This window comes from Paracoccus nototheniae, assembly GCF_004335005.1.
GTDB classification, from domain to species: Bacteria; Pseudomonadota; Alphaproteobacteria; order Rhodobacterales; family Rhodobacteraceae; genus Paracoccus; species Paracoccus nototheniae.
Window position 1 is genome coordinate 55,969 of record NZ_RQRT01000004.1, and the last position, 114,291, is coordinate 170,259.

Here is a 114,291-nt window from a genome sequence, read left to right on the forward strand (position 1 = left end):
GGCACGCTGAACGGCTGGTCTGACGCGATTGCCGAAAATTCCCGGGCTCTCTGCCGTTTTCCCATAAGACTTTAGGGGCAAATGGCAGGGGCTTCGATTGACGCCAAGGGGTGCGCGACCAACACTCGGTCAATGGACAAGCTGCGGGGGGAGGAAATCCGCGGCACTGCATCCAGCGAGCGGAGGAGCACTTGATGAAACATCTCTTGAACAGCGCGGCTGTCGCCTTGCTTTTGACGGGTGGTTCGGCATACGCAAACGAAAGCGTGTTGGCCGAGACCGCCAAGCCAGAACAATGGGCGATCCAGACCGGCAACTATGCCAACCAGCGCTATTCCGAACTGGATCAGATCACCCGGGAAAACGTCGGCGACCTGCGCGTCGCCTGGAGCTTCTCGACCGGCGTTCTGCGCGGGCACGAGGGTGGGCCATTGGTCGTGGGCGACATGATGTATGTCCACACGCCCTTCCCCAACAACATCTTCGCGCTGAATCTGGCTGACAACGGCAAGATCGCCTGGCGCCACACCCCCCAGCAGGATCCCGAAGTCATCGCGGTCATGTGCTGCGACACCGTTTATCGCGGCGTCGCCTATGCCGACGGGCTGATCCTGTCGCATCAGGCCGACACCACGCTGGTCGCGCTGGATGCGCTGACCGGTGAGGTCAAATGGTCGGTCAAGACCGGCGATCCGGCCATTGGCGAGACGAACACCGCGACCGTGATGCCGGTGGGCGACAAGGTTCTGGTCGGCGTCTCGGGCGGCGAATACGGCGTGCGTGGCCGGATCACCGCCTATAACCTGTCCGACGGCACCGAGGCGTGGAAAGCCTATTCCACCGGCCCGGACGAGGAAATGCTGGTCGATCCCGAAACCACCACCCATCTGGGCGAGCCGATCGGCGCCGACAGTTCGCTGAACAGCTGGGAAGGCGATCAGTGGAAGATCGGCGGCGGTTCGACCTGGGGCTGGTTCAGCTATGACCCGGATCTGAATCTGGTCTATTACGGCACCGGCAACCCCTCGACCTGGAACCCCAGCCAGCGGCCCGGCGACAACAAATGGTCGATGACGATCATGGCGCGCGATGCCGATACCGGCATGGCCAAATGGTTCTATCAGAAGACCCCTCATGACGAGTGGGACTATGATGGCGTCAACGAGAACATCCTTGTCGACAAGGAAATCGACGGGGTCGAGCGCAAGCTGCTGGTGAACTTTGACCGGAACGGGTTCGGCTATACGCTGGACCGCGAGACGGGCGAGCTGCTGGTCGCCGAAAAGTTCGATCCGGCGGTGAACTGGGCCACCAATATCGACATGGACAAGGAATCGGAAACCTACGGCCGTCCCATGGTCGTGGCCGAATATTCCACCGCGCAAAACGGCGAAGACACCAACACCACCGGCGTCTGCCCGGCGGCACTGGGGTCCAAGGACCAGCAGCCGGCGTCCTATTCGCCGAAAACCGGTCTGTTCTATGTGCCGACCAACCACGTCTGCATGGATTACGAACCCTTCCGCGTCGCCTATACGGCGGGCCAGCCCTATGTGGGCGCGACCCTGTCGATGTATCCCGCACCTGACAGCCATGGCGGCATGGGCAACTTCATTGCCTGGGACGCCGTGGCCGGCGAGATCAAATGGTCGCTGCCGGAACAGTTCTCGGTCTGGTCGGGCGCCCTGGCGACCGCTGGCGATGTCGTCTTCTATGGCACGCTGGAAGGCTATCTGAAGGCGGTCGATGCCGAAACGGGCGAGGAACTCTACAGCTTCCGCACCCCCTCGGGCATCATCGGCAACGTCATGACCTATGAGCGTGACGACAAGCAGTACATTGCGGTGCTGTCGGGTGTCGGCGGTTGGGCCGGGATCGGCCTGGCAGCCGGTCTGACCAACCCCAATGACGGTCTGGGTGCCGTGGGCGGCTATGCCGCGCTCAGCGACTATACCGAACTGGGCGGCCAGCTGACCGTGTTCGAACTGCCGGGCTAAGACCGTCCGGGCGAAACGTCTCATACTTTCGTTTCGCAAACGTAAGCTTGATCTGTGAAGGGACCGCCCCGGCATTAGACTGGGGCGGTTCCGTCTGAGGAGAGCAGACGATAATGAGAGGAATTCCGACATGAAAGCGATCACCAGCCTGACGGCGCTGGTTCTTGGCGCATCCCTTGCGGGGATGGCCATGGCCCAGACCGCACCTGGCACCGATGCCCCCCCGGCTCAGGCCGGGGCCGGTGCCGCTGCGGCCACGTCCGGGGCCAGCGACGCCGCCGCCGCCCCCGAGGCGCCTGCCGAAGACGCCCCTGCGGCAGAGGAGACCGCAGACGCCGCCGCAGGCGACACGATCCTGCCCAACGGTCAAGACACCACCCCGGTCGAGGAAGTGGACGGCCGCTGGCGCAATGATGAGGATATCCCGACCTTCAAGGTCGAGGATGGCGTGGTCGATTTCGCGACCTTCAACGGCTTTCGCCGCTATCACGCGGAATGCCATGTCTGCCACGGTCCCGATGGCGAAGGCTCGACTTATGCGCCGGCGCTGAAGAATTCGGTGCTGCGGATGGATTACTACGACTTCATGGAGGTCGTCGCATCCGGCAAGCAGGGGTCGAATTCGGTCATGCCCGCCTTTGGCACGAACAAGAACGTCTGGTGCTATATCGACGACATCTATGTCTATCTGCTGGCGCATGGGACCGACACGATCGGTCGGGGACGTCCCGCAGAACGGGCCGATAAATCGGACGATTATACCGCGCAGGAAGATTCCTGCATGTCCAGCTGATGGGGCGCCCATCGACGGGACGACGGGGCGCGCTGCTGGCCCTTGCCATGGCGGGGTCGCTGGCGTCGCCCGCCATGGCGCAGGTCGCCGATCTGCGATCCACCACCCAGTTCCGGGTCTGCGCCGATCCGGCCAATTCGCCCATGTCGTCGCGGGACGGCACGGGGTTCGAAAACAAGCTGGCCGATCTGTTCGGCCAGCAGTTGGGCCTGCCGGTCACCTATAGCTGGTTCCCGTCGGGGATGGGGTTTATCCAGCGCACGCTGCGCATGGGCACCTGCGATGTGGTGATCGGTTTTGCCCAAGGCGATGAATTGGTTCAGAACACCAACCATTACTATACCTCGGTCTATGGCATCGTGACCCGCAAGGACGGCCCGCTGGCGCAGGTGGACCGGCTGACCGATCCAGCGCTGAAGGATCAGGATATCGGCGTGGTCGCGGGCACGCCGCCCGCAACGCATCTGGCCCGCGCCGGGCTGGCGCCCAACATGCGCGGCGCCGATCTGTTCGTCGACCGCCGGGTCGAGGATCCGATGGGCGATATGCTGGAGGGCGTGCGCAACGGCGATCTGGGGGCTGCCGTGCTGTGGGGGCCCTTGGCCGGGCCGCAGGTCAAGGACGATCCCGACCTGCAATTCGTGCCGCTTTTGCACGAGGAAACCGCGCCGCGTCTGTTCTTCCGCATCACCATGGGCGTGCGGATGGAGGAACAGGAATGGAAACGGGAACTGAACAGCCTGATCCGCCGCAATCAGGATGCCATCAACCAGATCCTGCTGGATGCTGGCGTGCCGCTTGTCGATGATTACGGCAAGGAGCTGATCCTGTGATCCGCGCGCTGGCATTCGCTTTGATGCTGGCACAGGCGGCGGGGGCCGAGACGGTCCCCGAGCCGTCGGATTACCACGGCGAGCCCTATCGATCCGCGGTTCCGGCCACGCTGGCCGGGGCCGAGGTGATCGACACCGATCAGGCCATTGCGCTGCAGGGGCAGGGCCGCGCGGCGTTTTTCGACGTGCTGCCCCGCAAGGCCCGGCCCGAAGGCCTGCCCGAGGGCACGATCTGGAACGCCCCCGTGCACGAGACGATTCCCGGCGCGCTGTGGCTGTGGGATACCGGCTATCAGGCGCTGGCCCCGGCGGAACAGGCCCGCCTGCGGGATGCAATGACCCAGGCTCAGGCCGACCACCCGGACCGGCTGCTGGTCTTTTTCTGCCGCACCGATTGCTGGATGAGCTGGAATGCCGCGCGCCGCGCCATCGAATGGGGGTTCGATCCGGTGATCTGGTATCCCGGCGGCACCGATGCCTGGGTCGCTGCGGGTCAGCCGCTGGTCACCGCCGAACCTGTCGCCCCGTGAAACCGCCAAAGGCGCGGGGGCCTGACGGCATCGCGATATCATGGGTGATCTGCAGGCTGGTCGCATCCAGCACGATCAGGCTGTCGGAATCCCAGTTGGCCACCGCCACCGCCTGTCCATCCGGCAAGGTCGCGATTCCCTCGGGGTAGTCGCCGACCGTGACGGTTTCCAGAACGGCCAGCGTGGTGGTGTCGAAAACGGTGACGGTGCCGTCATACTGGTCGGTCACAAAGCCCCGCCCGGCGGCAAAGGCCAGCGCATAGGGGTGGCTGCCGGTCGGCACCTGCCCGATCAGCGTCCCGGCACCGGGGTCGATGACCGACACCCGGTCGCCCTGCACATCGGCGGTGAACAGGCGGCCATCGTGAAAGGTGATGCCAAAGGGATGCGCCCCCGCCGTGGCCACGCGGTGGCGCAAATCCCCGGTCTCGGCGTCAAAGATGCTGACCGCATCGGCATCGCGATCCGCCGTGGCGACCAGCGTCCCGTCTGCGCTGACCGCGACCCCCGCAGGGGCCGCCCCCGTCGTGGCGGACCAAAGCGGGCGCAGATCGCCGTCCAGCCGCGTCAGGGTCGCGCCGTACCAGTCGGTTACGACCACGCCGTCACCCAGCACCGCCAGCCCGAATGCTCCGGCGCCCAGATCGGCGCTGGACAGGGGCAGGGCACCCTCGTCCAGCACATGCAGGCGACCGGTATCGGCGGCGATCACATAGACGCGCCCCTGCGCCGGATCATAGGCGACCGGGGCGGGCGCGCCGGGAATATCGGCATGGGCCACGATCTGCCCAAGGCCAAGGTCCACGACCGACAGGGCATTGCCGTTCTGCGAGGTCACAAAGGCAAGATCCCCGGCCATGACCGGGGATCCGCACAGAACCGCAAGGGCGATCAGCCAGCCGCGCACGGGTCTATTCGACCGTGCCGAACCGCTCGGCCAAAGCGTCCAGCCCGGCCTGATAGATGCCGTTGACGCCTGCGATGGCCGCATCGTCGTTCAGCTCTGCCGGGGGTTCGTTGTTCGGGAATCCGCGATAGAAACCGCCCTTCCACAGCACCTCGGCCTTGCCGTCCGCATCGGTCACCTGCAGGGTCGAGGAATAGTTGGTCACCGGAAGAACGGCTGTGTCCACCTCGGTGATCATGTACTTGTAGCTCATCTTGTCATTGTCGATGGCCATCAGCTGTTCGGTAATCGTGGGCGCGCCATCGGCGGCCAGAGTCAGCTGCCGGGTCGATTCATCGGGCAGATCGGCGGGCGCGCCTTCGGGGATCATCGCGGTGGCGGCGACGGCGGGATGCCAGCTCATGTCATCGAAACGGCCGATCACCTCCCACACCTCGCCGGGGGTGGCGTCCAGCACCACCGACTGTTCGGTTTTCAGGCGCGAGGGGCCATGCGCCCCCGCCATCCCGGTCATGGCGATCACCGCGCCAAGGGCGCCTGCCAGAATCGTCGTCGTCCTCATTTTTTCCGTTCCTCCCGAAAGATCACGTTTCTTAAAAGATAGCTGTAGCCGCGTCGGAACGCGTCGTCGGTATTGCCGCGGATCTCGACCGATCCCGCCCGCAGGGTCTGGCCCGTTTCGGCATCGCGCAGATGCAGGTTGATCGACTGGATCAGGTTCGACACCTTCTGAACCTCGCCCGCGATGACGTAATCGGACCCCATCTCGCGTGCGATGCGGGCATCAGCGCCGTTCGAATGGACCGGGTTCAGGATCGCCGCCACCGCTTCGGGCGGGGGGGCGGTTAGGGTATATCCGCGCGCGGTCAGATCTTCGGCGATGTAAGCCTCGGTCATTTCGATGCGGGCGGTCTGGTCGTCGCGGATGCCATTGATCGCGCCCTCGGTCGAGGTGTCGATGAAATGCAGGCCGAACCATGTCGCGGTTCCCGGCGCGGGCAATCCCTGCGCGGGCAGCCCTTGGGCAAGGGCCGCGATCGGTGCCAGCAGGGCCAGCACAAAGGTCGGTATCGATGCGATGCGGATCATCCCCTGACCATGCGCCGCACCCCCTGCGGGCGTCCACTAAGACAAAGGGCGCAGGCGCATCAGACCTAGGGTTGAGGGAAAACTTCCCATTTCGAACGGGAACATTAACCGGCTTGCCGCAGGGCCGATCCCTGCCCACCATGACACTAGGGAGAGAGAAAATGTTCAAGGGAATCATAGGACTTTTGGCGGGTGCTGCGGCACTGGCCCAACCCGCCTTGGCCCAAAGCCCCGATCCGGTGGTGATCCGGGCGGCGGTGCTGCGCGTGGACGATCCCGGCCTGCCACCGATCTCGCGGCTGGATCTGCCGCCCGAGGATCTGGGCTTTGCCGGGGCCCGTCTGGCGATCGAGGATAATGACACGACCGGCCAGTTCATGGGTCAGGATTTCGAGGCCGTCGAGGTGACCGCCAGCCCCGACACCGCCGAGGCCGAGATGGCCACGCTGCTGGACGAGGGTTTCGAATTCATCGTCATCATGGCCGATGATGCCACCACACTGGCGCTGGCCGATCAGGTCGGCGATCAGGCGATGGTCTTCAACGCGATGGCGCGGGGTGACAATCTGCGCGGCGCCGATTGCCGCTTCAACACGATCCATGTGGCGCCAAGCCGCGCGATGCTGGCCGATTCCCTGGCGCAGTTCCTGATGTGGAAGAACTGGCCGCGCTGGTTCCTGATCCATGGCAGCCACCCCGAGGATCAGGCCATGGCCGAGGCCTATCGGACCTCGGCCGCCAAATTCGGCGCCCGGATCGTCGAGGAACGCCTGTACGAGGATACCGGCGGCGCCCGCCGCACCGATAGCGGCCATGTGCAGGTGCAGGCGCAGATTCCGGTCTTTACCCAACGCGCCGAGGATCATGACATCGTCATCACCGCCGACGAGGCGGATGTCTTTGCCGCCTATCTGCCTTATCTGACATGGGATCCGCGCCCGGTCGCGGGATCGGCCGGGCTGGTCCCGCGCAGCTGGCACCCGGCGATGGAGGCCTGGGGAGGCACGCAGTTCCAGTCGCGTTTCGAACGTCTGGCCGAACGCCCCGTGCGCGAAGAGGATTATCAGGCCTGGCTGTCCCTGCGCATTCTGGGCGAGGCCGCTACCCGGGCCCAATCGGGCGATCCCGCGATGCTGAAAGAGTTCATTCTGGGCGATGATTTCGACGTGGCGGGGTTCAAGGGGCAGGCCCTGACCGTGCGGGACTGGGACCATCAGGTCCGCCAGCCGATCCTGTTGACGACCGGCGTTCTGACCACCTCGGTCAGTCCGCAGGAACAATACCTGCACCAGACCAGCCAGCTGGACACTCTGGGCATCGACCGACCCGAAACCCAATGCCAATTCTGAGAGGCGACATGAAACATCTGCTTTCTGCCACCACCGGACTTGCCCTGTTGCTGGCCTCTGGTCCCGCGATGGCCAACCGCGTCTTCATCAGCAATGAACGCAGCAATGACGTCACCGTTCTGGACGGCGAGACGATGGAGGTGATCGGCACCTATCCCGTCGGCAACCGCCCCCGGGGCATCACCATCAGCCCCGACGGGACGGAACTGTATGTCTGCGCGTCCGACGACAATCTGGTGCGCGTCTTCAACCCCGAAACGATGGAGGAAATGCACACGCTGCCCTCGGGGCCTGATCCCGAACTGTTCGTGCTGCATCCCTCCGGCAACCCTTTGTTCATCGCCAACGAAGACGACAACATCGTCACCGTGGTCGATGTGAAAACCCGCGAGGTTCTGGCCGAGGTGCCCGTGGGGGTCGAACCCGAAGGCATGGGCGTCAGCCCCGATGGCAAGGTCGTCATCAACACCTCGGAAACGACGAACATGGCGCATTTCATCGATACCGAAACGTTCGAGATTACCGCCAATGTGCTGGTGGACAGCCGCCCCCGCTTTGCCCAGTTCACGGCGGACGGGTCGAAACTGTATGTCACCTCGGAAATTGGCGGCACGGTCAGCGTGATCGATCCGGCGACGCAGACGATCACCAAGAAGATCAGCTTTGAAATTCCGGGCGTGCTGCCCGAGGCGATCCAGCCGGTGGGCGCGCGCGTCACCTCGGACGGCAAGAAACTGTATGTCGCGCTTGGTCCGGCGAACCGCGTGGCCGTGGTGGATGCCGAGACGGATGAGGTGATCGATTACCTGCTGGTCGGGCAGCGCGTCTGGCAGCTGGCCTTCAACCCCGACGAGACGCGTCTTTACACCACCAACGGCAACTCGAACGACGTGTCGATCATCGATGTCGAGACGGACGAGGTGTTGCGCTCGGTCCAGGTGGGCCAACAGCCCTGGGGCGTCGTCGTCGCCCCCAACTGATCCCAATATCCGGAGGAGAATCCACATGAACACCATCACCAGACTGATGTCCGGGGCCGCCCTTGCCCTTGTCATGACCGCCCCCGTCTATGCGCAGGATGCCGAAGTGCCCGCAGGCGACGCCGTGGTCGGCGAAGAGGCCGCACCCGGCACCCAATCGGGTGAGGCGACCGATCAGGCGAACGACCCCGCCACCGAGGGCATGGACGACGACGATGATGACGATGAAGAGGAAGCAGCCCCCGAAAGCGAAGGCCTGTACGAGGCCGGGGCCATGCATGAATACGGCTTTTCCGGCCTTCTGTCGCGCGAGAACCGCAGCGATCTGGCGCCGCTGACGCTGGCCTCGGGTCAGCCGGTCGCGGGTGGGGAATACACGATCAAGTCGGGCGGATACTATCGCATCAACATCGTCGCCGATGGCAGTCAGGAACTGGCTTTGTCGGGGGGCGATTTCTTCCGCGCCATCTGGATCAACGAGATCGTCATCGGCGATACCGAGGTTCGCCCGATGGGCATCCACAGCCTTGAATTCGATGCCGAGGGTACGGCGGTGCTCAGCTTTGTGGCGGTGCTGCCGGGGCGCTATACCCTGTCGGTGCCGGGATCGTCGGGCGACACGATGCAGGCGGTGTTCAACATCCAGTGACACCCGTGACCGCCGCGCTGCAGATCGACCATGTCAGCCACAGCTTTGGCGCCACCGAGGCGCTGAAGGACGTGTCCCTGACGGTGCCGCGCGGCGGCTTCACCGCGCTTCTGGGGGTGAACGGGGCCGGCAAGACGACGCTGTTTTCGTTGATCACCCGCCTTTACAACAACCGCTCCGGCACGATCCGGGTCGGCGGACATGATCTGCGGCGCGAGCCTGCGCTGGCGCTGGCCCGGTTGGGGGTGGTGTTTCAAAGCCGGGCGATGGATGCCGATCTGACCGTGCACCAGAACCTGATCTATCACGCCAGCCTGCACGGCATTCCGGGACGCATCGCGCGGCCCCGCATCACGCAGGTGCTGGAACAGGTCGATCTGGCAGACCGCGCCGATGCCCGCATCACCGCGCTGTCGGGCGGACAGTCACGCCGGGCGGAGATCGCCCGCGCCCTGATCCACCGCCCGGACCTTTTGCTGCTGGACGAGGCGACGGTGGGGCTGGACGTGAAATCGCGGGCCGAGGTTCTGGCCCTGACCCGCCGCCTGATCGCAAAGGATGGTGTATCGGCCTTGTGGGCCACCCATATCATGGATGAGATCGCCCCCGACGACGATCTGGTGATCCTGCATCGGGGCGAGGTTTTGCGCCACGGCCCCGCCGCCCGCATCGCCGGGCAAAAGGGCCTGACCCATGCGTTTCTGGAACTGACCGGGGTCGCCCCATGAGCGCGCGTCCCACCGCCCATGCGCGCGGCTGGCTGACGGCCTTTCTGGGCATCTCGCGGCGCGAGACGCTGCGGTTCATCAACCAAAGGGGCCGGTTTCTGGCGGCGCTGGTGCGTCCGCTGGTCTGGCTGTTCATCTTTGCCGCCGGATTCCGCGCCGTCCTGGGCCTGTCGATCACGCCGCCCTATCAGACCTATGTGCTGTACGAGGTCTATGTGACCCCCGGCCTGGTCGCGATGATCCAGCTGTTCAACGGCATGCAATCGTCGCTGTCGATGGTCTATGACCGCGAGACCGGGGCAATGCGCACCTTGCTGGTCAGCCCCTTTCCGCGCTGGTTTCTTTTGGGGTCCAAGCTGGTCGCGGGGGTGATCGTGTCGATCATCCAGGTCTTCACCTTTCTGGCCATCGCCTGGTTCTGGGGCATCCGGCCGCCGGTCTGGGGCTATGTCGCGGTGATCCCGGCGCTGATCGTGTCGGGGCTGATGCTGGGCGCGATGGGTCTGTTCCTGTCATCGGCCATCCGCCAGCTGGAGAATTTCGCGGGGGTGATGAACTTTGTCATCTTCCCGATGTTTTTCGCATCCTCGGCGCTTTATCCGCTGTGGCGGATGCAGGAAAGCTCGCCGCTGTTGCATGACATCTGCGCCTTCAACCCCTTTACCCATGCGGTCGAACTGATCCGGTTCGCGCTGTATCTGCAGATCAACTGGACCTCGCTTGCGGTGGTCATGGGATGTTTGGCGGGGTTCTTTGGGGCGGCCGCTTTCATGTATGATCCGCAAAAGGGCCTTTGGGCCCGCAGGAAAGGAGGCCCTGCATGATTCGCCTGACCTTTGTTCTGGCCGTTCTGGCGACCGGCCCCGCCTTTGGGGCGACCGGCACCGATCCCGACTGGCCCTGCATCCAGCGCAAGCAGCCGCATCTGTCCATGGGGCAGGTCTGGACCGGACCCATCCCCGACGAGGCGGTTCTGGAGCTGGCCCGCGATCCGCAGATCGCCCAGCTGGCCGAACGTCTGGAACAGCGCCGCCTGCCCATGCCCGATGCCGAGGCGGCGATCGCCGAATTTGCCGAAACTGCCGGGAATGCAGAGCTGACCGCCCTGATGCAGGCGATCTTTGAGCGGATCGAACGCGACCGGGGCGCCCTGATCGCGGGCATCGCGCGCTATGGTCAGGCCCAGCAGGACATGTCGCAGCGCATCGAGGATCAGCGCGCCGCCATGGCCGCGCTGGAGGCCGCCGAGCCGCCCGATTTCGACGCCATCGACGCCGCTGAAACCACGCTGGACTGGGAACAGCGGATCTTTACCGAACGCGGTCAGTCGCTGACCTATGTCTGCGAAACGCCGGTGATTCTGGAGCAGCGCGTCTTTGCGCTTGGCCGGGCCATCGTCACCCATCTGGACTGACGGGGCGGCTCAGCGGCCTTCGGCCAGCCTGACGACATCGGCATGGGGGCGGTCCAGCCGCCCGGCCAACCCGTCGCGCAGCGCAACCGCCAGCAGGCGCCGGAACAGCGCCGCATCGGGGCCGTAATCGCCCGCCTTGCCGCGCCATTTCAGCGCCAGCACCGGCACCAGCGGCCAGAACCACGGCCCCGCCGCCACGCGATAGGCCATCAGCGCATTGCGATACATGTAGAACACCTTCCACATCGGGCGCAGCACGACCCCTGTCTTGCCCTGCACGGCGGTGGTGTCATGATCGAACCGGACCTGCGGGGCAAAGCCGATCCTCAGCCCCTGACGGCGCATCTGCAGCGTATACAGCTGATCATCCCCATAGATGAACAGCCGGGGATCGGGCAGACCCACCTGTTCGACCGCCGCGCGCGACACGAACAGCCCGACAAAACTGCTCATGTCCACCGCGTGGATGGGGGCATCGGGGTGATAATCCGCGTCGCGCAAATGAAAGCCCGTCCGCCCGCGCCCTGACGGCATGCGGGCCAGCGTGCGCAGGAAGGCGTCCGCATGCCAGAACGGGTTGCGATAGGGGCGGTTCATTTCGCAGATGCGCCCGTCGGGGTGCAGAACCGCCGCGCCGATCGCGTCCCACCCTGTCAGATCCAGACCCCGAAAGGCCGCCACTGCACCGGGCCGGGGGCGCCCGTCATCATCCATCAGCACGAACCAGTCTGCCTGCGTGCGGTCGCGGGCCAGCTGCACCCCGACCGAAAATCCACCCGCCCCGCCCAGATTGTCGGCGGATCTGTGGACGATCAGCCGGGGGTCGTCCTGCGTCGCCAGCCAGGATGCGGTGCCGTCCGTCGAGGCATTGTCCAGCACGATCACATGATCCAGCGGCTCGGCCAGCAGGCGCCCGACCGTCGCGGTCAACTGATCCAGCCGGTCATGGGTCACGACGACGGCGGCAAGGGTCGGCAGGGTCGGGACCATTCGCGCGGGGCCTTCCGAGGCGGGGGCCGGACCAGAGGCGCGGCGGACCTGCCGCCGTTACCATGGACGCGCGGGTTCAGGCAACCGGCGCGGACCCCGCTTTTCCTGCCGATACGGGCTGACAAGACCCCCGGTTCCCCATAAACAGCACGGGAACATGAACCCCGAGGTGCCCATGCAGATCGAGAACACTCCCCTGTCCGGCGTCCTGATCCTGACGCCCGCGCGTCATGGCGATACGCGGGGCTTCTTCTCGGAAAGCTGGAACCGCAAGACGCTGACTGACGCCGGGGTGGATCTGCCCGAGTTCGTGCAGGACAACCATTCCTTGTCGTCGCAGGTGGGCACGCTGCGCGGGCTGCACTACCAGTCGCCACCGCATGCGCAGGGCAAGCTGGTGCGCTGTGGGCGGGGGCGGCTCTTCGATGTGGCGGTCGATGTGCGGCGCGGCAGCCCGACTTACGGGCAGTGGTTCGGGGCCGAGTTGAGCTTTCAGAACGGCCGCCAGCTGTGGATCCCGGCGGGCTTTCTGCATGGTTTCGTCACCCGCGAACCCGATACCGAGATCGTCTATAAATGCACCGATCATTACGACAAGGCGTCGGACGGGGCAGTGGCCTGGGACAGTCTGGGCATCGATTGGAACGTCAGCGAGCCCTTGCTGTCGGACAAGGACCGCGCGGCGCCCGCCTTCGGCGACTGGACATCCCCCTTTAGCTTCGAGGAACCGGCATGAAGATCCTGATCACCGGCGGCGCGGGCTTCATCGGCTCGGCCGTGGTCCGGCTGGCCGTCGCGCGCGGGCATGAGGTCGTGAACCTTGACGCGCTGACCTATGCCGCCAATCTGGCAAACGTGGCCGATGCGGCGCAGTCCGACCGCTATGCGTTTGAGCAGGCCGATATCCGCGACCGTCCGGCGCTGGACCGCATCTTTGCCGCCCACCGCCCCGATGCGGTGATGCATCTGGCCGCCGAAAGCCATGTCGACCGATCCATCGACGGCCCCGCCGCCTTCGTGGAAACCAACGTCATCGGCACGTTCAACATGCTGGAGGCCGCGCGCGCTTACTGGATGGCCGAAGGCAAGCCCGAGGCTTTCCGTTTTCACCACATCTCGACCGACGAGGTGTTCGGCTCGCTTGGCGAGACGGGGCAGTTCACGGAAACCACCCCCTATGACCCGCGCAGCCCCTATTCGGCCAGCAAGGCCGGATCGGACCATCTGGTCCGGGCCTGGGCCGAGACCTATGGCCTGCCGGTGGTGCTGACCAATTGTTCGAACAATTACGGCCCCTATCATTTCCCCGAAAAACTGGTGCCGGTGGTGATCCTCAAGGCCTTGGCCGGGCAGCCGATCCCGGTTTACGGCGACGGCGGCAATATCCGCGACTGGCTGTATGTCGAGGATCACGCCGATGCCCTGCTGCTGGTTCTGGAAAAGGGTCAGCTGAATCGCAGCTACAATATCGGCGGCGAGAATGAGGCCACGAACATCGATCTGGTCCGCACCATCTGCGCGCATATGGACGATCTGCACCCAGAAGGTGCGCCGCATGCCGATCTGATCACCTTTGTCACCGACCGCCCCGGCCATGACCGCCGCTATGCGATCGACCCGACCCGCATCCGCACCGAGCTGGGCTGGCGCCCCTCGGTCACCGTGGATGAGGGGCTGCGGCGCACCGTCGAATGGTATCTGACCAACCGCGACTGGTGGGAACCGCTGCTGGCGCGCGACGGCGTGGGCAAACGCTTGGGTGCGGCGTGACGGGTCTTCTGGTCTTTGGCCGCACCGGGCAGGTGGCGCAGGAGCTGGCGCTGCTGGCCCCCGATGCGGTGTTTCTGGGGCGCGAGGGTGCCGATCTGACCGACCCCCAGGCCTGTGCGGCGGCAATCATCGCCGCCCGTCCGCAGGCGGTGATCAATGCTGCCGCCTATACGGCGGTGGACCGGGCGGAAACCGACACCGAGGCTGCCCGGCTGGTCAACGCGGACGCCCCCGCCGCCATGGCGCGGGCCTGCGCCGAGCTGGGCATCCCCTTTGTCCATATCTCGACCGATTACGTCTTTGACGGATCGGGCGAGGAGGCGCGGGCCGAGGATGCGCCGACCGGCCCCCTTGGCGCCTATGGCGCGACCAAGCTGGCGGGTGAACAGGCCGTGGCGCAGGCCGGTGGGCAATGGGCGGTCATGCGGACCTCGTGGGTCTTCTCGGCCCATGGTGCGAATTTCGTGCGTACCATGCTGCGCCTCGGGGCCGAGCGGGATCGACTGACGGTGGTGGCCGATCAGATCGGCGGGCCGACGCCCGCCGCCGACATCGCAAGCGCCGCGCTGACGATCACCGCCGCCATGCAGGGCGACCCGGCCAAGGGCGGCAGGTATCACTTTGCCGGTGCGCCCGACACATCATGGGCGGGCTTTGCGCGCGAGATCATGGCGCAGGCGGGCCTTGGGGCCGAGATTGCGGACATCCCGTCCAGCGATTATCCGACCCCCGCCGCCCGGCCCCTGAATTCGCGGCTGGATTGCAGCCGCATCGCGCAGGATTTCGGGATCGCGCGCCCCGACTGGCGGGCCGGTCTGGCCCGCGTTCTGGATCAACTGAAGGACAAGCCATGACGACGCGTAAGGGTATCATTCTGGCCGGGGGATCGGGCACGCGGCTGTATCCGATCACCATGGGCGTGTCGAAACAGCTGCTGCCGCTGTATGACAAGCCGATGATCTATTATCCGATCACCGTGCTGATGCTGGCCGGCATCCGCCAGATCGCCATCATCACCACGCCCGAGGATCAGGCCCAGTTCCAGCGCCTGCTGGGCGATGGCAGCCAATGGGGGATCGACTTCACCTGGATCATCCAACCCTCTCCCGACGGGCTCGCACAGGCCTATATCCTGGCCGAGGATTTTCTGGACGGGGCGCCATCCGCGATGGTGCTGGGCGACAACATCTTCTTTGGTCACGGGCTGCCGGAACTGCTGGCATCCGCCGACGGTCGCGACAGCGGCGGGACGGTCTTTGGTTATCGCGTCTCGGACCCGGAACGCTATGGCGTGGTGGATTTCGACGATCAGATGCGCGCCCGCGCGATCATCGAGAAACCCAAGGTTCCCCCGTCGGACTATGCCGTCACCGGCCTCTATTTCCTCGACGGCACCGCGTCCGAACGCGCCCGCGCGGTCCAACCCTCGGATCGCGGAGAGCTGGAGATCACCACCCTGTTGGAAAGCTATCTGCATGATGGCGTGCTGACGGTCGAACGCATGGGGCGCGGCTTTGCCTGGCTGGACACCGGCACCCATGCCAGCCTGCTGGATGCGGGCAATTTCGTGCGCACGCTGGAAAACCGTCAGGGCCTGCAGACCGGCTGCCCTGAAGAAATCGCCTTTGATGCAGGCTGGATCACCCCCGACCAGCTGCGCGAACAGGCCAAACGATATGCCAAGAACGATTATGGTGCCTATCTGATGCGGCTTGTGTCGTAACCGGTCGCCCTGACAGATGGAAATGTTGCCGATGTCCCAATTTGCCTCTTTGAAGCCCGCCGAACCTGCGACGGTCACCCATCTGGATGCCTGCATCGCCGAGGCGCGCCGGATCTATGAAACGCTGTTCCCGACCCAAACCCTGCATTTCGTGGTCTTTATGGGCCACAGCCCCATATCTGCCAGTCCCGAGGTGATCGAGGGCACGCATATTCCGCGCCCCGTCGATCTGGGGCCGGACTATCTGGGAACGATCACCCGGCCCGGTCATCACCCGGACGCCCCCGAGGTGACGATCCGGCTGGCGCTGCCCCGTCCGCCCCTGCCCGGAGAGCTGAAGCAGACCGAGGCTCCATGGCAGCCCATCCGCCGCCTTGGCGCGCTGTTCCGTGCCAGCCCGATGGCCTATGAGGTCGTCCGCTATCAGGCCGAGATGCTGCGCAAGCGCCGGACCGAGGCCCGGCATGACAAGGCCGCCCTGCCCTTGGGCGAAGGCTCGGCCCTGTTCCCGCGCCCCAAGGCCCCGGACAGCGACCGGCGCCCCGCCATCCTGATCGGCATGCACTGGCTGGAACTGGGCGGCGCCGAAAAGCTGGGCATGGACACGGTGCACTGGGCGCTGAAGGCCGGGCTGCGGGTGTTCGTCGTGGCCTCGGTCCCGGCGATTCAGCGATTGGCGGACCGGCTGCCGGATCATCCCGATGTCACCTTTATCCGGCTGGACCAGTATCTGCCCGCGCCTTTGTGGCCGCGCTATGTCGAAAAGCTGGCCTTGGCGGAAAACATCCGGGCGGTTCACATCCACCATTGCGTGCCGCTGTATGAAAGCCTGCCGATGCTGCGCATGCGGCTGCCCTGGATCACCACGATCGACAGCACGCATATCATCGAATACGCCAATGGCGGCTATCCCCGTATTTCGGGCGTGTGGTCCAACTATCTGGACATGCAGCATGTGATCAGCAAGGAGCTGGCCGATTACTTTCAGCGCGCCGTTCAGCCGCCTGCGGGTCGGGTGGTCTTGGGGCGGATGCTGGACCGGAACGACGATGCTGCCAGCCTGCCGCCGCTGCGGCTGCAGCCGGGACAAAAGACCCTGCATGTCAGCTTTGTCGGGCGGATGTATTACCAGAAACGCCCCGTCATCGTGGTCGCGATCCTGCGGGCGCTGGACGCATGGGCACAAAAGAACGGCGTCACCCTGACCGGCACGATGGTCGGTGAAGGCCCGTTCGAGGCGACCGTCACCCGCCTGCTGCGCCGCCATGGTCTGGGCGGCAAGATCACCCAGATGCCCGGCAACACCGATGTCCCGGCGCTGCTGGGTCGCTCTGACATCCTGCTGCTGCCGTCGAACAACGAAGGTCTGGCGCTGGTCTGTTACGAGGCCGTGGCGCAGGGCTGCATCCCCATATCCACCCGCGTGGGTTCGCAGGACGAGGTTCTGCCCGAGGGGCTGCTGGTGCCGCTGGCGCCCTTTGCCTCGGTCAAGGGCACGGTGGCGGCGGTGGACCGCATGTGGCGCGACGCGGATTTCATGACCAGGCAAAAGGACGGGCTGGCCGCCGCTTGGGCACGCCTGTCCGCCGATCCGACCGCAGAAGAGGTGCTGACCCCCCTGTATCGCCGCATCGCCGCAGGAGAGGTGCGATGAGCCCGCTGAACAAGACGGCGGCCGTCATCGTCACCTTCAACCGCTCGGCCAAGCTGATGAAGGTGCTGGACGCGCTGGCGGCGCAGACGCTGCGGCCCGATATCGTGCTGGTCGTGGACAATGCCTCGACCGATGACACGGCGGCGCTGGTCGCCGCGCGGGCGGCGGACGATCCGACGATCCGGCATCTGCGGCTGCCCGCCAATGTCGGCGGCGCCGGGGGCTTTCATGCCGGCATCAAGGCGGCCTATCAGATGGGCGCGCAGTATTTCTGGATCTCGGACGACGATGCCTATCCGCGGCCCGATGCGATCGCGGCTCTGCATGACGCCCTGACCGGGTTCCAGGCCGATAATGGCTGGCGCCCCAGCTTTGCCTGTTCGCGCGTCGAATGGATCGACGGCACCCTGTGCGAGATGAACTGCCCCCGCACGGTCTGGGACTGGGCGCGCTTCGTGCGCCCGGATCGCGCATGGCCGCTGGTGGATAGCTGCTCTTTCGTGTCGGTCATGATCCCGCGCTGGGCGGTCAGCGAACACGGGCTGCCCATCGCCGACTATTTCATCTGGTTCGACGATGCCGAATACACCCGCCGGATCGCCCGCAGCTATCCCGGCATCTTTGTGCCCGAAAGCGTCGTGGTCCATGACACGCCCGACAATCGCGGCGTGAATTTCGGGCTGGTCGATGACAAGAGCCTGTGGAAATTCAAATATGGCGCCCGAAACGAAGCCTCGTGGCGGCGCAGCCGGGGCGGGCTGATCAGCGTGCTGGCCTATGCCTATGGCGTGCGTGGCCAGATGCGGCAGGGCAATGTCCCCGCCCGCCAGCGTCGCCAGATTTATGGCGCGATCCTGAAGGGGCTGGGGTTCCGGCCGGTGATCGAGAAAGCCTGAGGACCGCTGGCAGATCGCCTAATGCTTGAGGCGGACCCCCAGAACCGCCTCGATCTGCGCCTGATCGAAGGGCTCGTCCAGCTTGTCGAACAGGGGTTTCATCGCCAGCGGGTCGCGCGAAAAGCTTTCATAGGACATCATGATCGAATGGTCCGGATGGGCCGCATGATAATCGGCAAAGCGCTTGTCCATGTCGTGAACAAGCGCTTTGACATCCTCTTCCTTCCAGTTTTTCCACCATGCCGATTGCGCGACATCGCTGACATTGCGCGTGTTAAAGATGAACAGCGGATCCTTGAAATGATAGCGCATGAATTCCAGAAGATTGGGAAAGCGATCACCCAATGCGTTGTACCTGATTTCCTTGAAGCCAAAATATTTTGCGTCTCTGGGCGGCTGCAGCACATGGTCGATCAGGGCATCGATCATCCCCGCCCCGAAGATGCTGGGACGCATCAGATCGGCGCCGTACCACGGGTGATTTTCGGGCTGTTGTTCTTTGCCCCATGAGCCGCGCGTCAGGCGTGCGCGCATCGCCGCGCTCCAGATCGGTTCGATCACGTTGTGGTTTTCGCCGCGCATCGTGCATCCGGGCAGGGTCTGGACAAGGCTTTGCAGCAGGGTCGATCCCGTCCGCCCATAGGTGATGATGAAGATGTTGCGCTTGAGCTGGGGAAAGCGCGCCGTCAACCGGTGAGAAGGGGTGGGCGTCATGGCAGGGTCCGTTGGCATCGGGGGTGCAGGGGGGCGAGACTGACCGGTCTTATCAGGCGTATTCATGGTCTTGGCGGCCTCGTTCCGGATCCTTTCAAGATCGGGGGATTGCGGAAACCGGGGCAAGGCGGCGGTGCAGATCCGTCCGGCCAGCTCTGGCCGCTTTCGCGCCATCGCGTGGCTGGCCATCACGATATGATATTGCGCCGACCCTTTGCGCCGTCGCGCAAGCGTCTGAAAGCGGTCGGGTGTCAGCGTCGTGTCGATCATCTCGCGCGTGATCTGTTTCAGGATCCCCATCTGCGACAGCAGCCGCGAAACGCCATGCCCGCCTCCGGGCAGCTTTAGATGGGTGATGGTGGCGCCCTGTCCGAAGCGCGCCGCATGGCGGGCGTCCAGACGATCCAGGCTGTCGTAAAGAACATAGCAATGGCGGGCATGGCCGATCCCGTCCGCAGCCTCGCCATAAGGAAGACGCCAGTTCTGGGCCCGGCCTTCCGCAAAGCGCCATTCCCACGGGACGGTGCCCTTTTTCAGCGTGCTTTGGGGGCTGAACGAGATGACGACCGCGCCCGGCACCAGCCCGGCAAAGGCCGCCGCAGCAAATCCGCCCATCGAGCCGCCGGTCATGACGACCCGGTCGAACGACGCAAAGAACCCGTCATCGCGCATCTTGTTCAGGGCGCGGATCAGATCGGCGTCGCGATACCAGACCGCCTGCCGGGCAATCACGCCCAGAAGGGAATAGCCTTCGTCGCGATAAAACGCGTCGCCCCATGTCGGGCGACCGTCATAGGCCTCGTGTCCCGGTCGCGCGGCATTGTCAAAGCTGACGACCAGCGTGCCGTTGCCCGGCTCGAACTGAAGGCGGTGCATGCCAAGTTCGTGGCTGAAGGCCGTTTCTGGCCGCGCCATCGGCGGCGCCGGACGCTTGCGCGAAAAGAAACTTTTCAACATCTGATCAAACCGTCACTGTGAACGCGGGCATGGGATCGGAATTGCGGTTAAAGACCGCCACCGTCTCCAGCGCCTCGCGGATGGTCACGTCCATGTCCAGATAGCGATAGGTGCCAAGCCGTCCGACAAAGGTCACGCCCGGTGTCCCGCGCGCCAGATCGACATACTGTTCCAGCAGCGCCTTTTCCTGAACCAGACGGATCGGATAATAGGGGGTTTCGCCCGGCTCGGCGGCACGGGCATATTCGCGATAGCAGACCGTGCCCTCGTGCGTTTCCCAGGGGCTGAAATGCTTGTGTTCGGTGATGCGGGTGAAGGGCACCTGACGGTCGCCATAGTTCATCACCGCGCAGCCCTGATAATCGCCCTGCGTCGTGAAGCGTTCGAAATCCAGCGTGCGATAGCCAAGCCGACCAAGGCGATAGTCGAAATACCCGTCCAGCGGCCCCGACCAGAAAACGTGATCGGCCGCGGCCCCCATCTGGGGCGTGAAGGGGGTGTCCAGATCGACGGTGATGCGCGGGTGATCCAGAATGGCGGCGACCATCGCGGTATAGCCGTCCCGCGGCATCCCCTGAAAGCGGTGAAAGAAATAGTTGTCGTCGTAGTTGAAGCGCACCGGCAACCGCTTGAGGATCGAGGCGGGCAGCTGGGTCGGTGAACAGCCCCATTGCTTTTCGGTATAGCCTTTGAAGAACGCCTCGTACAGTTCCGGGCCGACGAAACGCAGGGCCTGATCCTCGAAGCTTTGGGGGTCGGTGATGGTGGTGTCGGCCTTGCTTTCGATCAGCGCGCGGGCCTCGTCGGGGCGCAGGGTGGTGCCAAAGAACTGGTTGATGGTCAGCAGGTTGATGGGCAGCGAATAGACCCGGTCCTGCGCGGTGGTCTTGACCCGGTTCTGGAACGGCAGAAAGGTCGCAAAGCGGTTGACGTAATCCCACACGCCCTGATCATCGGTGTGAAAGATGTGGGGGCCATAGACATGCATCATCACCCCGGTATCAGGATCGCGTTCGGTATGGCAGTTTCCGGCGATATGGGGGCGCGCGTCGATGATGCGGCAGTCATGCCCGGCCTCGGCCAGTTCGCGCCCGATCACGGCGCCCGACAGCCCCGCCCCCACCAGAAGTATCTTCATCACTTGATCCCCATCGATCCCGCCCGCGCCGCCACCGCTCGGGTCCATTTGCGGTGCTATACCCTTGGTCTGGCGCCAAGTCCAACCACGGTTGGATCAGCTGGGCGGCATGCCGTGCCGCGCGGCGGCTTTCGATGCGGCAAGCGCGCCGGCCTCTGCCGGTATCGGTGGCCCGGGGTCAGTCGGCAAAGCCGAACGCGATATAGTCGCGCAGATAGGCCTGTTTCGCCGCCTGCAGCAGTGATTTTTCACGCAGGAATTCCGGCATCGGCGCCAGATCCAGATGCGCCAGCCCCGCGTCGTCCAGACCCGCACCATCGCAAAGCAGCGGCAGATCCTGCATCAGCCGGTCCTCGCGGATCAGGATGTCGGGGGTGGCCACGCGGGCAAAGCCTGCGATGACCTCGGACTGGCTGGCCCACCCGGCATGGGTGGGCAGGGTCGTCTGACCGTTCAGATTGCGGCGCAGGAAGGACAGGAACTGCGCGAACAGATCCAGCTGGTCGGGCAGCGACAGGCCCGCGATCGCATCATCCGCAGGCAGGGCCACGCGGTGAACGCTGCGCATCAGCTGGCGCAGCTCGGGCGAGCCATGGTCCAGCAGCTGGCGAAAGGCCGTCCACGCGCGGTGCAGCGGATGACGCAGGACGGTAAAGCTGCGATGCCCGGGATGCTGCCGTTTCCACTGGCGCAGGCTGGTCTGGGTCAGATCGCCGGTCACCGGCCCCAGGCCCGCCATCCAGGCGCGGATGGCCGGGCCGGGGCCGCAGCGCACCGGCATATAGATCAGCCCGCTGCCCGCATCGCAGGTCGAAAAGCTGGGCACCGACGGCCCCCGACGCGGTTCGAAATTGGGGATGCGGCGCAGCATGAACGGGTCGATCTGGTGGAGGTCTTCCTGCATCTGGTCGAAATTGCGGACCTTGTCGGCCAGCTCGCGCGGGTTCTGGGGCACCTGATCGCTGGCCGGTTCGACCCGCGCGACATCGGTGCGGCCCAGCCAGTGAACCAGCCCGGTCATCACCTCGGCATCGCGCAGATCCTCGTATCCCAGCCAGAATCCGGTCTGGCCGGTCACCTGCAGACGGTGCATCACCCGCAGCTGGAACCGTTCCACGGCCGAGACCATGTCGCGGAATTCCGGCCCGTCATAACTGATCGCGGCGGGGATCGGGGTCTCGGTCTCGTTCAGCTTCCACTGGTTGGTTTCCCATGCCAGCTTGGTCGAGACATAACTGTCCAGCGGATTGCGCGTCAGGATGATCTTGGCGCAATCGGCATCGTTCATGATCGCATCGAAGACGCGCGGATCATGGTCGTGGAAATAGCGAAAGCCCGGCAGATGGCCCGGGCGGTCGAACAGCAGTTTCAGCAGCCGCATCGGGTCGGCCTCGCGTTCCTCGCGGGTGACGCCCTGCAATTCGTCCTTGTCGGGCCAGCCCATCATATAGGGGTTGAACGCCTCGCCATAGCAGGTGACCCCCTTGAGCGCGTTCAGCGTCGCCTCGAGCAGGTTGGACCCGGTGCGCATCTCGGCGAAGATGACAAAGCGGCGGAAGGGGGACGTCATTCGGCGGCAGTCCTTTCGGTCAGTACAATCTCGGGCAAAGGCAGGGTATCGCCCGTCAGGCGCGGGCGCAGCCCGGAATTGCGCAGCTTGCGCAACAGTTCGGACAGGCCGTGCATGTCGCGCATGGGCGGCGCGTCGCCGGGGGCGCCCGGATGCAAGGGCAGCTGCTGGACCGACTGGAACAGCATCGCCTGTGGCCGGGCCAGAAAATCGTTCAGCTCGTGGACATGCACCCGCGCCTTGACCCAGACCGAGTTCAGCACGTCCAGCTGATGCAGTTCGGCGCGCTGCAACAGGGCGGTGACGCGGCGGATGTCGTCGAAGGGCATACCCGATTCCAGCAAGGGCAGCATCCATGCGCCCGTGATCACATGGATCTGCGCATTGGGATCGGTGGCGATGAACCAGTTCAGGGTCTGGTTGTCGCGCGGGCTGAACTGGAAGATCTGCATGCGCGGCGAAATCCGGATCAGCGCCGTCAGAAATCCGGTCGGATCGCGGTCCCGGATCAGCGTCGAGGATGAGATGGCGCCGGGCCCGATCTCTGGCCTGCCGGCAAACTCGACCATCTCGGGGCCCAGCAGATGGCCGTGGACATCGCCCTCGACATTGCCGGCCAGCCAATCCTCGAACCCCGGAAAGATGTCGGAAAAGCCCTGATAGACCGCATAGGGGGCCGAGGTCTTGCCGTTTTCGGAATCCTTGCGGGGAAAGCGGCTTTGCATGTACAGACCGGGCCGCCCCAGCAGGCGGCGGCGCACGGTGCGGTTGATCAGCCGTTCGATCCGCTGCGGCTGCGGCGGGCTGACATCGGGCTGCGCCGCCGGGACCACGGGAAAATGGGTCAGCAGCCGTTCCGCATGCGGCCAGACCTTGCGCGCCACGAAACAGCGCGATTCCTCCAGCATCAGGGTGTGGTCGTCGTACAGCTGATAGGGGCGCCCGTCATGGTCGAACTTGGCCAGCGTCAGAGAATGGCTTTCGATGCGCACGGCATGGCGCCGCGCCAGCGTCTGGAAATAGCTTTCGTCGGGGATCCAGGCCATCCGGAAGAACCGGTCGAATTCCGCCCGGCGCGGATCGTCCAGAATGGCGCGCAGCGTCGTGGCGGTCAGGCACCACCATTGCGACCCCAGATGCGGCGCCAGTCCCTTGGGCAGGCGGCGGCGGATGCCCAGCCTGCGCTGCCAGCTGGTCAGCCGGTCGAACATCCAGCGCTGCCGCCGCCAGTCCAGCGGGAAATACAGGGTAAAGCGTTCCTCGTTCAGCCCGCCGACGGTCCAGCCGACATCCAGCGCGCTGACGCTTTCGATATGGTCGCAATAGGGGTCCAGCGCCAGAAAGGCCGCCAGATCGCACACCGGACGCAGGGGCAGGCACGACCCGGACGCCAGATAGACATGGGTGATCCCCTCAAAGCTGTCCAGCAGGGCGCGGGCGGCATCCTGCGTGGCGCGGACCAGATTGAAGCGGCCCCAATCGCAGCGGTGGCGGCGCGAAAAGACGATACCCGGCAGATCGGCCAGCTGTTCCTTCATCCGCGCGACGGACCGGGCCGAGGCCTTGGCATCGACATGGATGGCGACGCGGGCGCCGCCATCGACCCAGATGCGGGCCATCTGCGCGGCCACGTCCAGCCGGGCGTGGCACAGAAGAACGACACCGATCTGGACCTCGCGTGTCATGCCCAGTTCCCCCGCGAGATCAGGCCCAGATCTTCGAGTTGCTGCCAGTCACCATATTCGCGCGATTCGCTGCACCACAAGGTGGTCCCGCGCCTTAGCCCCGCATGATAGGCACGGTACTCCTTGCTGTTGGCATAATGCTGACGACGATCCAGTTCCTCGGCGGATTTGCTGGCGAAGGTGGACAGGAACTTGGCGTGCAACAGGCACCCGGATGCCTGTTCGCCCCCGGATTCGTCATAGACCAGATTGAGATGTCGCGGCAGCAGCATATGGGTGGAGCTGACATAGGCATATCGCCAGTTCCACTTGACCAGCGGCGTCTTGTTCAGCGCCGGACCGGCCAGCGGCTCGGCGGTGAAAAAGCGCCTGGTGCGGGGGCCGCCCTGAATCCACAGATTGCCGTAATACTCGTTCTTGCTGATCGTGTAATTGGCGGGATCGAACCAGCGCGCAATGCGGAACGGGTCGGTTCCCTCTTCATAGACCTCATCCTCGATCGCGCCGCGCGGGTACATGTCCAGCAGCATCGCCGGAAAGCTGTTGCGCCCCGAGGCGTCCAGCCAGTCGGTCAGCGCCGCCAAGGGGCGCGAATCGCAATGCGGATAGATCAGGAATTCATCGGGATCGATGGTCAGGCACCAATGCCCGGACCCGTATTTCATCAGCAGCCGATTGACCCAGTCCATGCCGAACCGCGACCGCTTGTATCCCGCATTGGTCCACCACAACGACACGTCGGGCTGTTCGGCCAGCCAGTTGCCGCTGCCATCGTCGCTGTCATTGTTCACGAACAGGAAATGGTTCACGCCAAGGTTGCGGTAATAATCCATGAAATAGGGCAGGCGGACCCGTTCATTGCGCAGGGTCACAAAGGCCAGAATGTCGCCCTTGCGGATCTGAGCGGTGCGGTTCACGACCGGTTTCAGCGCGCGGCGACGGTTGAAAGCGCGCGCGATCAGGTACTGACGTTCCGTTCTGCGACGCAGCCGGTCGGGAATGCGGATGCGGCCAAGACGCATCAGAACGACCGGTCTGGGGCAGGGGGTTGAGGACGCGACATCATGGCCTAGCAATGTGCAGACAGCGGCCTTTTGGCAAGGGCTTTCAGCGGTTCTGGTAAAGGGACGCCTCGCCTGTGCCCATCAGGCCAAGGTCCACCAGCTGCTGCCAGCCCTGAAAACGCAGGGATTGCGGCCCCCTCAGCACCGGACCCGCCGCGACGGCGCGGTGATAATGGGCATAAGCCGCGGGGTCTGCGAAATGCTGGCGGCGGGTCAATTCTTCGTGCGATTTGGCGACGATGTCGGGCAGGAACTTGCCATGCAGCAATGCGCCCGACAGGCGCGGATCGCCCGGCCCGTCATAAAGATCGTTCAGCCGCGGCGGCAGCATCGAATGGGTCGAATTGACATAGGCCTGCCGCCAGGACCAGCGGATCAGCGGCAGCTTGTTCACGGTCGGCGCGCGGTCGGGTTCGCCGGCAAAGAACACCCGGTCGCGCACCCCGCCCTGCAGCCACAGGTTGCGCTTGGGCAGGACGCGGCGGGCCCGCCACGGACCCGGATCGAACCATGGCAGACGCTCGGTCAGGGCCGCCCCCTCGGGCGCGTCCGCCGTGCCAAGCGGACCCGAGGGGTACAGGTCCAGCATCACCGCCCCCATCCCCGGCTGTCCGATCCGGTCCAGATGGGCCACAAGATCGGGCAGGGGTCTGGTGTCGTGCCGGGGATAGATCAACAGTTCGTCCGCATCGACGGTCAGGCACCAATGCCCGTGCCCGTGCCGCATCAGCAGCGCGCCGGCCCAGTCCAGCCCGAAACGCGCCGCGCGATAGCTGGCGCCGCAGCGCCACAGCGACACATCCGGCTGATCCGCCAGATAGCGGTCCGAGCCGTCATCGCTGTCATTGTCCACGATCAGGAATTGCGCGACGCCAAGGCGGCGATAATGGTCCAGAAACCCCGGCAGATGCGCGATTTCGTTACGCAGGGTGGTGACGGCCAGCACGTCGCCGGGGCGGATGGTCGCCGTGCGGTCCATCACCGGGCGCAGCACATGGCGGGCGCGGATCGCCCGCCAGATCAGTTCACGGCGTTTCCAGCGCAGGCGATAGGCCTGCCACGCCGCCAAAAGGCGGCTCACCGCTGATAATCGCCCGACTGATGCCAGCGCCAGGCATCCGCGATCATCTGTTTCATGGTCGAGCGATCAGGGGTCCAGCCCAGATCCGTCTTGGCGCGCTTGCTGCCGCAGACCAGCTTGACGGCATCGCCGCCGCGCCGGGGCCCATCGACCATCGGCACCTGCCGGTTGGTCACATGGCGCGTCGCGTCCACGACCTCGCGGACCGAAAATCCGTCACCGGTTCCCAAACAGAACACCCGGCTGCCCTTGCCCGCCTGCAGCCATTCCAGCCCCTTCACATGCGCATCGACCAGATCCATCACATGGACATAGTCGCGGATGCAGGTGCCGTCCTCGGTCGGGTAATCGGTGCCGTGGATGGTCAGCGCCGCGCGCTTTCCGTCCACCGCATCCAGAATCAGCGGGATCAGATGCGTCTCGGGGCGGTGGAATTCACCCACCTCGCCATCGGGATCGGCGCCCGCGACGTTGAAATAGCGGAAGATGACGTGGCGCAGCCCGTGGGCGGCCTCGAAATCGACCAGAATATCCTCGATCGCGCGTTTCGAGGCGCCATAGGCGTTCAGGGGCGCCTGCGGGGTATCCTCGTCCAAGACCTCGCCGTCGCGGTCGCCATAGGTCGCGCAGGTCGAACTGAAGACGAAATCCAGACAGCCCGCGGCGACCGCCGCCTCGATCAGGTTCAGCGAACCCGCGACGTTGTTGCGCCAGTACTTGCCGGGCTCGGCCATCGCCTCGCCCACCTGGGACAGGGCCGCGAAATGCAGCACGGCGACCGGCTGATGTTCGGCAAAAGCCGCGTCCAGCGCCGCGCGGTCCATCAGGTCGGCTTCGACCACCGGACCGAACTTGACCGCATCGCGCCAACCGGTCGAAAAATTGTCCAGCGTGACCGGGGTGAACCCGGCCGCCGCCAATGCCTTGCACGCGTGCGAGCCGATATAGCCCGCACCCCCCGTCACCAATACATTGCCCGACATGACTTACTCGGCAGCCCGGCGCATCGCCGTGACCTGATGCAGGTATTCGACGAACTCGTCCTTGAGCTCCTCGCGCTCCAGCCCGAAAGCCACGGTCGCCTGCAGGAAGCCCGCCTTGGAACCGCAGTCGAAGCGCTGGCCCCGGAACCGCAGGCCGAACACGTCGCGCCCGGCTTCGATTTCCTCGGCGATGGCGTCGGTCAGCTGGATCTCGCCGCCCGCGCCCTGCTTGAGCTTGTTGAGGTTGGTCATCACGGTGGGTGCCAGAATATAGCGCCCGATCACCGCCAGGTTCGAAGGCTGCGTGCCCTTGGCCGGTTTTTCGACCATGCCCTTGGCGCGGACGATGGCGCCCATGTCTTCGGCAATGTCCAGAACGCCGTAGGAGGACGCCTTGTCCGCCGCCACTTCCATGGTCGCGACCATGCTGCCGCCGGTCTCGTCATAGGCTTCGATCATCTGCTGCAGGCAGGGCGGTTCGCCCTGAATGACGTCATCGGTCAGGACGACGGCAAAGGGCTCGTCATCCGACAGCAGGCGGCGGGCGCACCAGACCGCATGACCCAGACCAAGCGCCTTGTGCTGGCGGATATAGGCGATGGCGCCCGATTCCATGTTCGTCGCGCGCAGGATCTCCAGCAATTCGGTCTTGCCGGATTTCTTCAGGCTGGATTCCAGCTCATGCGCGTGGTCGAAATAATCCTCGAGCGCCCCCTTGCCGCGCGAGGTCACAAAGATGAATTCCTTGATCCCGGCGGCGCGGGCCTCGTCGATCGCGTATTGGATCAGCGGCTTGTCGACCAGCGACAGCATTTCCTTGGGGATGCTTTTCGTGGTGGGAAGGAAACGCGTTCCCAAGCCCGCAACGGGGAAAATGGCTTTTGTGACCTTGCGACCCATGTCGGATACCTCTGGTGGTTCGGCGGGACATTTCCCGCCATATTGGCGCCGATACCTTCATGTATCGGCCAAGACTTCAACTGCAGGTTATTCATTGGGCAGTTTGCCGCCAAGACATTCCGTTGAATTATACAAATATTTCATATCGGACCTGTCTTAAGATGCAGGAAAGATCAATTCATCCGCATTTCGGCCATCATCGCTTCAAGGCGCGGAACGTCCTCGGGATTGTTCAGTTCCCAGAACTGCCTGCCGCGGGCCTCGACCTCGACGCACAGGACATGGCGACCGCGTTCCAGAAAGCGCAGCTGTTCCAGACCTTCCAGCCGTTCCAGCAAGCCTTCCGGCCAGCCGGAATATTCGTCCAGCGCCTCGGGGCGATAGGCATAGACGCCGACGTGATGAAAAACCGGGCTGGGTGCATCATCGGCGATCTGTCCCGGCACGAAGGGCACCACCTCTTTCGAGAAGTACATCGCCCGCCCGTCATGGCCAAAGACCGCTGTGGTACCGCCGACCCGGCCCGCATGGCGATCGGCAATCAGATCGGCGCGCATCCGGCCCGTGCATCGCAGGACCGGCGTGGCCACCTGCGCGCAGGGCGCGGCCCGCAGCCCCGCGACCAGATCGGTGACGAACCAGGCGGGGGTCAGCGGTGCGTCACCCTGCAGATTCACCACGATCTCGGGGGTGGTGGACAGGGCCGCAACGGTCTCGGCGCAGCGTTCGGTGCCGTTGCGGCAATCGGGGCTGGTCATCGCCACCTCGGCCCCGAACGCTGCCGCGTGGTCGCGGATGCGGTCGTCATCGGTCGCCACGATCACCCGGTCGATACCGGGCACCGACATGGCCGCGTCCCAGCTGCGCCGGATCAGGCTGCGGGCCTGCCCATCGGCACCCCGCAATTCGACCAGCGGTTTGCCGGGATAGCGCGTCGACGCGAACCGCGCCGGAATGACGATGACGACCGACATCCTATTCCTTCACCAACAGCACGCCGGGGGCATAGGCGATGAAGAACGGGTTTTCGAAGCCCGGCTTGCCATAGGCCAGCTTGGTGTGGTCGTCGAACCGCACGACCTCTCCTCCGGCGCCGCGCAGGACGGCATCGCCTGCCGCCGTGTCCCATTCCATCGTGCGGCCAAGGCGCGGATACAGATCCGCCTCTCCGGTGGCGACCAGACAGAATTTCAACGAGCTGCCGGCGCTGGTCATGTCGCGCACGCCATATTTCTCGATATAGGCGTCGGTTGCCGCATCGCGATGCGATTTCGAGGCGACGACCATCAGCGCGCGGTTGTCGGGGGTCGCGTTGACGCCGATCGGCGCGATCTCTCCGGGGGTGTCGCCGAAGGGCCCCTGCTCTTCGACCGAGCGGCCGTCGGCGGTGGTATAGAACAGCCGACCCTTGGCCGGGGCATAGACGACGCCGCGCACCGGGATGCCATCTTCGACATAGGCGATGTTGACCGTGAAATCGCCGCGCCGCTGCACGAATTCCTTGGTCCCGTCCAGCGGATCGACGATCAGGAAGGTGCGCAGGGTCTGGGTATGGGTGTCGGACTGTTCCTCGGTCACAAGCGCGACATCGGGAAAGGCCTCGCGCAGACCGGCCGAGATCAGCGCATCGGCAGCCTCATCCGCAGCGGTGACAGGCGAATCGTCTGATTTCGAACGGATGTCGAAATCGTCGGCCTGATAGATCTGCATGATCTTTTCGCCTGCCTGCAGGGCAAGGCGTCGCATCTCGGTGGTCAATCGGTCAAATTGCATCGGTTTTCCTTTCCCTGCAGGGGGCCGGTGCCCGCTGCCGGATTGTGCGGGGGTCCGGCCCCTCTTATGATGCGGCCAAGGGTCATGGGCAAGCGTCCGGAGATGAACTGCCGCGTTCCTTGGCAGCTTTGCCCATCCATGACCGCCTCGTTCCAAGATGGAGAGCGCAAAACGTGTTCAAGCAGCGCCAGACGAACAACCTGTTTCAGGCCGCCTTCAAGACGCTGGCGCTGATCTATCACCAAAGCGTCTACAATCTGCGGACCACGCATCGGAATGCGGTGATCGGGTTGCTTCTGACCATCATGCAAAGCGCCCTGATGGTGATCTTGCTAATGACTCTGTATCTGCTGGTGGGGATCCGGGGATCGCCGATCCGGGGCGATTTCATGCTGTTCGTGATGTCGGGCATCTTCTTGTTCATGACGCATGTGCAGACCGCCTCGGCGGTGTCCAGCAGCCATTCGGTGTCGGCGGGCATCGTCAAGCACGAGCCCCTGAACGCGGCGATCCTGATCTCGGGCGCGGCGCTTGCGGTCCTGTATCGCCAGACCCTCAGCTGCATCGTGATCCTGTCGGTCTATCACCTGACCTTCGAACAGATCACCATTGAGGACCCCGTCGGGGCGGGGATGCTGTATCTGCTGGCGTGGTTTTCGGGCTGCTGCGTCGGGCTGGTGTTTCTGGGCATTCGTCCATGGTCGCCGCAGGCGTCGACGATGATCACGAACATCTATCAGCGGATCAACATGATCGCGTCCGGCAAGATGTTCGTCGCCAATGCGATGCCCGGTTTCCTGCTGCCGTGGTTTTCGTGGAACCCGCTGTTTCACCTGATCGATCAGACCCGGGGATACATCTTCATCAACTATTCCCCGCACCGGACCGATCTGCTTTACCCGCTGTGGATCTCTATCGGGGCGCTGATGATCGGGCTGCTGATCAACTTTACCACGCGCAAATACGAATCCGTCAGCTGGAGCGCCGGGCAATAGGGCGGGCTGTGCCCCTTGCCTGCCCATCAAGGCCGAAAAGCGCGGATTTTGAACGGTAGCAGTGCTTGCGGGCCTGAATTGCATCCCTATATACACCCCCGAAGCGGTCCGGCGGCGCCGGGCCAGATTCAAGCAAGGGATCGGGCCGCGGGGGCCGAAACGGACCCGAAGCCACGAATATCGCCGCAAGAAAGGTTATAGATACATGTCCAAAGTCATCGGCATCGACCTCGGCACCACCAACAGCTGCGTCGCGATCATGGACGGCAGCCAGCCGAAGGTCATCGAGAACAGCGAAGGCGCACGCACCACGCCCTCGATCGTCGGCTTTAAGGATGGTGAGCGTCTGGTCGGCCAGCCCGCCAAGCGTCAGGCCGTGACCAACCCGACCAACACCGTCTTTGCCGTCAAGCGCCTGATCGGGCGCCGCATGGGCGACGAGGCCGTCGAAAAGGACCGCAAGATGGTCCCCTACACCATCGCGGATGGTGGCAACGGCGACGCCTGGGTCGAGGTTCAGGGCGAGAAGTATTCCCCCGCTCAGGTCAGCGCGATGATCCTTCAGAAAATGAAGGAGACCGCCGAATCCTATCTGGGCGAGCCGGTGACGCAGGCCGTGATCACCGTTCCGGCCTATTTCAACGATGCGCAGCGTCAGGCGACCAAGGATGCGGGCAAGATTGCCGGTCTTGAAGTTCTGCGCATCATCAACGAGCCGACCGCAGCCGCACTGGCCTATGGTCTGGACAAGAAGGAAACCAAGACGATCGCGGTCTATGACCTCGGCGGCGGAACCTTCGACATCACCATTCTGGAAATCGACGACGGCCTGTTCGAGGTGAAGTCCACGAACGGCGACACCTTCCTGGGTGGCGAAGATTTCGACATGCGGATCGTCAATTATCTGGCCGACGAGTTCAAAAAGGAACATGGCGTCGATCTGTCCAAGGACAAGATGGCCCTGCAGCGCCTGAAAGAGGCCGCTGAAAAGGCCAAGATCGAACTGTCCTCCTCCAGCCAGACCGAAATCAACCAGCCCTTCATCAGCATGGACAAGGACAGCGGCACGCCCCTGCACCTGGTCGTCAAGCTGACCCGCTCCAAGCTGGAAAGCCTGGTGTCGGACCTGATCAAGCGCACCATCAAGCCGCTGCAAGAGGCGCTGAAGGATGCCGGTCTGACCAAGGGCGACATCGACGAGGTCGTTCTGGTCGGCGGCATGACCCGCATGCCCAAGGTCGTCGCCGAAGTGACCGATTTCTTTGGCAAAGAGCCGCATAAGGGTGTGAACCCCGATGAGGTGGTGGCCCTTGGCGCTGCCATTCAGGCCGGTGTTCTGCAGGGCGACGTCAAGGATGTCGTGCTGCTGGACGTGACGCCGCTGTCCTTGGGCATCGAGACGTTGGGCGGGGTCTTTACCCGCCTGATCGACCGCAACACCACGATCCCGACCAAGAAAGGTCAGATCTTCTCGACCGCCGAGGACAATCAGGGTGCGGTGACCATCCGCGTCTTCCAGGGCGAACGCGAGATGGCGGCCGACAACAAGATGCTGGGTCAGTTCAACCTCGAGGATATTCCGCCCGCGCCGCGCGGCATGCCGCAGATCGAGGTGACCTTCGACATCGACGCCAACGGCATCGTGTCGGTCAGCGCCAAGGACAAGGGCACCGGCAAGGAACAGAACATCACCATCGCAGCCTCGGGCGGTCTGACCGACGAGGATATCGAGCGGATGGTGAAGGATGCCGAGGCCAATGCCGAATCCGACAAGACCCGCCGCGAACTGGTCGAGGCCCGCAATCAGGCCGAAAGCCTGATCCATTCGACCAAGAAGTCGCTGGCCGATCATGGCGACAAGGTCGACAGCTCGACCGTCGAAGCGATCGAACTGGCCGTCGGCGCGCTGGAAGAATCGCTGAAATCGGAAGAGCCGGGCAAGATCCGCGCTGGCATCCAGAACGTCATGGACGCGTCCATGCGTCTGGGCGAGGCGATCTACAAGGCGCAGGCGCCGGGTGAGGACAGCGGTCGTGACGATGGCGACAGCCCGCGTGACGTCGATGACGACATCGTGGATGCCGATTTCGAGGATCTCGGCGACGACAAGAAGCGCGGCTGATCAGAGCCGCTGACCGGAAAAAGGGCCGGCCCATCGCGGGCCGGCCTGATTTCTGGACCAGCTGAACAGGATGACACATGAGCAAGCGGTGCTATTACGAGGTGCTCGGGGTCACGCGCGGGGCCGGGCCGGACGAGATCAAGAAGGCCTACCGCACCAAGGCCAAAGAGCTGCATCCCGACCGCAATCAGGGTGATGCGACTGCCGAATCGCGCTTCAAGGAAGTGAACGAGGCTTATGACTGCCTCAAGGACGACCAGAAAAAATCGGCCTATGACCGCTTTGGTCATGCCGCTTTCGAAGGTGGCATGGGCGGCGGCGGTGGCGCGCGGGGCGGGCATCCGGGCGATTTCGGCGCAGCCTTCGCCGATGTGTTCGAGGATCTGTTCGGCGACATGATGGGTCGCCGCGGCGCTGCCGGTGGCGGCGGACGGACGCGGGCGCAGCGCGGGCAGGATCTGCGCTATAACCTGCGGGTCTCGCTGGAAGACGCCTATGCCGGGGTGCAAAAGCCTATCAACGTGCGCGGCTCGGTCTCTTGCGAGGCCTGCAATGGCACGGGCGCCGAGGGTGCGACCCAGCCCGCCGGTTGTCCGACCTGTGCAGGTATGGGCAAGGTCCGCGCGCAACAGGGGTTCTTCACCGTTGAACGGACCTGTCCGACCTGTGGCGGCGCGGGCCAGATCGTCAAGAATCCCTGCAAGGTCTGCCATGGCGCGGGCCGCACCGAACATGACCGTGCCCTGTCCGTGAACATCCCGGCCGGGGTCGAGACCGGCACACGCATCCGTCTGGCCGGAGAGGGCGAGGCGGGCCTGCGTGGCGGGCCGACCGGCGATCTGTACATCTTTGTCGAGGTTCAGGAACACGCGATCTTCCTGCGCGACGGCAAGATGCTGGCCTGTCAGGTGCCGGTCAGCATGGCGACCGCCGCCCTTGGCGGAGAGGTCGAGGTGCCGACGATCGACGGCGGCCGCGCCCGCGTGAAGGTGCAGGCCGGCAGCCAGACCGGCCGCCAGATGCGCCTGCGCGGCAAGGGCATGCCGCCGTTGCGCCACGGCCCCGGTGCGGGCGGCGATTTCGGCGACATGCTGATCGAACTGACGGTCGAGACGCCCGTCAACCTGACCCCGCGCCAGCGCGATCTGCTGCGCGAATTCGAGGCGGTCAAGGCCGATAACAGCCCGCAATCAGACAGCTTTTTCGACAAGGTGAAAAGCTTTTGGGACGGGATGACGCGCTGAGGCGGTCTTAACCCTTTCTTCAGGGATTCGGGATCATGCTGCTGGCATGGACCCGAATCGATCTTTCCGCGAAATGCCCCTGCCATTGTTTGCCCCTGCGGCGGACGATGCGGTCGTGGCGCCGCCCGCCCCGGGCAAGGCCGCGCCTTCGTATCTGGCCGATCATCGCGCCCGGCTGCGCGAACGGTTCCTGCAAGGTGGTGCCGGGGCAATGCCCGATTACGAATTGCTGGAGCTGGTGCTGTTCCGCGCCATCCCGCGTCAGGATGTGAAACCGCTGGCGCGGCTGCTGATCGAAACCTTCGGCGATTTCAACCGTGTGGTGACCGCCCCGCCCGCCAGGTTGCAGGCCGTGCCCGGCGTGGGGCCCGCCGTCATCGTGGAACTGAAGATCGTCGAGGCTTCGGCGCAGCGTCTGGCCCGCGCGCGCATCATGCACCGCCCGGTGCTGTCCAGCTGGCAATCGCTGCTGGATTACTGCCACACCGCCATGGCGCATCGCGAGATCGAACAGTTCCGCGTGCTGTATCTGGATCGCAAAAACGTCCTGATCGCGGATGAGGAACTGGGCCGCGGCACGGTCGATCACGTCCCCGTCTATCCCCGAGAGATCATCCGCCGCGCGCTGGAGGTGAACGCCTCGGCGCTGATTTTGGTCCACAACCACCCCACTACCCCTATTTCGATCACGCTGGATCACGCTCAGTACCACTGAAACATCAATGATTTGGCGGCTATTTGGCAATTGCGTACAGGGGGCGGTTACGGCATATTGGGGGCGGTTGAAGGGGTAGAATACGGCTTTCCGCTCCCAGCAAACGATCCCCGTTTCTCCTCAACCGATCCCAGTTAGGGAAAGAGGAGGAATGCGATGCCCAGCTTGACCGACACCGCGATTCGCCACGCGCTGAAGCGCGTCGAAGCCAGCCAGAAGCAAGAAAACCTCGCCGACGGTGAAGGGCGAGGCACTGGCCGGCTCGTGCTCGTTCTGAAACCCATGCCCAAGCGCGTTACCGCTGACTGGATGGCCCAGCAGTGGCGCGACGGGAAGCGGACGAAGAAGAAGCTCGGCGCCTACCCGTCGATGTCGCTCGGACAAGCTCGCGAGGTCTTCAAGCGTGACTTTGCCGACGTGATCCAGAAGGGCCGAAGCATCAAGATCGCCACTGACACGCGACCCGGCACGGTCGCCGATCTGTTCGAGGGCTACGTCGCCTCGCTGAAGTCGGCCGGCAAACCGTCCTGGAAGGAAACCGAAAAGGGCCTGAACAAAATCGCCAACACCTTGGGACGCAATCGCCTCGCGCGGGAGATCGAGTCAGAGGAAGTCGTCGAATTGATCCGCCCCATCTATGAGCGCGGCGCGCGATCGATGGCGGACCATGTCCGGTGCTACATCCACGCCGCCTTCAGCTGGGGCATGAAATCGGACAACGACTACCGGAACGCCTCTCCCCGCCGTTTCCGCATTCCGTTCAATCCGGCTACCGGCATTCCGACCGAACCCAAGGTCCAAGGCACGCGCTGGCTCAGCGAGGACGAGTTCGTGCAACTCTATCGCTGGCTGGAATGCCCAGACACGCCGGTTACGCCTTCCTATCTTCGCGCCGTCCAACTTCTCATGCTGACCGGCCAACGGGTCGAGGAAATCGCACGTCTTCACGTCGATCAATGGGAGGCCAAGGAGAAGATTATCGACTGGTCGAAGACCAAAAATCTTCAGCCGCACGCGGTCCCGGTGCCGTCGCTTGCCGCCGAACTGATCGAGTCGATCACGCCGAACGAGTTCGGATGGTACTTCCCCTCCGCGAAGGATCCTTCAAGGCCTGTGAGCCATGGGACGCTCTATAGCTTTGTCTGGCGCCAGCGGGACCGTGGCGTGATCCCGCACGCGACGAATCGCGACCTCCGCCGGACGTTCAAGACTTTGGCTGGCAAGGCTGGAGTTCCGAAGGAAATCCGCGACCGCCTGCAGAACCACGCACTTCAGGACGTCAGCTCGAAGCACTACGACCGCTGGAACTACATGGCCGAGAAGCGCGCCGGCATGGCGAAGTGGGACAAGTTTGTCCGTGCCATGCTCGCCAAAAAGCTCATGAGGCTGGCGGCATGATTTCAACTTGGCGATTGATCCGCGCGTCGAGCCTTCCTTTGGGCGCCCTCCTGCTAGTGGGAACGGCGACATCAGCGCGAGCTGATCCGTGTGAGGGCCGCCTCCCCGGTCAACCGGGGCAGCAGTTCACCGGCACGGTGCGTTACGTGGGCGATGGGGACAGTCTTTGCGTCGGCACTTCCAATGATCCTGCGACGTGGATCGAAGTACGCCTGGCCGACTTCGACGCGCCCGAGCTTAACGCAGCGAACGGCCGACTTTCAAAATCGCTTCTCCAACAGGTGGCTTCTGGGCAAATCGTAGCCTGCGAAGCTCGCCGCGGCCGCAGCGGACGTGTGATTGTTTTCGACCGTGTCATCGCTGTGTGCCGCGTCCGCGGCCGCTCCATCGGCGACTTGTTGCGTGCACTGCATGCGCCGGAAGGCGGAAACTGACGCCTGCCGATTGAGCTTGAGGCGGCACACCTGTGGGGTCTAGCTGCGCCCATGACCACGCCCAATGAATCTCCCGCCATGCAATCCGCCGCTAGCGCAGCCGCCCGCTTATTCCGCGCCTACGAAGCGCACAGCGTGGCTCCAGGGCCGGACACCCTGTTCCACACGCTCACAGCGATGCACAGCCTCGACGACAGACTGAAGAAGGCCGAGGTCCAGGATTTCAAACATCTGGAAGAGTTCACCGCTTTGAAGGCGCTTCGGAATTTCGCGCACCATCAGGACGAAATCGACGCCAATGTGCGGGTGATCCCCTCGCCCGCCGTCAGCGACCTGGCCTTTCTTTGCCTGGTCCGACGCGATCAGGTCGAACAGGCGATCGAGACGGTGGACGAGAAGTGGCGCGCCAAGACACGCGCCGCCTGCGAGAGCCGCTTCCACTGGTATGGCGAGGCGGTGAACATCAATCCCTGCCTCTTCAACTTCATGGTTCACGCCTACGAACAACTCGTCGCTGTCGGCGTAACGCCAGATCCGGCTTCAGTGGAAGCTTTCGAGACCTCGTACCAATTTGAAGCCAGCGAAGGGCACGCGCACCTCATCGACGGTCGCATGGCGGGTCCGATGGGCGCGATTGAACAGATGCTGACGACCATCGTCGCCAACCTTCCAAGCCGCTGAGACGAAAAGGCGAAGTGCCGGGAGGTTGCGCCGAGATTGCACTGCAGGGTCGATCGGGCCGCGACCTCGCCGCGCGCTATCAGCCTTGCCCACCCATCGTAAGACTTGCCCAGCCCGGAAACTTCCCGCGTTCGAGGATGGCCTGAACGACCCGAACGACAAGTTGATCGGCGACATCGAGGTCGACCTTGGACTTCGATGGAAGCACGCCTGAATGGACCGCGTCAGAGCGAGCTTTGTACAGGTGCTTCATCTCGTCAAAGATCGCCCCTCGCTCACTCTCATCCTTGCCCAGCAGCCACGCGGCGCGGCTACCGATTTTATGAGTGATCTCCGTGTTCGACGTGCCGTTGTCGTGCATCAGCACGATCTCCGCCGCCATACCCAGATCAAGGGCGCGATCGACAGGATGGACCGCGAGCCGAGAGCGCCCGAGCCTGTCGATCGCCCGCGTCAGGCTGTCGCCTTCGGCGAACGCCGAGAGTTGGCCAAATGCGAGGCTGATGGCATCAACATCAGCGGGAAAGGCCACGACCGGGTGCGATGCGAATGGACGCGCTGACAGGGTGCCGCCAACCGCCATCGAGGCGCGTCGGTCAGCAAGGATGACCGACATCGGAAGTTCAACCGCGCCAAGGGACCCGATCAGGCAGGCAAGGCGAAAACGACGTCGCACGGCGTCCCGCGCCGGTAATTGAGGTTGTGTTGTGCTGGTTCCGACCGGTCCGGGCGCACTTGGCGCCAAACGCTCGAAGGCGGGCGTGACAGTGTAGGACTGGACGAGGAAACCAGTTCCAGTTGGCAGGTTCGGCCACGCATATCGCCAAGGATAGTCGAAGCCGCTGAAGATGTCAGTTGAGGCCGGCGCGAGGCGAACGCCGCCGCCGAGGTCACGGGCCTCCGTAATCTCGACACCGAGCACAGGCGAGACGTCTTCATAGACAGCCGCGTTACGCGCCACTTCTTCGTGGAAGACGGTGATGATGTCTTCTGGCGTCATCTTCTCGACAAGGCGATCAATCGCCCAGCCGCCGAAATTGCCGCCGACCAGTGCACCGGCGCCGTCGCCCATAAAGACCCAAGCGGTCGCGAAGTCGGCGAAGGGTTCAGCGCGCGATAGGTGCTGGGCTACACGATGTTTCGCTTCACCGCGCCACTGCGAATAGTCGCTGCCGCTATGGATTTCGGCGAGTTCGCTGGCGATTCCGCGCAGGAAACTGACGGCGTCCCGCGAGGTGTCCGCTTCGCTCATTCTTCACCCCAGCGACCGAGGTTCACGTCGACGAACTGGACTGGATAACCCCGAGCGATGGCGCTGAAAGCCGGCTCCCCTTCGCTATGGACGGCGAGGATATGGGCGGGGCTGAGTGGCTGCTCACTGTAGAGGTCGAAGTCCTGTTTATCCGGCTGGCAACCGAGCGTGCGGCCATAGGTGGCGACCACGGCTTCGGCCGCAGAGTAGCTACGCCGGGAATGGCTGAGCGGCATGGCGATCTCCAGGACACGGGGACGGCCGATCTGTTTCAGCGTGTCCCGAATGGCCTCATCTTCCTGGCAGAAATGGGCCGCCTCCCCGCCCCAACTCTCCAGGAAAACCGCCACCCCGTCGTATTCGATGTCGATCGGATGCGAGGTCATCCAAAACATGCCTGCGCGGGCTTCGAACTGGCGCTGGTAAGGGCTGTCGGCGAACAAGCGGTCGGCGACTTCCTGGCTGAAGGCGCCCGCGACGACCTGCGCGTCGAAGCGCGACCGGATGTTGTCGAGGCTCGACGGATAGATGCCCTTCTCTCGAACGGCGTCGATCTCCGCGTCAGTCATGCGCGTATAGTGCCAGGCCCGGATCGTCCGGGCCTCCATCAGCCGCATGATGTGCTCGTTCAACGCCAGGAACTCACCCGCATGGGGGTTCTCGGGATAGGGCGTCTTATGGTCAGAGGCCTCATGTTCGCGCGACTGGCGTCGGGAGGTGATCATGTAGTCGCGGATGAGATCGGCGTGAGCGTCGAGATCGCCACGCAGTTCGATGTCGAACGTATCGATGTTCCAGACGTCGATGATCCCGGCGTCGCTGGCCGCACCGTTGGCGGAAATCATGCGGTCTCCGCTGCTTTTGCCACGATCCGCGCGCACGACGGCCCGACCAGTCCCCACACCTTGTCGATGATCGATTCCAGCGACACGTTCTCGAGTTCTACGGACGCCGCGTAGGCGCGCCATTGGCGCTGCTTGACCTCGTCATCGACCATCTCGGCCGAAAGCCCCGGCGGCCTCTCCGTCGGGATCGCCGTCTGGCGGCGATCGAACGTCGCGGTGATCGCCGCGTCCAGATCAGCGTCGCTAATCTCAAGCGCGCGCGGGATGGCCCACAGATCATAGTAGTCCTTCATCCGTCCGTTCAGGACGCCCAGCGCAACCATCGCCTGGAATTTCTCGGCGATCACAGTGGCGGGCGGATAGGCACGCACGTTGGGCGCAGGCAGATCCAGCAAGGTCGGGTAGTCGAGTTTCTGGGTCGCATCGGCCATGGCGTCGCCAAAGCCGATATCGATCGTCACAGGGATGCGCGTCTTTTCGAGATAGGCCACAGTCTTGAGGCGGGTGCCGCCATATTCCATCTCTTCGCGGATGGCTGTCGCGGCCAGGGCGTCGAGGTCGAAGACGAGTCCGTCCTCGCTCTCGATCGCCATGATCTCCCGGAAGTCGGCGGCCAAGCGTTCGGGGTTGGGGTCGCCATGGCCCAGGAAGTCCGCATCTCGGGTCACCCGATTGTCGTCCTCGACCCAGACCGTGACCAACATCCCGCCCTTCAGGACGAAACGGTCACGATGCTCTGAGATCGACAGCCGGTAGAGCAGACGTTCCAGCGCGAACCGCACCAACAGAACGTCAAACACCCGGCCTTCCTGACGGGCGATGTTGAGCAGCCGATCCTTGACGGACTTGGCCATGTTGGTCGGCGTTTTAGCCATTGGACGTCAGGGCCTCGAGATAGGGTTGCATGATCTTCCACGCGCCGCCCGCTTTTGCGCCCTGAGCGATCGCGCTTGGGGTCGCCTTGCGTTGTTCGATGGCGGCGCGCAGGCCTTCTACGGCGACCGATCGATCAACCAGCTTGGAATTGCGGAAGAGGTCGGCAAGGGTCTTCGGGACAGAATAGATCGGGACCTCAACGCCAGCGATCATATGGTTCTCGACGCCCTGGCGCAGATAACGCTCGGTGAACCGCACCATGCGCATCGGGGGATAGGACTGCACCGGCGCCCAGTCGCTGGCGCCTATGGCCATCCAGATGCGGCGCGGCATTTGATCGGTCAGACCGTGAAAGGCGAGCGCCGACACAAGAGCGATCACGCCCTTGGGGACGCGTATGGCCGCCTCCGCGAGGATTTGATTCTCCTCGATCTCGGATCCACGCTTCTGGTAAACCCCGCGCGAGATACGTTCGATTTCCCCGGTCTCGACGGCGCGCGCGATCGTTTGCGCGCTGATGCCAGCTTCACGCAGTTCTTGCGCGCGCATCATGCTACGGCCATCGAGCAGGTTTCTGAGCTGGACCCTTTGCGAATCCGGGGAAGGAGGCATGTGACTAATCCTCTAAGAGATCGCGCTCTTATCAGAGGTTTTGTCACAAGTCATCATTGCAGCGCTACCCACCCCTATGCCCGCCGGTCAGATCAGGCCGTCCGCAAAAGAACATAAATCGAACGAATCCGGGGTTGACCCCGTGTTGATCCGGGGGAGGTTCCGAACTAGTATAGGCTAATGCGCTATACTCAGAGCCAGATTCGCGAACTGCTTTCCATCTCGGTGGATGCTTTTCGCACGTGGCGGGACGCCATCCCCGCCCTGGCACTGCACAAAGGGCATGCCCCCAGCTTCACCCCCGGCGACGTCGTGGCCATGGCGATCGTCGCCGAACTTGTCCGGGATTTCGGCGTGCGCGTCGGGACGGTGGGCGATCGTTTCGATCAGCTCTTTAAGGAATGCGGGGGAAAATCCTGGCTCTCACTAGAAAACTGCGTCGCCTTGATCGAATCCGACAACTTCCGCCTTGTCGATGCAAGCCTTGCCCATCGCCGCTCGCCGGACGCTTCCACCCTCTGCGTACCGTGCGCGCCGATCATAGCGCGCTTGCGCGCGGCGCTCACGGCAACCGAAATGGATCAAGTGCAGGGCCATCTGCAGTTCCCCCCAACCTCCGTGGGCATGCAGCCTGAACCGCGCAGCAAACGAGCATGACCACCACCCGGGCATCCGCATTGGCGCCGGAGTGGAAAGACCGCTTGGGGCTCACACACCGGCGCTCGCCTGAACTCTACGAGTCAGCCGAAGCCGTCAGCGACGTGCCGCACGCGCCGGCTATCCGAGCCGCCCTCACTGAAATGGGCGTATCGGCGATCTTCTGCGTTCAGGGCGTCCCGACTGTCGCGATCCTGGAAGCCGATCACTACGACCGCGCCGCGATCATCGATCTTCACGGCGCGCTCTGGAATCAGGGCTTGGCCAGCCTGTTGCTAGTTATCGCCGACGATACGCTCAGAGCGTTTTCACTCGCCCGTACTCCGTTGAGCGATCCAGGCGACGCCTTCGAGGCCCGCTGCCTCATCGATAGCCTCAGTCTGACGACCGAAGCGCTGAGGTTTCAGAATCTCATCTACGGCGCGGAATCGGGACGCCTCTGGAAAGACTATGGCGAGTACTTCTCCCCGAAGGAGCGCATTGACCAGGTTCTCCTCGACAATCTGAATGCGTCCCACGACCTCCTGCAAAAGGCCGCGCTCGCGCCCGATGCGGCGCAGGCCCTGCTCATCCAGGCGATGTTTATCGCCTACCTCGAAGACCGGGAGATCGTAACGCCCGCCTACTTTGCGGCCGTCTCCAAGAAGAGCGCCCAGAGTTTCTCGGCGCTGCTGGAAACAGGCGACGTCAATCTCTTCCGGTCCTTCTTTCGAACGCTCCATGCGGATTTCAACGGCGATCTGTTCGTCGCGCCGTGCTCGTTCGAGCCCATGGGCCAGGCGCCGGAAGTCACGCCCGCCCATCTGACGATCCTGGCCCGGTTCCGGTCAGGCCGCGAAGAAATGGCGCATTCCGGGCAGCAGCGGTTCTGGGGCTATGACTTCCGCTATATCCCGATCGAGCTCGTCAGCGCCGTCTACGACCGTTTCCTCGGTGAACGCGAGGCCGAACGCCGCGCCAACGGCGCCTACTACACGCCCATGTTCCTCGCCGACACGGTCGTTTCCCAAGCTTGGGAGATGTTGCCGGATGCGACAAGGACGACAGGAAACTTCCTCGACCCCGCCTGCGGCTCAGGGGTTTTCCTCGTCCGCTCCTTCCAGCGGCTCTGCGAACACTGGCGCGCCAAACACAAGACGCAGACGATTTCCTGGAAGACGCTGCTGTCGTTGCTGAGTCAGATCCATGGCTGGGATCTGAATGGCGGCGCCGTTCGGGTAGCCGTGTTTTCACTCTACGTCGCCCTCCTTGAGGAGGTTTCACCGCGCGACATCCGCAAACTGATCACCCGGGGGAAACTGCTCCCGGAGCTTTGGGGCAAGACCCTCGTATGCCGTGACTTTTTCGAAGTGTCGCCGGATGGCGCCCGATACGAGGTCATCATCGGCAATCCGCCATGGACTAGCCGCCGCGGTCCGGCGCGTTCGTCCGTGCAATGGAGCAAGAAAACAGGCCATCCCATGCCCGGTGGCGAAGACGCCTGGGCATTCAGCTGGAAGGCCCTGTCGCACCTCGCCGACGGCGGACTGATCGCGTTCCTGCTGCCGGCAATGGGGTTTTTGCACAACCACGCCCAGAAAACGGTCGATGCCCGTGATGCGTTCTTCCGAAAATCCCAGGTCCGCCGCGTCATCAACTTCGCTGATCTTCGGTTCCAGCTTTTCGAGAAAGCCCATCGCCCCGCAGCTCTGATCATCTACGGCAACGCGAACCCGGATAATTTCCCGTATCGCTTCGACTACTGGGCGCCAAAGGCCGACCTCAACCTGCGCATCAAGCGCGTCATCACGCTGAGCAGTACGGACAAGGCCGCGCTCGGGGTGGGCGCGGTTCTCGATAACCCGCTCATCTTCAAGCAGCGCCTTTGGATGCGCGAGCCGGACGCCAAACTCTTCGGCTACCTCGCAAGGCTTCCCAAGCTACAGGCCTTCGTCCATGATTTTGGCGGCCTAAGCCGTCGCCGCGAACAGCCGGGCGATCGATGGGTAATCGGGCAAGGCTATCAGCCGTTCAATGAAGACAGCGATAGCGATGCGCCTCCACTCGACAGCACGTATGTCGGCCGCCTGCCGGACCTGCCCATTGCAGCCTACTCACGCCTGGCACAGGCGGTGGAAGGCTTGCTGCCGGCCCCTTCATTGACGGTTCGTCGCCGCGGGTTTGAGGCCGGATTCGAAGGCTCACGCATCCTAATCCCGCGGGGGGTGGAGACCTCGCAAAACCGCCTTCGGGCCGCCTATTGCGATCAACCGCTTACGTTCCAGCATATCTTCCAGGCGATCGTGGTGCCGGACGGTCAGAGCGACCGCGCCAAGGTCCTGACGGCGATCCTCAATAGCCGCGTGGCGGTCTGGTACGCCTTTCATGGCACCGCCTCGTTCGGTTCGGATCGACCCGAGGTCCAGCAGGCCGACCTGCTCCACTTGCCGTTCCCGTCGCCCGACGATGTCCCCGATGACGCCGCAGCCGCACAAGCCGCCCTTGAGCTGATTGCGATTGTGGACGATGCACGCCAACGCTCCAAGGAGCCGTTCTCGATGCAGGTTGATGACGGCGAGATCTTGCGAACAATCGACCGGCTGGCGTACCAATATTTCTGCCTGTCGCCCGACGAAATCGCGCTGATTGACGATACCGTCGAGGCGATCCTTCCTGCGCTTCAACCCCATGAAGGCCACTTTCCGAAACTCTGGGGCGCGCCCGACGAGCTGCAACGGGCTCAGTACGCACACACATTGTCGGCCAGCCTAGCGGACTGGTTCAAGGGCAAAAAGATCGATGCGCGCCTCGTCGCGCGCGGCGCTGACCTTGCGATACTTCGCCTGCACCTGGGCGGCCATGAGGACTATGCCGAAGATGCGGCCGGCGAGCTCAGCGACGTACTTGAGCAACTAGCAGCCCACATCCACAGGCCCCTGGACGGCAATTTCCAGCTCATGCCGGACCTGCGCGTTTTCGTCGGTGACTGTCTCTACCTCATCAAGCCTATGCAGATGCGCTTCTGGCTGCGCTCCACCGCGCTCGCCGATGCCGATGGGATAGCGCTCGACCTCCAGCAAGCCGCCGCCCTGCCCCAACAGCGGGGCGCGGACTGATGCTGATCGGCGATGTGCAGGGATGGGTCGATAATTTCATTTCGTTTGATGATCGCTTCCTGGAGAGGATCGCGGCGGCGTGGCCGGCCTGCATGGCGGTTCTTCCCGAACAGCCAGGGGAAGATGCCATCACCATCAACCTCGTTGATCGCCTCGCCAAGGACGTCGTGGTGCGTCGGTTGTGCCACTGGGTCGAATATCAGTTCGAGCCGTTCGGTCTTGCTGCAGACGGGTCGAAATACAGCAAGGGCATCATCGACATCGCCGTGCTCTTCGACTGGAACCGAGAGCGATACCTGGCCTATGAGTGCAAGCGGCTCAACGTGACCAACGGCGGAAGCCGCAGTTCCTTGGCTACTGTGTACGTCACTCAGGGCATGATGCGCTTTCTCACTGAACAGTATGCTGAAGGTTTGCCTATCGGCTGCATGCTTGGCTACGTGTTGGATGGCGACATAGCTTTTGCGAGTGCACGCGTTCAGGATGCAATTGGTGTCCACCCGCCATTGCAACTCCTAGACGGCCCCAATTCTATAGCGGCGGTCGGGACCGCCTCAAGATTTGGAACGCGTCACCGTCGATTTTCCAATTTAGAGATAGAGATACGCCACGCATTGCTGCCTCGCGTTCTGCAAACTCTTGTCAGTACAGACACGTGAAGGACTAAATGCGTGGCCCTTACCTTATCCGAAACCATTACTATTTACTGCTCCGATACGCGGAACCTCGAGGCGCTTCCGACGTCCACAGAGACGACGTTCTACCCCGATGTCCGCACGCTCCTCACCAGCGTTCTCCGACACGAAAAGCTGCCCTTCGACGTCCGCACGGGCACGTCGGAAAAGGGAGCATCAAGCCACGACATGCCAGACTTCGTGTTGGGCGACGGTGCTCTATTCGTAGGCGTGTATGGAGAAGTGAAGCGAGCCAACACCAGTCTGCAGGACCTCGCGGTATCGACCGAACAGAAGGATCAAATCGGCCGCTATCTCGCACAAACCGGCGTGGTCTTATTATGCAATGTGCGCGGCTTTGGGCTTCTTGTCTGCGATCCGGCCTATGTTAGAGACGGTGTGACGCCGGTACCGCCAGCCCATCGCCTGCTTGAAAAAACCGTCGATCTTTGGTCGGCCGCTACCGGCGGCACCAAGGCCAAGGTTGATCCGGAAGCGATTGTCGCCCTCGTCGAAATCATCACGCGGGCAGTTACGGATCTGGCCCGCATCGCAGCGCCGGCCGATCTCGCCAAGGTCCTCGCACGACAGGCCCGCGACGCCAAGGAAGCGCTGCCTGATGACCTTAAGCCGCTTAAGCCGCTTCTTGACGATTACCGTCAAGCTCTCGGACTCGCGTTCGACGTTGATGACGAAAAGGGTGCGCGCTTCTTCCGATCGTCGCTGGTTCAATCCGTCATCTACGCCCTGTTTGCTGCTTGGGTTCTTTGGGACAAGAAAGCGGATGATGGCGCCCAGTTCGACGTCGACGACGCGCATACGTTCCTGCCAATTCCGTTCTTGGACGCCTTGCTGCACGACATCCGCCACCCCTCTCGCATGAAGCACCTAGGACTTGAGCCTCACCTGTTGCGGGCCATCGCTACTCTGAACCGTGTAGATCGACCCCTTTTCCGGTCGCGCATGACGTTCCCGACGATTGATGGCGAGACGTCGATCGCGGCCATCACCTATTTCTATGAACCATTTCTCGAGGCCTTTGACCCCAAACTACGTGAAGATCTGGGCGTCTGGTACACTCCACCCGAGATCGTTCGCTATCAGGTTCGCAGGGTTCATTACCTTCTAAAGACCGAGCTTGGCCGAGCCAGGGGTCTGGCCGATCCGGATGTCATCGTGCTCGATCCGTGCTGCGGCACCGGCGCTTATCTGCTCGAGGTCGCGCGGTGTATCGCTGAGGAGCTAGTCTCCGAAGGCGATGCCGATACAGTCGGGCTTGAGCTTACAAGCGCCTTCCAGAACCGTGTCATGGGCTTCGAAATTCTGACGGCGCCGTTCGCTATCGCCCAGCTTCAGCTCTACCTCCTACTTGAGCAGCTTGGCGCCAAACCCGATCCCACACGCCGTTTGGCCGTGTTTCTGACGAATGCCCTCTCAGGATGGACGGAGCATGGCGATATCAAACTCAACTTCCCTGAAATGCGTGAAGAGTTCGATGCCTCCCAGCAAGTGAAGCGCGACGCGCGGATCATCGTAGTGATTGGCAATCCGCCTTACGATCGGTTCACCGGCGCAGCTCAAGCGGAGGAGGCAGAGCTGGTTGCTCACTACAAAGGCATAGAGCTAGTCGAGCAGAAGACAAAAAATGGTACGGTCAAGCGGGACGGATTCGGCCAGCCTCTGATGAAACAACGTGGCAGCAGTCAGCTCTATGAAGAATTTGGAGTTCGGAAGCAGCTCCTGGACGATCTCTATGTGCGCTTCTTTCGCCTGGCGGAAGAGCGAATCGGAGTTGCCGCAGATTACGGCGTCGTTTCTTTCATATCCAATTCGTCCTTTCTTACTGGCCGGTCGCATCCTTTAATGCGCAGATCGCTACTTTCTAGTTTTCACGCCGTCTGGGTCGATAATCTGAACGGCGACAAATATCGCACCGGCAAGATGATTCCGAAGGACCTGTCCGGTGCCGGCACGCGTGGCGACAGCGTCTTCACAACCGAAATGGATCCGCGTGGCATCCAACCCGGTACGGCGATAACCACTTGGATCAAGCGAATAGGAGTAGCTTCTTCTCCAAGCGCAACAGAGGTCAATTATCGAGATTTCTGGGGGCCAGCATCGACAAAGCGTCAGGAGCTGATCGCCAGCCTTCCTAGCGGGACCCCCACTGAAATTGGAAATTCTCCCGTCTACAAAGGCGTCCAACCGACCGCCGAAGGACGTTGGCGACTGGCGCCTCGCTTCGTAGAAGCAGGATTTGAGGCCTGGGTAGCCCTCGATGAGTTTTTCTTAGCTAATTTCCAGGCGGTTAATCCCAGCAGAGGCCTGGAGGGTACCGTTGTGGACACATCGGAAGCCGATCTAATCGCACGGATGAAAACTTATTTTTCGGCTGACGACTTCTCGGAGGTAGCCACTGCCCACCCTGGTTTTGCAATCAGCCGTGCGAACTATGATCCGCCGAAAGTATGGTCGGAAATGCGCCAGATTGGCTATGAGGAAAAGCGCATCCGTCCATATCTGACTTTCCCACTTGATCGTCGGTGGATCTACTATTCGGATCATCCTCATCTCTTAGATCGGCATAGTCCCGATTTCTCGAAGAGTAAGGATGGAAATGAATTTCTGATCACCGTTCCGGAACCTCGAAAGGCCAGTGAAACTTCGCCGGTTTATTCGACGACGCTGGTTGGTCTCCACGTCCACGAACGGGGGTCGGTAGTTTTTCCGCGAGAGATCGTTAGCGACGACCTGCTGGCAAACCGAGAAGCAAACATCGCGGAACCGGCTTGGCGGGTCCTGCGCGCACATTTCGATTTAAAAGGGGATCGCACGGGCGACGACGCTAGGGCATTCGTGGGCAAAATCCTTCGATCAGCCTTCGCGCTGCTACACGCTCCGAGCTACCAGGCTGAGAACAAAAGCGCCCTCTCAAGCGACTGGGCCCATCTTCCAATCCCGAAGGACGCGGGACTCCTGAATAAGCTGGCCGCTGCTGGTGAGCAAGTCGCCCAACTGCTTGACGCTAATCGCGACGCTCGTAGCGTCATCGATACCGTGCTGACAAAAGAACGAGCCAAGCATCTTGCCCAATTTCGCCGCGAGGATGGAAAGGTCATCAACGCAGATGACCTAATCGTTACCGTAACATACTGGGGCGGCGGCAAGGGTAAATGGATTCCAAGGCCGTTTACAGACGATGAGATGCCCAGCCCAACCAGCGCTGACGCATGGGGTGAACGTACTGGTGACCTATTCATCAACGGCCAAGCCCACTTCAGCCACGTACCGGAAGCCGTCTGGCAGTATCAGCTTGGCGGATATCCGGTGCTCAAAAAATGGCTCGGCTATCGTCAGTCCGATCGGCGCGATGGGAAACCGCTGACCGATGATGAGCGGCGTTGGCTGCGCCAAATGGTCCAACGTATTGCCGCGTTGCTCGCGCTGGGGCCGACGCTTGATGCGCTTTATCAGGAGGCGTCAGCCAATAGTTTCACCGCCACACAACTCAACGTCCGAACGTGAGGTCGGAACCGGCCAAGCCTGCGACGTGAGCCTTGAAAGATGAAGAGGGAAGCCGTCAGTCCCGTTAGACGACAGCTTCCACAGCCGGGCGATTCCTATCCAGTTCTTCCAGCGTGGGTGGCATCGTCGATCGAAGCCCCATGGCGGACAGGTCTAGAACGAGGGGCTGCAGGAGCGCACGAGTCGCCTCACCCCCGCGTGACAGCACGTCGATAAAGTCCTCCTGATTGGGCTGGCCGAGCGCCAGTCGATAGATCATGCGCTGTTCGCGAAGTTGAGCGAAGCGCGCCACATCCCGGCCGAAAGGTCGCTCAAAAACGTGCCGGGTGATTTCCGCCTTTTCGAGCACCCACCAAGGACGGAGGCCGCTGGTATCGCCGAAACGCTCGGCATGACGTTGCAAGCATTGCCACGGCGAGCCCTCTGCGGCGGTGACGTCTCTCAGCACATCGTCGCGCAACATCACGGAGAGCCGGCGCCTGACGGCCAATCCAGCATAGCGCTGGATGCGACCCTCGCGCTGTTCAAGGTCAAGAGGGTTCGACGAGAGGTCCCAGTGGACCACATGCGAACACCAAGGATGGAAATCCAACCCTTCTTGGCCGACAGACGTCGTGGCCAGCACATGCGGCCAAAAGGGCGTATTGAAGCCTCGGCGAATCTCATCGGGTCGCGCTGGAGCGGTCTCCACGACGCCGCCTTCCATTTTGACGGCGGGCTCGGCCTCGGCATCCCCGAACGGTACGGCTACGTGGCAGCGCACTGATATCTTGTGCGGCTGACCGCCAATTCCGTGGAAGCTGAAGCTACCGGCGCGCAGTCCGAGCGATGACGCCAAATCCTTGGCGAGACCCACAACGCCTTCAGGCAGATTCTGCGCGCGCAGCCAGAAATGCTCGTCCAGGACGCTTTCAAAGCCGCCATCCACGACCGCGCCCATGACCTGTTCGACCGCAGTCTTGCCCGGCAACGAAGACAGTATCACCGGGTTGTCGAGATAGGGGCGCAGCCTCTGCCAACTGAGCTGGACCAAGCTGGGATAGCGGGTCGAATCCAGGATCGTCGAATCATGCCGGAGCAATGCCCGGCCAAGCGCCACACCCGGCGCTCCGATCGCATAGTCGACGAGGTCCTCAAGTTCGATCGGGGAAAGCCTCTCGATCGGCTGTACCTGCCGCCACTTCTGGACGGCAGAACGAGCGGCGCGATCATCGCCGATTGCACTGCTCCAACCAGCGGCTGACTGTTCCGCCATACCGGCGCGTCGTTCAATCGCGGCTATGACCTGTCCAATGGATCGATGCCGACGCCGGGCCTTCGAGGTGTCCCGTTCGACAATCCCTTTGGGCAGGGCCGAGAGGATCTGTCGCCGCACCAGCTTACGAATGACGCTGAGCGGCTCACCCGCTTTCACAAGCGGGTTGGTGTGACGGATCAACCATGGTGACGGATGGAACACGGCCATGACCGGGCCCGGAACCGCCGCTAATTTGAAGCGCCGTCGCCTATAAGCCTTCTCATAACCGCCTTTGTTCTTCGGAAGACAATGCGCTTCGACGCCAAAGCTCAGAAGCGCGGCAACGCTTGGCGGCGTTGCGCGAAAGCGACTGAACATCAAGAGTTTGGGGTCGGCCTCTCCGCTTTTCCAGCCTCCGCCGAGTGACCACCACGGCAGGGATGGCGCGACCCACGGCAACGACAGGAGCTTGGGCGGAGCGACGCCGCTGAGTGCCCGGAGCTTCGCATCCGGCCAGGCCACGGGCGCGCTGAGTTTGTTCCGGCGCTCGCGCGTCATCCGTATGAGTTTGGGCGCGGCCTTGATCTTTGCGCGCTTCCACGCCGCATATCGCGGGCCCAGGGATTGGGCCGGCAACGGAACCGACGACCAATAGGGCAGCGCCTCATAGCGCACATCTTCAGTGAAGCTGTCCACCAGATGCCGATAGACCTGAAAATCCTCGGGCTCAGGATCTGCGTTGAGGAATTGTGTTCCGGCCAGCGGATCGGTCGACCCCACGCTGTCCCGCTCTGTTCGCGACATCACAGGGGTCAGCAGGCTACGGAGTTCGTCTCTGAGCTTGGCAGCCTCGGCCACGTCGTGCGCTAGGTCGGGGCGGCTGGCATCGGCATTTGCCGCGATGTCACGCAACTTGTCGCCGAAACCGGAAAAGAGCGTCTTTGCGCGTTCACGAACCCCCCGGCCCGCAAGGAATTCGATCAGTTCGAGGAGCTCGGCGTGAGCGAGCGCACCCTTGGCCTCCTCCCACCGAGTGCTCAAAAGTCGGTAAGGCGTGGCGCTAAGCAACAAAATTGCAGGCGGAACGGTCGAGCCTGCTGGCTCGAGAAGCGCCTTCAAAAGCGGATCGGCGTCTTTCTCTTCCAGAATCTGGCGGTAGCGCTGGAACTCGTCGAGAATAACAAGATCGGGCGGCTGATGGCGCAGTGTCGCCAGCGCTAGCGCGCGACGGAGATGGCCAACGAAGGTGGTCGGCTTCAGCGGCTTGATCTTCTTCTCGGCGTCACCCAGCACCGCGAGCTCCAGTTTCGCGCGCACCGGCTCGCCAAACTCCGCCGCAAGGGCTTCGCGAAACCGCTGTGTGAGGTGGGCGGGCGAAGTCGCGAATTTCGTCTCAGCGTCCTTGACAGTCCAGTCCCAGGACCCCCGCGCACTCAGCCGCAGGATGTCCGGATCAAGATCCCGTGCGAATGCGGGATAGGCCCGCTCGAGCAACACTTTCAGGAACGCGCGTTCTTCTTTGCGTCCGCCCGTTAGACGCGCGCGCGCGCCGGGAAAGGAAGTCGCAGGGGTCAGCGCATAGATCAAAACCGGGCTGTCTGGTCGCTTCGCGACCGCGATCAACGAAAGCCTATCCGGCGTTTTGGTTGCCTTTTCCAAGGGCCCATCGTCCAGGAAACCTACGACACGGCCTTTGTTCTGATGGGACACCGCGTGGCCGTTGGCGACGTAATAGATCACCAAAGGCCGGTGGCCATCGTCGGCCATGCGGCGCGCCACTTCCTTTGCAACGACGGTCTTGCCCAGACCAACCTCATCGGCCACCAGAAAGCGCCGCCGCCCCGTCTGGTTCGCGAAAGCCAATAGCGCCGCATCGACCGCTGCTTCCTGAAACGGTTTGGGTTCGCTCACGGATGCGTGCCCCTGATGTTAGCGCCCAGACCGATCCGAAGCTTGCTCCACAGATCATTGAAGCGCCTCAGCATCGCCGCCGTCTGCGGATCTTCCTGGGCTGCCTGTTCAAGCACGGCCGGCAGGTAATCAGAGACTCTTCGCTCGATCTCGCGGAAATTGTCCCGGTCGCGCGCCCACGCCGCCAACATCTCTTCCAGCGTCGGCAGGGAGAGATCGAGCGCTGGATTTGCTCCCAGGCCTTTCCGGTTTAACTGCTTTTCATCCGTCCAATCGCCTTCGCTGAGCCGACCGTCATCGGCCAGCAGGCCGGCCACCCAGAGAAGGAATCCTCTGGCCCCGAGAAACCGCACGAAGGCCGCGCGGTCGCGATCCTCTCCGAACGGCGGTTCGGCCGGTGCCCGTTGCAACCACGAGAGCCCCTTGTCACCGCGACTGACGCGTAAACGCACAAACTCACTGCGCTCAGCGGGAACCACAGTCCCCAACCTCACCTCATCTTGCTGTGCGGGCCAGATAATAAGCTCGCCATGAAGTGCCCCGACTTCCAGCACGATATCGGGTTCGTCCGGATGCGGGCCGCCCGGATAGAGATCTGAGCGATGGGTAAGAGACGCCTCATCTCCGTCGATCCCGAGCGTCGCGGCCCAACGCGCCGCCACCTGCGCCCGTGCCCGTTCGAGCGCCTCTTCCTCCAGCAGCGCCGCATCGGGCGCATACTCTGTATCCGGCGCTTGAACGAGCCGGGCCGATCCCAAGAGCGCCTTCAGGCCTTTTTCAACTACGTCCGTGATGAGCAGCTCGGCTGTCACCTCGACGTTGCGTCCAGTCCAAGCGCGCATGGTGGCGTTCGCGCTTCCCAACCACAGTGTCCGCTTGCGACCGGCGCGAATGAACAACAGTTTTGCGTGAAGGCCCCGGCCGATCTGTTCTTCCTCGTCACCATCGGTCGCGGAAGCCAAGGAGACAGATTCAGCCTCGGGATCACCAACGGGATAATCTGGTGCGTCCAGCGCCAGCAAATCATCGAACGCCGCCAGCGACGGTCCGACCCGCTCGATCTCGCGCATCGTCGTCAGCAGCACGCGCCGCACTGGTTTCCCGCCCTTTGGCGTTTGACGCGCCAAGAAAGTTTTGTCGATGAAGGGGCTCACGATCACGACTTCATCGGTTCCGGTTGGCGGGATGGGCGCGATCTGGCCTCCATTGCCCGCCGACCAGTGGATCCGTTCTACGCGGACACCCGCCGGCGCTCGCCACGCCACCTTCGCAATCGTCGTTGCAAGGGCAGCCGAGCGCACGCCCTTGAGTGCGGCCCGGTCAGCCAACGCACGCGCCAGTTCGTCTGCCCCAGGAATCGGAGAACCGCCCTTCGCCCCCGAGGTGAGCAGGAGCCCGATGTCGCGATTGACGCACTCTGTGAGATTCCGGCTCCCGATCCATAAGCGCCAGCCGATGTCGCCTTCCTCACTGCGTGTTCGGACCAATGCGGCCTTGGGATGCCAACTGTGCGTCGCTTCGTCGAAATCCACTTCGCGGACGAACTGGTCCAGCACCGCCGCAATGCGCGGTGTCCGCCGCATCTTCGCAAGACGCCCGCGCTGAATGATGATCCGCACCTTACCCCGCAACTGCTCGACCGCGTCGGCGAAGTCGGACGGGCTGCCACGACCCGCATCGCTGTCCTTACCCGCCAGGGCGAGCAAGGTTGCACCGATCGTCCCTAGATCTGCCGAGTAGGACGCGAGCAGGGCCAGATCCACGCTTTCATCGGGACCGGGTCGCAAGCCCTCCAGGAATGAGAGGGCTGGCCAGTTCTCGACCTCGCCGCTCATGCAGCCTCCGCGAGGTCGTTGAGAAGCGTGCTGACTTGCTCCCATCTATAGTGGAGCGGGCTTGCCAAGCCATGTTCGTCGCTCGACCATTCGAGGCGCCGAGCACGTCCATTGGGCGTCGGAGCAAGCCGGGCGCGTGGCCCTTTGCGGGCTTCAGCCGCGGCATAGACATCGAATAGCGCGGTGGGATTGCCCGATCTCGAAGCAATCCAGTCCCTTGTCGCCGTTACGACAGCAAGCAATTTGGGTGGCAGAGCGCCGATATCCGCCTCGAGCGCGCTGATATCGAGCTTGGCCGCGAGGCGACCGTGCGTTGTGATGATTGCCGCCAAGTGATCGCGATGACGGTTCGCGATTTCCCGTTTGTCGTCGACCTCAACGACGCGCTCCAGCAATGCATCGTAGACGGCACGACCCACGCCCGCGAGACTGGCCGCCTGCTGCGCTCGCATGAGCGCAGCCTGATCGGGTCCAGCGACTGCCTGTGTCTCGTCCGCCCACATTTCAGCGGGCGCTTCCGTCTCGGTTTTAATCAGCCGCGCGAGCAGAGACAGTTCGTTGCCGCCGTTGCGACGTAACTGAACAAGTCGCTCGCGTAGAAACTCGGCTTCCTCAGCCGTCAGCCGAAGCGTGATGTCGCCGCCCTGCCAATTTTCCGGGCGTTCTGGAAGCGGCACGAACGGCGGATCGAAACTGAGAAGCGGCTGACCATCGTCGTCCGTTGTCGCGCCGGCGGTCCTGAGCAGCCTGTGAGCCTGACCGCGCGAAACGGTCCGCTCATTCAATCGCGGACGCAAGATTCCCCACACCGCAAGCGCATTCCAATACACGGTTGAAGGCGGCTGGCTCGACGGTTTGGGGAAGACACGTCCCCCGATAACCTGGGATTCTCCCATCTCCCTTAGCCGGCCGGCAAGCTGCCGTTCGCGTTCGCGCAAGGCGCGCTGCGCCGCGGGTCCCGTCATCCCGGCAAGATCTTCGAATAGCCATGGCACGAAGAGGGCGTAGCGAGCGCGGGTATGCAGTACGGAAGTGCCCGGAAAGAAGCGATCGGCGTAGCGTTGATGGATCGTCAAGAATCCGATCTCGTCGCGTACGCCCATGGATTCCTCATCCATTTGCGCCTTGGCGCGGGCCAGCGCCTCGCGGGACAAATAGGTCCAGCCCAATGTGGGCTCGATGGACAGCGCGCGTTTGCCGCGAGATGAGCGTGCGGAGTGTCTCACCATCTCAACCCCCAGCCGACCCAGGCTGCACATCCCTGACTTCGCCGCGCCTGCCCACCAGGGCAATCTCGATGCCGGCCAGGGCGCAACGCGGTGCCAGTCGTTCGGCCAGACGCAAGGTGCCTTCCGTAAAAGGGACGACGGCCACTTGCCGTCCTTGCGACGGCGTCGCCATCAACATACCGACGGTCTCGCACAAGCCCTTGTAGAGCCGGGACACTTGGCCGGAATGCCTCGTGTTGATGATCCCGCCTTTGCATTCGGCGGAGATGACGTGGTTGCCGACCTCTGCGACCACATCCCCCAGCCCCGACTTTGGATTGACGGTGACCTCCTGACCCGCAGCGTTCCGATAGGTGCCGCCATAGCTGGTGGTGCCGACGCTGGAGATCTTGATGAAGTCGCGTCGAAGCAGCCAGGCCGCGAAGTCGAATTGCTTGCCGTGCTCTCCATCCGGGTGAACACGCACGTGTTGGGTATCCTGCGTCCGCAACAGGTGCATGGCATAGGCGACCATGACCGCGCCTTCGTAGAGATGGTGTTCGTGCTCGCCGTCGGATTTTCCGACCCGGTTTGGCGGCGGCGAAAGCGCCGTAACAAGATCCTCGAAATCCATGACAATCCTCCCCGGCCGTTAGCGTAGCTGATGGGCCGAGAGTAATCGTCCTTCATCGCGGAATGGCTCAAAATACTGATAGCAGGTTCAACGGCCATTCGTCCGTACTCTTTCTCGCGCTGAACGTCCGAAGTATAGGGACCACCAAGAGAGGACAGCCTCCTCCGGTGCCCGAGACTTGCTCGGCCGCCCCCCCTGCGAGGTCTCTCAACGCCCCTTTGAGGGCAGGTGGACGTACCGGGGGCCTCGACACTCCACCCTGAAGCCTGCCGCCGGCGACAACCCGCCCGCCGGCCGTCTCGGTCTGCGCATGGTCAAGATGCTGGAAAACGCCAATGCCGGCGCCAATCGTAGGGGCCCGCGCCGACACGCCCTTCGTCCTATCGGCAGGCATGTTCGCTTCGCTGTGCGCAGGCGCGTCCAGCGTGAGGGTGGTGCATCTCGTGGCCCCGCGCCGGTCAGATATTGCGGCCGATCTGGCCAGCGGCGGTAATCGGGACGCCACGTTCCGCTTCAGCATGCGGGGACGAAGTTCATCATGGCTCCCCGACGCCCGATCCGCGCGACGTAGCGACCAAAGGACTGCGCACACACGAGAAAACGCGGGATTTCCGATAGCGTCGCAACTTGCGCTCCCCATACCCGCGGCATCGGTCTCGCCTGCAGTCAGCTTACTCGACCGGCGACGGTTTGATGCCGTCGCTCAAGAAGCCGGGAGCTCCAATCTGATCGGGCGTCTGTACGATTTTACGGAAAAGCGAACTGTCCCAGCCGAGCGCCGCGAACCGACCGAGAAGCATCTGATAATCGGCATCCGATACCTGCTTGGTACGCGAGTAAATCCATCCCCACTTCCGGTTCTGTTCGCCGAACAGTACGTAGCGATAATCCGGATCGACATAGACCACCAGAAACGGCAGCCGTAACGGCCAGATGGGCTTGACCCGCCAATCAGCGTTCCCGGTATCGGGAAGGACGTCGATGGCGACGGTGTAGTGTTGTTGCTTTTTGTGGAACCCGCCGCGACGCATGTGAAAGTCTTCGCGGATGCGGCCATTTCGTCCCGGGCCGTAGACGTCATATCCACCGACCACGCCGCGTTCCAGAAAGTTCGGGATGGTGCCTACGATATACCAGGCACCATAGATCCATTCGAGGTCGACATTCGCCAGCGGTACGTCGCCTTTGGCCGGAATTCCCATCGTCGTGCAGCCTGCCACCAATCCCGCTTTAAGCACCGACAGCAGGCGCATCGCAGCCCTGCGAAGACTACGGCTTCTCGTCACTTTCGCCGATACACTCTGGTCATCCATGACCGGCCACGACGTACCGACGTCAGCACCTTGTCCAATCCGATTTGAGGATAGTGCAATAATTGAAAGCGTTATGATGCCGCGCGAACAAGTTCGGGCTGAATCTCCTCCCCAAGCGCCAATATGACTCGCCAGTTCTGACGCGCGGCGTGCTCTATGGCCGCCATGTCATCGGCGTTTCCAGGGTCGCGCCCCGTCACGCGCTTCGACATCTCTGCTGCCGTGCAGACCATGCGAGCTTGCCCAAGGACAGCCAACGCCTTCAGCCTGACCTCAGCGCTCGTCCAACGCCCACGGCCAAGCTGCAGAATGAAGTCGATCAAACGGCCGCAAACGCGCACCAGCAGCCGGTCATAGAGAACATCGTAAGCAGGGCCCGGCTTCAACTGCTCGCGCGCGATGAAGCTTGCCCAAGGCGCGCTTCGATCATTCAGCATCAGCCGCACCAAGATGGAAACCAGCTCGTCGATGCCCTCACGGATATCGTGGTCGCTCATTGCGTTGGCAGAACCGCTAATCAGGACGTTCTCGAACAATACGCCGCACTGCGACGCGATGTGGTCCGCAACCGCCAGATACAGCCCGTCTTTACCGCCGTAGTGGTAAGTGATCGATGACATCGCGGTGCCAGCGGCTTCAGCAATCGCGCGCGTGCTCGCGCCCTCAAACCCCAACCGGGAGAACTGGTCCAACGCCGCCTCGAGGAGGCGGTCAGTGGAGGCAGTCGTCGACACAGGCTTGGCCATAGGTGATCCGTAGACGCGGCCTTCCTATTCCTCAATCGTCGTGCGGCAGTCTGGCCGATTTGCCGGCTGCCTGCCGGAATCTCACCCGTAAAAATGCGGATCAGGTCCTCGCTCGGAACTGCCTGCGCGCTTCGTCGGCGAGGGGATGAAGCAGGCTCGCATTGTCGCTGCCGCCAACGAGGCTGTACCCCATGCCGTTGTCGGCCCAGGCGTAGCCAAAGACGTCGCCTTCGCGATGCTCCGCCATTGATGCATTCTGGTCCTGCACCATCGGCCGCATCAGGATTGCAATCCGACCGCCCTTCGCATCGTCATACATCAGCAGGCCCGCCGGTCCGTTTCCTGTTGCGACGACCCGGCCGCCCATGAACTGATATCCGGCCGCGGTGAGATCCGGGACCGCAATCTGGCGCGACAAGCGATTTTCGACCCAGCGGACCAGGGCGGCGCTGTCTGCCGCAGCGATCTCTACAGGGCGGCCGCGATCCGGTCCAAAGACGGCGTAGGCGTATGAGGCCTCCTGAGCCAACGCATTGATGCCGACACGCTGTTCGGTTCCGACGCCCCGCAGCATCCAGCCGCTTGCGCCCCCGACAAGAAGGAGGAGGCAGGCCGCTGCCGCGGCTCGCCAGCCGCCCCAGTCGCGGCGGCGTCGCGAAGCGGCCAGGTGCGTGAGATTGAGTTGTGGGGGCACAGGTTCGGCTGCGATCGGCCCCAATACCGAGCGGAGCGCTTCTCTCTGAACTCCGAACACCGCAGATCGGGCGGCTACATCCGGATTGCGCTCCAGATAGGCTTCCACCTCAAGGCGCCGGGCCAAGGGCAGCGCATTGTCGATATATGCGTTGAGATCGTCTTCGGAGATCGGACGGCTCATTTGACCCTCCTGAGCGTGGCTCCCGTCGTCGCTGATCGACCCGGGCCTTCTTCAATGATTTCGGCAAGTCGGTGCCGCGCCCGCGAGAGGCGCGACATCACGGTGCCCAACGGGACGCCGAGCACGGCTGCCGCCTCCGCATATGAAAGATCTTCAACAGAAACTAGGAGGAGCACACTGCGGTGATCATCCGGAAGCTTCGTGAGGGCGGCGAGAACCGCGCTATGGTGGAGGTGATCTTCCTGCGCTGGAGCGGTCGCGAACAGGGCCTCGCTCACGTCCTCGACCGGTATATGCGGACCGCGACGCGTCTTCTGCTTCAGCCGATTGAGTGCGAGATTGTGCAGGATCGTGAAGACCCATGTACGGGCGTCGCCATCGGCGCGGCGCTGATGCCAACGACTGATCACGCGCTCGAGACAATCCTGCACCAGGTCGTCGGCCCCCGCCTGGTCGCGCAGCAGGCTGCGCGCGTAGCGCCGCAGCGACGGTATCAGCGGCTCAACCAGGGCCATCATGTCCTGCATGGCTATCTCCGATCGCCCGATTCAGGAGGCTCGCGACTGGACCTGGACCGGGTCGCCATGCTCTGAAACCGTGCCGGGGACAATGACCAGATAGCGAGCCTGCCCGCCTGTTCGGTCCCTGACCACTTGCCGAATCGGCCCCACCGCGTTCACAACCGCCGAGCCCGCCGGATTTGTCTTGAAGCTGGCGAGCGGCTCGATCGGTCCTGAACCATCGGCCCGTTCTGCCAGCCCGAGGATATAGGGCTTGCGTGGCTCCAAACCAGCCACTGCGGCTTGAAGAACCTGGGTCAGACCCTGATCGAAGAGGGAGACGCTCGTTTGACCGCGTGAAGCCGTAGAGGCGTCAACTGGACTGAGCGTGAGATGGGTTGCTTGCGCCGCGACACCGAGGGGCTGGAGCCCGGTCGTTCCATCGCCCTGGGGCACTGCGTTGGCGACATAGACCACGGCTTGAGGGGCCTGGCCGACCGGAATTTGCGCGACGATCCGGTTGGTCGCCGTGTCGATCGCCGCGACCGCGTCGCCGTTTTCAATGCCGACATAGATGCGGCTTCCGTCGCCGGAGGGCCAAAGGCCGTGCGGCAGCTGACCAACCGGGATTGCTGCAACCTCCTCGAAATTGTCGGTGCGGAAGACCTTGACCGTGTTGAGGCCCCCGACCGTGACATAGGCAAAGTCGCCCGTCATCGTGTGCGCGAAATTGACATGGTTGGTGAGCGGCCCGGTGTCGATCGTGCGAATGACGTTGAATGGTGGCTTGGCGTCGAAGACCATGACACGGCCAATATCCTTCAACGTCAGCCAGACCTGCCGGCCGTCGGGGCTCGCAGCGATGTTCGGGCAGAACGGCGAGTCCTGTTTGATCCGCCCGACGATCTGATGATCGCCCAGTCGGATGGCGACCGTCTCGGCCGTGAACGACGAGCAAACATATCCATATTCCCCGCTCGGCGAGAAGATCTGCATGCCGGGGCCGGCGGGAACGCGAATGCGGGTTTTCTCAGCATAGGTCGCCGCATCGATTACAGAAATATAGTCCTCACCCCGTACCGTAACCCAGAGTTCGCGCCCGTCCGGGGTGAAAAAGGCTTCGTGCGGCGAGCGGCCGATATAGGTCGTGGCCTTCACCGCGTTCGTGGCGGTGTCGATGAATGTGACGGAATTGGAGCCGATCGACACGACGGCGAGCGTCTTCCCATCGGGCGCGAAGCCGAGACCATGCACGAGAACCTGCCCCCGATAGAGTGGGCTTAGGTTGGCGGGCTGCGGATCGCCGAGCCGGATGACGCCGAGCAAGCGATTGTCGGCAGGACTGATCACCGAGACGGTATTGGAGAACTGGTCAGCGGCATAAATCCGGTCGGTGCGACTGATCGGGATGTCGGCGCTTGACGCTGCGCGTGGAGCTTGACCAGCCAGTGCTGGCGCCAGCGACAAGAGCGAGCAGCCGGCGAGTACGAGGGCGAGCAAACGATGGTTCATGATCAACGATCCTGTTCTGTTTTCACGTCAGCGAGCGCTGCAGCTGCCGGAGGATCGATCGCGAGACGCATCGCTCGGATTTCATCTTCCTGGGTCACGATGATCTCCTGCGCTAACCGCCGCACGGCCACGTTCCGGCTTGATCGCAGCACGGCCCGGGACATATCGATTGCGCCCTGATGATGCGGGATCATCATCGCGATGAAGTCCCGATCGACGTCGCCAGTGGGGGCCACATGCATCGCCGCCATCATCCGCTCCATCGCCGCGTCGTTCTCGGCGACGAATGTCTTGGCTTCCTCCGAAAGCGCCGACGCGGCCTCTGCGGGGCGCTGGTGATGAGCGTGCTGCGCGGCCGCCGAAAGCGGGAATGCCATTACGATCGCCAAGGCGGCAATCGCTCGTGTTCGGTTGTTCATGGCTTTCTCGCTCCGTCTACCGGGTTGGAGCGGAAGACAACGCCGCGGCGGATTTATTCCAACGGACCGAAAAATTTCTTGCCCCTTAAAAATCCACGACAAGAATTCTGGCGGCGCGGGAATAATTGCGCTTCCCGATTGTCTCTCGGCGGTCACGACCTCACCACGGAGACAACCATGCTCACTAAAACCGTACTCGCCGCGATACTCGCAATCACCATGTCCGGCGCGGCCTTCGCTGCCGAGCCCGCCAAGACCGGCCAGAGCGCCAAGGGACCGACGCTCACTAATGACCAGGGCATGACGCTCTATACGTTCGACAAGGATGCGAACGGAAAGTCCGCCTGCAATGGCCCTTGCGCGGCCAACTGGCCTCCTCTGTCCGCGCCCGGCGATGCGCAGGCAAGTGGCGGCTACACAGTCATCGCCCGCGATGATGGGTCCCGTCAGTGGGCCTACCGCGGTCGGCCGCTCTATACCTGGGTAAAGGACGCCAAGCCGGGCGACATCACCGGCGACGGCTTTCTGAATGGCGCCTGGCACGTCGCCATGCCGTGAGGCTTTTGCGGCCTGTCAGCGGCTCCTGTCCACTGGCAGGCCGACCCAGCCGACGCGAGTCTTGGCGCGTCGGTCACGCCAGATCGCTAAGCTCAGCTTGCCGCCGCGCGGCGTTGCAGGGGTAATTCCGAACCGGTTTGCTTAAGCACGGCCCCTTGTCCTGCAAACAACGGTGTAACCCCGGGGATTCCCTGCGCATGTCTGCGCAGCAGCGTCTCTATATCCTTGCTGCCTACCGCGCGAGAAAAGGCAAAGCCCTGCCCAAGCTGGCAGCCCATCGCCCAAAGCTGGCTAGCCTGCACTTCCGTCTCGATGCCCTCGGCGACCACGCGAATGTCCAGGCGGCGCGCGATCTCGATGAGGCCCTCAACGATCACCATGCTGGCGTCATCTGGCCATAGCCGGGCAACGAACGCCTGGTCGATCTTGATGATGTCGACCGGCACGTTCAGCAAATGTGTGAGCGATGCGTAGCCGGTTCCGAAATCGTCGAGCGCGACGAGCACGCCGGCTGCGCGCAGGGACTCGATCTCCTTCGCGACAACACGGTCACGTCGCCCAAAATACACGTCTTCGCTCACCTCAAGGATGATGTGGTTCAGCGAGACACCGGCGCGCCCGAACGCGGCCTGAAGCTTTCTCGCCACGCTGCCCGTGTAGAAATCGGCCATCGAAACATTGATACCGACATGCTGGACCGGAATTTCACCATCCAGCCAACGGCGGATATCTCCGGCAACGGCGGCCAGCATCCGTTCTGTCAGTTCTGCGGCGACATGGGCGTCTGTCGTCGCCTCATAGAAGTCGCTAGCGGTAATTAGTTCACCTTCGACCGTGCGCATTCTGCAAAGCGCCTCGAGACCGATGATCTCGCCGGTGTCCAAGCGCACCACGGGCTGGTAGTGCGCCTCGATACGATCGTCCTTAAGCGCCTCGGCAACATCTCGAATGGCATCCCGCCTCCGCGTGATGCGACTACCGATGCCCGGCCAATAGCGGACGAAGCCGCCGCGTCCGGTCTCCTTGGCGTGGTAAAGCGCAAAATCGGCGGCTTCGCTCACGGCCATTGCCGTCGCTTCAGCCTTCGCGAGCACAGCTCCCCCGATCGTCGCGCGCGGCACCACCATATGGCCAGCGCACGGCGCCGGCAACTCGAGCGCCGCGAAAATGCGTGCTGCGGCCGCGTCGAGATCGCTAAGCACGTCCGGCGCCTGCATGACGACGGCGAATTCATCGCCGCCAAGCCGGAACGTGATGTCCGGCGCCATTACGCGCGCGATGCGGCTCGCTGCGGTCCGGATCAGCGCATCGCCAGCGAGGTGGCCGAACGTGTCGTTCACGACCTTCAGATTGTCCAGATCGAGGATGAACAGCCCCCACGAACCGACATCGTCGCAGGGAATGTTCGCCATCGCCGCCTCGAAGGCCGACCGGTTTGGCAGGCCAGTCAAGGCGTCGATATTCGCCCGCCGCTCCCGGGCCGCAATCCGTTCGTTGCGACGAAGTGCGATTGTGCAGAGGTCCACGCAGGCCTCGGCCAACGCCCGTTCCGTGCTGTCGGGCACGTGCGCGTCACGGTGATAGAGCCCCAGAACAGCGACCGCATTGCCTTCGTCATTCACGATCGGCATGGACCAACAGGCTGTCACGCCGAGACCATCGAGACGCGATGCAAACTTCGCACAGCGCGGGTCGATGGCCATGTCCTCGATCACCACGGTCTGCCGAAGATACGCAGCAGTTCCACAGGCGCCGACTTCGGGGCCGATGACCATGCCGTCGAGCGCGGCGGAATAGTCGTCTGGAAGACTGGGAGCCGCCAAGGGATGAAGCAGGCCTGCTCGGTCGACGGTTAAGATCGAACAGACGGTGCCGGGAAGTTGGGTTTCGACGAGTTCGCAGATCCGCCGCGCCGTATCCGTCAGCGGTTCGCCGTTTGCTATCATCCGGAGTATTTCATTCTGGATGCGCAGCAAAGAAGATCCGCCTGACAACATACTTGACGAGAGGTGCGACTATAATAGCCGTGCCCGGTAAATGGCGGCGTAATTGATATACTAAAATTCGAGTTAAACTTCGCTTTGATGAGGGGAAAGCCTTCCCCTGCGGCCGAGCCTAGCGTCTCGTCCGACCCCTTCTGCGGGGAGACCCCGCAACGCCCCCCCCGAGAGTGAGAGTGCGGAGGGATTTTCCGTGACGGGTTGAGGGCTGGAGAAGAGGTCTCCGGCGCCCGTCATGGAGATTGGTCCCATGACCCAGGTTTCAGTTCTCGACGCGCGCCGCGACACCAGCGGCGGCTACAAGGTTGATGTCGGCCGCGGCGAGCGGATCGGCCGCGTTTCGTCCGAATGGTTTTCGCGCCCGGCCGACGAGCGCTACCTTTCTCTATCCGAGTTGGCTCGGGCTGTTCGCGACCGTGCCGACCACAGCCGGACGCGCGTGGTGGAAAGCGCGCTCATCCATGTGGAGGCGAACCGCAGCGACCCGGAGCGGTTGGCGCTCATCCTGCCAGGCACGGATACGCCCATCGCCCCAACCCATTGGAGCTTCGGCCAACTGGCCAGCCTGGTCGGCGCGCCGGCCGCCTATCTACGCCAACTCCCAGCACCGCTCGCCGCGATCAATCTGCAATATGGCCTGACGTCCAAACGGGCCGAGCAGATCAAAACGCTCGAAACCGATAACGGCCGCATCGAGCTGCGCGCCGTCACCGGCCCGGACTATGGCCGTATCTTCGACTACGAGCTGGTCGAGGCCGTGCAGCGCATTGCCGGCAACGGCACGGGCGACACACGCTGGAAAGTGCCCGGCGTGCTGGACTGGTCGACCGGCATTTACAATCCGCGCGTCGACATTACCAACGATACGACAACGCTTTACGCCTCGGACCGCGACGTCTTCCTGTTCCTGGTCGATGATCTGAACCCGATCGAGGCCGGCCGTCTGCCGGATGGCTCGCCCGACCTCTACTTCCGGGGCTTCTACTGCTGGAACTCGGAGGTCGGCGCCAAGACGCTCGGCATGGCGAGCTTCTATCTGCGCGCGGTTTGCCAGAACCGGAATCTTTGGGGCGTGGAGGATTTCGAGGAGATCACCATCCGCCACTCCAAATATGCCGCCAACCGCTTTGCCCATGAGGCCGCACCGGCACTGGCGAACTTCGCCAATTCCTCAGCCCTGCCTTTCGTCAACGGCATTAAGATGGCCCGCGAGCGGATCGTGGCGCGCACCGATGAGGATCGTACCGACTTCCTGCGCCGCCGCGGCTTCTCGAAGGCCGAGACCAGCAAGATCATCGACACGGTGCTCGCCGAGGAAGGTCGCCCGCCCGAGAGTATCTTCGATTTCGTGCAGGGCATCACCGCCGTCGCGCGCGACAAGCCGCACCAGGACGCTCGCCTCGACATGGAGGGCAAGGCGAAGAAGCTGCTCGATCGAGCCGCCTGACCTCAGCAAAGCCGGAAATGCGGTTTTCCGTGTTTCCGGCTTTGCGCTTCCGCGTGTCCCAATTCCGTTGCCTGGCGCTGCCCCCTTTAGAGGAAGAGGGCGGCGCTTCGCTTCGTGACGGGTTTAGGGCTGAGAGAGAGTCTCTCGGCGCCCGTCGCGGAGACTACCCCGATGGCTACTGCCGTTCAGAAGATCACCCTGTCGTCCTCGCGCGACATCCCTTTCAACAAGCTGGTTCTGTCCCAGTCCAACGTCCGGCGCGTGAAGGCCGGCGTCTCGATCGAGGAACTGGCCGCCTCGATCGCCCGTCGCGGCCTGATCCAGAGCCTCAGCGTCCAGCCCGTCGTTGACGCCGAGGGCGTCGAGACCGGCATGTTCGAGGTCCCCGCCGGTGGCCGGCGCTTCCGCGCCCTCGAACTTCTAGTGAAGCAGAAGCGCCTCGCCAAGATCGCGCCCGTGCCCTGCGTGGTGCGGAACCGCGACAGTGAGATCCTCGCCGAGGAAGTCTCGCTGGCGGAGAATATCGAGCGCGCTCCGCTTCATCCGCTCGATCAGTATCGCGCCTTTCAGGACATGCGCGGCAAGGGCATGACCGAGGAGGAAATCGCCGCTGCGTTCTTCGTGCCGGTGAATGTGGTGAAACAGCGGCTGCGCCTTGCGTCGGTCTCGCAAACGCTCCTCGACGTCTATGCCGAGGATGGCATGACGCTGGAGCAGCTCATGGCGTTCACGGTCTCCGAAGACCATGCGCGCCAGCAGCAGGTCTGGGACGCGATCAAGGACGCTTGGTCCAAGGAGCCCTATCAGATCCGGCGTATGCTGACCGAGACGACGGTGCGCGCTTCCGACAAGCGTGCCGTCTTCGTCGGCATCGAGGCCTATGAGGCGGCGGGCGGCATCGTCATGCGCGACCTGTTCCAGTCCGACGATGGCGGCTGGTTGCAGGACGTAGGCCTTCTCGACCGCCTCGTTGGCGACAAGCTGAAGGCCGAAGCCGAGACGATCGCCGCCGAAGGCTGGAAGTGGATCGAGGTGGCCGTGAGCTTCCCGTATGACGCGGCACGCGGCCTGCAGGAGATCACCGGCACGGCGCTGGACCTCTCGGCCGAAGAGCAGGCGACCATCGACGCGTTGAATGCCGAGATGGCGAAGCTGGAAGCCGAGTATCAGGACGCCGACGAGCTGCCGGACGAGGTTGATCAGCGCCTCGGCGAGATCGAGGCCGCGCTTGCGAGCTTCGAGGATCGTCCGGTCCACTACGAGCCGGCCGATATCGCCATCGCCGGCGTGTTCGTCAGCATCGACGCCGACGGCACGCTCACGGCCGATCGCGGCTTTGTGCGCCCCGAGGACGTTCCGGTCGTTCCGGTCGACGGCGAAGGTGACACCGGGTCGGAGACCGATAGCGCATCGCGCGAACCCACCGGCCAGACGGTGCAGCGCGCCGTCATCACCATCGGCGGGCAGCCCACCGAGCCGGAAGATGACGACGAAGACGACGCCATCAAGCCTCTGCCCGAACGCCTGCTCATCGAGCTGACCGCCTACCGCACGCTCGCACTACGTGATGCCGTCGCGAACAACCCGCACGTCGCCATGACGGCGCTACTGCACAAGCTCGTCTCGGACCGGTTCATGACCCGCATGTATAACGGCGCCATGGAAGCGGGGGTGAAGCACATCTACTTCCCCGTTCAGGACGAAGAACTGAAGGACAGCCCCTCGGTGCGGGCGGTGCAGGAGCGGCACGACGCCTGGGCCGCCGACATCCCGAAAGACGACGACGCACTTTGGGATTGGCTGGCGGGCCTCGACGACACCAGTCGCATGGCGCTGCTGGCGCACTGCATCAGCTACGGCGTCAACGCGCTCTACGAGCGGCCTAACCCGCACAGCTCCAGCGGCGTGTCCCAGCATACGCTCGATATGCGGCTGGCCCAGGCTGACCGCCTGACGCGCGCGACCGGTCTCGACATGGTGGAGGCTGGCTGGCGTCCGACGTTTGGCAACTACCTCAATCGCGTGACCAAGCCGCGTATCCTCGAAGCCGTCCGCGAGGCGAAGGGCGAACAGGCCGCCCAGCTCATCGACCATCTGAAGAAAGGCGATATGGCCAAGGAGGCCGAACGGCTGCTGGCCGACTGCGGCTGGCTGCCCGAACCGCTGCGCCTCGCCGATGTCGCCGATCAGCCTGATGCCGGTGACGCCGAGGCTCTGCCGGACTTCCTCGCCGGTGACGATGACGAGGCGGTCGAGACCGACGAGGACGCGTCCGACCTCATCGCTGCCGAATAGGCCCGTTGGCGGGGAGCGACGCCGATCGCTCCCCGCCTTTTCTCAAGGAATCCTCCGATGGACACACCCGACACCGACGCGCCGCGCCGCGTCGTCTTCCAATATCTCGTTCCCGTTCACGTCGAGGTCGAAGACGGCCTCGTCGCCCAAGTGACGGTGATCGACGAAACGCTCGTGCGCGACCCCACCGTCGTCGAGGGCGACGCCAGCTATCTCGACGAGGCGTTGCGCGCCTCCGACGACGGCCAGCCATGGCCGTCCTGGCAGTTCGGCTACTGAGCCGAACCCACACCATCATTCCACCTCGAGCCCGGCCCCGCGCCGGGCTCTTTTTGTTTCAGGAGACCGCCATGGCGGAGTATTTCACACGCTTCTCTTGCCTGCTGGACGTGGGCACGGTCGAGAACGCCGCGCGCGCGCTCGACATCTACAATGACCTAATGGTGCAGAACGCCACAGAAGACCCTCCGGCCGAGCCGTTCCTGCTTTCGATCGAACCGGAACATGGCCCCACGCGCCTGTGGATGCGTGATCCGGGCACCGCCGACCCCCAGCTCCTCGTCACCTTCGTGACACGCTGCGCCGAGACCTTTGGCCTCGCCGGACGCTGGGGCTTCCAATGGGCCGGCGTCGCCTCCGAGCCGCACATCGACGGTTTCTCCGGCGGCGCCCATGTCCTCGACCTGACGACCGGGCAGACCGTCGCATGGATGAGCAGCGGCCGCTGGCTTGCCGATCGCCTCGCTGCGGGAGGTGCGTCATGAGCATCCCGGACCATGCGCGTGACGAGGCTTACACGCCTCCGAATGGCGGTCCCGGCATCACAGATTGATGCGCTACCAGACCGCCACCTCCCACTGACCGTTCACGCGTGCGAAGCCGATCGGCCGGTTCTGCGGTGTGGCGTTGGCCCTGGTCGTGTCCATCGTGAGCTGCGTCATGCACGTCACGCCCGGTCCGACGCCGCCGGGAGAACAATCGCCAAGCTTCAGCGTCGCATTGGCGAGCGAGGTTCCCGTGAAGAGCCGGTGGCGGCGGAGGGCGGCGATGGCTTCTTCCTCGCTCGGCTGCGCGACACCGGCGACGGCCGCGGCAGACGCGCCGCCCGGAGAAATCATGGGTCGCGCCACGAACCCCGCGCCGAACCCCAGCACCAGGCATCCCGCCGCCACCATGCCAATCGCGCTTCCCTTCATCTCCGTCTCTCCCTTGACCTCGCTGGTGAAGCGGTCACGCGCCCTCGATTGTCGAGGCCGCTGCCCGCCATCTGTTGGATGACGAAGTGTAGCGGCGCGCGGCCGACCCCGGAAGACGAAGCGGTCAAAAGGTCATAGCGCGCGCCAGAGCGAGAGGTTGGCCGGGACGGGTTCGAGCCGGTGCGGTCGAGAGAGAGCGCCTGCCGGCTCGTCCGTTTCCGCTCTCCCGAGGTGCCCTCCATGACCATCGCTTCCTCATCCGCAGCCGTTCTGGCCGCGTCGTCTCCGCTTGCCGCAAGTCCGGCGCCGGCCGGGATTCTCGCCGCAGCCCACCATCTTCTTCCGCATCTTGAGCGGGGCCAGCCCGTCGATGCCGCGACCTTGCGCGGCGCGATGGAGGCAGCATTCGGCGCTTCCGACACGTCGGGCGCCTGGGACTGGAAGACGGCCTACGAGGCCTGCGAAGCGGCGACGGTGCTGTTTCTGCGCAAATACGGAAAAGCGGTTTTCCGCAAGTCCGGGTCTCCGGCCGCCAGTCTGCCCATGCTGACCAAGATCGCCGGCCTGATGCCGACGCATACACGCCGCTCGGAGGAGACGCAGGCCTTCCAGCAGTTCTCGACGCCGGTGCCGCTCGGCCTCGCTGCGCTCGCTGCCGCCGCCATCACACCTGACGACCGTGTGCTGGACCCCTCGGCCGGAACCGGGCTGCTCGCCATCCTGGCTGAAGCCGCCGGTGCTACGCTGATGCTCAACGAGCTGACTGACACCCGCGCAGCGCTTCTGTCCTCCCTCTTTCCGGCCATCCCCGTCACGCGGTTCGACGCCGCCCAGATCGATGATCATCTCGATCCAACCGCCGTGCCGAGCGTCGTGTTGATGAACCCGCCCTTCTCGGTGATGGCGAATGTCTCCGGCCGCATGGCCGACGCCGCCTATCGCCATGTCGCCTCGGCGCTGGCGCGTCTGGCCGATGGCGGACGGCTTGTGACGATCACGGGCGCAAACTTCGCACCGGAGCCACCGGCTTGGCGCGATGCTTTTACGCGGCTGCAGGAGCGCGGACGTGTCGTGTTCACGGCGGCGATCGACGGTGCGGTCTATGCCAAGCATGGCACGACCATCGAGACCCGACTGACAGTCATCGACAAGGTGCCCGCCGAAGACCCCACTGCGTTTCCGCCGTCGGCCGGCATTGCACCCGATGTCGTGACACTGCTCCGTTGGATCGAAGCCCAGGTCCCGCCGCGCCTGCCAGTCACACTGCCGCAGACGGTATCTGCGGCTTCGGCGCCTCGGACCGTGCACGGCTATCTCGCTCGCGCCGCGTCGTCGCCGGCCCGCACCATCGCCGAACCCGAAGGCATCGAACTCGCCTATGAGACCGTCGACTGGACCCCGCCCGAAGGCGGCCGGCTGACCGATGCCATTTATGAGGAATACGGGCTTCAGGCGATCCGTATTCCCGGCGCTCAGGCGCACCCGACCAAGCTGGTCCAGTCGGCAGCCATGGCCTCGGTCGCACCGCCGAAGCCGAGCTATCGGCCGACGCTCCCCGCCAGCATCGTCATCGACGGCATCCTGTCGGACGCCCAGCTCGAAACCGTGATCTATGCCGGCGAGGCCAATGGCGAATTCCTCGCCGGGGCCTGGACCGTGGACGAGACCTTCGATCTCGTCTCGGCAGCGCCCGACGATGCCCAGAACGCCGTCCGCTTTCGCCGTGGCTTCATGCTCGGCGACGGCACCGGCGCCGGCAAAGGCCGCCAGTCGGCCGGCATCATCCTCGACAACTGGATGCGCGGACGCCGCAAGGCGGTCTGGATCTCCAAATCCGACAAGCTGCTCGAGGATGCGCAGCGCGATTGGTCGGCGCTCGGCATGGAACGCTTGCTGGTGACGCCACTGTCGCGCTTCCCGCAGGGCAAGCCGATCACCCTCGGCCAAGGCGTCCTATTCACCACCTATGCCACGCTACGGTCCGACGATCGCGGCGAGAAGCTTTCGCGCGTCAAGCAGATCGTTGAATGGTTAGGCTCCGACTTCGATGGAGTGATCATCTTCGACGAGAGCCACGCCATGCAGAACGCCGCTGGCGGCAAGGGCGAACGCGGCGATGTCGCCGCCTCGCAACAGGGCCGTGCAGGCTTGCGGCTCCAGCACGCCCTGCCGAATGCGCGTATCGTCTACGTTTCGGCAACCGGGGCCACCACGGTCCACAATCTCGCTTATGCGCAGCGGCTCGGCCTCTGGGGCGGCGAGGATTTCCCCTTCGCCACACGGGCTGAGTTCGTTGAGGCAATCGAGGACGGCGGCGTCGCGGCGATGGAAGTGCTGGCCCGCGATCTCCGCTCACTCGGCCTCTACACCTCTCGCTCGCTCTCCTATGATGGCGTCGAATATGAACTGGTGGAGCACCAGCTCACCCCCGAGCAGACACGCATCTACGATGCCTATGCCGGCGCGTTTTCGATCATTCACAACAATCTCGACGCCGCGATGCAGGCGGCCAACATCACCGGCGATACCGGGACGCTGAACCGTCAGGCCAAATCCGCCGCCCGCTCGGCCTTCGAGAGCGCCAAGCAGCGCTTCTTCGGCCATCTCCTCACCAGCATGAAGACGCCGACCCTGATCCGTTCGATCGATCAGGACCTGGCCGATGGCCACGCCGCCGTCATCCAGATCGTCTCAACTGGCGAGGCGCTGATGCAACGCCGCCTGGCCGAGATCCCGACCGAGGAATGGAACGACGTCCGCGTCGACATCACGCCGAGGGAATATGTTCTCGACTACCTCGCCCATTCCTTCCCGGTGCAGCTCTATGAGCCGTTCACCGACAGCGAGGGCAATTTGTCGTCGCGCCCGGTCTATCGCGATAGACAGCCCGTCGAGAGCCGCGAGGCCGTCGCACGCCGTGATGGCCTGATCGAGACGCTCGCCAGTCTGCCGCCGGTGCCCGGCGCACTCGACCAGATAGTCCAGCGCTTCGGCACCGACATCGTCGCGGAAGTCACCGGCCGGTCCCGCCGGATTGTCAGGAAAGGCGAGCGCCTCGCCGTCGAGAACCGCGCCGCCTCCGCCAATCTGGCGGAGACCTCCTCCTTCATGGACGATCAAAAGCGCATTCTCATCTTCTCGGATGCTGGCGGCACGGGCCGCAGCTATCACGCCGACCTGTCGGTGCGGAACCAGCGGCTGCGCGTCCATTACCTGCTCGAACCGGGCTGGAAGGCCGACGCCGCGATCCAGGGGCTCGGCCGCACCAACCGCACCAACCAGGCGCAACCGCCATTGTTTAGGCCGATCGCCACCAATGTGAAGGCGGAGAAGCGCTTCCTGTCGACGATCGCCCGTCGGCTCGACACGCTGGGCGCGATCACACGCGGCCAGCGCCAGACCGGCGGCCAAGGCCTGTTCCGGCCCGAGGACAATCTGGAATCGCACTATGCGCGCGACGCGCTGCGCCAGCTTTACCTGCTGCTGGTCCGCGGCAAGGTCGAGGGGTGCTCGCTGCAGATGTTCGAGGACGCCACCGGCCTCAAGTTGATGGACGACAACGGCATCAAGGACGAGTTGCCGCCGATCACCACCTTCCTCAACCGGCTGCTGGCGCTGACCATCGGATTGCAGGGCATCCTGTTCATGGCGTTCGAGCAGCTCCTCAACGCCAAGATCGAGGGCGCGATCGCCAGCGGCGTCTATGACCTCGGGCTGGAGACGCTCCAGGCCGAGAGCTTCGTCGTCACCGACCGCCGCACCATCCACGTCCATCCGGGCGCCGGCGCCGAGACGCAGTTGCTCACGATCACCCGGCGCGAACGCAACCGGCCGACTACGCTGGACGGTGCGTTCGATCTTCTCGCAGACCGCCACGCGAAGCTCCTGGTCAACGGCCGCTCCGGTCGCGCAGCCGTACAGGTTCCGGCATCGTCCATCATGCTCGACGATGGCGAGGTCGAACGGCGCGTGGCGCTGATCCGGCCGATGGAACAGCATCACGCCACCCTCCGCTCGATGGACGAAAGCCTTTGGGAGGAAGCCGATCGGAACAGCTTCGCGGAGGCCTGGACCGCCGAGATTGCCGAGGTGCCGGAGTTCGCCGACAGCACGATCCACATCGTCGCCGGGCTTCTCCTACCGATCTGGAAGCGACTGCCGAACGAGTCAACGCGGGTCTATCGGCTCCAGACCGATGCGGGCGAGCGCATCATCGGCCGCCGCGTCTCGCCGGCCTGGGTCGCGGGCGCACTGGCGACGGGAGCGAGCACGTTGACCCCAGACGACGCGTTCACGGCGTTGATCGACGGCCGCACCATCCTCGACCTCGCCGAGGGCATGCAGCTTCGCCGCGTCCGCGTCATGGGCGCCAACCGCATAGAGTTGTCGGGCTTCACCGACGCGATGCGTGATCGCCTGCGCGCCTATGGCCTGTTCAGCGAGATCATCTCGTGGAAGCTGCGCTTCTTCGTGCCGACCGACGCCGCTGGCCCGGCGATCCTCACCAAGGTGCTGGAACGCTTCCCGGTCGAGCGCATCGGCGAGCGGGAGGCAGCGTGATGGCGCGTCATGATGCTTCCGAACTGGCGCAACATCTCGGCCGGCAGGCCGAGGCGGTCTGCCGTCATTACCTCTCGGCCGGACGTCGCGAGGGCCGTTATTGGCTGGTCGGCGATGTTCGCAACACGCCGGGGCGCTCGATGTTCGTGCGGCTGAAGGGCGGCGACACCGGCAAGGGTGCGGCCGGCAAATGGACCGACGCCGCCTCCGGCGAACATGGCGATCTCCTCGACGTCATCCGCGAGAGCTGCGGCCTGATCGACTTCAAGGACGTCACTGACGAGGCGCGCACATTCCTGTCGATGCCACATCCCGAACCTGACCACCCGCATGGTGGCGAGCGCAAACCACCAGCGCCAACCGGATCGCCGGAAGCGGCGCGGCGGCTCGTCGGCATGTCGCAGCCGATTTTGGGCACTGTCGTGGAAGCGTATCTGCGGGAACGTGCGATTACGGCTTTGCACGGAACCGGATCGCTGCGATTCCACCCGCGTTGCTATTACCGCCCGGACGAACATTCCCCGACCGAGACCTGGCCGGCGATGATCGCCTCCGTCACCGATCTGGCTGGCCGGATCACCGGCGCACATCGCACCTGGCTTGCTCCCGACGGCTCGGACAAGGCGCCGATCGACACCCCGCGACGGGCGATGGGCGATCTGCTCGGGCACGCGGTCCGCTTCGGTGTACCGGGCGAGGTGATGGCGGCCGGCGAAGGCATCGAGACGGTGCTGTCGCTGCGATGCGTGCTGCCCGACATGGCGATGGCGGCGGCGCTCTCGGCAGCACACCTCTCCGCCATCGAGTTCCCCGAGACGCTGCGCAGGCTCTATATCGCGCGCGACAACGATCCGGCGGGCGATGGAGCGATGGCGATGTTGATCGAACGGGCGAGCGCGGCCGGGATCGAGGCGATCGTCGTGTCTCCGAGACTGGGCGACTTCAACGAGGATCTCCGCAGCCTGGGAATGGAAAGCCTGCGGGCAGCGGCGCGGGTGCAGATCGCACCGCAGGATGTCGCGCGCTTCATGGCACTGGCGGCATAGCCGGCAGGAGTGATGGTGACGGCAACGCCGTCGCTTAGCACTCGCTCGGATGCTCCCAAGGGTCGAGGAGAGCCGCAACCCGGCCTTCGAGAGGGCGATCGGCCAGCAAACGGCCCGGACCAACAACGTCGGCGCCCGACTATTTTCCGGCGGCCCGTCGGGCCTTTCCATCGCGAAACAAAATAGCCGGCCTTCGCCGTCCTCCGCTGCGCTCCGGCCCTCTCGCTCCGCTCCGGGTGCAGGTCCGGTCCGCCCGCCGGCTTTCGTCGCCAGAAGGCCGCGAGGGTCGCGGTCACGCCGATGAAAGAGCATCCCGATGAGCGAGCACGACGACAGCTACGAGCCGCACCACGAATCATCCCCCACCGACCACGTCCTCAATGAGCTTCAGCTTTATGGCTACCGTCCCTTTGCGGATGAACCCGATGGAAGGCCGCTTCCCGAAGGCAACCACGTCGCAGGTGCGATCGCCGATATCTTCGACGCCCTGATCGTCACCCTGGAGGACACTCGCCTCGAGCCCGACCTCGACGATCTCCTCTGGTCGACGGTCAACGTCTTCCACCGCGCCACCGACCGGATCGAACGCGAGCTGGACGACAACGAGCAGGCGCAGCGCCGCGGGCAGCGCGAACAGGACGGCTCCGAAGTGAAGGCGGTCGAGCTGGAACGCCTGACGGCCGAAGGCCAGACGATGATCGAGCGCCGCAACGCCTTCGAGCTGATGCGCGACCAGGCCGCCGAGCACTACGAACGGCACACGCGCTCACCCTGGCGTCCTCGCAGCGGATCGATGGTCAACCATCGCAACCTGACCTCGGCGATGATCGACAGCCGCGACTTCCTCGCCGCGAAGAGGCGCGCCGACAACGAGGTGCTGCTCCCGGTAGGACCGAAGATCGCCATCACCGGCGGGCTCGACTTCAACGATCACACGCTGATCTGGGCCAAACTCGATCAGGTCCACGCGAAGCACCCCGACATGGTGCTGATCCACGGAAAATCGCCGAAGGGCGCAGAAAAGATCGCCTCCAGCTGGGCCGACCATCGCAAGGTCCCGCAGGTCGGATTTGCGCCAGACTGGACCAAACACGCCAAGGCCGCGCCGTTCAAGCGCAACGATCAGATGCTGGACGTCCTGCCGATCGGGGTCATGCACTTCCCTGGCACCGGCATTCAGGACAACCTCGCCGACAAGGCGAAGAAGCTCGGCATCCCGGTCTGGAAGTTCGGCACGGGTGGCGCGTGAGCGCCATCCACTATCCCAACATCTCGGGCCGGAATTGGGAGCGCCGACTGATGATCTTGCCGGACACCATGAACACACCGTCACCGGTATAATGCAGCGTCTCGGGATGCTTCGGCGACGAGGCGACGTGCGCCTTCACCACCTCGAAAATGAAGAAATTGTACTTCTCAACCAGTGCACCGTCGTGCAACCGGCATTCGAAGCTCGCATGGCACTCGCCGATCAGCGGCGCATCGACCTCGGTGGCGTCTTCGGCCGTCAGCGCGAAATGGGCGAACTTGTCGATCTCGCTCCCGGACGTGTTGCCGATCCCGACCACCGTGTCGGTCAGCGCCGTCGTCGGCAGGTTGATGACGCATTCGCCGCTGTTGCGGATCATCTCAAAACTGTGATTGCCGCCCGAGATCATCAGGCCGACGAGTGACGGCGAGAATTCCAGGATCGTCTGCCAGCCGAGCGTCATGATGTTGGTCTTGCCCTCCCATTTCGATGACACCAGCACGATCGGGCCTGGCTCCAGATAGTGGCGCACCTGACCAACGGGGAAATCGCTCTTCTTCGGCACCTTCGTCATGTAGCGACCTCGCAGGCAGTTACTCGTGCCGCAATATAGCGGTTGATGTCGACGGCATCACGACCGGTTGGACGCCTGGCGGACACGGCAGATGCATCGATGTCCAATTGTCTGGTTGCCCCTCTGACCGACGGAAAACCACCCCCGCATCCATTCGCTGATCCTTGGTCCAGCCGAAGGCCTGATGCCATCAACCCGTGAAGGGTCGGCTATGCGAGCATGCCGCCGCTCCAGCTTCGCCTCCGCGGTGATTGCGGCCCTCAGCCGGACACATCGGGCGCCTGTCACGCGGGGATGGTCCCCCGCCTCCAAGACAGGAGCCGGTACAATGTCCCTCAACGATGCACACGCCTACGCCTTCAGCCTCGCCACCACCCTTATGGTCGCGATCATCATCTTCAAGGCAGGCGACGGTACCCATTCTGTCACGCCCATCACCGAGTTCGACGGCGACGCCGAGATCGTGGCGGAGATCGATCCCTTCGCCCCCTGATCGGGGCGATCGCCAGTCGAGGACGCGGGAATCGAACCGATTTCCGCTCCCGTCGACGGTCATCTTCCGCTATACTTTAGATCGCGCCGTGGTGGTGGTGGAGGCGCGACCGTCAGACCTTTATCTCACGGAGACCACCGCCATGATCTTTATCGGTATCCTCGCCAGCATCGCCGCGATCGGCGGCCTGTGCTGGCTTTTGTTCACGCTGGCTGTCTTCGCGCTGCCGTTCTTCGCGGGCGTCAGCGCCGGGACATGGGCCTATCAGACCGGCGCCGGCTGGCTCGGCGCGATCGTCGTCGGCCTCGCCGCCGCCGCACTGACTTTGGGCCTCGGTCAGTTTCTGCTCGCCTTCATCCGTCCGCTCTGGATACGCCTCGCGATCGCCCTGGCGTTCGTCGCACCCGCGGCGCTCGCCGGCTACCACGCGACGCATGGCATCGTGAAACACACCATGCCCTCCGACGCCTGGCAGATCGTCTTCTCCGTCATCGGCGCAATCGCCGTTGGCATCACGGCGCTGATCCGGGTGACAGCGATGGCCCCGCCCGGGCCGACCGGGCAAAACATCGCGCGCGCCTGATATCGTCACCCGCGGCTGCAGGACAGGAGCTCATGCTTACCTCTCGCTCGCGCTCCTCGTCTGTAGGGTGCGCTTGCATGGCGTTGAAGCTGGGGTCCACGGCTAGCCCAGACCGGGGTGCCATCCTCTCGAAAAGCGGTACTGGAAGCGGCGCGGTGACAGCACTGCCAGCGTTGCGAGTGGCGATAGCGTGCGATCTCGCGCGTCCGTGCGGAAGCCGGCGGACATTTGGTTTGACGTTGCCGGGTGACATTGCGATCGCTCGATGTGACCACGGTCATGTCGGTCGAAGATGGGCGCCACGTTCTCCTGTAATGCGTCTCTGTCAGGTCGACCGCTCCAACACGGCCTCTTCAATGGACTGATCTGGCCGAAGGTCGGCTGCGCCTCGATCGCCTATGCCGCAACAGCGGCGTCGAAACTTTCATCCCCTGCCGGCTGCGCCGTCATTCCTCGCGAGACAAGAAAGTCCCTCCTTTGCTGTCAGGCCCCTGCGGGGTGCGCCGTCAATCGCCTCCGGCCTGTCGATCGCCATCGAGGCCGCAATGGTGCGGGCTCGGAACAGAGTTCAAGGAGAACTACCATGGCGACCATCGGCACCTTCAAGAAGACCGGCAACAACGAGTTCACCGGCGAAATCGTTACCCTCAGCCTCCAGACCAAGAACGTCCGCATCGTCCCCGATGCCCGCGCCACCGGCGAGAACGCCCCCAGCCACCGCATCTTCGTCGGCCGCGCCGAGATCGGCGCCGCCTGGTCCAAGACCTCCAACGAGGGCCGCGCCTATCTGGGCCTGAAGCTCGACGACCCCAGCTTCAACGCCCCGATCTACGCCAACCTCTTCGACGACGAGGAAAGTGAAGGCTTCAGCCTCATCTGGTCCCGCCCGAACCGCCGCAACGGCGAGTGAGGCCAGCGCGACGCCCCGCCCGGACAGTCCGGGCGGGGCCGATCGCTTGTCGGGCGACCGAATCAGTTTGCGTTCCACTGACTGCTAGGCCACCCCGCAAAGGCAGTATGAGGTAGCATCGGCCCGAAAGAACGACTATTATAGTCGTAGTTCTGGTGTGCGCGTATGTCCGAGTGGGAGGTGATCATGCATGATCACCGCCCGACAATCGCGGGCCGCACGCGCGTTGCTTGGATGGAATCAGGAGACGCTCGCTGACAAGGCCCAGGTATCACTGACCGCGCTGAAGCGCCTCGAATCCGCAAGCGGGCTCGAGGTGTATGAGACCACGCGCGATCAGGTGCGTCGGGCGCTTGAAGGCCACGGCATCCTCCTCCTGACCACCGACCAAGGCGAAGGTGTGATGGTGGTTCGTGGAAAAATCGACAAGCGATAGCGTCTCCCTTGCTAACCGCATGCCTTCGGTACGCCGTTGCCATCACCAGTGCCGATTTTGCTGCGATGCACCCGACACACGGTTAACAAATTCCACCGGAATGGATAAGAATGACTTCAGGGGACCGGTGTGACCAAGACAGTTTTCCTAGACCAGCCGCCCGATAGCTCGGTGCTCACGCCCTATGACCGCGAGCACCTGAAAACCTATCTGCGACTGCTGGATGCCGAGGCCGACGGTGCGTGCTGGGAAGAAGCGGTGACCGTTATATTCGGCCTCGACCCTGACAAAGATGCCCAGCGGGCTGCGCGCGTCTACACCACCCACCTGGCCCGCGCGAAATGGATGACCGAGAACGGCTTTCGCCATCTGGTCCGGTCGAGCTACCACTGATCCGACTGTGATGCGGAAGCTGCATCACGTTGCGCCACCTTCGAACTTCCCAAGCCAAAGACAACTTGGAATCGTGCTCTCCGCATTGCTCGCCCCAGAGAGGCGCGACGGGAGAGAAAAAGCATGTCTGAGGAAGGAAGTTGGAGAACTGGATCGGCGTATGACTATATTGATGGCCTGAATGCGCCAGATATCGCGTGGGAGTTTCTGCGGAGAAACCACGACTACCGACGGGAATATTCAGAACTTCAGCGCTTAGGGCATCTCGCTCCGGACAAAGCGCAGGCGTTATCCGATCGCTGGGGGTTATCTTTTCGCTATAGACCCTGCCCTCAGTGCGTTGACTACGGCTATCTCCTGGACCCTTACCGCCGATCCGTTCAAACTTCTCCTCGTTCCGTCACCAGCATCGCCCGCTGGCACAGGGGTAACTAGCGAACAAATTTCCTCTACTCCTCTTGCTGCCGACGGGACTCTTCGTCTCGCCGCCGGTGGCGAGACGTTCGACATGGCTTTTCATGGCGAAGCCGGCCACGCACCGCTCGCCGTCGTCGTCATACTCGACGACATCACGCCGGATCGGCTCCAGGCGATCGACCGTTTCTGGTCGACGATGTGGAGGCAGAAAACCCCACCCGACGATCGCCTGACCACGCCACGACGCCAGCGAATGCGAAGGATGCTCCAAGCGGTTGACGCGCACTATGCGGGTGAGACCTATCGCGCCATCGGCGAAACCCTTTTCCTTGGATACCAGATCGACGCGCAATCCTGGGTCGGAAACTCGGTTCGTGAAACAACGATCCGGCTCGTGCGCGACGGCGTGAAACTCGTCGAAGGCGGTTACCGCTCCCTCCTGCGCCGACCCCGCCGATCATAGCCTGCCTTCGGCCGGCTGGGGCGTGTCGACATTAGCGTTCTATCTTCGACATCGTCCGACCCACCGTCTTCACGCCACCGTGCTCTCGAACCGCCGCCTGACGGCAGCGGCCCCCAACGAGACCACGGAGGCTCGACAATGGCCGAAACTACCGCCGGCATTCCGCCACGCTACCTGCGAACGCAGGAAGCCGCTCGCTTCCTCGGACTGTCCGAGCGCACGCTTGAGAAGCACCGCACCTACGGCACCGGCCCGACCTACCGGAAGCTCGGCGGCCGAGTCGTCTACGCCATCGACGATCTCCAGACCTGGGCGGATCGCGGCCTTGTCAGCTCGACATCCGATCCGCGCGGCACGGTGCTGCCCGCCAAGAGGCAAGAGCCTGCGGACCGCCGCTTCGTCGGCCGGCAGCCGCGCTGAGGCGTCCGGCCATGTCGTCCCGCCCGCATCACCACGACGAACGCGCGCAGCTCGATCTGTTCCGAGCGCTCCCCGGCGATCTCGCGCCACGCGATGCGCAGGACCTGATGGCCTATCCGTTCTTCTCGCTCGCCAAGTCGAAGCGCCTTGCGCCGATCGACTTCAAGGCGGGCTCGGTCGTCATCAGGGTCGAGGCCGTCGCCGAGCATGGCATGGCCACCATCTGGGACGCTGACGTGCTCATCTGGGCGGCCTCGCAGATCGTCGAAGCGCGCGACGTCGGCCTGCGCCCGTCTCGCCTCATGGCGACGACGCCCTATGAGATCCTGAACTTCATTGGACGCGGCGTCTCGCTGCGCGATTACGACCGGCTGAAGGCCGCGCTCGACCGGCTTCAATCCACCACCATCGCGACCTCGATCCGCCAGCCGACCGAGCGGCGGATGCACCGCTTCTCCTGGATCAACGAGTGGAAGGAGCGCGCCGATCAACGCGGCCGGCCGCTCGGGCTCGAACTGATCCTGCCCGACTGGTTCTACGGCGCGGTGCTCGACGATGCTTTGGTGCTGACCATCGACCGCAACTATTTCGGGCTGACCGGCGGCCTGGAGCGCTGGCTCTATCGCCTCGTGCGCAAGCATGGCGGCAAACAGGAGTTCGGCTGGAGCTTCGATTTCCCGCATCTCCACGCCAAGTCCGGCAGCCTCTCGCCGCTAAAGCACTTCGCCTACGACCTGCGGGACATCGTCCGCCGCCAGCCGCTGCCCGGCTACCGCCTGACCATCGAGCAATGCGTCGGCGGCCCCGAAATCCTGTCCTTCGTACCCACCGATCCCGACGCTCTCGGCATCCCGCGCCGCCGTCGCCGCTCGACAACTCGCCCTGGGGATAAGCTGTGAATCATCTCGTGCTATCAGGGACCGGCACTATCGTGCCATCGGGGACCGGACTCTCGTGCTATCGGGGACCGAAATCGCCGATTCATCGCGCTAAATCAGCGTCTTGCGAGCCCCGTAACTTATCTAACCTAGATTCCTACGGAATCTTTCTAACGGAAACCCGTTTTTCCGCCGCTGTGGACGAGTCCCCGATCGCCGGGAGACCGTCATGATCGTCGCGCTCCTCAATCAGAAGGGCGGCGTCGGCAAGACGACGCTCGCCCTGCATCTCGCCGGCGAATGGGCGCGCAATGGCAAGCGCGTGACGCTGATCGACGCCGATCCACAAGGCTCGGCGCTGGACTGGTCGCAGCAGCGCAGCCGGGAGGGATTGGAACGGCTGTTCGGTGTCGTCGGCCTGGCGCGCGATACGCTCCACCGCGAAGCGCCGGAGCTGGCGCGCGACGTCGATCACGTCGTCATCGACGGACCGCCGCGTGTCGCCGGGCTAATGCGCTCGGCGCTGCTGGCCGCCGACCTCGTGATGATCCCCGTCCAGCCATCGCCGCTCGACGGCTGGGCGTCGGCCGAGATGCTGACGCTGCTCAACGAAGCGCGGATCTACCACCCTGACCTGAAAGCCCGGTTCGTGCTGAACCGCTGCGCGGCGCGTACAGTGCTCGCCCGGGAGACCGCCGAGACGCTGGCCGATCATGACCCGCCGCCGCTCCTGACAACCATCGGCCAGCGCATCGCTTTTGCCGATGTCGTTCAGACCGGACGGCTCGCCGCCGAGCAGGACGATACCTCGCCTGCCGCGCGGGAGATCGCCGCACTCGCCGCCGAAGTCGCGAGGATCGGGTATGAGTGAGCGGTCCCCGAAACACAGCTTCGCCGCTCGGCCGGCGGACCCGGAAAGCTGGATCAAGGCGCCAGACCGGCCATCGCCGCGCGCGGAGCCCGCGGCCGACTTCGCTGCCCGACTGACGATCGACGTCACCGCCGACATGCGCGGCCGGATCAAGATCGCAGCCTTCCAGCGCGGACAGACCGTCGCCGACATGCTGCGCGCCCTGTTCGAGCGCGAATTCCCACACAGCGAAGGAGATCCACGATGATCGGCGTCGCCGACGCATCGGTGCGCAGCGGCTTGCCGCGTGCGCTTGCCGCCGATGCCCTGACCCATGTCGAGCTGACGTGGATTGAGAAGAAGATCGAGTTCTGGATCAGGTTCGGTCGCGAGGCCGCCGAACAGATCCTCGACCGCCGCCGGCGCGTCGTGTCGTTCGCACCGAACAGCGTCTTCGCCTTCGTTCGCTGGACTTCCAACGATTACGGCACCGCGCTGTCGCGCCTCGACATCGTCCGCGCCGTGAATGCCGGTGAGTACTGTCAGACCCTGCCATTCGTGCGCCCCGGTGGCGACATCCTGCTGCGCGCCGATGGCTGGCCGAAGGTCGAGCGCGTGCTCCAGCTCATCGATGCGATTGAGGCGCGCGGCATCGATGCGATCGAGGTTTCACCGGATCACTGGCGTCATGTCCATAACCGGCTGACCGTCGGCGAAGCCCCGCGCGCCTACGATGCGCAGCAGCACCGCGCCTTCATTCTGCGCCGGGAGATTGGCGCATGACGCGGCTCGCCTATGCCTTGGTCACGACGGCAGCCGTGTCGCTGCTCGGCATCGCGTCGATCGCCTCGTTCGCGCCGAAGCTGATCTGGAATGCTTCGGCGAGCACGCCGATCGGCCTGTACGCGATCGGCGCACCTGGCCGGCTGGATGTTACCGATCTGGTCGCAGTCCGCGCGCCCGAGCCGCTCGCGACCTTCCTCTCGGACGGCGGATATCTGCCGCGCGGCGTGCCTCTCATGAAGCACGTCGCGGCGCTTCCCGGGCAGCGCGTGTGCAGAACAGGGCTCGCCATCACGGTCGATGCGGTGCCGATGGGCGATGCGCTGGACCACGACCGTCGCGGCCGAACATTGCCGATCTGGCAAGGCTGCCGCGTGGTCGCGGACGGTGAGCTGTTCCTGATGAACTGGGAAGTCCGCGACAGCCTCGACGGCCGCTACTTCGGTCCGCTCCCCGCCAGCTCGGTCATTGGCCGGGCCACCCCGCTCTACACCGACGAGGACGGCGATGGCCGCTTCGTCTGGCGCGCGCCGACGCGGTGACGGCACGCCCATGACCTTGTCCACCGCACAGCCACGGAGAAAATCATGTCCCTGATCGGTCAATTCACGCGCGACGATTCCGGCTTCATCGGCCATTTGCAAACGCTCTTGTTGCAGCAGGACATCATCATCATTCCGGCCGAGGCCTCCGATGCCGAGAATGCGCCGGATTTCCGCGTTCATGTCTTCGACGGTATGAACAACGAACCTGGCGCCGAGATCGGCGCGGGTTGGAAGCGCACCGGCGAGAAGGCCGGCGACTACGTCTCGCTACAGATCGACGATCCAACCTTCGATCATCCGATCCGCGCCAACCTCTTCCAGTCGGCTGATGACAAATCCGCCTGGGGCCTGCACTGGAATCGCCCGCCGAAGCGTGGCGAGCGGGACTGAGCGATGCCCGTCATTCGCTCGCAAACTGTCGTCGGAGGGAGGATCGCCCTCCGACGCACAGCCTTCCTTCTCCTTTCCGGCCTGCTTCTCACCGCGCCGCTCGCGCCTGCCGCCACTGCACAGGAGATGCCCGCCGATCGCCCATCACGCGTCGATCCCTATGCAACGTTCATCGCAGAGGCGGCGCAACGGTTCGGCGTGCCAGCGGCGTGGATTCGCGCCGTGATGCGCGTCGAAAGCCGTGGCGATGCGCGCGCCATCTCGTCTGCCGGCGCGCGGGGTTTGATGCAAATCATGCCCGCCACCTGGGCCAGCCTTCGTACCCGTCACGGCCTCGGCGCGAACCCCTACGATCCGCGCGACAACATCCTGGCGGGCGCGGCGTATCTACGCGAAATGCACGACCGCTACGGTTCGCCGGGCTTCCTCGCGGCCTACAATGCCGGTCCCGGTCGCTACGAAGAATCTCTCGCCGGCCGTCCGCTGCCCGCTGAAACGCGCACCTATGTCGCCATGCTCGGACCCGTCGTCGGCGGCGGCGAGATGGTCTCCCCCGTCGTGGTGGCGGCCGCCGATCCGCTCGCCTGGACCCGTGCGCCGCTCTTCGTCGTGCAGCCATCAAGCAGCATGACCGTCGCTCCGGAGCAACGTGAAAGCGCGCCGGATGAAGCAACAACGCCAGCCCCGGCGCGCGATCCAAACACGATTGCGCCACGCACCGATGGGCTGTTCGTGGCTCGCAATGCATCAGGAAGCCCCCGATGACGGCGTTCGCACCGAATCGGGGAATGGCGGGCTCTGGCGGACAGATGGCGGTCCGGGGAGGAGGAGCAGGCAACACAACCGCACGATGGCGAGATAAAAGCGCGCGATGTGCGGCTTGGTGCGGTCGTGTGTTTTCAGGGACTTATGGCGCATCTGCGCGAGGTGCACCTGATCGGCGCAGCCTGCGCTGTCGCGATTTCTGCAAGGATTTCCTCGGCTTTGCGCGATGTGCGGGATCGCGGTCATGAGTGGCGAGGACGATTTCCGCATCCGGCCAGGCCGCATCCGCTCAACCCGCGCACAACAGGCGCGGCCCTTCATCGCCCAGGCGCTGGCGGCGGCCCAGCGCGCCGGCGGCAGCGTCTCGCGCTCCGGCAAGATCAGCTCGGGCAACCGCTCGCGGTTCGGGCGCGGCCAGCGCGCGACCGTCCAGGCCAACCGGCTGCTCACCAGCCGATCGCGCAACACGGTGATCAAGACCCGCGTCGTTCGCCACATGGCACGGGCCGCGCCGCTTTCTGCCCACCTCAGCTATCTCCGGCGCGAGGGCGTCACCCGGGACGGGGAGAAGGCCAGGCTGTTCGGGCCGGAGACCGAGGACGCCGATCCGAAGGCCTTCGCCGAGCGCACCCAGGACGACCGCCATCATTTCCGTTTCATCGTCTCGCCCGAAGACGCGACGGAGATGTCCGACCTCAAGACCTTCGCCCGCGATCTGATGGGGCAGATGGAAAAGGACCTCGGCACGAAGCTCGACTGGGTCGGCGTCGATCACTGGAACACCGACAACCCGCACGTCCACATCATCCTGCGGGGCCGTACCGACGACGGCCAGGACCTCGTCATCTCCCGCGACTATATCAAGGAAGGCATGCGCGCCCGCGCTCAGGATCTCGTCACCCAGGAGCTGGGGCCGCGCACCGATCACGAGATCCACCGCAACCTCGAACGGCAAATCGGGGCGGAACGCTGGACCAACCTCGACCGGCAACTTGCCCGCGACAGCTATCGCACCGGCGTCGTCGATCTCGCGCCGCACCCCGACCGCCAGCCCGACCAATTTCATGCGATGAAGGTCGGCCGCCTCCGGAAGCTGGAGACGCTCGGCCTCGCCGATCAGGTCGGACCCGGCCAATGGGTCGTATCCGAGAACGCCGAAGCGACGCTACGCGAGTTGGGCGAGCGCGGCGATATCATCAAGCGCATTCATCGCGGCCTGACCGAGCGCGGTATCGAGCGCGGCGCGGCGAGCTATGTGCTCGCCGGCGAAAGCCTCGACGATCCCGTCGTCGGCCGGCTGGTTGATCGTGGTCTCGACGATGAACTGAAGGGTACAGCCTATGCCGTCGTCGATGGCACCGACGGGCGGACCCATCACATCAAGCTGCCCGACCTTGATGCAGCCAGCGACAGCGCGCCGGGCTCGATCGTCGAATTGCGCAAGTTCGACGATGCGCGAGGGCAGCGGCGCGTCGCGCTTGCCGTCCGCTCGGATCTCGACATTTCCGCCCAGGTCACCGCGACCGGCGCGACCTGGCTCGACCGGCAGGCGATCGCCCGCGAGCCGGTGGCGCTCGGCGGTGGCGGCTTTGGCGCCGAGGTACGCGACGCGATGGACCGCCGCGCCGAACATCTCGTCGGCCAGGGCCTCGCCGAGCGGCAATCCCGCGGCGTCAGCTTCTCACCGGGGCTGATCGACAAGATGCGCCAGCGCGAGGTGGAAGCCCTTGGCGAAAAGCTCGCGGCCGAGACCGGCCGGCAATTCTCGAAGGCCGGAACGGGCGAGTATGTGGCGGGCACTTACCGCCAGCGCTTTACGCTCGCCTCCGGCCGCTTCGCCATGATCGACGACGGTCTCGGCTTCCAGCTCGTGCCCTGGTCGCCGTCCCTCGATCGCCAGCTCGGTCAACACGTCTCTGGCGTCTCGCGCGGCGGCGGCGGCGTCGACTGGAGCTTCGGCCGCAACCGCGGCCTCGGCGTGTAGCCGCAATCAAGAACGGAGTGCCCGCCATGTCGGCGACCAAAATCCTCTGGGGACAGATCCTCACCGTCGCCTTGATCGTGCTGATGACGACCTGGGCTGCGACGCAGTGGACCGCGTGGCGGCTAGGCTTCCAGGCGCAGCTCGGCGTCCCGTGGTTCGAGGTGGCGGGCTGGCCGATCTACTATCCGCCCGCCTTTTTCTGGTGGTGGTATTTCTACGACGCCTATGCCCCGCCGATCTTCATCGAGGGCGCTTACATCGCCGCGTCAGGCGGCTTCATTTCCATTGCCGTCGCGATCGGCATGTCCGTCTGGCGCGCGCGTGAAGCCAAGAATGCCGAGACCTTCGGATCCGCCCGTTGGGCCGACGCCGGAGAAGTCCGCGCCGCCGGCCTGCTGGGCGCCGACGGCGTCGTCCTGGGGAAGTTCGACAGCGACTATCTTCGCCACGACGGGCCAGAGCATGTGCTGTGTTTTGCGCCCACGCGGTCCGGCAAGGGCGTCGGCCTGGTCGTACCGTCGCTGCTAACTTGGCCGGGCTCCGCCATCGTCCATGACATCAAGGGCGAGAACTGGACGCTCACGGCCGGCTATCGCGCGCGTCACGGTCGCGTGCTGCTGTTCGATCCGACCAATACGAAGTCGGCGGCCTATAATCCGCTGCTCGAGGTGCGCCGCGGCGAGTGGGAAGTCCGCGACGTCCAGAATATCGCCGATATCCTGGTCGATCCGGAAGGCTCGCTGGAGAAGCGGAACCACTGGGAGAAAACCAGCCATGCGCTGCTGGTCGGCGCGATCCTTCACGTCCTCTACGCCGAGGCCGACAAGACCTTGGCGGGCGTCGCCGCTTTCCTCTCCGATCCGAAGCGGCCGATAGAGTCGACCCTCGCCGCCATGATGAAGACGGCCCACCTCGGCGAGGTCGGCCCGCATCCGGTGATCGCCAGTGCAGCGCGCGAGCTGCTGAACAAATCCGACAACGAGCGGTCGGGCGTGCTGTCAACCGCGATGTCGTTCCTCGGCCTTTATCGCGACCCCGTCGTTGCCGAGGTCACGCGCCGCTGCGACTGGCGCATCGCCGATATCGTCGGCGGCAAACATCCGACCACGCTCTACCTCGTCGTGCCCCCGTCGGACATCAACCGGACCAAGCCGCTGATCCGCCTCATCCTCAATCAGGTTGGCCGGCGCCTGACCGAGGATCTGCAGGCGAAGGGGAACCGTCATCGGATGCTGCTCATGCTCGACGAGTTTCCAGCGCTCGGCCGCCTCGACTTCTTCGAGAGCGCGCTGGCCTTCATGGCCGGCTACGGCCTGAAGGCGTTCCTGATCGCCCAGTCGCTGAACCAGATCGAGAAGGCCTACGGGCCGAACAACTCGATCCTCGACAACTGCCATGTGCGCGTCAGCTTCGCGACCAATGACGAGCGGACCGCCAAGCGCGTGTCCGATGCGCTCGGCACCGCGACCGAAATGCGCGCCATGAAGAACTATGCCGGCCATCGCCTGTCACCCTGGCTCGGTCACATGATGGTCTCGCGCTCGGAAACGGCCCGGCAACTGATGACGCCTGGCGAGATCATGCAGCTCCCGCCGGCCGACGAAATCGTCATGGTCGCCGGCACGCCGCCGATCCGGGCGAAGAAGGCCCGCTATTATGAGGATCGCCGCTTTCAGGAGCGGATCATGGCGCCCCCGAAGGCTGTGAAGCCGACAACCGCCCGACCGGACGACTGGAGCACCGTACCGCTTCCGTCGAAGCCGATCTTGTCGGTCGCGCCAGGCGGTGAGCATGGGTCCGGAGATGAGGATACGACCGACTCCGAGCGACGGCACCAGCCGGAGTTGAGCCGCGCGAAGCCGGTCGAGCGTACCAAGCCGATCGAGAATGAGTTCGAGATCGATCCCCGTGACGACGCCGATGAGGAGGCCGCGCGCCTATCGGGCATGAACCAGACCATGCGCCAGGTGGCGCGCCAAGCGTCGCTCGATCCCGGCGACGGTATAGAACTTTAGGTGGCGATCATGGCAAAGCCTCCAAAGAAGCGGCGGCTGTCGGTGTATCTCGAACCGGACGTTATGAAGGCACTAGCCGCGCATGCCGCCCGCCGCGATCAATCCCTCTCGCTGATCGCGGAAGCCGGCATCGCTTCCTTCCTGTCACCCGACGCCGCCGAACGGCAGGAGGCGGCCACCACCAAACGGCTCGACCAGCTCGACCGGCGCATGGCGCGGATGGAACGCGACCTTGGCATAGCGGTCGAGACGCTGGCGGTGTTCGTCCGCTTTTGGCTGACGACAAATCCGCCGCTACCAGAGCCCGCCCAGGCTGCGGCGCGCGCCAAAGCTGGCGAGCGGTACGAAGCATTCGTCACCGCACTCGGCCGGCGACTCGCGCAGGGTCCGAAGCTCAGGCAGGAGATTTCCGAGGACATCGCGCCCGCGCGCGACGCGGAATAATCACGACGGCGTTCAGCGCAAGTATTCCTGCGTTCCGCCGTTTCCCTGTCTTTGTACGCCACAGTACGACGACCACTTCATGGTTGTTGTCAGGCCATGATTTCTGCCTCTTCTACTCATCCCCGATCCAGGGCCGCGCTTCGCGGACCCGCAAAAGAACGGGGACGACGTGGCGGCCAATCACCAGAAATCGGAGGCGATCCTTCGCGGCGCGCGCATGCTGCGCACCGCGCTCGGCCCCGCAATCGCTCGGTATCTGGAAGACCCCGCGATCGTAGAGGTGATGCTCAACCCCGATGGGCGGCTCTGGGTCGACCGGCTTTCCGAGGGACTTTCCGATACGGGTGAGCTGCTGTCGCCGTCCGACGGCGAGCGTATCATCCGCCTGGTCGCCCACCACGTCGGCGCCGAAGTGCATCCCGGCGCCCCGCGGGTCTCGGCCGAGCTGCCCGAGACGGGGGAGCGGTTCGAGGGGCTGTTGCCGCCCGTCGTTTCCGCGCCGGCCTTCGCGATCCGCAAGCCCGCCGTCGCCGTCTTCACGCTCGACGATTATGTCGCCGCCGGGATCATGGCGGCGGGTCAGGCCGAGACGCTGCGCCAGGCCGTCACCGACCGACGCAATATCCTCGTCGCCGGCGGCACTTCGACCGGCAAGACCACGCTCACCAACGCGCTGCTGGCCGAGGTCTCCAAGACCTCGGACCGCGTCGTCTTGATCGAGGACACCCGCGAGCTGCAATGCGCGGCGCCCAATCTCGTCGCCATGCGGACCAAGGACGGCGTCGCCTCGCTCTCCGATCTTGTTCGCTCCTCGCTTCGCCTGCGCCCCGATCGAATTCCGATCGGCGAGGTGCGCGGGGCTGAGGCCCTCGATCTGCTGAAGGCCTGGGGCACCGGCCATCCCGGCGGCGTCGGGACCATCCATGCGGGGACAGCCATCGGCGCGCTGCGCCGCATGGAGCAGCTCATCCAGGAAGCCGTCGTCACCGTCCCGCGCGCGCTGATCGCCGAGACGATCGATCTCGTCGCCGTCCTCTCGGGTCGGGGCGCATCGCGCCGCCTAGCCGAACTCGCCCGCATCGAGGGCCTCGGCCTCGACGGCGACTACCGCGTCACCCCCGCAAGCCAGCCCCTCACAGGAGACCCGTCATGATCAAGCATGCCCTGCGCATCCGCCGCCACATCGCCACGGCGGTGTCCGTCACCTTCCTCACGCTGGCACTCGCACCGGCCGCTCACGCGTCCGGATCGTCGATGCCCTGGGAAGCGCCGCTTCAGTCGATCCTCGAATCCATCGAAGGACCGGTCGCGAAGATCATCGCCGTGATGATCATCATAATCACCGGACTGACGCTCGCCTTCGGCGACACATCAGGCGGCGCCCGCAAGCTGATCCAGATCGTCTTCGGTCTCTCGATCGCCTTCGCGGCGTCCAGCTTCTTCCTATCGTTCTTCTCGTTCGGCGGCGGGGCGCTCGTCTGATGGCCGATGGCGCGGATCATGGCGGCGAGCTGCCGGGCTTCTCCGTCCCGGTTCATCGGGCGCTGACCGAGCACATCCTGCTTGGCGGCGCTCCGCGTTCGCTCGCCATCCTCAACGGCACGCTGGCGGCCGCGCTCGGCCTCGGCCTCCGCCTCTGGCTGGTCGGCCTGGGCCTTTGGGCCGTCGGGCATTTCGCGGCCGTCTGGGCGGCCAAGCGCGATCCGCAGTTCGTCGACGTCGTGCGCATGCATCTGCGCATCCCCGGCCACCTGTCGGTCTGAGGAGCGACGTCCATGATGAACCTTGCTGAATATCGCAACCGCAACACCCGGCTCGCCGACTATCTGCCATGGGTCGCCTTGGTCGGCGAAGGCATCGTCCTGAACAAGGACGGCAGCCTGCAGCGCACGGCGCGTTTCCGCGGCCCCGACCTCGACAGCGCAGTGCCGGCCGAGCTGGTCGCTGTCGCCGGCCGGCTCAATAACGCCTTCCGGCGCCTCGGCTCCGGCTGGGCGATCTTCGTCGAGGCGCAGCGCCATGGCGCCGCCACCTATCCGGCCAGCATGTTCGCCGACAGCGCCTCCGGGCTGGTCGATGCCGAGCGCAAGGCCGACTTCGAGGAGGCCGGCGCGCATTTCGAGTCCAGCTACTTCCTGACCTTCCTCTATCTGCCGCCGGCCGAGGACGCGGCGCGCGCGGAGACGTGGCTGTATGAGGGTCGCGATCATGCCGGCGTCGATGCGCACGAGATCCTCCGCAGCTTCAGCGACCGTACCGACCGCATCCTCCAGCTCATCGACGCCTTCATGCCGGAATGCGCCTGGCTCGATGACGGCGAGACGCTGACCTATCTGCACTCGACGGTCTCGACGAAGCGGCACCGCGTCCGCGTGCCCGAGACGCCGATGTATCTCGATGCGCTGCTGGCCGATCAGCCACTGACCGGCGGGCTCGAACCGCGGCTCGGCGACGCGCATGTCCGCATCCTCACCATCGTCGGCTTCCCGACCGCGACCACTCCCGGCATCCTCGACGAGTTGAACCGCCTGGCCTTTCCCTATCGTTGGTCGACGCGCGCCGTCCTGCTCGACAAGACCGACGCGACCAAGCTGCTGACCAAGATCCGGCGGCAGTGGTTCGCCAAGCGCAAGTCGATCGCCGCAATCCTCAAGGAAGTGATGACCAACGAGGCGTCGGCGCTGGTCGATACAGATGCGTCCAACAAGGCGGCCGACGCCGACATGGCGTTGCAGGAGCTGGGTGCCGACTATGCCGGCCAAGCCTATGTGACTGCGACGATCACTGTCTGGGATGATGATCCGCGCGTCGCCGCCGAGAAGCTGCGGATGGTCGAGAAGGTCATCCAGGGCCGCGACTTCACTGCGATGGCCGAGACGATCAATGCGGTGGACGCCTGGCTCGGCTCGCTCCCCGGCCATGTCTACGCCAATGTCCGCCAACCCCCCATCAACACATTGAATCTCGCCCACATGATCCCGCTTTCGGCGGTGTGGGCGGGACCGGAACGGGACGAGCATTTTGCAGCACCCCCACTGCTGTTCGGCAAGACCGAAGGCTCCACCCCGTTCCGGCTCTCCATCCATGTCGGCGACGTCGGCCATACGCTGATCGTCGGGCCGACCGGCGCCGGCAAGTCGGTGCTGCTGGCGCTCATGGCGCTGCAGTTCCGGCGCTATCCGCAGTCCCAAGTCTTCGCCTTCGACTTCGGCGGGTCGATCCGCGCCGCCGCGCTCGCCATGCGCGGCGACTGGCATGATCTCGGCGGTGGCCTCACTGAAGGCGCCGACGACAGCGTGTCGCTTCAGCCGCTAGCCCGGATCGACGACGTCGCCGAGCGAGCCTGGGCATCCGACTGGCTTGTCGCGATCCTGGCGCGCGAGAGCGTCCCCGTCACGCCCGAGGTGAAGGAGCACCTCTGGTCGGCGCTTTCGTCACTGGCCTCCGCGCCAATCGTCGAGCGGACGCTGACAGGTCTCTCGGTCCTGCTTCAATCCAACGATTTGAAACAGGCGCTGCGGCCCTATTGCGTCGGCGGTCCTTATGGTCGGCTGCTCGACGCCGAAGCCGAGCATCTTGGCGAATCCAATGTTCAGGTCTTCGAGACCGAAGGGCTGATCGGCACCGGCGCGGCCGCAGCCGTGCTCGCCTATCTGTTCCACCGCATCGAGGACCGCCTCGATGGCCGGCCGACGCTGCTGATCGTGGATGAAGGCTGGCTGGCGCTGGACGACGAGGGCTTCGCGGGTCAGCTCCGCGAGTGGCTGAAGACGCTACGCAAGAAGAACGCGAGCGTCATCTTCGCTACGCAGTCTCTGTCGGACATCGACGGCTCGGCGATCGCGCCGGCCATTATCGAGAGCTGCCAGACCCGCATCCTGCTGCCGAACGAGCGCGCGATCGAGCCGCAGATCACGGCCATCTATCGCCGCTTCGGCCTCAACGATCGCCAGATCGAAATCGTCGCGCGGGCGATGCCCAAACGCGATTACTACTGCCAGTCCCGGCGCGGCAACCGGCTGTTTGAGCTCGGCCTGTCCGACGTCGCACTGGCGCTCTGCGCCGCATCATCGAAGCAGCATCAGGCGCTCATCGCGGAAGTCCATGCCCGCAGCGGCACGGACGGCTTCCTTGCCGAGTGGCTCGCCGAAAACCGGCTTGCCTGGGCCGCCGACCTCGTCGCCGACCTCACCAACGTCACCCCCCAAACTGACCCGGAGGCACGCCCATGACACGTTCCGTTCGTTCCCGCTCGCGCATGCTGCGCATGACCGTCGCGCTGCTGACGGCTTCCGTGGCCGCGATGCCGTTTATGGCGCCGCCCGCCCACGCGCAGTTCGGAGGGATCGTCTATGACCCGACGAACTACGCTCAGAATCTTCTGACCGCCACGCGCTCGCTACAGCAGATCAACAACCAGATCACGTCGCTCCAGAACGAGGCGACGGGCCTGATCAATCAGGCGCGCAATCTCACCAGCCTGCCATTTTCGTCTCTCCAGCAGCTCCAACAGTCCGTCCAGCGCACCCAGCAACTTCTCGGCGAAGCTCAGCGCATCGCCTATAACGTCCAGAACATCGACCAGGCTTTCCGCACGACCTACGGCGATGCGTCGATATCGGCCTCGGACCAGCAGCTCGTCACCGGCGCTCGCGAACGCTGGCAAAACACCGTCGGCGGCTTGCAGGACGCCATGCGCGTCCAAGCCGGTGTGGTCGGCAACATCGACACGAACCGGACCCAGATGTCGGCGCTGGTTGGCCAGAGCCAAGGCGCGACCGGCGCGCTGCAGGCGACCCAGGCGGGCAACCAGCTCCTTGCGCTGCAAGCACAGCAACTCGCTGACCTCACGGCTGTCGTCGCAGCCAATGGCCGGGCCCAGAGCCTATCCGAAGCGGAGCGCTCCGCCGCCGCCGAACAGGGCCGTGAGCAGCGCCGCCGGTTCTTGACGCCGGGCGCCGGCTATCAGCCCGGCAACGCCCGCATGTTCCCGAACGGCAACTGAGGACGCGACGATGGACGGCAAGATGCTCGCCCGGCTCGGCGCCGTCGTGTTCGTGGCGGTCGCGATCACCGCGACCGCAATCGAGATGAACCGGAAGGAGGAAGCGCCGGAGGCGTGGCCTTCCGGTCGGATGACGCAGGTGCAAGCTGATCCGCTGCGAGACGCGCTGATCCGGTGTCAGTCCCTGGGCGAGGCCGGACCGCGCGATCCGGCCTGCCTGCGCGCCTGGGCGGAGAACCGCAACCGCTTCCTCGCACCCGGCGCGCGTCCTGCCGAGCGACTGCCGGACATGCCGCCGGCTCCGCAGGTCAATGTCATCCCCCAACCGGGCCGCACCGATCAGCCGGCTTTCGAGCCTCCCGCACCGATCGCGCCGCCGCAGCTCGACCAGGCGAGATAACATCATGGGCGGCACAGGCGTCATCGACCATTTTCTCGAGGTCTTCACCCGCTACATCGATAGCGGCTTCGGCCTGCTCAGTGGCGAAGTGGCCTTCATTGCGACGACGCTGATCGTCATCGACGTGACTCTGGCGGCACTGTTCTGGTCATGGGGCGCCGACGACGACATCATGGCGCGCCTGGTGAAGAAGACGCTGTTCGTCGGCGTCTTCGCCTACATCATCGGCAACTGGAATAACCTCGCCCGCATCATCTTCGAGAGCTTCGCCGGCCTCGGCCTGAAAGCCAGCGGCACCAGCTTCACCACGGCAGATCTCCTACGCCCCGGTAAGGTCGCGCAGACCGGACTGGACGCCGGCCGACCGCTGCTCGACTCGATTTCCAGCCTGATGGGCTACTGGTCGTTCTTTGAGAACTTCATCCAGATCGCCTGCATGTTCCTGGCCTGGGCGTTGGTGCTGCTCGCTTTCTTCATCCTCGCGATCCAGCTCTTCGTCACGCTCATCGAGTTCAAGCTGACGACCCTCGCCGGCTTCGTGCTGATCCCGTTCGGCCTGTTCGGCAAATCGGCATTCATGGCCGAGCGCGTGCTGGGCAACGTCATCTCCTCCGGCATCAAGGTGCTGGTCCTGGCCGTGATCATCGGCATCGGCTCGACGCTGTTCTCCGAATTCACGGTCGGCTTCGGCGGCGCGACCCCGACAATCGACGAAGCCATGGCGATCGTGCTCGCCGCCCTGTCGTTACTCGGCCTCGGCATCTTCGGGCCCGGCATTGCCAGCGGCATCGTTTCCGGCGGCCCGCAGCTCAGCGCTGGCGCTGCGGTCGGCACCGGCATGGCCGCTGGTGGCATGGTCGCGCTCGGTGCTGGCGCGGTTGGCGCGGTGGCGTCGGGTGGCGCGACCTTGGCTGGCGGCGCGGCCGCCGCTGCCCGTGGCGGCGCCGCTATGGCTGGTGGAGCGTCCACCGCCTACAGCCTCGGCGCCGCCGGCCAGTCTGGCGCGGCCGGTGTCGCTTCGGGCCTTGGCGGCGTGGCACGAGCCGGCGGTAGCGCGGCCGTCTCGCCGCTGCGGCGCGCCGCATCGCGCGCCGCCGAAAGCATGCGGTCCAGTTTCAACGCTGGCGGCAAGGCAGCGTTCGAGGCGACCGGCGGCTCTTCCACAATGGGCTCCACCAGCAGCGATCCAGCCGGCGGCAGCGCTGAATCTAGCGGCTCCGCGAACGCTGGCGGGCCGCCCGCCTGGGCGCAGCGGCTGCGCCGCTCCCAACACATGACCCACGCCGTCCAGGCCACGGCACATGCCGTCCGCTCCGGCGATGCCCATGGCGGCGGCTCCTCCATCAATCTTTCCGAAGGCGATCGCTGATGTTCAAACGACCCTCCACCCATTACGGCAAAGCCGCCGAGCCCGAGACACCCTATCAGCGCGCCGCCCAGGTGTGGGACGAGCGCATCGGCGCTTCGCGCGTTCAGGCGAAAAACTGGCGGCTGATGGCTTTCGGTTCGCTGATCCTTTCGGCCGGCTTCGCCACCGCTCTCGTCGTGCAGTCGGCGCGCGGCACGATCGTTCCCTGGGTGGTGCAGGTCGATCGCGTCGGTCAGGCCCAGGCCGTAGCGCCAGCCGAGGCAGACTATCGTCCGACCGACCCGCAAATCGCCTTCCACCTGGCTCGCTTCATCGAACAGGTCCGCTCCATCCCCGCCGACGCGATCATCGTGCGCCAGAACTGGCTGCGGGCTTACGACTTCACGACGGACCGCGGAGCGATGGCGCTGAACGACTACGCACGGTCCAACGACCCGTTCACACGGGTCGGCCGTCAGCAGGTCGCCGTCGACGTCTCCAGCGTGATCCGCGCGTCGCCTGACAGCTTCCGCGTCGCCTGGGTCGAGCGCCGCTACGAGAACGGGCAGCTCGCCGAGACCACACGCTGGACCGCGATCCTGACGATCGTGGTGCAGATTCCCCGCAACGCCGACCGGCTCAGGGCGAACCCGCTCGGCATCTACGTCAACGCCATCAACTGGTCACGGGAGCTTGGGCAATGAGGCCGTCTTTCCGTAAAGCCGGAAACCCGGCTTCACACATCACCGCATTTCCGGCTCTGCGCGCATACGCCATGCCGTTCGTGCTGCTGGCGACGACGGCGCTCGCCGGATGCGCGACCACCACGCCGCCGCCGGAGATCTCCTACGACAACGCTGCGCCGGCTGTGCAGACAGTCGATCCGCCCGCGCCGGTTACCGTGGTCGAATTGCCGCGTCCACTTCCGCTACCCGGACAGTTGCAACGGGTGGAGCCGTCCCGGCTCGCGCCTGAACCAACCGATCCGACCGCGAGGGTGAACCAGGCCAACGCTGCCGCACGCATCCAGCCAGTGCGGGACGGCTTCATCAACTCGATGCAGGTCTATCCCTTCACCCAGGGGGCGCTCTATCAGGTCTACACCGCCGTCGGGCAGATCACGGACATCGCATTGCAGCCAGGCGAGCAACTCGTCGGCTCGGGCCCCGTCGCCGCCGGCGACACCGTGCGCTGGATCATCGGCGATACCGAAAGCGGCTCGGGCGCGACCCGTCAGATTCACATTCTGGTGAAGCCCACCCGCGCCGAGCTGATGACGAACCTCGTCATCAACACCAATCTGCGCACCTATCATATGGAACTGCGCTCGACCGAGCGGACCTATATGGCGTCGGTTTCCTGGCAGTATCCACAAGACCAGCTCATTGCACTCCGTCGGCAGAACGCCGAGGCGCAAGCCGCCCAGCCCGTGGCGAGGGGTGTCGATCTCGCCAACGTCAATTTCCGCTATGCAATCGACGGCGATCGCGCACCTTGGCGACCGCTGCGCGCTTTCGACGACGGCCGTCAGGTCTTCATCGAATTTCCGCGGGGCATCGGCCAGGGCGAGATGCCCCCGCTGTTCGTCGTTGGACAGGAAGGCACCACCTCCGAGTTGGTGAACTATCGCGTCCGCGGTCACCACATGATCATCGACCGCCTCTTCGCCGCCGCCGAACTGCGCTTTGGTTCGGGCGATAACCAGAAGCGCGTCCGCATCACCCGCACCGATGGGAGGCCCGCGTCGTGAGCGAGCGCGACCCCCGAAACGAGGAAGTGCCCGACGACGAGGCTCAGTCCCTGACCGGCGAGCCGGCTAGCCCGGCGCCGATGCGGCTCCGCGCCGAGCCGCCGCGTGTCACCCGGCTATCGCGCAAGGTCCTCGCGGGAATTGGCCTCGTCGCCAGCGTCGGGATCGGTGGCGCGCTTGTCTATGCACTTCAGACCCGCGACGGTGGCCGCCCGAACGAGGAGCTCTACTCGACCGAGAACCGCGCTACCGCCGACGGCATTGCGGGCTTGCCGCGCGACTATAGCGGTGTGCCCCAGCTTGGTCCGCCGCTCCCCGGCGACCTCGGCCGCCCGATGCTGGGGGCACAAAATCGCGGCCAACCCGTTCCCGCACCCGGCGGGGCCACCGCTAATCCCGGTCTCAGTCCGGAGGAGCAGCGACGCATTCAGGAGCTTGAGGCGGCCCGCACGGCGCGGCTGTTCGCCGGTACTGAAACCCGGTCCGCCGCCGCAGGGCCATCCTCGACCACGCCCAGCACACAACAGCTACCCGACCTGACCAGTCTCGGACTGGCGCCGCAGCCCTCCACGCCGACGGCGCAGGACCGCCAGAACGCCTTTCTCAACGCGGCCGCCGACCGCCGCACTGTCTCACCCGATCGCGTCGCAGCACCGGCCTCGCCCAATATCCTGCAGGCCGGAGCGGTCATATCCGCTGCGCTGATCACCGGTATTCGCTCGGACCTGCCAGGCCAGATAACCGCGCAGGTGACCGAGAACATCTATGACAGTCCGACCGGCCGCATCCTTCTCGTGCCGCAGGGTACGCGCGTCATCGGCCAGTACGACAACAATGTGCAGTTCGGGCAAAGTCGCGTGCTGCTGGTCTGGAACCGGCTCATCTTTCCGAATGGTCGCTCGATCGTGCTCGAGCGCCAACCCGGCGCAGACGCCGAGGGCTATGCCGGCCTGCAGGACGGCGTCGATTATCATTGGTGGGATCTCGCCAAGGCAGCGGGGCTTTCGACCTTGCTCAGTGTCGGCGCCGAACTCGCTACCAATGACGATGACCGCCTGATCCAAGCGATCCGCAACGGAGGCCAGGACACCATCAATAACGCCGGCCAGCAAATCATCCGCCGACAGCTCAACGTCGCGCCGACGCTGACGATTCGTCCGGGGTTCCCCGTCCGCGTGATCGTCACCCGAGACGTTGTGCTCGAGCCTTACGGAGGTTGACCGATGAGCAAGTTGAAACTGGGCGCCGTCATCGACGAAAAGCCTATCAAGGTTTCGCTCGAATTGCCTGCGGCTCTCCATCGAGACTTGCGCCAATATGCAGAGATTCTAGCTCAACAAGAAGGCGTTGCTGTCGCCGAACTTGAAAAGCTCATCCTGGCGATGGCTCAACGCTTCATACAAACGGATCGAGGATTTGCACGGGCGCGCCGAGATAGGACTGAGCGAACGCCTGGAAGCTAATCAGGAACACTAGGACCTTTCGAACCTGGCTTCCACCTATCTGGGGCATTCGCCCGGCAGCCACGTCCTTGACGAGACACAACAGGTGAAAAAGCGCAGGGTTCGAGTTGCTCGGCGACCACACGGCTGTAGAGGGGAGTTGCTCTGGATCTCCGCCGATCGGTCGGAATGTGATGCCAGCCGCGCCGCGGCCGAGGAATGAAGCACTTGCGAGGGTAATCCCATAACCCATGGTGACGATGTTCAGGAGACTTTCTCGACTGACGTCGTGGACGTCGATCTGCGGACTGAAGCCTGGCGCGGACAGCTTCCGCACAACATAATCATGGATCTCCGGACCGACCCCCCTCTGAGTGACCAAGAAAGTCTCGTCACGCAGATCCTGCCAGACCAGCTCCTCCCGTTCCGAAAGTCGATGATCTTGGGGCATCGCGACAAAGATACCCTCGGTCCAAAGCAGCATCGCCTCGTGTTCAGCCAGCCGTGGGCGCCCAGGGAGGAACGAGATGTCCAGCTCTCCCGTCGTGACACGCGCGAGGTTCTGCTCCGACGAGCCCTCGCGCAACCGAACACGGATCATGGGATGACGTCTGTGAAACTCCTTGAGAGCAAGGTGTAGACGACCTTCCGTGAGCGGCACGAGAACGCCGACCTGCAATTCACCGCGTTCCCCGTTCTGCACCGATGCCGCAACTTGCACCGCATGTCCGAGCTGGTTCATGCCCGTCGATGCCTCTTCCAGAAACAACTTGCCGGCACGGGTTAGGCGGACCCCATCAGGCCCGCGGTCGAAGATGCAAAACCCGATACGATGCTCGAGCAGCTGCACTCGACGCGTAAGCGTCGACTGCGAGATGTTGAGTGCCGCCGCGGCGCGCCTGAAGCTTCGGTGCTGCGCTGCCGCAATCGCGTATCTCAAGTTTCTCAAATCCAGCGACAGATCGGGCATGGCCTCCTCGTAGGAAAATGAAGGCCGCTCCATCAATGAGGCGCCCACTGGTGCCGCTCGTCAGGGTTCCCTCGAACTCCGACCCAAGGTTGCGCGCATGACCGGCGGGAAGGCTTGCGCGAGCCGGAGGACCAGCCGAAACATGCGCCTCGGAAAAGGCGCGTCGGAACTGGCGTTCTCGGCATTTCGCCTGGAAAGGCCGACTGCTTTGTTGGCGTATTCACGCATTTGCGTTTCATAGACGCCCACGGCCAGCACCAGCGGTCCGTTGCTGGCTTTCGCCTCGACCAGCGCGTCACACAGGATGCGTGCGTCGCGAAGCGCCGTGTTCGCACCAATGCCGGCCATCGGCGTCATGTTATGGATCGCGTCCCCGATCAGCGTGACGTTGCTGGGCGGCCATGGTTCAAGCTCCGGCATGGATCGGAGCAGGACGGGAGCCACCGTCTCGAGGTCAGCGTCGCGAACGAGGGTGGTTAGGTCGGGCGACCAATCCTGTATCCGCCGCAGCACGAACTCCTGCAGCGCCAATGCCCCACCGTCCAGAGGAGCGAGACCGAGCTGCGACCGGGGCGTGACATAGGCCCACATCACATAGTTCTGCGCAGCTTGGCGGTGTCCGTCCACATCAGCCGAGCGCGAGCGCCAGGCTGCAACGAACATCCAGCCTGGACCCGCCGGGACGATGTTGTTGAGGGAGCCATCCGTCAGCGCACGCGGCAAGGCGCGCGCCCGTGTTTCGTCGAGAACATACCGGCCTGCGATCGCCAGGATGCCCAACTCCAGACGATGCACATCCGGAAGATATTGTTGGCGTACTTTCGAATGGCTCGCGTCCGCCCCGACGAGCAAGTCGCCCTCAGCACTGCTGCCATCCGCGAAGTAAGCACGGACGCCGCCGCCGGAAAGTTGCTCATAATGGATGAAGGTCTTGTCCCACTGAACCACAGGGCGTTCGGCATCCGTCAGCCCATCGAGAAGAATCTCCCGCAGTTCGATGCGCCCGACGCCGCGCAGTCCAACCTCGCTCGCGGGTTTGCCCGAGAGAGCCGCTTCGTCGCGCGTTGCAAGCCGGCGGAGTTGTTCGTCGCGGAAATGCAGTTCGGTGCCCGCCTGGGTGCTGAGGTCGACAAATCGCGACCAGCCCTCCAGTGTCAAACACGCCTTCAGAGCTTGCTGACCGTGGCGATTGATGTGGATGCCATAGCCGGCCAGATTTTCGGAGGCACTCGCCTGCCGTTCGAACACCGAGACGTCCGTCCCGGCCTTACGAAGGCCTTGCGCGAGGCAAAGCCCGCCAAGGCCTCCACCAATGATTAGAACTCGCATCACTCCACCTCGCCATCGGGCGCGTTATTGGCAGCAGAGCTGTAAAACTGGCGCCGCCATCCGTACAATTGATGATTCATATACCCACGTATTTGTTCGGCGGATATACGTGCTGGTCGATCCGGCTCTCCGCACGGCCTCGCCATCGACTAGAACCGATACGACAACCCGAGGAACCCCGTAGGATTCCATTTTTCCTGGTTCAGAGGCGTATCGAGGGCGTCGCCAAACAGCATTGTCGCGCCCACGTTGCCAGTGACTGTCCATCGGTCGGAGACGCGGTAGATCCCGGTCAGCGAGAGCGAGGCGTCCTTAAACCCGCTTTTGGCTTTGAACGACGGAAGCCCGGAAGCCACCGACTCCGCGGCGCTGATCCCGAAGTAGTTGTCCATGTACTTCCCGTCGGCCCAGGTCGTACTGACGGACGGTACAAGCGCGAAACTCGGTGTCAGCGGCAGGTAGTAAGAAAGTCCCGCGTCGGCCACCAGCCCTTTGGCTCCACCGATGGACTGTACGGCTCCGACAGAGAAGGTGAAGCGGTCGAGCCGAACACTTCCAAAGACCCGCGCGCCAGCGGTATCGTCGATCCCGTTGATGCCTTTCGGAACATCACCGCTATCGTACCCCGCGACATATGTGACGCTCGCCCCCAGCCTGAAGATGTCGTCGCGATACAGATCGACCCCGATGCCTTCCGACGTGTCGACGAAGAACCGGCCATACCGCCCCTCTATGACAGGAAGCGGGATCACCCTGGACTTGTTCGATCCCTGATAAGTCGGAAATATCGCAGCCCCGGGTCCGACGCTCAGATTGTACTCTTTGTCCCCGGCGCCGGATTGGACGTCGTCCGCGCGCGCCTCTCCGGCGATCAGCAACAACAATGTTGCAGGAATTAGCTGTCTCTGCATGGCAAATGACCTTCTTCGCATGATCGTGCGTCGCTTCTAGCGCTGCGCGACGGTTGGATGTTCGTGGGAGCCCCCGTTGGCCTAGGCGAGCATTGGCGCGTAGTTGCGCCGGTAAGCGTAGGCGAGGACGCCCGCCAACAGGTCCATAACGATGGCTGCGGGAACGCCGGCCGGATTGAGAGTCAGGTGATAGAGGGTGATCACCGTGATGGCAGGCATGATGATCGCCAGCCCGAAGGCCGGCCTGAAGTTGAGCAACAGCGACATGCCGCCGAGAAGATTCACGGCCTTCACGAGTGGCCACATGAATCCGCTCGCCAGCATCGCCTCTTCTAACGCGCGTGCGTCGGGTGTCGCCGGCGGATGGATCAGATTTTCGCCGGTCGCCAGGAAGTAAAAGCCGTCAGTGCCGCTCACGACAAACTGCAGCCCGAGCAGAAGGCGGGGGACGTGAAGCCACAGCGCTTTCGATCGAAGAATACCTTTCTGATTTGACGCGTTCTTCACCCTCACATCTCTTCTCCTGGTTGAAGGAGCTGGCGCGTACAGTACGAGGCGGTCGTCCGCGCCCTCGGCACTTCGCACCAGCCCCGATTGCTTCATGCGGGAGCCAGCACTCTGGCCGCACATCGGTCGTAGGAAGCCGCCCAGGGTCGCGCCGCTTCGAACGCGGCGCAGAGCGAGAGGAGCTCAAAATCCCCATGTCGCTGCCCGATCAGTTGCAGACCGACCGGGAGACCATTCGCAAATCCCGCTGGTAGGGACGCCGAAGGGTGGCCGGAGAGGTTCGTCAGGAAGCCGAGGCACCAGCCCACGACTGGATCGACGGCCACGCCGTCGATCGCGCTCGGGGCGCTGGTGTCGCCGGCTACGCCGTTCATCACAGGCAGCGCACCCGTTGCCGGGCAGGCGATCACGTCCACTTCAGCCAAAGCGCGATTGATGCCGTCGTACACGGTGGTGCGGATTTGCTGATCACGTTGCATCCCGGCTGAGCCGAGCGACTGCGCCTGATCGATCGAGACCCAGACCTCCTCCGGAATCTCGTCTCTGAAGTCATTGCACAGGTCGATGCCGCGTTTCTTCAATCCGTTGAACGCGCCTGCCATTCGCATCGACACCATCCGCCGCCATGCGGCGCTGATCTCTTCGGCTGAATGCGGAAATTGAATTTTGAACGGCACCACGTGCGCACCTTGCGTTTCGAACGCGGCGACAGACGCGGTCAGAACCTCGACGATCTCCGGTGCAACCGGAAACCCGCCAAGATGCGGGGCGAAGCCAATCCGACATCCGCGTACCGGATTGATCAGCGCATGTGTCCAATCAACATCGGAAGGGACGCTGAAGGGGTCGTCCGGCTCGTACCCGACCAGCGCATTCAGCGCGAGAGCTGCATCTTCCACAGTCCGGCTGATCGCGCCGTCGTAGGCGAACGGAGAAACTTCGAACGCGCTCGGCCGTGTGACGCGCGCGACCCGCCCGTGCGAAGACTGGTATCCAAAGACCCCACACCATGCCGCCGAAATTCGGATCCACCCGCCGCCGTCGAGCGCGCCAGCAATCGGCACTAGGCCGTCTGCCACGGCCGCCGCGCTGCCGCCCGCCGCGCCGCCGCTGTTCCTCGCCAGATCAAACGGGTTGGCGGTCGGCCCGAACAAGCGGTTGTCGCAGACGCTGGTAAAGCCGAGCGGGGACGAATTGGTGTACCCTAGGAGCACCGCGCCGGACGCTTCCATCCGCCGGGGATAGAGGGAACGGCTCGCTCCCTTGGCGTGCTTCACGGATGGAATTCCACCGAGACTGTTGGGCCAACCCGGATAGCTACTGAACAATTCCGTGGTGACCGTCGGCACGCCGCCAAGGCGTACGGTCCCGTCGCCCGCGAGAAGCCGCGCCTCGACGCTACGAGACCTCTCACGAGCGGCGTCGGCATCAAGGTGTATGATCGCGTTCAGAGATGGATTGCGCCGCTCGATTCTGGAGATCGTCTGACCGAGAACCTCGCTAGGCGAGATTTCCTTTGCACGAACCAACCGGATAAGTTCCGCAGCACTTGCTGTAGATTCGAGAATTTCCTGATTCATTATACCTGTCCTCGGTGACTTCAGACCAAGTCGAGAAACGTCAAACGGTCGAGCGACCCTTTACTCTCGAAGAGCCGGGCCAATTCCCAATCGGCTTTTGCTATGAAGCGACATTTGACGGACAAATAACGCGAGGATGGCCCCATCTGCAGCAGCGATGAGAGTTGCCGACCACTCGCGCGGCGCTGGCCCGAGCGCCGGATGGGAGTATCTCCCTTACGGATATCTTGATCGACAATTCATTTGTTTAGATTATACTATCCGCCATGAACTTGCGCGCAGTCGACCTGAACCTCCTCGTCATCCTCGACGCCCTCTTGGATGAGGCCCATGTGTCGCGTGCCGCGAACCGTCTGAATCTGTCACAGCCGGCAACATCGGCGAGTCTCGCCCGCCTGCGGCAGCTTTTTGGTGACCCGCTGCTGGAGCGCGCAGAAGGCGCGATGCGCCTGACACCGGTCGCTGAGGCTCTTCGCGGCCGCCTCAAGGACCTGCTGGCCGACACCCATGCTCTTCTCGATTTGCAGCCGGAAGCTTTGCGAACGGTCCAGAAGGTGGTGCGCATCTCTACCGCCGATCATCTAGCGATCCGCATCGCTGACCAGCTACATCGACTGCTGTCAGAAACAGCACCCGGTATCGATCTTGTCTTCCAGCCCTACCACGGCGCCGTCGGTGCGCTGGAGGCGCTCGGGAAAGGCGCAATCGATCTGTCCATCTCGATTCTTCCAACCGCTGCCCCCCCAATTACGCGGGAGGAATTCATGCGCGAGCGTTGGCGGGTGATCATGCGAAAGGATCACCCCGCCGCAACGAACTTCGACCTCGATCAGTGGCTAGCCTTCCCGCACATCAACGTCTCCGGCAGGGGGGAAGTACGAGCCGCACTGGACGACAAAATCGCCGCCCTCGAGCGGACCCGTCGCATCGCCCTCGTGGTTCCCAGCTTCCTGATGGTGGCGCCGCTCGTCCAACGTTCTGACTTCCTAAGTGTAATACCGACGCTCAGCCTGCCTTTGGCGTCGATCGAAGATTTCGCCATCTTCAAGCCTCCGATCGTACTGGAAGAATTCCCGATCCATATCGCCTGGCACGCCCGACACGATGTCGATGTCGCCGTGCAGCATGTCCGCTCCACGATCCAAGGACTACATCTCGGAGAACTGTGACTGCCCCTTCCGAGCCGAGGGCCAGTATTTGTTGAGGCGATATCTAAGTATACTGATCATCGATTGGACGGATTACGTAGCTTCGCGCTAGCCCTGCGACACCGGCAGGCAGCGAAGTCCGTCACTCAGGCGCTTCGCCCTCCGAATAGAGGCGCCTTTATGACCCGACCATCCGAACCAATGCTTTCACGCCGCGAAGCGCTGGCCATGGGCGCGCTCGGCGTTGCGGCGACGGTCGGGGGCTGCGTGAGCACGACCGAGCTAACTGCGGCGCCGGACATCCGCTTCAGGCGCGACCTGCCGATTTCGCCGGTTCTCGCGCCAAAAAAAGTCGACGCATCAGGCGCGCACTACGAAATCGAGCAGCGCGAAGCGAAGGTCAGCATTCTACCCGGTGTCGAGACCACGGCGTGGACTTACAACGGCACCTTCCCCGGCCCGACGATCCGGGCCAAACGCGGCACACCGACGATCCTCCGCTGCACCAACAATCTCGATACGCTGACGGTCGTGCATCTCCATGGCGGCCGGGTCCCGTCCGAGTCGGACGGCTTCCCCATGGACGTCATCCTTCCAAAGAATTTCGACAATCTGGCCGCACTCTGCGGACCCGGGACGGACCTGTCCAAGATTCAGGCAACGATTGGAAACACGCGGACCTACATCTATCCTAACGACCAGCGAGCTGCCACGCTTTGGTATCACGATCACTGCATGGGTGGCGCCGGTCGCAACACCTATATGGGCCTCCTCGGCTTTTACATCCTCGAGGACGAAGAAGAAGCGGGCCTGTCGCTGCCCCGCGGCGCTCAGGACATTCCCATCATGATCGCCACGCGCCGTCTCACCAGGACCGGCGAGTTGGAATATCAACATCACGGTCATCTAGGCGCTGGTGGTGGCATGATGCTCGCCAACGGGGCTCCGTGGCCTCGCCTCGCTGTCGAGCGACGGAAATATCGTTTTCGACTCCTGAACGCCGACAATTCGGAGCCGCTTGAGTTAGCGCTCGAAGGCGACCGCCCCTTTGTCCAGATCGCGACGGATGGCGGTCTGCTTGATGCGCCTGTGACGTTGACGCGCCTGCCCCTAGCGATGGCCGAACGGGTCGAGATCGTGGTCGACTTCGCAACTTGCCGAGCTGGCGAGACCATTATTGTGCGCAATCTGCGCGGCGAAGGACCGCTTAGTGAGGTCATGCGGTTCGACGTCGTAGGTGATTCCGTCCGTGATGAAGCCACCGTGCCGGCCAGGCTCAGCCAGATCGAACGTTTACGGCCAGAAGATGCTGTGCGCGTGCGCGAGTTTGTCTTCGGAGCAAAGCCCTACTTTGCTCTCCGGTTTCCTCCGATCTACTGGACGATCAACGGCAATCGTTTCGACCCGGAACGGGTTGATGCCGCGCCAAAGTACGGTGACATCGAAATCTGGCGGTTCATCCGTCAGAAAACGATTTTCCCGACGATGTGCCATCCGCCCCATGTGCACCTGGTCAACTTCCAGGTGCTCGAACGGGATGGCAAGCCGCCCTTGCCGCACGAACGAGGATGGAAGGACACCGCCGCGCTCGAATTCGACCAGTCCGTCACGGTCATCATGCGCTTCGACGGCTACCGTGGCCGATACCTCCTCCACTGCCACAATCTTGAACACGAGGATCATGATATGATGGCGCGCTTCGATGTCGTCTGAGCAAAAATCTCCGCTGTCCCGCGTCGTGGGCATTATCGTGACAGCCGTTCCGTCCGTCGTCTTCGTCGCTGTCAACGCAGCATGCACGCTCTGGCCGGCATTAGGCGCTGCCGCAGCGTCCGCAGTCGTCATCTTTCTCTACAGGCTCATCCGCAAGCAGCCGCTCAAACAGGCCTTGATTGGCTTGGCAATCGCGACCGCCTGCGCCGGTGTCGCAGCTTTTACCGGCGATGCGCGGGATTTCTTCATCGCACCGGCGCTCATTCCCGTAGCGGCGATGCTGGTCTGCATCGGCTCGCTGATAGTTCGCAGGCCGTTGACGGGCGTCCTGCTCAACCGCGTCGTCGGTGGTCCCGGCAACTGGTACGAATTACGCCCATTGCTCCGTGTGTATGCTCTCACCACGGCGACCGCAGTCGCGATCAACATCGTCAATTTCGGTCTACAAGCGGTATTCTACGTCGCCGACAATACCATCGTTCTTGCTGCCATCCACGTAGCAACGGGACCCGTTTTCGCAACGCTGGTCGCGGTGACGCTTGTCTTCGCCCGCAAGGAGGTCAAACGCCATGCGCAGCGGCATGAGACTGCGCTCCTGGCGCCCTCCAACGCCCATAGAGAGGCTGGTCGCTAGACTTGGGTTCGCCCCGAATCCGCGTGACAGACAATCACATTCTACTGCTCACATGCGCCTTCAAGAAGTAATCGGCGGCAGCTGCGACGCTTTTCTTAACTTGGGTCGGCGTTGGCTTGTATACAGTCAAGAGTACCCTGAAGAACAAGTCGCCTCTGAGTGTCGCCAGGAAGGCCTGCGCGGCTTCCGCGGGATCGTCGATCTTCTCCTGGCCGCTCTCGTTATACTCAAAGAATTTCTTCGCCAGCAGCTCGCAAGCGCGCTTTGGCCCATTCTCGTAGACAACCTTTGTCACTTCCGGGAAGTGGGGTGCCTCGGCGACCGCCATTCGAAACATTGCGACAACGTCTTTTGAGAGGAGGTTTTCGAGGTAGTGCTCTCCCAACTCAAGAAGCAGGGGTCGCAATTCGCCCGATCTCGTGGTGGGTGCAAAATTTGAAGCCCGATCCGAGAACGTGGTGACAATGGCAGTGAATAGCGCCTCCTTCCCTGGGAAGTGCCTGTACAGCGTGCGTTTGGACCCACCAATACGCTCCAACACGTCGTCGATCGACGTCCTCGAGAAGCCCTTCGCGAAGAAGACTTCGGTAGCAATGGCTAGAATTTCCTCGCGTCGCTGTGCCGCTCGCCGATCGTGACCGTTTTCCGACAAATCTGATCTCCTTTTGTTATTCGTTGAATCTACAGGAGACGGTACGGTTCCGTATCCCGCGTTGCGTTTGCCCGAAGCTTTTCAGTCAGGTGCCGAGAAGGCACCGGGTCACTTCCATACAATCCACCAAAATTCCTCCGGAACCCCATCGGCCTTGCGAGGTTTAAGGGATGGTACGGTACATTACCGGACCTGTACCAAAGGAGATAGGAAATGAAAACGGAAGTACCAAGCAAGGGGCTCGAGTGGACCAATCTGCTCCTCGGGCTCGGCCTCGCCTGCGCAGCACTCGCGTTCGGCGCCCTACCTGCAGCGGCGTGGAACGCCGGCATTGTGGGTCTGCTCGTCGTCTGCTGCTCGGCGGTCGCCCTCGGACGTTACGGCGCGTGGGCGGAGTGGTCTAACATCGCACTAGGCTGCTGGGCGATCGCCGCGCCGTTCATGCTCGGCTTCGGCGCCGCCCAGACGGCGATGTGGACGCATATTCTCATCGGCATCTGCGTCGCCACTATCGCGACCGTGCAACTCATGTCGGCGCGGCGGTCGCAGGGCATCACCCACGACCGTCCAGCCCACGGCCGCTAACTTGTCCAGAAGAACTACTGAGGGGGAGAGTCAAATTTGGCTCCCCCCTCGCGCTGCAGCCTGTAGAACAAGTATGGCGGCCCCATGGCAGAAGCAAACAAGGAATTCACGCTCGACGAACTTCTGGCCGATCCCATCGTGCAGCTGGTCATGCAGCGCGACGGGGTAACACCAGAAGATGTTCGGGAGGTCGTCAATCGCGCTCGCCAGGCCCACTGCACGAATAAAGAAGAGCCGCGCTCACCGAGCTCTGGATCCGATTTCGCGCTATCGGCGTGATGCCACTCCACCTAGGAAGACGTCGACGGCCGAAAGGACGGCGATGCGTGCCTCCTCCGCATCTGGGGGCGACCGCAGCCCGAGAACCACCTGAAGGTGGAGGTTGTCGCGGATCATCCCCACAAAATGGCTCGCGGCTCGGAGGCAGTCGTCGGCATGAATTTCACCACGCGCCTTTGCCGCTTCTAGCACCTCGGCAAGTCGCCCGGTCGCCCGCGCGGGCCCATTCTCATAGAACGTCTTTCCGAGCGTGGGATACCGATTGGCCTCCGCGACCACCGTCCGATACACGCCAATCAGGGCCGGAGACATATAGGCGCCCATTAGATGTTCACCAAAGGCGATCAGAGTTTCGCGCAAATTCCGTCCCATGATCTCATCGATGACTAGAGAAGATAGGACTTCCTCGGCAAATTTGCTGACGAGCGCTGTGAACATGCCCTCCTTGCTTCCAAACTCATTGTAAATATTGCGCTTCGATCCGCCCACGCGCTCGATGATCGCATCGATACTGGTTGCCGCGTAGCCCTGCTCGAAGAACACTTCGGCAGCCGCTGCCAGCAGGGCTTCACGTCGCCCCAAGGTCCGATCCAATTTCGCTGCAACCATCGCGTCCGTCACCTCATTTCGTCAAATCCCCTTGACTGGTAACGTCCATTACCGTACCGGTCAATGGTAACACCAATTACCGGAGGCGGAGCATGGCGCGGCCCAACAAGAAGCTTATCGGCGTAGTGCTGTGCCTCACCGCGATCGTGCTCGGTGCGGTCGCATGGACCTGGGCCAAGTCGAGTGGCGAAACCTCTACCGACAACGCCTTTGTGCGTGGCGACATCACCTCGCTCGCTCCAAAAGTCGGTGGCTATGTGATGAGCGTCGAGGTCGCCGACAATCAGACCGTGAGAGCGGGCGATGTCCTGTTTCGAATTGACGATCGCGACTACCGGGCCCGCCTCGCGCAAGCAGATGCTAATGTCGAGGCAGCCAAGGCTCGCCTCGCAAACACCGCCGCAGACACGACGCTGCAACGTGCCACGATCCGCCAAGCGACGGCGCAGCGGCAAGCCGCACTCGCTGAATTAAATCTCGCCACGAAGGCTAGCGACCGCCGCCGAGAACTCATCCGGTCGAGCGCGGTCAGCCAAGCGCAGGTCGATGAAAGCGACGCGGCCCGTACTCGCGCGGAAGCTGGTGTGGCCGCCGCCTCTGCAACCGTGGATGCTCAGCAGGAACGGATCACCGTACTCGGCACCCAGCGCGAAGCCGCCGCGGCCGCCGTCGCGCAGGCCGAAGCTGCGCGCGACCTTGCAAGGCTCGACCTTGAGAGCACTGTCGTGCGCGCACCGGTAGGAGGCGTGGTGGGCAATCGACAGGTCCGCGTCGGTCGTCTCGTCGCGCCGGGCGCGCCGCTTCTCGACATCGTTCCCGTGAATGACGTTTGGCTCGTCGCGAATTTCAAGGAGACCCAAGTCGCCAACATCCGGCCAGGACAGCGGGCTCGAATTTCGATCGACGGCTACCCGGATCGTACTTTTGAAGGCGTTGTGGACAGTTTCGCACCGGGCAGCGGCTCGGCCTTCAGCCTGCTCCCCGCCGATAACGCAACCGGGAATTTCATCCGTGTCGTCCAGCGAGTGCCGGTCAAGATCCGGCTGGTGAACAATCCACTGCCGGGCAGGATCGTCCCCGGTCTCTCCGCGCGAGTGGAGATCGAGCGCGGAAGTGGCTCATGATTGCCATAACGACCTCTGAACGCAAATCTGTACAGACTCACGGCGGCATCCTCATCGCTGCGGTCCTCCTTGCATCGGTCACGGAAGCTGTGGCGAGCACAGTTCTTTCGCTCGGACGCGGCGACATCCTCGGTGACACTTACGCCACGCCCGACGAGTTCGCGTGGCTCGACATGGGCTATACCGGTCTCAAGCTGATGGGCTTTGTCGCAGCACCATGGCTGATCTCCTATTTCGGACCGCGAAAGCTGATCCTCTGGGCTACCGTCATCATGGGCGCGGCCTGTGCGCTTGCGGCTGTCACTGTCGATCTCGGAGCGCTCACGACCCTTCGCGTCGTTCAAGGCTTCGCAGGCGGCGTCCTGCTCGTGGCCGGCCAAACGCTGCTGTTTTTTTCCTACCCTCGAGAACAGCAGCCCATTGTCCAGGCGCTTTTCGCAATGGGGTCCGTGGTTGCGCCGGCGACGATTGCTCCGGCACTGCAGGGCTGGTTGCTCGACAATCAATCCTGGACATGGATTTTCTTCGGGAACGCTCCGATTGCGATAGGGGCCGTCGGCCTTCTCCTCATGTCGAATGCGGGACCGGACGAAGCATCGCAGACCGGCCCATTCGACTGGATCGGCTTTGCCTTCTTCGCGACGAGCCTCGGCTGCGTGACCTACATCTGCAGCCAAGGAAGCCGCTGGAACTGGTTCGATGAGCCACGCATCGTCTGGCTGACGATCGGAGCCGTGGCCGCGTTCGGTGCTTTTGTCGTGCGCCAAATCACGACGCGTCAGCAAACCCTGCTCCAGTTCGGCGCATTCAAGACCGACGACTTCGCTTTTGCTTTCGTTGTCAGCTTTGTCGCAGGGGCCGCACTCTTTGGAAGCGCCTTTCTGATACCCGCTTTCGCAGTTTCCGTTCTGGCCTTCACGCCGACCGACGCAGGGCAACTCCTTCTTCCAAGCGGCGGACTTTTCGTTGGGGCGCTTCTTCTCGCAGCGCTCCTGATGCAGGCGCGTAAGATTCCACCGATCGCCACCGTCCCCCTTGGTATTCTGCTGATCATGGTCGCGATGTGGATGCTGTCATGGTCGACCAGCCAGAGCGGCTCCGATGACATGATGCCCGCGATCCTCTTGCGGGGCCTCGGGTTGGGGTTCCTGTTTCTCTCGATCACCCTCATCGCATTCGGCGGCCTGCCAAAGCATCTCGTTGCGTCCGGTATCGGACTATTTAACGTCGGCCGCCAACTGGGCGGGTTGATAGGCGTCGCGACCCTGCAGACGCTCATCGATCATCAGGTAGTCGGCAATCAGGCGGTCTTGGGAGCCTCCATCAGCGCAGGCACCCCCGCCGTTGCCGAGCGCCTCGCGACCACGACTGCGATGCTGATCGGACGGGGCATGGATGCCGCCGGAGCAAACCAGGCCGCTTCGCTGCTTCTAGGGCGGGCCGTCGGCGGACAGTCCACCGTCATCGCCTTCAACACGGCCTTCAATGCAGTAGCCCTGCTCTTCGTGATCGCCGCGCCGGTGCTCATCGCGATCAAGATCGCTCTCGCGCGCGCGGGAAAGGCGCGTCGTGCGCAGATCTCAGCAGAGGAAGGCGTCTAGCATGATCGGCAACCCCACCAACTCCGCCAACGGTCCTGAGCATCGCGACGCGATGCTGCAGACGCTTACCCTGAGCCTCGAAGATCCACACGGCACGCTGCTTGGTCTCGATCCTGTCCTCGAACGCGAAGGCTATTCGCACGACGAAATTCTCTCCGCCTTCGGCTGCATCGATGACCTTCTCGTCGCGATCGCGGAGCGCAAAGCCGCCTACCTCATCACGCCCCTGACCGGGGCTCAACGGATCGCCGACCTGGATTTGGTGCGGCGTGTGCTGACCGAATTCGGCACATTGGCGTGGCGGGAATATTCAAGCTCCATCATCGCGCTGGTGCGGCTGATGATGGCGGAAGGCGCGCGCAGCCCCGATTTGCGCAAACGGGTTTACGACGCGGGCCCAGCTGCGGTTGCCCTCGAACTTCGGAAGTTTTTCTCGCGAGCGCATGGCCTAGGCGTCTTGTCGGTATCCGACGCGCACCTCGCGGCCGAACAGCTCATGGGGATGCTTCGAGAACCCCTATACAAGGCGCTTATGCTGCATCCCGCAGGCTCAGCCACAGCAGCCGACGCCGTAGAGCCCGTCGCCGCGAGCATCGATCTGGTTCTAAACGGCTGCGCGCGCGGGCAGGCGTGATGTTCGACCGCGACGACACCCCTCAGATCCGCGCCGCTTGGCTCCGTCGCAGGAACAGCCCCGGCGTCGACCAAAAAGTCGTGTCCGCCGTTCCGGCGGACCTTGCCAACAGCGCTGACGAGAACGGCTCTCTCGTCACGCTCGACCCGGTCGAATGGATCATCTGCTTCGTCCCTGGACTGCAAGCGCAATGGTGGCACCGCTTCGTGTTCAGCAAACACAAGCACGTGTTTGCGATGCGACCGACGAGCACGGGAAGCTGGATTCTCGTTGAGCCTTGGTGGTCGCGCATGATGGTCACGGTCCTGCCGCCGGCCGATGCGGTCAAGTTCCTGCGCTGGGGCGGCACGGGGGACATCCTGAGAGTGCGTGAAGCCGTGCCTGGCCACGCCAGCCAGGTCCGAGGCTGGTCAAACTGCGCCGTCCTTACGGCCTTCGTTCTCGGCCGACGGAGCTTCACCTGGACGCCGCACGGGCTGTACCTTCAGTTGCTGCGAGAGAAGGACACCAGTCGCGAAAGTGTCGAGACTCTTCTGGTCGAGCAGTTCACCAAGGTGGTGAGCCAGCATTCCGACAGCGCCCTCGCGGTCAGCGCCGATCAGCTTTCCCTGCCATTCCGTGAGCTTTTGACCATCATCGGCCGCAATCTACTTGAGGCGATGATGACGCCGTCGCTTCTCGAGGTCTGCTACACCGCCGTTCTCGAGGCCGAGCGATATCCAGCGGCCACGCGGGTATACGCCGAACACGGCCCCAAGCGTGCGATCGCGGTTCTCTCCAAGATTCTCGAGCAGGCTGTTCGCGACGGCCATATCGAGCTTTCCGATTGCGATGCGGGAGCAAGGCAGTTCCTTGCCATGCTCCACGGCGACATTCACCTGCAGGCGATCCT

General features: G+C 63.8%; 111 protein-coding genes (2 of these 111 cut by a window edge). 73 read left to right on the forward strand and 38 right to left on the reverse strand.

The window, feature by feature from the left end; all coding sequences use genetic code 11:
* The 5 genes from fghA to EG885_RS03310 all read left to right on the forward strand — a co-directional run.
* Positions 1-23, forward strand: partial view of an S-formylglutathione hydrolase gene (fghA, locus tag EG885_RS03290; protein ID WP_131573053.1) — the end only. The gene continues 811 nt to the left of window position 1, outside the view; the window shows 23 of its 834 coding nt (coding positions 812-834); the start codon falls outside the window, past its left edge; it ends in the stop codon at positions 21-23.
* A 171-nt stretch (positions 24-194) separates the two neighbouring features.
* Positions 195-1,997, forward strand: coding sequence for a methanol/ethanol family PQQ-dependent dehydrogenase (locus EG885_RS03295; RefSeq protein WP_131573054.1), 1,803 nt, complete (start codon positions 195-197; stop codon positions 1,995-1,997).
* Positions 1,998-2,127: 130 nt separating this feature from the next.
* Entirely contained in the window at positions 2,128-2,790 is a 663-nt protein-coding gene (locus tag EG885_RS03300; protein WP_242679478.1) for a c-type cytochrome, methanol metabolism-related, read from the forward strand.
* A complete protein-coding gene (locus EG885_RS03305) occupies positions 2,790-3,623 on the forward strand; it encodes a quinoprotein dehydrogenase-associated putative ABC transporter substrate-binding protein (protein WP_131573055.1) in 834 nt (277 codons plus the stop codon). The genes EG885_RS03300 and EG885_RS03305 overlap by 1 nt, the downstream gene beginning before the upstream one ends.
* On the forward strand, positions 3,620-4,153 hold the full coding sequence (locus EG885_RS03310) for a PQQ-dependent catabolism-associated CXXCW motif protein (RefSeq protein ID WP_242679479.1): 534 nt from the start codon (positions 3,620-3,622) through the stop codon (positions 4,151-4,153). Before EG885_RS03305 ends, EG885_RS03310 begins: the two co-directional genes overlap by 4 nt.
* Here the strand turns inward: EG885_RS03310 and EG885_RS03315 are convergent.
* Genes EG885_RS03315 through EG885_RS03325 form a run of 3 tightly spaced genes read right to left on the reverse strand, consistent with a single transcriptional unit; the run spans position 4,128 to position 6,149 of the window.
* Entirely contained in the window at positions 4,128-5,012 is an 885-nt protein-coding gene (locus EG885_RS03315) for a Vgb family protein (protein ID WP_165571021.1), read from the reverse strand. The two genes, EG885_RS03310 and EG885_RS03315, sit on opposite strands and share 26 nt — an antisense overlap.
* Positions 5,013-5,064: 52 nt before the next feature.
* A complete protein-coding gene (locus EG885_RS03320; RefSeq protein ID WP_131573057.1) occupies positions 5,065-5,622 on the reverse strand; it encodes an SRPBCC family protein in 558 nt (185 codons plus the stop codon).
* Positions 5,619-6,149: a DUF3280 domain-containing protein gene (locus EG885_RS03325; RefSeq protein WP_131573058.1), complete on the reverse strand. Its 531-nt coding sequence runs from the start codon at positions 6,147-6,149 to the stop codon at positions 5,619-5,621. The genes EG885_RS03320 and EG885_RS03325 overlap by 4 nt, the downstream gene beginning before the upstream one ends.
* A gap of 161 nt (positions 6,150-6,310) precedes the next feature.
* Here EG885_RS03325 and EG885_RS03330 point away from each other — a divergent pair, with 161 nt between their 5' ends.
* The 6 genes from EG885_RS03330 (at position 6,311) to EG885_RS03355 (ending at position 11,269) form a co-directional block, all read left to right on the forward strand.
* Positions 6,311-7,498: an ABC transporter substrate-binding protein gene (locus EG885_RS03330; RefSeq protein ID WP_131573059.1), complete on the forward strand. Its 1,188-nt coding sequence runs from the start codon at positions 6,311-6,313 to the stop codon at positions 7,496-7,498.
* Positions 7,499-7,506: 8 nt separating this feature from the next.
* Complete coding sequence (locus EG885_RS03335) at positions 7,507-8,478, forward strand: YVTN family beta-propeller repeat protein (protein WP_165571022.1); 972 nt, start codon at positions 7,507-7,509, stop codon at positions 8,476-8,478.
* 274 nt (positions 8,479-8,752) lie between these two features.
* Positions 8,753-9,127, forward strand: coding sequence for a cupredoxin domain-containing protein (locus EG885_RS23535; protein WP_379106019.1), 375 nt, complete (start codon positions 8,753-8,755; stop codon positions 9,125-9,127).
* A 5-nt stretch (positions 9,128-9,132) separates the two neighbouring features.
* A complete protein-coding gene (locus EG885_RS03345) occupies positions 9,133-9,855 on the forward strand; it encodes an ABC transporter ATP-binding protein (RefSeq protein ID WP_131573060.1) in 723 nt (240 codons plus the stop codon).
* Complete coding sequence (locus EG885_RS03350) at positions 9,852-10,679, forward strand: ABC transporter permease (protein WP_131573061.1); 828 nt, start codon at positions 9,852-9,854, stop codon at positions 10,677-10,679. Before EG885_RS03345 ends, EG885_RS03350 begins: the two co-directional genes overlap by 4 nt.
* Positions 10,676-11,269, forward strand: a complete 594-nt coding sequence (locus EG885_RS03355; protein ID WP_131573062.1) for a hypothetical protein — start codon at positions 10,676-10,678, stop codon at positions 11,267-11,269. The genes EG885_RS03350 and EG885_RS03355 overlap by 4 nt, the downstream gene beginning before the upstream one ends.
* A gap of 9 nt (positions 11,270-11,278) precedes the next feature.
* Here the strand turns inward: EG885_RS03355 and EG885_RS03360 are convergent, their stop codons facing one another.
* Positions 11,279-12,259, reverse strand: a complete 981-nt coding sequence (locus EG885_RS03360) for a glycosyltransferase (protein WP_131573063.1) — start codon at positions 12,257-12,259, stop codon at positions 11,279-11,281.
* A gap of 175 nt (positions 12,260-12,434) precedes the next feature.
* Here EG885_RS03360 and rfbC point away from each other — a divergent pair, with 175 nt between their 5' ends.
* From rfbC to EG885_RS03390, 6 genes are read left to right on the forward strand one after another with little or no spacing between them, the layout of a single operon-like run.
* Positions 12,435-12,995, forward strand: coding sequence for a dTDP-4-dehydrorhamnose 3,5-epimerase (gene rfbC, locus EG885_RS03365; protein WP_131573159.1), 561 nt, complete (start codon positions 12,435-12,437; stop codon positions 12,993-12,995).
* Positions 12,992-14,029, forward strand: a complete 1,038-nt coding sequence (rfbB, locus tag EG885_RS03370; RefSeq protein ID WP_131573064.1) for a dTDP-glucose 4,6-dehydratase — start codon at positions 12,992-12,994, stop codon at positions 14,027-14,029. The genes rfbC and rfbB overlap by 4 nt, the downstream gene beginning before the upstream one ends.
* Positions 14,026-14,883 carry a dTDP-4-dehydrorhamnose reductase gene (rfbD, locus tag EG885_RS03375; protein ID WP_242679481.1) on the forward strand — a complete coding sequence of 286 codons (858 nt, stop codon included), beginning with the start codon at positions 14,026-14,028 and terminating at the stop codon, positions 14,881-14,883. Before rfbB ends, rfbD begins: the two co-directional genes overlap by 4 nt.
* A complete protein-coding gene (rfbA, locus tag EG885_RS03380; protein ID WP_131573066.1) occupies positions 14,880-15,752 on the forward strand; it encodes a glucose-1-phosphate thymidylyltransferase RfbA in 873 nt (290 codons plus the stop codon). The genes rfbD and rfbA overlap by 4 nt, the downstream gene beginning before the upstream one ends.
* Before the next feature lie 31 nt (positions 15,753-15,783).
* The gene (locus tag EG885_RS03385) at positions 15,784-17,406 is read left to right on the forward strand and encodes a glycosyltransferase (protein WP_131573067.1); all 1,623 of its coding nucleotides are present in this window, start codon (positions 15,784-15,786) and stop codon (positions 17,404-17,406) included.
* A complete protein-coding gene (locus EG885_RS03390; protein ID WP_131573068.1) occupies positions 17,403-18,302 on the forward strand; it encodes a glycosyltransferase family 2 protein in 900 nt (299 codons plus the stop codon). Before EG885_RS03385 ends, EG885_RS03390 begins: the two co-directional genes overlap by 4 nt.
* Before the next feature lie 18 nt (positions 18,303-18,320).
* Here the strand turns inward: EG885_RS03390 and EG885_RS03395 are convergent, their stop codons facing one another.
* The 10 genes from EG885_RS03395 to cysQ all read right to left on the reverse strand — a co-directional run bounded on the left by EG885_RS03395 (position 18,321) and on the right by cysQ (position 30,167).
* A complete protein-coding gene (locus EG885_RS03395) occupies positions 18,321-19,973 on the reverse strand; it encodes a sulfotransferase (RefSeq protein ID WP_131573069.1) in 1,653 nt (550 codons plus the stop codon).
* 4 nt (positions 19,974-19,977) lie between these two features.
* Entirely contained in the window at positions 19,978-21,111 is a 1,134-nt protein-coding gene (gene glf, locus EG885_RS03400) for a UDP-galactopyranose mutase (RefSeq protein WP_131573070.1), read from the reverse strand.
* A 178-nt stretch (positions 21,112-21,289) separates the two neighbouring features.
* On the reverse strand, positions 21,290-22,681 hold the full coding sequence (locus EG885_RS03405; RefSeq protein WP_131573071.1) for a hypothetical protein: 1,392 nt from the start codon (positions 22,679-22,681) through the stop codon (positions 21,290-21,292).
* The gene (locus EG885_RS03410; protein ID WP_131573072.1) at positions 22,678-24,366 is read right to left on the reverse strand and encodes a DUF5927 domain-containing protein; all 1,689 of its coding nucleotides are present in this window, start codon (positions 24,364-24,366) and stop codon (positions 22,678-22,680) included. Before EG885_RS03410 ends, EG885_RS03405 begins: the two co-directional genes overlap by 4 nt.
* On the reverse strand, positions 24,363-25,388 hold the full coding sequence (locus EG885_RS03415) for a glycosyltransferase family 2 protein (RefSeq protein WP_131573073.1): 1,026 nt from the start codon (positions 25,386-25,388) through the stop codon (positions 24,363-24,365). Before EG885_RS03415 ends, EG885_RS03410 begins: the two co-directional genes overlap by 4 nt.
* Before the next feature lie 85 nt (positions 25,389-25,473).
* Positions 25,474-26,511: a glycosyltransferase family 2 protein gene (locus tag EG885_RS03420; RefSeq protein ID WP_242679482.1), complete on the reverse strand. Its 1,038-nt coding sequence runs from the start codon at positions 26,509-26,511 to the stop codon at positions 25,474-25,476.
* Positions 26,508-27,494, reverse strand: a complete 987-nt coding sequence (galE, locus tag EG885_RS03425; protein ID WP_131573074.1) for a UDP-glucose 4-epimerase GalE — start codon at positions 27,492-27,494, stop codon at positions 26,508-26,510. Before galE ends, EG885_RS03420 begins: the two co-directional genes overlap by 4 nt.
* 3 nt (positions 27,495-27,497) lie before the next feature.
* The gene (locus tag EG885_RS03430; protein WP_131573075.1) at positions 27,498-28,394 is read right to left on the reverse strand and encodes a UTP--glucose-1-phosphate uridylyltransferase; all 897 of its coding nucleotides are present in this window, start codon (positions 28,392-28,394) and stop codon (positions 27,498-27,500) included.
* 173 nt (positions 28,395-28,567) lie between these two features.
* The gene (locus tag EG885_RS03435) at positions 28,568-29,368 is read right to left on the reverse strand and encodes a 3-deoxy-manno-octulosonate cytidylyltransferase (protein ID WP_131573076.1); all 801 of its coding nucleotides are present in this window, start codon (positions 29,366-29,368) and stop codon (positions 28,568-28,570) included.
* A 1-nt stretch (position 29,369) separates the two neighbouring features.
* Positions 29,370-30,167 carry a 3'(2'),5'-bisphosphate nucleotidase CysQ gene (gene cysQ, locus EG885_RS03440; protein WP_165571023.1) on the reverse strand — a complete coding sequence of 266 codons (798 nt, stop codon included), beginning with the start codon at positions 30,165-30,167 and terminating at the stop codon, positions 29,370-29,372.
* Positions 30,168-30,340: 173 nt separating this feature from the next.
* On the opposite strand from cysQ, the gene EG885_RS03445 reads away from it, so the two are divergent.
* From EG885_RS03445 to EG885_RS03475, 6 genes are all read left to right on the forward strand, one after another.
* Positions 30,341-31,162: an ABC transporter permease gene (locus EG885_RS03445; RefSeq protein ID WP_131573077.1), complete on the forward strand. Its 822-nt coding sequence runs from the start codon at positions 30,341-30,343 to the stop codon at positions 31,160-31,162.
* A gap of 205 nt (positions 31,163-31,367) precedes the next feature.
* Positions 31,368-33,284, forward strand: a complete 1,917-nt coding sequence (gene dnaK / locus EG885_RS03450) for a molecular chaperone DnaK (protein WP_131573078.1) — start codon at positions 31,368-31,370, stop codon at positions 33,282-33,284.
* Positions 33,285-33,361: 77 nt separating this feature from the next.
* Entirely contained in the window at positions 33,362-34,528 is a 1,167-nt protein-coding gene (dnaJ, locus tag EG885_RS03455) for a molecular chaperone DnaJ (RefSeq protein WP_131573079.1), read from the forward strand.
* 46 nt (positions 34,529-34,574) lie between these two features.
* On the forward strand, positions 34,575-35,243 hold the full coding sequence (locus EG885_RS03460; protein WP_131573080.1) for a JAB domain-containing protein: 669 nt from the start codon (positions 34,575-34,577) through the stop codon (positions 35,241-35,243).
* A gap of 156 nt (positions 35,244-35,399) precedes the next feature.
* Positions 35,400-36,641 (forward strand): tyrosine-type recombinase/integrase, encoded by a 1,242-nt coding sequence (locus EG885_RS03465; protein ID WP_131573081.1) that lies wholly within the window; start codon positions 35,400-35,402, stop codon positions 36,639-36,641.
* Positions 36,642-37,126: 485 nt separating this feature from the next.
* Positions 37,127-37,756, forward strand: coding sequence for a hypothetical protein (locus EG885_RS03475; protein ID WP_131573083.1), 630 nt, complete (start codon positions 37,127-37,129; stop codon positions 37,754-37,756).
* 79 nt (positions 37,757-37,835) lie between these two features.
* On the opposite strand, the gene EG885_RS03480 is transcribed toward EG885_RS03475, so the two are convergent.
* Genes EG885_RS03480 through EG885_RS03495 form a run of 4 tightly spaced genes read right to left on the reverse strand, consistent with a single transcriptional unit; the run spans position 37,836 to position 41,341 of the window.
* A complete protein-coding gene (locus EG885_RS03480) occupies positions 37,836-39,008 on the reverse strand; it encodes a HEPN domain-containing protein (protein ID WP_131573084.1) in 1,173 nt (390 codons plus the stop codon).
* Positions 39,005-39,853 (reverse strand): hypothetical protein, encoded by an 849-nt coding sequence (locus EG885_RS03485; RefSeq protein ID WP_131573085.1) that lies wholly within the window; start codon positions 39,851-39,853, stop codon positions 39,005-39,007. Before EG885_RS03485 ends, EG885_RS03480 begins: the two co-directional genes overlap by 4 nt.
* Complete coding sequence (locus EG885_RS03490) at positions 39,850-40,707, reverse strand: nucleotidyl transferase AbiEii/AbiGii toxin family protein (RefSeq protein WP_207392187.1); 858 nt, start codon at positions 40,705-40,707, stop codon at positions 39,850-39,852. Before EG885_RS03490 ends, EG885_RS03485 begins: the two co-directional genes overlap by 4 nt.
* A 13-nt stretch (positions 40,708-40,720) precedes the next feature.
* Positions 40,721-41,341: a type IV toxin-antitoxin system AbiEi family antitoxin domain-containing protein gene (locus EG885_RS03495; RefSeq protein WP_131573087.1), complete on the reverse strand. Its 621-nt coding sequence runs from the start codon at positions 41,339-41,341 to the stop codon at positions 40,721-40,723.
* Positions 41,342-41,521: 180 nt separating this feature from the next.
* Between EG885_RS03495 and EG885_RS03500 the strand changes: the two genes are divergently transcribed.
* The 4 genes from EG885_RS03500 to EG885_RS03515 are packed head-to-tail and all read left to right on the forward strand — an operon-like array spanning position 41,522 to position 49,292.
* Positions 41,522-41,998: a hypothetical protein gene (locus tag EG885_RS03500; protein WP_131573088.1), complete on the forward strand. Its 477-nt coding sequence runs from the start codon at positions 41,522-41,524 to the stop codon at positions 41,996-41,998.
* The gene (locus EG885_RS03505) at positions 41,995-45,093 is read left to right on the forward strand and encodes an HsdM family class I SAM-dependent methyltransferase (RefSeq protein WP_131573089.1); all 3,099 of its coding nucleotides are present in this window, start codon (positions 41,995-41,997) and stop codon (positions 45,091-45,093) included. Before EG885_RS03500 ends, EG885_RS03505 begins: the two co-directional genes overlap by 4 nt.
* A complete protein-coding gene (locus EG885_RS03510) occupies positions 45,093-45,752 on the forward strand; it encodes a hypothetical protein (protein ID WP_131573090.1) in 660 nt (219 codons plus the stop codon). Before EG885_RS03505 ends, EG885_RS03510 begins: the two co-directional genes overlap by 1 nt.
* A 12-nt stretch (positions 45,753-45,764) precedes the next feature.
* Positions 45,765-49,292, forward strand: coding sequence for a type ISP restriction/modification enzyme (locus tag EG885_RS03515; protein WP_131573091.1), 3,528 nt, complete (start codon positions 45,765-45,767; stop codon positions 49,290-49,292).
* A gap of 64 nt (positions 49,293-49,356) precedes the next feature.
* Here the strand turns inward: EG885_RS03515 and EG885_RS03520 are convergent, their stop codons facing one another.
* The 10 genes from EG885_RS03520 to EG885_RS03570 form a co-directional block, all read right to left on the reverse strand.
* Positions 49,357-52,440, reverse strand: coding sequence for a DEAD/DEAH box helicase (locus EG885_RS03520; RefSeq protein ID WP_131573092.1), 3,084 nt, complete (start codon positions 52,438-52,440; stop codon positions 49,357-49,359).
* A complete protein-coding gene (locus tag EG885_RS03525) occupies positions 52,437-54,275 on the reverse strand; it encodes a phospholipase D family protein (RefSeq protein WP_131573093.1) in 1,839 nt (612 codons plus the stop codon). The genes EG885_RS03520 and EG885_RS03525 overlap by 4 nt, the downstream gene beginning before the upstream one ends.
* Complete coding sequence (locus EG885_RS03530; RefSeq protein WP_341352748.1) at positions 54,272-55,534, reverse strand: DUF6361 family protein; 1,263 nt, start codon at positions 55,532-55,534, stop codon at positions 54,272-54,274. The genes EG885_RS03525 and EG885_RS03530 overlap by 4 nt, the downstream gene beginning before the upstream one ends.
* Positions 55,506-56,117, reverse strand: coding sequence for a hypothetical protein (locus tag EG885_RS03535; RefSeq protein WP_131573095.1), 612 nt, complete (start codon positions 56,115-56,117; stop codon positions 55,506-55,508). Before EG885_RS03535 ends, EG885_RS03530 begins: the two co-directional genes overlap by 29 nt.
* 671 nt (positions 56,118-56,788) lie before the next feature.
* Positions 56,789-57,370, reverse strand: a complete 582-nt coding sequence (locus EG885_RS03545) for a lipocalin family protein (RefSeq protein WP_165571024.1) — start codon at positions 57,368-57,370, stop codon at positions 56,789-56,791.
* Positions 57,371-57,501: 131 nt separating this feature from the next.
* Positions 57,502-58,176, reverse strand: coding sequence for a CerR family C-terminal domain-containing protein (locus tag EG885_RS03550; protein WP_131573097.1), 675 nt, complete (start codon positions 58,174-58,176; stop codon positions 57,502-57,504).
* 100 nt (positions 58,177-58,276) lie between these two features.
* Positions 58,277-59,053 carry an anti-sigma factor family protein gene (locus EG885_RS03555; RefSeq protein ID WP_131573098.1) on the reverse strand — a complete coding sequence of 259 codons (777 nt, stop codon included), beginning with the start codon at positions 59,051-59,053 and terminating at the stop codon, positions 58,277-58,279.
* Entirely contained in the window at positions 59,050-59,580 is a 531-nt protein-coding gene (locus EG885_RS03560; RefSeq protein WP_131573099.1) for an RNA polymerase sigma factor, read from the reverse strand. The genes EG885_RS03555 and EG885_RS03560 overlap by 4 nt, the downstream gene beginning before the upstream one ends.
* Positions 59,581-59,601: 21 nt before the next feature.
* Positions 59,602-61,065: a YncE family protein gene (locus tag EG885_RS03565; RefSeq protein ID WP_131573100.1), complete on the reverse strand. Its 1,464-nt coding sequence runs from the start codon at positions 61,063-61,065 to the stop codon at positions 59,602-59,604.
* Positions 61,066-61,067: 2 nt separating this feature from the next.
* Complete coding sequence (locus EG885_RS03570) at positions 61,068-61,484, reverse strand: DUF305 domain-containing protein (RefSeq protein WP_207392189.1); 417 nt, start codon at positions 61,482-61,484, stop codon at positions 61,068-61,070.
* A gap of 177 nt (positions 61,485-61,661) precedes the next feature.
* Between EG885_RS03570 and EG885_RS03575 the strand changes: the two genes are divergently transcribed.
* Positions 61,662-62,042 (forward strand): COG4315 family predicted lipoprotein, encoded by a 381-nt coding sequence (locus EG885_RS03575; protein ID WP_131573101.1) that lies wholly within the window; start codon positions 61,662-61,664, stop codon positions 62,040-62,042.
* 92 nt (positions 62,043-62,134) lie between these two features.
* Here EG885_RS03575 and EG885_RS03580 read toward each other — a convergent pair whose 3' ends face one another.
* Entirely contained in the window at positions 62,135-64,018 is a 1,884-nt protein-coding gene (locus EG885_RS03580) for a putative bifunctional diguanylate cyclase/phosphodiesterase (RefSeq protein ID WP_207392190.1), read from the reverse strand.
* A 274-nt stretch (positions 64,019-64,292) separates the two neighbouring features.
* Between EG885_RS03580 and EG885_RS03585 the strand changes: the two genes are divergently transcribed.
* The 4 genes from EG885_RS03585 to EG885_RS03600 all read left to right on the forward strand — a co-directional run bounded on the left by EG885_RS03585 (position 64,293) and on the right by EG885_RS03600 (position 68,548).
* Entirely contained in the window at positions 64,293-65,489 is a 1,197-nt protein-coding gene (locus EG885_RS03585) for a DUF932 domain-containing protein (protein ID WP_131573103.1), read from the forward strand.
* Positions 65,490-65,660: 171 nt separating this feature from the next.
* Positions 65,661-67,784, forward strand: a complete 2,124-nt coding sequence (locus EG885_RS03590) for a ParB/RepB/Spo0J family partition protein (RefSeq protein WP_131573104.1) — start codon at positions 65,661-65,663, stop codon at positions 67,782-67,784.
* Between the two features lie 57 nt (positions 67,785-67,841).
* Entirely contained in the window at positions 67,842-68,063 is a 222-nt protein-coding gene (locus tag EG885_RS03595) for a hypothetical protein (protein ID WP_131573105.1), read from the forward strand.
* 71 nt (positions 68,064-68,134) lie between these two features.
* Complete coding sequence (locus EG885_RS03600; RefSeq protein ID WP_131573106.1) at positions 68,135-68,548, forward strand: hypothetical protein; 414 nt, start codon at positions 68,135-68,137, stop codon at positions 68,546-68,548.
* 72 nt (positions 68,549-68,620) lie between these two features.
* Here the strand turns inward: EG885_RS03600 and EG885_RS03605 are convergent, their stop codons facing one another.
* Positions 68,621-68,980 (reverse strand): hypothetical protein, encoded by a 360-nt coding sequence (locus EG885_RS03605; protein WP_207392191.1) that lies wholly within the window; start codon positions 68,978-68,980, stop codon positions 68,621-68,623.
* A gap of 240 nt (positions 68,981-69,220) precedes the next feature.
* On the opposite strand from EG885_RS03605, the gene EG885_RS03610 reads away from it, so the two are divergent.
* From EG885_RS03610 to EG885_RS03620, 3 genes are all read left to right on the forward strand, one after another.
* Positions 69,221-73,540 (forward strand): strawberry notch family protein, encoded by a 4,320-nt coding sequence (locus EG885_RS03610; protein ID WP_131573107.1) that lies wholly within the window; start codon positions 69,221-69,223, stop codon positions 73,538-73,540.
* Positions 73,540-74,586 carry a DUF7146 domain-containing protein gene (locus EG885_RS03615; RefSeq protein WP_131573108.1) on the forward strand — a complete coding sequence of 349 codons (1,047 nt, stop codon included), beginning with the start codon at positions 73,540-73,542 and terminating at the stop codon, positions 74,584-74,586. The genes EG885_RS03610 and EG885_RS03615 overlap by 1 nt, the downstream gene beginning before the upstream one ends.
* A gap of 316 nt (positions 74,587-74,902) precedes the next feature.
* Positions 74,903-75,835 (forward strand): DUF2493 domain-containing protein, encoded by a 933-nt coding sequence (locus EG885_RS03620; protein WP_131573109.1) that lies wholly within the window; start codon positions 74,903-74,905, stop codon positions 75,833-75,835.
* Between the two features lie 10 nt (positions 75,836-75,845).
* Here EG885_RS03620 and EG885_RS03625 read toward each other — a convergent pair whose 3' ends face one another.
* A complete protein-coding gene (locus tag EG885_RS03625; protein ID WP_131573110.1) occupies positions 75,846-76,409 on the reverse strand; it encodes a flavin reductase family protein in 564 nt (187 codons plus the stop codon).
* A 328-nt stretch (positions 76,410-76,737) separates the two neighbouring features.
* Here EG885_RS03625 and EG885_RS22630 point away from each other — a divergent pair, with 328 nt between their 5' ends.
* The 29 genes from EG885_RS22630 to EG885_RS03760 all read left to right on the forward strand — a co-directional run bounded on the left by EG885_RS22630 (position 76,738) and on the right by EG885_RS03760 (position 99,144).
* Complete coding sequence (locus EG885_RS22630; RefSeq protein ID WP_165571025.1) at positions 76,738-76,902, forward strand: hypothetical protein; 165 nt, start codon at positions 76,738-76,740, stop codon at positions 76,900-76,902.
* A 142-nt stretch (positions 76,903-77,044) separates the two neighbouring features.
* The gene (locus EG885_RS03630) at positions 77,045-77,485 is read left to right on the forward strand and encodes a hypothetical protein (protein WP_131573111.1); all 441 of its coding nucleotides are present in this window, start codon (positions 77,045-77,047) and stop codon (positions 77,483-77,485) included.
* Between the two features lie 583 nt (positions 77,486-78,068).
* Positions 78,069-78,395: a DUF736 domain-containing protein gene (locus EG885_RS03635; RefSeq protein WP_104952801.1), complete on the forward strand. Its 327-nt coding sequence runs from the start codon at positions 78,069-78,071 to the stop codon at positions 78,393-78,395.
* 190 nt (positions 78,396-78,585) lie between these two features.
* Positions 78,586-78,831 (forward strand): helix-turn-helix domain-containing protein, encoded by a 246-nt coding sequence (locus tag EG885_RS03640; RefSeq protein WP_008830084.1) that lies wholly within the window; start codon positions 78,586-78,588, stop codon positions 78,829-78,831.
* Between the two features lie 129 nt (positions 78,832-78,960).
* Entirely contained in the window at positions 78,961-79,224 is a 264-nt protein-coding gene (locus EG885_RS03645; RefSeq protein WP_165571026.1) for a DNA -binding domain-containing protein, read from the forward strand.
* A 123-nt stretch (positions 79,225-79,347) separates the two neighbouring features.
* Positions 79,348-79,659, forward strand: coding sequence for a transcriptional regulator domain-containing protein (locus tag EG885_RS23540; protein ID WP_223262840.1), 312 nt, complete (start codon positions 79,348-79,350; stop codon positions 79,657-79,659).
* A gap of 73 nt (positions 79,660-79,732) precedes the next feature.
* Positions 79,733-80,104 carry a DUF2285 domain-containing protein gene (locus tag EG885_RS03650; RefSeq protein ID WP_131573112.1) on the forward strand — a complete coding sequence of 124 codons (372 nt, stop codon included), beginning with the start codon at positions 79,733-79,735 and terminating at the stop codon, positions 80,102-80,104.
* Between the two features lie 138 nt (positions 80,105-80,242).
* The gene (locus EG885_RS03655; RefSeq protein WP_131573113.1) at positions 80,243-80,524 is read left to right on the forward strand and encodes a helix-turn-helix transcriptional regulator; all 282 of its coding nucleotides are present in this window, start codon (positions 80,243-80,245) and stop codon (positions 80,522-80,524) included.
* Positions 80,525-80,535: 11 nt separating this feature from the next.
* On the forward strand, positions 80,536-81,423 hold the full coding sequence (locus EG885_RS03660) for a replication initiator protein A (RefSeq protein ID WP_131573114.1): 888 nt from the start codon (positions 80,536-80,538) through the stop codon (positions 81,421-81,423).
* A gap of 208 nt (positions 81,424-81,631) precedes the next feature.
* Entirely contained in the window at positions 81,632-82,273 is a 642-nt protein-coding gene (gene parA / locus EG885_RS03665) for a ParA family partition ATPase (RefSeq protein WP_131573115.1), read from the forward strand.
* Complete coding sequence (locus tag EG885_RS03670; RefSeq protein ID WP_068074304.1) at positions 82,266-82,520, forward strand: hypothetical protein; 255 nt, start codon at positions 82,266-82,268, stop codon at positions 82,518-82,520. The genes parA and EG885_RS03670 overlap by 8 nt, the downstream gene beginning before the upstream one ends.
* Positions 82,517-83,035, forward strand: coding sequence for a DUF2840 domain-containing protein (locus EG885_RS03675; RefSeq protein ID WP_131573116.1), 519 nt, complete (start codon positions 82,517-82,519; stop codon positions 83,033-83,035). The genes EG885_RS03670 and EG885_RS03675 overlap by 4 nt, the downstream gene beginning before the upstream one ends.
* Positions 83,032-83,577 carry a S26 family signal peptidase gene (locus EG885_RS03680; RefSeq protein WP_131573117.1) on the forward strand — a complete coding sequence of 182 codons (546 nt, stop codon included), beginning with the start codon at positions 83,032-83,034 and terminating at the stop codon, positions 83,575-83,577. The genes EG885_RS03675 and EG885_RS03680 overlap by 4 nt, the downstream gene beginning before the upstream one ends.
* Before the next feature lie 45 nt (positions 83,578-83,622).
* Positions 83,623-83,970 carry a DUF736 domain-containing protein gene (locus tag EG885_RS03685; protein ID WP_131573118.1) on the forward strand — a complete coding sequence of 116 codons (348 nt, stop codon included), beginning with the start codon at positions 83,623-83,625 and terminating at the stop codon, positions 83,968-83,970.
* 3 nt (positions 83,971-83,973) lie between these two features.
* Positions 83,974-84,735 (forward strand): lytic transglycosylase domain-containing protein, encoded by a 762-nt coding sequence (locus tag EG885_RS03690; RefSeq protein ID WP_131573119.1) that lies wholly within the window; start codon positions 83,974-83,976, stop codon positions 84,733-84,735.
* Between the two features lie 244 nt (positions 84,736-84,979).
* Positions 84,980-86,719, forward strand: coding sequence for a relaxase/mobilization nuclease domain-containing protein (locus tag EG885_RS03695; RefSeq protein ID WP_131573120.1), 1,740 nt, complete (start codon positions 84,980-84,982; stop codon positions 86,717-86,719).
* Between the two features lie 26 nt (positions 86,720-86,745).
* Positions 86,746-88,734, forward strand: a complete 1,989-nt coding sequence (locus EG885_RS03700) for a conjugal transfer protein TraG (protein ID WP_131573121.1) — start codon at positions 86,746-86,748, stop codon at positions 88,732-88,734.
* A gap of 9 nt (positions 88,735-88,743) precedes the next feature.
* Positions 88,744-89,178, forward strand: a complete 435-nt coding sequence (locus tag EG885_RS03705; protein ID WP_131573165.1) for a CopG family transcriptional regulator — start codon at positions 88,744-88,746, stop codon at positions 89,176-89,178.
* A 217-nt stretch (positions 89,179-89,395) separates the two neighbouring features.
* Positions 89,396-90,331, forward strand: coding sequence for a P-type conjugative transfer ATPase TrbB (gene trbB / locus EG885_RS03710; RefSeq protein WP_207392195.1), 936 nt, complete (start codon positions 89,396-89,398; stop codon positions 90,329-90,331).
* Positions 90,328-90,660: a TrbC/VirB2 family type IV secretion system protein gene (locus EG885_RS03715; protein ID WP_037455233.1), complete on the forward strand. Its 333-nt coding sequence runs from the start codon at positions 90,328-90,330 to the stop codon at positions 90,658-90,660. The genes trbB and EG885_RS03715 overlap by 4 nt, the downstream gene beginning before the upstream one ends.
* Positions 90,660-90,941: a VirB3 family type IV secretion system protein gene (locus tag EG885_RS03720; RefSeq protein ID WP_131573123.1), complete on the forward strand. Its 282-nt coding sequence runs from the start codon at positions 90,660-90,662 to the stop codon at positions 90,939-90,941. The genes EG885_RS03715 and EG885_RS03720 overlap by 1 nt, the downstream gene beginning before the upstream one ends.
* Before the next feature lie 12 nt (positions 90,942-90,953).
* A complete protein-coding gene (trbE, locus tag EG885_RS03725) occupies positions 90,954-93,410 on the forward strand; it encodes a conjugal transfer protein TrbE (protein WP_131573124.1) in 2,457 nt (818 codons plus the stop codon).
* The gene (gene trbJ / locus EG885_RS03730; RefSeq protein ID WP_131573125.1) at positions 93,407-94,183 is read left to right on the forward strand and encodes a P-type conjugative transfer protein TrbJ; all 777 of its coding nucleotides are present in this window, start codon (positions 93,407-93,409) and stop codon (positions 94,181-94,183) included. Before trbE ends, trbJ begins: the two co-directional genes overlap by 4 nt.
* A gap of 10 nt (positions 94,184-94,193) precedes the next feature.
* Entirely contained in the window at positions 94,194-94,583 is a 390-nt protein-coding gene (gene trbK-alt / locus EG885_RS23425; RefSeq protein ID WP_131573126.1) for a putative entry exclusion protein TrbK-alt, read from the forward strand.
* Between the two features lie 4 nt (positions 94,584-94,587).
* Positions 94,588-95,952, forward strand: coding sequence for a P-type conjugative transfer protein TrbL (gene trbL, locus EG885_RS03740; protein WP_131573127.1), 1,365 nt, complete (start codon positions 94,588-94,590; stop codon positions 95,950-95,952).
* A complete protein-coding gene (gene trbF, locus EG885_RS03745) occupies positions 95,952-96,635 on the forward strand; it encodes a conjugal transfer protein TrbF (RefSeq protein WP_131573128.1) in 684 nt (227 codons plus the stop codon). Before trbL ends, trbF begins: the two co-directional genes overlap by 1 nt.
* Positions 96,632-97,681 carry a P-type conjugative transfer protein TrbG gene (gene trbG / locus EG885_RS03750; RefSeq protein WP_131573129.1) on the forward strand — a complete coding sequence of 350 codons (1,050 nt, stop codon included), beginning with the start codon at positions 96,632-96,634 and terminating at the stop codon, positions 97,679-97,681. The genes trbF and trbG overlap by 4 nt, the downstream gene beginning before the upstream one ends.
* An 80-nt stretch (positions 97,682-97,761) precedes the next feature.
* The gene (locus EG885_RS03755; RefSeq protein ID WP_207392196.1) at positions 97,762-98,901 is read left to right on the forward strand and encodes a TraB/TrbI/VirB10 family type IV secretion system protein; all 1,140 of its coding nucleotides are present in this window, start codon (positions 97,762-97,764) and stop codon (positions 98,899-98,901) included.
* Between the two features lie 3 nt (positions 98,902-98,904).
* Positions 98,905-99,144: a DUF2274 domain-containing protein gene (locus EG885_RS03760; protein WP_131573131.1), complete on the forward strand. Its 240-nt coding sequence runs from the start codon at positions 98,905-98,907 to the stop codon at positions 99,142-99,144.
* Here the strand turns inward: EG885_RS03760 and EG885_RS03765 are convergent.
* From EG885_RS03765 to EG885_RS03785, 5 genes are all read right to left on the reverse strand, one after another.
* Positions 99,077-100,093 carry a LysR family transcriptional regulator gene (locus EG885_RS03765; RefSeq protein WP_131573132.1) on the reverse strand — a complete coding sequence of 339 codons (1,017 nt, stop codon included), beginning with the start codon at positions 100,091-100,093 and terminating at the stop codon, positions 99,077-99,079. The two genes, EG885_RS03760 and EG885_RS03765, sit on opposite strands and share 68 nt — an antisense overlap.
* 60 nt (positions 100,094-100,153) lie before the next feature.
* Positions 100,154-101,422 carry an FAD-dependent oxidoreductase gene (locus tag EG885_RS03770; protein WP_131573133.1) on the reverse strand — a complete coding sequence of 423 codons (1,269 nt, stop codon included), beginning with the start codon at positions 101,420-101,422 and terminating at the stop codon, positions 100,154-100,156.
* A 149-nt stretch (positions 101,423-101,571) separates the two neighbouring features.
* Positions 101,572-102,333: a MipA/OmpV family protein gene (locus EG885_RS03775; RefSeq protein WP_165571027.1), complete on the reverse strand. Its 762-nt coding sequence runs from the start codon at positions 102,331-102,333 to the stop codon at positions 101,572-101,574.
* Positions 102,334-102,414: 81 nt separating this feature from the next.
* Positions 102,415-102,846: a hypothetical protein gene (locus tag EG885_RS03780; protein ID WP_131573135.1), complete on the reverse strand. Its 432-nt coding sequence runs from the start codon at positions 102,844-102,846 to the stop codon at positions 102,415-102,417.
* A gap of 86 nt (positions 102,847-102,932) precedes the next feature.
* The gene (locus tag EG885_RS03785) at positions 102,933-104,420 is read right to left on the reverse strand and encodes an amidase (protein WP_131573136.1); all 1,488 of its coding nucleotides are present in this window, start codon (positions 104,418-104,420) and stop codon (positions 102,933-102,935) included.
* A gap of 266 nt (positions 104,421-104,686) precedes the next feature.
* Between EG885_RS03785 and EG885_RS03790 the strand changes: the two genes are divergently transcribed.
* From EG885_RS03790 to EG885_RS03800, 3 genes are all read left to right on the forward strand, one after another.
* Positions 104,687-105,589 carry a LysR family transcriptional regulator gene (locus EG885_RS03790; RefSeq protein ID WP_131573137.1) on the forward strand — a complete coding sequence of 301 codons (903 nt, stop codon included), beginning with the start codon at positions 104,687-104,689 and terminating at the stop codon, positions 105,587-105,589.
* A gap of 159 nt (positions 105,590-105,748) precedes the next feature.
* Positions 105,749-107,281, forward strand: coding sequence for a multicopper oxidase family protein (locus EG885_RS03795; RefSeq protein WP_131573138.1), 1,533 nt, complete (start codon positions 105,749-105,751; stop codon positions 107,279-107,281).
* Positions 107,271-107,915 carry a DUF3159 domain-containing protein gene (locus EG885_RS03800; protein ID WP_131573139.1) on the forward strand — a complete coding sequence of 215 codons (645 nt, stop codon included), beginning with the start codon at positions 107,271-107,273 and terminating at the stop codon, positions 107,913-107,915. The genes EG885_RS03795 and EG885_RS03800 overlap by 11 nt, the downstream gene beginning before the upstream one ends.
* 34 nt (positions 107,916-107,949) lie before the next feature.
* On the opposite strand, the gene EG885_RS03805 is transcribed toward EG885_RS03800, so the two are convergent.
* Entirely contained in the window at positions 107,950-108,567 is a 618-nt protein-coding gene (locus EG885_RS03805) for a TetR/AcrR family transcriptional regulator (RefSeq protein WP_131573140.1), read from the reverse strand.
* Between the two features lie 213 nt (positions 108,568-108,780).
* Here EG885_RS03805 and EG885_RS03810 point away from each other — a divergent pair, with 213 nt between their 5' ends.
* Both EG885_RS03810 and EG885_RS03815 read left to right on the forward strand, forming a co-directional pair.
* Positions 108,781-109,152 carry an SPW repeat protein gene (locus EG885_RS03810; RefSeq protein WP_131573141.1) on the forward strand — a complete coding sequence of 124 codons (372 nt, stop codon included), beginning with the start codon at positions 108,781-108,783 and terminating at the stop codon, positions 109,150-109,152.
* Between the two features lie 84 nt (positions 109,153-109,236).
* Positions 109,237-109,431 (forward strand): hypothetical protein, encoded by a 195-nt coding sequence (locus EG885_RS03815; RefSeq protein WP_131573142.1) that lies wholly within the window; start codon positions 109,237-109,239, stop codon positions 109,429-109,431.
* On the opposite strand, the gene EG885_RS03820 is transcribed toward EG885_RS03815, so the two are convergent.
* Positions 109,420-110,052, reverse strand: a complete 633-nt coding sequence (locus tag EG885_RS03820) for a TetR/AcrR family transcriptional regulator (protein ID WP_207392192.1) — start codon at positions 110,050-110,052, stop codon at positions 109,420-109,422. The two genes, EG885_RS03815 and EG885_RS03820, sit on opposite strands and share 12 nt — an antisense overlap.
* 80 nt (positions 110,053-110,132) lie before the next feature.
* On the opposite strand from EG885_RS03820, the gene EG885_RS03825 reads away from it, so the two are divergent.
* The 4 genes in view from EG885_RS03825 to EG885_RS03840 are tightly spaced (at most 1 nt apart) and all read left to right on the forward strand, a layout consistent with a single transcriptional unit that may run on beyond the window.
* The gene (locus EG885_RS03825; protein WP_131573143.1) at positions 110,133-111,164 is read left to right on the forward strand and encodes an HlyD family secretion protein; all 1,032 of its coding nucleotides are present in this window, start codon (positions 110,133-110,135) and stop codon (positions 111,162-111,164) included.
* The gene (locus EG885_RS03830; RefSeq protein ID WP_131573144.1) at positions 111,161-112,765 is read left to right on the forward strand and encodes a DHA2 family efflux MFS transporter permease subunit; all 1,605 of its coding nucleotides are present in this window, start codon (positions 111,161-111,163) and stop codon (positions 112,763-112,765) included. The genes EG885_RS03825 and EG885_RS03830 overlap by 4 nt, the downstream gene beginning before the upstream one ends.
* A 1-nt stretch (position 112,766) precedes the next feature.
* The gene (locus tag EG885_RS03835; protein WP_131573145.1) at positions 112,767-113,399 is read left to right on the forward strand and encodes a TetR/AcrR family transcriptional regulator C-terminal domain-containing protein; all 633 of its coding nucleotides are present in this window, start codon (positions 112,767-112,769) and stop codon (positions 113,397-113,399) included.
* A protein-coding gene (locus tag EG885_RS03840) for a TetR/AcrR family transcriptional regulator C-terminal domain-containing protein (RefSeq protein WP_131573146.1) crosses the window boundary here: on the forward strand, positions 113,399-114,291 show its 5' portion. 121 nt of this gene lie beyond the right edge of the window; only the first 893 of its 1,014 coding nucleotides appear in the window; its start codon is at positions 113,399-113,401; its stop codon lies off the right edge, out of view. Before EG885_RS03835 ends, EG885_RS03840 begins: the two co-directional genes overlap by 1 nt.

Coding starts and splice junctions, on each gene's coding strand:
- EG885_RS03560 (WP_131573099.1), bottom strand. CDS start 59,580: ATGCAGGACATGATGGCCCTGGTTGAGCCGCTGATACCGTCGCTGCGG.
- EG885_RS03315 (WP_165571021.1), bottom strand. CDS start 5,012: ATGGCCGGGGATCTTGCCTTTGTGACCTCGCAGAACGGCAATGCCCTG.
- EG885_RS03775 (WP_165571027.1), bottom strand. CDS start 102,333: ATGCAGAGACAGCTAATTCCTGCAACATTGTTGTTGCTGATCGCCGGA.
- EG885_RS03570 (WP_207392189.1), bottom strand. CDS start 61,484: ATGAACAACCGAACACGAGCGATTGCCGCCTTGGCGATCGTAATGGCA.
- rfbA (WP_131573066.1), top strand. CDS start 14,880: ATGACGACGCGTAAGGGTATCATTCTGGCCGGGGGATCGGGCACGCGG.
- EG885_RS03415 (WP_131573073.1), bottom strand. CDS start 25,388: ATGCGTCTTGGCCGCATCCGCATTCCCGACCGGCTGCGTCGCAGAACG.
- EG885_RS03360 (WP_131573063.1), bottom strand. CDS start 12,259: ATGGTCCCGACCCTGCCGACCCTTGCCGCCGTCGTCGTGACCCATGAC.
- EG885_RS03575 (WP_131573101.1), top strand. CDS start 61,662: ATGCTCACTAAAACCGTACTCGCCGCGATACTCGCAATCACCATGTCC.
- EG885_RS23535 (WP_379106019.1), top strand. CDS start 8,753: ATGCATGAATACGGCTTTTCCGGCCTTCTGTCGCGCGAGAACCGCAGC.
- trbK-alt (WP_131573126.1), top strand. CDS start 94,194: ATGGACGGCAAGATGCTCGCCCGGCTCGGCGCCGTCGTGTTCGTGGCG.
- EG885_RS03630 (WP_131573111.1), top strand. CDS start 77,045: ATGATCTTTATCGGTATCCTCGCCAGCATCGCCGCGATCGGCGGCCTG.
- trbB (WP_207392195.1), top strand. CDS start 89,396: ATGCTGCGCACCGCGCTCGGCCCCGCAATCGCTCGGTATCTGGAAGAC.
- dnaK (WP_131573078.1), top strand. CDS start 31,368: ATGTCCAAAGTCATCGGCATCGACCTCGGCACCACCAACAGCTGCGTC.
- EG885_RS03700 (WP_131573121.1), top strand. CDS start 86,746: ATGTCGGCGACCAAAATCCTCTGGGGACAGATCCTCACCGTCGCCTTG.
- EG885_RS03350 (WP_131573061.1), top strand. CDS start 9,852: ATGAGCGCGCGTCCCACCGCCCATGCGCGCGGCTGGCTGACGGCCTTT.
- EG885_RS03770 (WP_131573133.1), bottom strand. CDS start 101,422: ATGCGAGTTCTAATCATTGGTGGAGGCCTTGGCGGGCTTTGCCTCGCG.
- EG885_RS03460 (WP_131573080.1), top strand. CDS start 34,575: ATGGACCCGAATCGATCTTTCCGCGAAATGCCCCTGCCATTGTTTGCC.
- EG885_RS03405 (WP_131573071.1), bottom strand. CDS start 22,681: ATGACGTCCCCCTTCCGCCGCTTTGTCATCTTCGCCGAGATGCGCACC.
- EG885_RS03825 (WP_131573143.1), top strand. CDS start 110,133: ATGGCGCGGCCCAACAAGAAGCTTATCGGCGTAGTGCTGTGCCTCACC.
- trbG (WP_131573129.1), top strand. CDS start 96,632: ATGAGGCCGTCTTTCCGTAAAGCCGGAAACCCGGCTTCACACATCACC.
- EG885_RS03605 (WP_207392191.1), bottom strand. CDS start 68,980: ATGAAGGGAAGCGCGATTGGCATGGTGGCGGCGGGATGCCTGGTGCTG.
- EG885_RS03410 (WP_131573072.1), bottom strand. CDS start 24,366: ATGACACGCGAGGTCCAGATCGGTGTCGTTCTTCTGTGCCACGCCCGG.
- EG885_RS03675 (WP_131573116.1), top strand. CDS start 82,517: ATGATCGGCGTCGCCGACGCATCGGTGCGCAGCGGCTTGCCGCGTGCG.
- EG885_RS03625 (WP_131573110.1), bottom strand. CDS start 76,409: ATGACGAAGGTGCCGAAGAAGAGCGATTTCCCCGTTGGTCAGGTGCGC.
- EG885_RS03685 (WP_131573118.1), top strand. CDS start 83,623: ATGTCCCTGATCGGTCAATTCACGCGCGACGATTCCGGCTTCATCGGC.
- EG885_RS03305 (WP_131573055.1), top strand. CDS start 2,790: ATGGGGCGCCCATCGACGGGACGACGGGGCGCGCTGCTGGCCCTTGCC.
- trbL (WP_131573127.1), top strand. CDS start 94,588: ATGGGCGGCACAGGCGTCATCGACCATTTTCTCGAGGTCTTCACCCGC.
- rfbC (WP_131573159.1), top strand. CDS start 12,435: ATGCAGATCGAGAACACTCCCCTGTCCGGCGTCCTGATCCTGACGCCC.
- EG885_RS22630 (WP_165571025.1), top strand. CDS start 76,738: ATGTCCCTCAACGATGCACACGCCTACGCCTTCAGCCTCGCCACCACC.
- EG885_RS03695 (WP_131573120.1), top strand. CDS start 84,980: ATGAGTGGCGAGGACGATTTCCGCATCCGGCCAGGCCGCATCCGCTCA.
- EG885_RS03595 (WP_131573105.1), top strand. CDS start 67,842: ATGGACACACCCGACACCGACGCGCCGCGCCGCGTCGTCTTCCAATAT.
- trbJ (WP_131573125.1), top strand. CDS start 93,407: ATGACACGTTCCGTTCGTTCCCGCTCGCGCATGCTGCGCATGACCGTC.
- EG885_RS03475 (WP_131573083.1), top strand. CDS start 37,127: ATGACCACGCCCAATGAATCTCCCGCCATGCAATCCGCCGCTAGCGCA.
- EG885_RS03555 (WP_131573098.1), bottom strand. CDS start 59,053: ATGAGCCGTCCGATCTCCGAAGACGATCTCAACGCATATATCGACAAT.
- EG885_RS03430 (WP_131573075.1), bottom strand. CDS start 28,394: ATGGGTCGCAAGGTCACAAAAGCCATTTTCCCCGTTGCGGGCTTGGGA.
- EG885_RS03530 (WP_341352748.1), bottom strand. CDS start 55,534: ATGTGCAGCCTGGGTCGGCTGGGGGTTGAGATGGTGAGACACTCCGCA.
- EG885_RS03790 (WP_131573137.1), top strand. CDS start 104,687: ATGAACTTGCGCGCAGTCGACCTGAACCTCCTCGTCATCCTCGACGCC.
- EG885_RS03800 (WP_131573139.1), top strand. CDS start 107,271: ATGTCGTCTGAGCAAAAATCTCCGCTGTCCCGCGTCGTGGGCATTATC.
- EG885_RS03760 (WP_131573131.1), top strand. CDS start 98,905: ATGAGCAAGTTGAAACTGGGCGCCGTCATCGACGAAAAGCCTATCAAG.
- EG885_RS03480 (WP_131573084.1), bottom strand. CDS start 39,008: ATGAGCGAAGCGGACACCTCGCGGGACGCCGTCAGTTTCCTGCGCGGA.
- trbE (WP_131573124.1), top strand. CDS start 90,954: ATGATGAACCTTGCTGAATATCGCAACCGCAACACCCGGCTCGCCGAC.
- EG885_RS03590 (WP_131573104.1), top strand. CDS start 65,661: ATGGCTACTGCCGTTCAGAAGATCACCCTGTCGTCCTCGCGCGACATC.
- EG885_RS23540 (WP_223262840.1), top strand. CDS start 79,348: ATGTCTGAGGAAGGAAGTTGGAGAACTGGATCGGCGTATGACTATATT.
- EG885_RS03720 (WP_131573123.1), top strand. CDS start 90,660: ATGGCCGATGGCGCGGATCATGGCGGCGAGCTGCCGGGCTTCTCCGTC.
- cysQ (WP_165571023.1), bottom strand. CDS start 30,167: ATGCAATTTGACCGATTGACCACCGAGATGCGACGCCTTGCCCTGCAG.
- EG885_RS03615 (WP_131573108.1), top strand. CDS start 73,540: ATGGCGCGTCATGATGCTTCCGAACTGGCGCAACATCTCGGCCGGCAG.
- EG885_RS03755 (WP_207392196.1), top strand. CDS start 97,762: ATGCGGCTCCGCGCCGAGCCGCCGCGTGTCACCCGGCTATCGCGCAAG.
- dnaJ (WP_131573079.1), top strand. CDS start 33,362: ATGAGCAAGCGGTGCTATTACGAGGTGCTCGGGGTCACGCGCGGGGCC.
- EG885_RS03510 (WP_131573090.1), top strand. CDS start 45,093: ATGCTGATCGGCGATGTGCAGGGATGGGTCGATAATTTCATTTCGTTT.
- EG885_RS03690 (WP_131573119.1), top strand. CDS start 83,974: ATGCCCGTCATTCGCTCGCAAACTGTCGTCGGAGGGAGGATCGCCCTC.
- EG885_RS03765 (WP_131573132.1), bottom strand. CDS start 100,093: ATGCCCGATCTGTCGCTGGATTTGAGAAACTTGAGATACGCGATTGCG.
- EG885_RS03835 (WP_131573145.1), top strand. CDS start 112,767: ATGATCGGCAACCCCACCAACTCCGCCAACGGTCCTGAGCATCGCGAC.
- EG885_RS03660 (WP_131573114.1), top strand. CDS start 80,536: ATGTCGTCCCGCCCGCATCACCACGACGAACGCGCGCAGCTCGATCTG.
- EG885_RS03435 (WP_131573076.1), bottom strand. CDS start 29,368: ATGTCGGTCGTCATCGTCATTCCGGCGCGGTTCGCGTCGACGCGCTAT.
- EG885_RS03490 (WP_207392187.1), bottom strand. CDS start 40,707: ATGGCCAAGTCCGTCAAGGATCGGCTGCTCAACATCGCCCGTCAGGAA.
- EG885_RS03545 (WP_165571024.1), bottom strand. CDS start 57,370: ATGCGCCTGCTGTCGGTGCTTAAAGCGGGATTGGTGGCAGGCTGCACG.
- EG885_RS03505 (WP_131573089.1), top strand. CDS start 41,995: ATGACCACCACCCGGGCATCCGCATTGGCGCCGGAGTGGAAAGACCGC.
- EG885_RS03390 (WP_131573068.1), top strand. CDS start 17,403: ATGAGCCCGCTGAACAAGACGGCGGCCGTCATCGTCACCTTCAACCGC.
- EG885_RS03650 (WP_131573112.1), top strand. CDS start 79,733: ATGGCTTTTCATGGCGAAGCCGGCCACGCACCGCTCGCCGTCGTCGTC.
- EG885_RS03300 (WP_242679478.1), top strand. CDS start 2,128: ATGAAAGCGATCACCAGCCTGACGGCGCTGGTTCTTGGCGCATCCCTT.
- EG885_RS03525 (WP_131573093.1), bottom strand. CDS start 54,275: ATGAGCGGCGAGGTCGAGAACTGGCCAGCCCTCTCATTCCTGGAGGGC.
- trbF (WP_131573128.1), top strand. CDS start 95,952: ATGTTCAAACGACCCTCCACCCATTACGGCAAAGCCGCCGAGCCCGAG.
- EG885_RS03670 (WP_068074304.1), top strand. CDS start 82,266: ATGAGTGAGCGGTCCCCGAAACACAGCTTCGCCGCTCGGCCGGCGGAC.
- EG885_RS03785 (WP_131573136.1), bottom strand. CDS start 104,420: ATGAATCAGGAAATTCTCGAATCTACAGCAAGTGCTGCGGAACTTATC.
- glf (WP_131573070.1), bottom strand. CDS start 21,111: ATGAAGATACTTCTGGTGGGGGCGGGGCTGTCGGGCGCCGTGATCGGG.
- rfbB (WP_131573064.1), top strand. CDS start 12,992: ATGAAGATCCTGATCACCGGCGGCGCGGGCTTCATCGGCTCGGCCGTG.
- galE (WP_131573074.1), bottom strand. CDS start 27,494: ATGTCGGGCAATGTATTGGTGACGGGGGGTGCGGGCTATATCGGCTCG.
- EG885_RS03635 (WP_104952801.1), top strand. CDS start 78,069: ATGGCGACCATCGGCACCTTCAAGAAGACCGGCAACAACGAGTTCACC.
- EG885_RS03330 (WP_131573059.1), top strand. CDS start 6,311: ATGTTCAAGGGAATCATAGGACTTTTGGCGGGTGCTGCGGCACTGGCC.
- EG885_RS03465 (WP_131573081.1), top strand. CDS start 35,400: ATGCCCAGCTTGACCGACACCGCGATTCGCCACGCGCTGAAGCGCGTC.
- EG885_RS03565 (WP_131573100.1), bottom strand. CDS start 61,065: ATGAACCATCGTTTGCTCGCCCTCGTACTCGCCGGCTGCTCGCTCTTG.
- EG885_RS03485 (WP_131573085.1), bottom strand. CDS start 39,853: ATGATTTCCGCCAACGGTGCGGCCAGCGACGCCGGGATCATCGACGTC.
- parA (WP_131573115.1), top strand. CDS start 81,632: ATGATCGTCGCGCTCCTCAATCAGAAGGGCGGCGTCGGCAAGACGACG.
- EG885_RS03715 (WP_037455233.1), top strand. CDS start 90,328: ATGATCAAGCATGCCCTGCGCATCCGCCGCCACATCGCCACGGCGGTG.
- EG885_RS03610 (WP_131573107.1), top strand. CDS start 69,221: ATGACCATCGCTTCCTCATCCGCAGCCGTTCTGGCCGCGTCGTCTCCG.
- EG885_RS03385 (WP_131573067.1), top strand. CDS start 15,784: ATGTCCCAATTTGCCTCTTTGAAGCCCGCCGAACCTGCGACGGTCACC.
- EG885_RS03500 (WP_131573088.1), top strand. CDS start 41,522: ATGCGCTATACTCAGAGCCAGATTCGCGAACTGCTTTCCATCTCGGTG.
- EG885_RS03585 (WP_131573103.1), top strand. CDS start 64,293: ATGACCCAGGTTTCAGTTCTCGACGCGCGCCGCGACACCAGCGGCGGC.
- EG885_RS03830 (WP_131573144.1), top strand. CDS start 111,161: ATGATTGCCATAACGACCTCTGAACGCAAATCTGTACAGACTCACGGC.
- EG885_RS03395 (WP_131573069.1), bottom strand. CDS start 19,973: ATGTTGAAAAGTTTCTTTTCGCGCAAGCGTCCGGCGCCGCCGATGGCG.
- EG885_RS03680 (WP_131573117.1), top strand. CDS start 83,032: ATGACGCGGCTCGCCTATGCCTTGGTCACGACGGCAGCCGTGTCGCTG.
- EG885_RS03495 (WP_131573087.1), bottom strand. CDS start 41,341: ATGCCTCCTTCCCCGGATTCGCAAAGGGTCCAGCTCAGAAACCTGCTC.
- EG885_RS03335 (WP_165571022.1), top strand. CDS start 7,507: ATGAAACATCTGCTTTCTGCCACCACCGGACTTGCCCTGTTGCTGGCC.
- EG885_RS03795 (WP_131573138.1), top strand. CDS start 105,749: ATGACCCGACCATCCGAACCAATGCTTTCACGCCGCGAAGCGCTGGCC.
- EG885_RS03295 (WP_131573054.1), top strand. CDS start 195: ATGAAACATCTCTTGAACAGCGCGGCTGTCGCCTTGCTTTTGACGGGT.
- EG885_RS03815 (WP_131573142.1), top strand. CDS start 109,237: ATGGCAGAAGCAAACAAGGAATTCACGCTCGACGAACTTCTGGCCGAT.
- EG885_RS03620 (WP_131573109.1), top strand. CDS start 74,903: ATGAGCGAGCACGACGACAGCTACGAGCCGCACCACGAATCATCCCCC.
- EG885_RS03655 (WP_131573113.1), top strand. CDS start 80,243: ATGGCCGAAACTACCGCCGGCATTCCGCCACGCTACCTGCGAACGCAG.
- EG885_RS03550 (WP_131573097.1), bottom strand. CDS start 58,176: ATGGCCAAGCCTGTGTCGACGACTGCCTCCACTGACCGCCTCCTCGAG.
- EG885_RS03600 (WP_131573106.1), top strand. CDS start 68,135: ATGGCGGAGTATTTCACACGCTTCTCTTGCCTGCTGGACGTGGGCACG.
- EG885_RS03535 (WP_131573095.1), bottom strand. CDS start 56,117: ATGGATTTCGAGGATCTTGTTACGGCGCTTTCGCCGCCGCCAAACCGG.
- EG885_RS03320 (WP_131573057.1), bottom strand. CDS start 5,622: ATGAGGACGACGACGATTCTGGCAGGCGCCCTTGGCGCGGTGATCGCC.
- EG885_RS03810 (WP_131573141.1), top strand. CDS start 108,781: ATGAAAACGGAAGTACCAAGCAAGGGGCTCGAGTGGACCAATCTGCTC.
- EG885_RS03640 (WP_008830084.1), top strand. CDS start 78,586: ATGATCACCGCCCGACAATCGCGGGCCGCACGCGCGTTGCTTGGATGG.
- EG885_RS03355 (WP_131573062.1), top strand. CDS start 10,676: ATGATTCGCCTGACCTTTGTTCTGGCCGTTCTGGCGACCGGCCCCGCC.
- EG885_RS03705 (WP_131573165.1), top strand. CDS start 88,744: ATGGCAAAGCCTCCAAAGAAGCGGCGGCTGTCGGTGTATCTCGAACCG.
- EG885_RS03325 (WP_131573058.1), bottom strand. CDS start 6,149: ATGATCCGCATCGCATCGATACCGACCTTTGTGCTGGCCCTGCTGGCA.